Origin of the sequence: Variovorax sp. SG517 (genome assembly GCF_013376045.1) — a bacterium.
Taxonomy (GTDB): Bacteria; Pseudomonadota; Gammaproteobacteria; order Burkholderiales; family Burkholderiaceae_C; genus Variovorax.
In genome coordinates this window covers 1-112311 of the sequence record NZ_JABMJG010000009.1, presented here as the reverse complement: position 1 = coordinate 112311, position 112311 = coordinate 1, and the positions used below count along the sequence as shown (strand labels likewise).

Annotated in this window: 104 protein-coding genes and 1 tRNA gene (1 of these 105 only partly in view); 39 read left to right on the top strand and 66 right to left on the bottom strand. The window is 67.7% G+C overall.

Translation table 11 applies throughout. The features are described from left to right. The 4 genes from FHT32_RS25530 to FHT32_RS25515 form a co-directional block, all read right to left on the bottom strand. Positions 1 to 812 carry the 5' portion of an ABC transporter substrate-binding protein gene (locus FHT32_RS25530; RefSeq protein ID WP_176667386.1) on the bottom strand. The gene continues 385 nt to the left of window position 1, outside the view, so the window shows 812 of its 1197 coding nt (coding positions 1-812); it begins with the start codon at positions 810 to 812; its stop codon lies off the left edge, out of view. Positions 813 to 866: 54 nt separating this feature from the next. Beyond that, complete coding sequence (locus tag FHT32_RS25525) at positions 867 to 2063, bottom strand: ABC transporter substrate-binding protein (RefSeq protein WP_176667385.1); 1197 nt, start codon at positions 2061 to 2063, stop codon at positions 867 to 869. A 63-nt stretch (positions 2064 to 2126) separates the two neighbouring features. Then, the gene (locus tag FHT32_RS25520; RefSeq protein WP_019653369.1) at positions 2127 to 2834 is read right to left on the bottom strand and encodes an ABC transporter ATP-binding protein; all 708 of its coding nucleotides are present in this window, start codon (positions 2832 to 2834) and stop codon (positions 2127 to 2129) included. A 1-nt stretch (position 2835) separates the two neighbouring features. Further along, the gene (locus FHT32_RS25515) at positions 2836 to 3606 is read right to left on the bottom strand and encodes an ABC transporter ATP-binding protein (protein WP_176667384.1); all 771 of its coding nucleotides are present in this window, start codon (positions 3604 to 3606) and stop codon (positions 2836 to 2838) included. A gap of 290 nt (positions 3607 to 3896) precedes the next feature. On the opposite strand from FHT32_RS25515, the gene FHT32_RS25510 reads away from it, so the two are divergent. Next, positions 3897 to 5096, top strand: a complete 1200-nt coding sequence (locus tag FHT32_RS25510) for an AGE family epimerase/isomerase (protein ID WP_176667383.1) — start codon at positions 3897 to 3899, stop codon at positions 5094 to 5096. A gap of 118 nt (positions 5097 to 5214) precedes the next feature. Here FHT32_RS25510 and FHT32_RS25505 read toward each other — a convergent pair whose 3' ends face one another. Genes FHT32_RS25505 through FHT32_RS25490 form a run of 4 tightly spaced genes read right to left on the bottom strand, consistent with a single transcriptional unit; the run spans position 5215 to position 10221 of the window. Beyond that, the gene (locus FHT32_RS25505) at positions 5215 to 6777 is read right to left on the bottom strand and encodes a DHA2 family efflux MFS transporter permease subunit (protein WP_176667382.1); all 1563 of its coding nucleotides are present in this window, start codon (positions 6775 to 6777) and stop codon (positions 5215 to 5217) included. A gap of 53 nt (positions 6778 to 6830) precedes the next feature. Then, entirely contained in the window at positions 6831 to 8156 is a 1326-nt protein-coding gene (locus FHT32_RS25500) for an efflux RND transporter periplasmic adaptor subunit (protein WP_176667381.1), read from the bottom strand. A gap of 57 nt (positions 8157 to 8213) precedes the next feature. Next, entirely contained in the window at positions 8214 to 9689 is a 1476-nt protein-coding gene (locus FHT32_RS25495; protein WP_176667380.1) for an efflux transporter outer membrane subunit, read from the bottom strand. Further along, a complete protein-coding gene (locus FHT32_RS25490) occupies positions 9682 to 10221 on the bottom strand; it encodes a MarR family winged helix-turn-helix transcriptional regulator (RefSeq protein ID WP_176667379.1) in 540 nt (179 codons plus the stop codon). The genes FHT32_RS25495 and FHT32_RS25490 overlap by 8 nt, the downstream gene beginning before the upstream one ends. Positions 10222 to 10297: 76 nt before the next feature. Between FHT32_RS25490 and FHT32_RS25485 the strand changes: the two genes are divergently transcribed. After that, a complete protein-coding gene (locus FHT32_RS25485) occupies positions 10298 to 12082 on the top strand; it encodes an ABC transporter transmembrane domain-containing protein (RefSeq protein ID WP_176667378.1) in 1785 nt (594 codons plus the stop codon). A gap of 27 nt (positions 12083 to 12109) precedes the next feature. On the opposite strand, the gene FHT32_RS25480 is transcribed toward FHT32_RS25485, so the two are convergent. From FHT32_RS25480 to FHT32_RS25360, 25 genes are all read right to left on the bottom strand, one after another. Then, positions 12110 to 12574: a DUF1178 family protein gene (locus tag FHT32_RS25480; protein ID WP_176667377.1), complete on the bottom strand. Its 465-nt coding sequence runs from the start codon at positions 12572 to 12574 to the stop codon at positions 12110 to 12112. 8 nt (positions 12575 to 12582) lie between these two features. Beyond that, positions 12583 to 13203: an NUDIX domain-containing protein gene (locus FHT32_RS25475; RefSeq protein WP_176667376.1), complete on the bottom strand. Its 621-nt coding sequence runs from the start codon at positions 13201 to 13203 to the stop codon at positions 12583 to 12585. 21 nt (positions 13204 to 13224) lie between these two features. Continuing rightward, the gene (locus FHT32_RS25470; protein WP_126018312.1) at positions 13225 to 13530 is read right to left on the bottom strand and encodes a DUF2818 family protein; all 306 of its coding nucleotides are present in this window, start codon (positions 13528 to 13530) and stop codon (positions 13225 to 13227) included. Positions 13531 to 13545: 15 nt separating this feature from the next. Beyond that, positions 13546 to 15033: an NADH-quinone oxidoreductase subunit NuoN gene (gene nuoN, locus FHT32_RS25465; protein WP_176667375.1), complete on the bottom strand. Its 1488-nt coding sequence runs from the start codon at positions 15031 to 15033 to the stop codon at positions 13546 to 13548. Positions 15034 to 15057: 24 nt separating this feature from the next. After that, positions 15058 to 16536: an NADH-quinone oxidoreductase subunit M gene (locus tag FHT32_RS25460; RefSeq protein ID WP_176667374.1), complete on the bottom strand. Its 1479-nt coding sequence runs from the start codon at positions 16534 to 16536 to the stop codon at positions 15058 to 15060. A 24-nt stretch (positions 16537 to 16560) separates the two neighbouring features. Then, positions 16561 to 18591, bottom strand: a complete 2031-nt coding sequence (gene nuoL / locus FHT32_RS25455; protein WP_176667373.1) for an NADH-quinone oxidoreductase subunit L — start codon at positions 18589 to 18591, stop codon at positions 16561 to 16563. Positions 18592 to 18598: 7 nt separating this feature from the next. After that, complete coding sequence (gene nuoK, locus FHT32_RS25450) at positions 18599 to 18907, bottom strand: NADH-quinone oxidoreductase subunit NuoK (protein ID WP_019653383.1); 309 nt, start codon at positions 18905 to 18907, stop codon at positions 18599 to 18601. Beyond that, positions 18904 to 19554 (bottom strand): NADH-quinone oxidoreductase subunit J, encoded by a 651-nt coding sequence (locus FHT32_RS25445; RefSeq protein WP_176667372.1) that lies wholly within the window; start codon positions 19552 to 19554, stop codon positions 18904 to 18906. The genes nuoK and FHT32_RS25445 overlap by 4 nt, the downstream gene beginning before the upstream one ends. 38 nt (positions 19555 to 19592) lie before the next feature. Beyond that, positions 19593 to 20114, bottom strand: coding sequence for an NADH-quinone oxidoreductase subunit NuoI (nuoI, locus tag FHT32_RS25440; RefSeq protein WP_019653385.1), 522 nt, complete (start codon positions 20112 to 20114; stop codon positions 19593 to 19595). A 17-nt stretch (positions 20115 to 20131) separates the two neighbouring features. Next, positions 20132 to 21208 carry an NADH-quinone oxidoreductase subunit NuoH gene (nuoH, locus tag FHT32_RS25435; protein WP_176667371.1) on the bottom strand — a complete coding sequence of 359 codons (1077 nt, stop codon included), beginning with the start codon at positions 21206 to 21208 and terminating at the stop codon, positions 20132 to 20134. Beyond that, positions 21205 to 23376: an NADH-quinone oxidoreductase subunit NuoG gene (gene nuoG, locus FHT32_RS25430; protein ID WP_176667370.1), complete on the bottom strand. Its 2172-nt coding sequence runs from the start codon at positions 23374 to 23376 to the stop codon at positions 21205 to 21207. The genes nuoH and nuoG overlap by 4 nt, the downstream gene beginning before the upstream one ends. 17 nt (positions 23377 to 23393) lie before the next feature. Further along, positions 23394 to 24734 carry an NADH-quinone oxidoreductase subunit NuoF gene (gene nuoF / locus FHT32_RS25425; protein ID WP_019653388.1) on the bottom strand — a complete coding sequence of 447 codons (1341 nt, stop codon included), beginning with the start codon at positions 24732 to 24734 and terminating at the stop codon, positions 23394 to 23396. Continuing rightward, on the bottom strand, positions 24734 to 25288 hold the full coding sequence (nuoE, locus tag FHT32_RS25420) for an NAD(P)H-dependent oxidoreductase subunit E (protein ID WP_256099155.1): 555 nt from the start codon (positions 25286 to 25288) through the stop codon (positions 24734 to 24736). Before nuoE ends, nuoF begins: the two co-directional genes overlap by 1 nt. Positions 25289 to 25298: 10 nt before the next feature. Continuing rightward, positions 25299 to 26552 (bottom strand): NADH-quinone oxidoreductase subunit D, encoded by a 1254-nt coding sequence (locus FHT32_RS25415; RefSeq protein WP_176667369.1) that lies wholly within the window; start codon positions 26550 to 26552, stop codon positions 25299 to 25301. 5 nt (positions 26553 to 26557) lie between these two features. Next, positions 26558 to 27169: an NADH-quinone oxidoreductase subunit C gene (locus FHT32_RS25410; RefSeq protein ID WP_176667368.1), complete on the bottom strand. Its 612-nt coding sequence runs from the start codon at positions 27167 to 27169 to the stop codon at positions 26558 to 26560. 13 nt (positions 27170 to 27182) lie between these two features. Beyond that, positions 27183 to 27662, bottom strand: a complete 480-nt coding sequence (locus FHT32_RS25405) for an NADH-quinone oxidoreductase subunit B family protein (RefSeq protein WP_007837763.1) — start codon at positions 27660 to 27662, stop codon at positions 27183 to 27185. Between the two features lie 15 nt (positions 27663 to 27677). Then, on the bottom strand, positions 27678 to 28037 hold the full coding sequence (locus FHT32_RS25400) for an NADH-quinone oxidoreductase subunit A (RefSeq protein WP_012748607.1): 360 nt from the start codon (positions 28035 to 28037) through the stop codon (positions 27678 to 27680). Positions 28038 to 28104: 67 nt separating this feature from the next. Continuing rightward, positions 28105 to 28189 (bottom strand) — tRNA-Leu (locus FHT32_RS25395). Positions 28190 to 28308: 119 nt separating this feature from the next. Next, positions 28309 to 28710 carry a preprotein translocase subunit SecG gene (gene secG / locus FHT32_RS25390; RefSeq protein ID WP_176667367.1) on the bottom strand — a complete coding sequence of 134 codons (402 nt, stop codon included), beginning with the start codon at positions 28708 to 28710 and terminating at the stop codon, positions 28309 to 28311. 37 nt (positions 28711 to 28747) lie between these two features. After that, on the bottom strand, positions 28748 to 29512 hold the full coding sequence (tpiA, locus tag FHT32_RS25385) for a triose-phosphate isomerase (protein WP_176667366.1): 765 nt from the start codon (positions 29510 to 29512) through the stop codon (positions 28748 to 28750). 20 nt (positions 29513 to 29532) lie between these two features. Further along, positions 29533 to 30531, bottom strand: a complete 999-nt coding sequence (locus tag FHT32_RS25380) for an NAD(P)H-quinone oxidoreductase (RefSeq protein ID WP_176667365.1) — start codon at positions 30529 to 30531, stop codon at positions 29533 to 29535. Positions 30532 to 30633: 102 nt separating this feature from the next. Beyond that, the gene (gene pnp / locus FHT32_RS25375) at positions 30634 to 32946 is read right to left on the bottom strand and encodes a polyribonucleotide nucleotidyltransferase (protein WP_176667364.1); all 2313 of its coding nucleotides are present in this window, start codon (positions 32944 to 32946) and stop codon (positions 30634 to 30636) included. A gap of 206 nt (positions 32947 to 33152) precedes the next feature. Continuing rightward, entirely contained in the window at positions 33153 to 33419 is a 267-nt protein-coding gene (gene rpsO / locus FHT32_RS25370) for a 30S ribosomal protein S15 (protein WP_007837783.1), read from the bottom strand. A gap of 179 nt (positions 33420 to 33598) precedes the next feature. Then, positions 33599 to 34759 (bottom strand): pyridoxal phosphate-dependent aminotransferase, encoded by a 1161-nt coding sequence (locus FHT32_RS25365; RefSeq protein WP_176667363.1) that lies wholly within the window; start codon positions 34757 to 34759, stop codon positions 33599 to 33601. A gap of 30 nt (positions 34760 to 34789) precedes the next feature. Then, positions 34790 to 36091 carry a branched-chain amino acid ABC transporter substrate-binding protein gene (locus FHT32_RS25360; protein WP_176667362.1) on the bottom strand — a complete coding sequence of 434 codons (1302 nt, stop codon included), beginning with the start codon at positions 36089 to 36091 and terminating at the stop codon, positions 34790 to 34792. A 124-nt stretch (positions 36092 to 36215) separates the two neighbouring features. Here FHT32_RS25360 and FHT32_RS25355 point away from each other — a divergent pair, with 124 nt between their 5' ends. Both FHT32_RS25355 and FHT32_RS25350 read left to right on the top strand, forming a co-directional pair. Then, on the top strand, positions 36216 to 36587 hold the full coding sequence (locus FHT32_RS25355; RefSeq protein ID WP_176667361.1) for an Hsp20/alpha crystallin family protein: 372 nt from the start codon (positions 36216 to 36218) through the stop codon (positions 36585 to 36587). A gap of 188 nt (positions 36588 to 36775) precedes the next feature. After that, on the top strand, positions 36776 to 37534 hold the full coding sequence (locus FHT32_RS25350) for an alpha/beta hydrolase-fold protein (RefSeq protein ID WP_176667360.1): 759 nt from the start codon (positions 36776 to 36778) through the stop codon (positions 37532 to 37534). Here FHT32_RS25350 and tsaD read toward each other — a convergent pair. Beyond that, complete coding sequence (tsaD, locus tag FHT32_RS25345) at positions 37470 to 38531, bottom strand: tRNA (adenosine(37)-N6)-threonylcarbamoyltransferase complex transferase subunit TsaD (RefSeq protein WP_176667359.1); 1062 nt, start codon at positions 38529 to 38531, stop codon at positions 37470 to 37472. The two genes, FHT32_RS25350 and tsaD, sit on opposite strands and share 65 nt — an antisense overlap. A gap of 94 nt (positions 38532 to 38625) precedes the next feature. On the opposite strand from tsaD, the gene FHT32_RS25340 reads away from it, so the two are divergent. The 4 genes from FHT32_RS25340 to FHT32_RS25325 all read left to right on the top strand — a co-directional run bounded on the left by FHT32_RS25340 (position 38626) and on the right by FHT32_RS25325 (position 43294). After that, a complete protein-coding gene (locus tag FHT32_RS25340) occupies positions 38626 to 39891 on the top strand; it encodes a nitrate regulatory protein (protein WP_176667358.1) in 1266 nt (421 codons plus the stop codon). A gap of 353 nt (positions 39892 to 40244) precedes the next feature. After that, positions 40245 to 41489, top strand: a complete 1245-nt coding sequence (locus FHT32_RS25335) for a CmpA/NrtA family ABC transporter substrate-binding protein (RefSeq protein ID WP_176667357.1) — start codon at positions 40245 to 40247, stop codon at positions 41487 to 41489. 10 nt (positions 41490 to 41499) lie between these two features. Continuing rightward, positions 41500 to 42429, top strand: a complete 930-nt coding sequence (ntrB, locus tag FHT32_RS25330; RefSeq protein WP_176667356.1) for a nitrate ABC transporter permease — start codon at positions 41500 to 41502, stop codon at positions 42427 to 42429. 55 nt (positions 42430 to 42484) lie between these two features. Then, the gene (locus FHT32_RS25325) at positions 42485 to 43294 is read left to right on the top strand and encodes an ABC transporter ATP-binding protein (protein ID WP_176667355.1); all 810 of its coding nucleotides are present in this window, start codon (positions 42485 to 42487) and stop codon (positions 43292 to 43294) included. A gap of 29 nt (positions 43295 to 43323) precedes the next feature. Here the strand turns inward: FHT32_RS25325 and FHT32_RS25320 are convergent, their stop codons facing one another. Then, on the bottom strand, positions 43324 to 44601 hold the full coding sequence (locus tag FHT32_RS25320; protein WP_256099154.1) for an ANTAR domain-containing protein: 1278 nt from the start codon (positions 44599 to 44601) through the stop codon (positions 43324 to 43326). A 269-nt stretch (positions 44602 to 44870) separates the two neighbouring features. Between FHT32_RS25320 and FHT32_RS25315 the strand changes: the two genes are divergently transcribed. Beyond that, complete coding sequence (locus FHT32_RS25315; RefSeq protein WP_176667353.1) at positions 44871 to 46127, top strand: nitrate/nitrite transporter; 1257 nt, start codon at positions 44871 to 44873, stop codon at positions 46125 to 46127. Positions 46128 to 46240: 113 nt separating this feature from the next. Here the strand turns inward: FHT32_RS25315 and FHT32_RS25310 are convergent, their stop codons facing one another. Then, positions 46241 to 47962 (bottom strand): bifunctional protein-serine/threonine kinase/phosphatase, encoded by a 1722-nt coding sequence (locus FHT32_RS25310; protein WP_176667352.1) that lies wholly within the window; start codon positions 47960 to 47962, stop codon positions 46241 to 46243. A gap of 64 nt (positions 47963 to 48026) precedes the next feature. On the opposite strand from FHT32_RS25310, the gene nirB reads away from it, so the two are divergent. The 15 genes from nirB to FHT32_RS25235 all read left to right on the top strand — a co-directional run bounded on the left by nirB (position 48027) and on the right by FHT32_RS25235 (position 64803). Then, positions 48027 to 50477 carry a nitrite reductase large subunit NirB gene (nirB, locus tag FHT32_RS25305; protein ID WP_176667351.1) on the top strand — a complete coding sequence of 817 codons (2451 nt, stop codon included), beginning with the start codon at positions 48027 to 48029 and terminating at the stop codon, positions 50475 to 50477. Positions 50478 to 50513: 36 nt separating this feature from the next. Then, positions 50514 to 50912: a nitrite reductase small subunit NirD gene (gene nirD, locus FHT32_RS25300; protein WP_176667350.1), complete on the top strand. Its 399-nt coding sequence runs from the start codon at positions 50514 to 50516 to the stop codon at positions 50910 to 50912. 3 nt (positions 50913 to 50915) lie between these two features. Then, positions 50916 to 53711 (top strand): nitrate reductase, encoded by a 2796-nt coding sequence (locus FHT32_RS25295; protein WP_176667349.1) that lies wholly within the window; start codon positions 50916 to 50918, stop codon positions 53709 to 53711. Positions 53712 to 53890: 179 nt separating this feature from the next. Then, a complete protein-coding gene (gene ybiB, locus FHT32_RS25290; protein ID WP_176667348.1) occupies positions 53891 to 54802 on the top strand; it encodes a DNA-binding protein YbiB in 912 nt (303 codons plus the stop codon). Next, the gene (cobA, locus tag FHT32_RS25285) at positions 54799 to 55608 is read left to right on the top strand and encodes a uroporphyrinogen-III C-methyltransferase (protein WP_176667347.1); all 810 of its coding nucleotides are present in this window, start codon (positions 54799 to 54801) and stop codon (positions 55606 to 55608) included. Before ybiB ends, cobA begins: the two co-directional genes overlap by 4 nt. Positions 55609 to 55694: 86 nt before the next feature. Further along, a complete protein-coding gene (locus tag FHT32_RS25280) occupies positions 55695 to 56813 on the top strand; it encodes an ABC transporter ATP-binding protein (RefSeq protein WP_176667346.1) in 1119 nt (372 codons plus the stop codon). Positions 56814 to 56890: 77 nt separating this feature from the next. Then, positions 56891 to 58156 (top strand): PotD/PotF family extracellular solute-binding protein, encoded by a 1266-nt coding sequence (locus FHT32_RS25275; protein ID WP_176667345.1) that lies wholly within the window; start codon positions 56891 to 56893, stop codon positions 58154 to 58156. A 140-nt stretch (positions 58157 to 58296) separates the two neighbouring features. Next, positions 58297 to 59214 carry an ABC transporter permease gene (locus FHT32_RS25270; RefSeq protein ID WP_176667344.1) on the top strand — a complete coding sequence of 306 codons (918 nt, stop codon included), beginning with the start codon at positions 58297 to 58299 and terminating at the stop codon, positions 59212 to 59214. Between the two features lies 1 nt (position 59215). After that, positions 59216 to 60106: an ABC transporter permease gene (locus tag FHT32_RS25265; protein ID WP_176667343.1), complete on the top strand. Its 891-nt coding sequence runs from the start codon at positions 59216 to 59218 to the stop codon at positions 60104 to 60106. A 63-nt stretch (positions 60107 to 60169) separates the two neighbouring features. Then, the gene (locus FHT32_RS25260) at positions 60170 to 61294 is read left to right on the top strand and encodes a sterol desaturase family protein (protein WP_176667342.1); all 1125 of its coding nucleotides are present in this window, start codon (positions 60170 to 60172) and stop codon (positions 61292 to 61294) included. Further along, positions 61294 to 62082: a YaeF family permuted papain-like enzyme gene (locus tag FHT32_RS25255; RefSeq protein ID WP_176667341.1), complete on the top strand. Its 789-nt coding sequence runs from the start codon at positions 61294 to 61296 to the stop codon at positions 62080 to 62082. The genes FHT32_RS25260 and FHT32_RS25255 overlap by 1 nt, the downstream gene beginning before the upstream one ends. Beyond that, complete coding sequence (locus FHT32_RS25250) at positions 62079 to 63308, top strand: NAD(P)/FAD-dependent oxidoreductase (RefSeq protein ID WP_176667340.1); 1230 nt, start codon at positions 62079 to 62081, stop codon at positions 63306 to 63308. Before FHT32_RS25255 ends, FHT32_RS25250 begins: the two co-directional genes overlap by 4 nt. Positions 63309 to 63557: 249 nt before the next feature. Then, on the top strand, positions 63558 to 63770 hold the full coding sequence (rpsU, locus tag FHT32_RS25245) for a 30S ribosomal protein S21 (RefSeq protein ID WP_007833691.1): 213 nt from the start codon (positions 63558 to 63560) through the stop codon (positions 63768 to 63770). Positions 63771 to 63880: 110 nt separating this feature from the next. Further along, a complete protein-coding gene (locus FHT32_RS25240) occupies positions 63881 to 64330 on the top strand; it encodes a GatB/YqeY domain-containing protein (RefSeq protein WP_176667339.1) in 450 nt (149 codons plus the stop codon). A gap of 2 nt (positions 64331 to 64332) precedes the next feature. After that, a complete protein-coding gene (locus tag FHT32_RS25235; protein ID WP_176667338.1) occupies positions 64333 to 64803 on the top strand; it encodes an NUDIX domain-containing protein in 471 nt (156 codons plus the stop codon). Positions 64804 to 64813: 10 nt separating this feature from the next. Here the strand turns inward: FHT32_RS25235 and FHT32_RS25230 are convergent, their stop codons facing one another. Beyond that, positions 64814 to 65572, bottom strand: coding sequence for a sulfite exporter TauE/SafE family protein (locus FHT32_RS25230; protein WP_176667337.1), 759 nt, complete (start codon positions 65570 to 65572; stop codon positions 64814 to 64816). A gap of 102 nt (positions 65573 to 65674) precedes the next feature. On the opposite strand from FHT32_RS25230, the gene FHT32_RS25225 reads away from it, so the two are divergent. Next, positions 65675 to 66586, top strand: coding sequence for a LysR family transcriptional regulator (locus FHT32_RS25225; RefSeq protein WP_176667336.1), 912 nt, complete (start codon positions 65675 to 65677; stop codon positions 66584 to 66586). Here FHT32_RS25225 and FHT32_RS25220 read toward each other — a convergent pair. The 9 genes from FHT32_RS25220 to FHT32_RS25180 form a co-directional block, all read right to left on the bottom strand. Beyond that, positions 66570 to 67568: an SDR family oxidoreductase gene (locus FHT32_RS25220; protein WP_176667335.1), complete on the bottom strand. Its 999-nt coding sequence runs from the start codon at positions 67566 to 67568 to the stop codon at positions 66570 to 66572. The genes FHT32_RS25225 and FHT32_RS25220 overlap by 17 nt on opposite strands. Beyond that, positions 67565 to 68467, bottom strand: a complete 903-nt coding sequence (locus tag FHT32_RS25215) for a bile acid:sodium symporter family protein (RefSeq protein WP_176667334.1) — start codon at positions 68465 to 68467, stop codon at positions 67565 to 67567. The genes FHT32_RS25220 and FHT32_RS25215 overlap by 4 nt, the downstream gene beginning before the upstream one ends. A gap of 17 nt (positions 68468 to 68484) precedes the next feature. Next, the gene (locus FHT32_RS25210) at positions 68485 to 69822 is read right to left on the bottom strand and encodes an NAD(P)/FAD-dependent oxidoreductase (RefSeq protein WP_176667333.1); all 1338 of its coding nucleotides are present in this window, start codon (positions 69820 to 69822) and stop codon (positions 68485 to 68487) included. Then, positions 69819 to 70640, bottom strand: a complete 822-nt coding sequence (locus tag FHT32_RS25205) for an SDR family oxidoreductase (protein ID WP_176667332.1) — start codon at positions 70638 to 70640, stop codon at positions 69819 to 69821. Before FHT32_RS25205 ends, FHT32_RS25210 begins: the two co-directional genes overlap by 4 nt. Positions 70641 to 70742: 102 nt before the next feature. After that, positions 70743 to 71789: an NAD(P)-dependent alcohol dehydrogenase gene (locus FHT32_RS25200; RefSeq protein ID WP_176667331.1), complete on the bottom strand. Its 1047-nt coding sequence runs from the start codon at positions 71787 to 71789 to the stop codon at positions 70743 to 70745. 37 nt (positions 71790 to 71826) lie between these two features. Beyond that, entirely contained in the window at positions 71827 to 72930 is a 1104-nt protein-coding gene (locus tag FHT32_RS25195; protein WP_176667330.1) for an ABC transporter ATP-binding protein, read from the bottom strand. 35 nt (positions 72931 to 72965) lie between these two features. Then, positions 72966 to 73808: a carbohydrate ABC transporter permease gene (locus FHT32_RS25190; RefSeq protein ID WP_218088413.1), complete on the bottom strand. Its 843-nt coding sequence runs from the start codon at positions 73806 to 73808 to the stop codon at positions 72966 to 72968. Continuing rightward, positions 73805 to 74689, bottom strand: a complete 885-nt coding sequence (locus FHT32_RS25185) for a carbohydrate ABC transporter permease (RefSeq protein WP_176667329.1) — start codon at positions 74687 to 74689, stop codon at positions 73805 to 73807. Before FHT32_RS25185 ends, FHT32_RS25190 begins: the two co-directional genes overlap by 4 nt. Next, complete coding sequence (locus tag FHT32_RS25180; protein ID WP_256099153.1) at positions 74689 to 75975, bottom strand: sugar ABC transporter substrate-binding protein; 1287 nt, start codon at positions 75973 to 75975, stop codon at positions 74689 to 74691. Before FHT32_RS25180 ends, FHT32_RS25185 begins: the two co-directional genes overlap by 1 nt. Positions 75976 to 76217: 242 nt before the next feature. On the opposite strand from FHT32_RS25180, the gene FHT32_RS25175 reads away from it, so the two are divergent. Next, positions 76218 to 77447, top strand: coding sequence for an MFS transporter (locus FHT32_RS25175; protein ID WP_176667328.1), 1230 nt, complete (start codon positions 76218 to 76220; stop codon positions 77445 to 77447). Positions 77448 to 77459: 12 nt separating this feature from the next. Here FHT32_RS25175 and FHT32_RS25170 read toward each other — a convergent pair whose 3' ends face one another. Both FHT32_RS25170 and pmbA read right to left on the bottom strand, forming a co-directional pair. Further along, a complete protein-coding gene (locus FHT32_RS25170) occupies positions 77460 to 78407 on the bottom strand; it encodes an AraC family transcriptional regulator (RefSeq protein WP_176667327.1) in 948 nt (315 codons plus the stop codon). Between the two features lie 39 nt (positions 78408 to 78446). Continuing rightward, entirely contained in the window at positions 78447 to 79817 is a 1371-nt protein-coding gene (gene pmbA, locus FHT32_RS25165; RefSeq protein ID WP_176667326.1) for a metalloprotease PmbA, read from the bottom strand. A gap of 104 nt (positions 79818 to 79921) precedes the next feature. Here pmbA and yjgA point away from each other — a divergent pair, with 104 nt between their 5' ends. Then, a complete protein-coding gene (gene yjgA, locus FHT32_RS25160; RefSeq protein WP_176667325.1) occupies positions 79922 to 80578 on the top strand; it encodes a ribosome biogenesis factor YjgA in 657 nt (218 codons plus the stop codon). Next, on the top strand, positions 80575 to 81171 hold the full coding sequence (gene mog, locus FHT32_RS25155) for a molybdopterin adenylyltransferase (protein WP_176667324.1): 597 nt from the start codon (positions 80575 to 80577) through the stop codon (positions 81169 to 81171). Before yjgA ends, mog begins: the two co-directional genes overlap by 4 nt. A gap of 15 nt (positions 81172 to 81186) precedes the next feature. Here the strand turns inward: mog and FHT32_RS25150 are convergent, their stop codons facing one another. From FHT32_RS25150 to czcI, 8 genes are all read right to left on the bottom strand, one after another. Next, entirely contained in the window at positions 81187 to 81561 is a 375-nt protein-coding gene (locus FHT32_RS25150; RefSeq protein WP_176667323.1) for a hypothetical protein, read from the bottom strand. A 79-nt stretch (positions 81562 to 81640) separates the two neighbouring features. Next, a complete protein-coding gene (locus FHT32_RS25145; RefSeq protein ID WP_176667322.1) occupies positions 81641 to 82051 on the bottom strand; it encodes a cupin domain-containing protein in 411 nt (136 codons plus the stop codon). Positions 82052 to 82069: 18 nt separating this feature from the next. Then, positions 82070 to 82822, bottom strand: a complete 753-nt coding sequence (locus tag FHT32_RS25140) for an SDR family oxidoreductase (protein ID WP_176667321.1) — start codon at positions 82820 to 82822, stop codon at positions 82070 to 82072. Positions 82823 to 82951: 129 nt separating this feature from the next. Continuing rightward, a complete protein-coding gene (locus tag FHT32_RS25135; protein WP_176667320.1) occupies positions 82952 to 83863 on the bottom strand; it encodes a cation diffusion facilitator family transporter in 912 nt (303 codons plus the stop codon). Next, positions 83853 to 87062: a CusA/CzcA family heavy metal efflux RND transporter gene (locus FHT32_RS25130; protein ID WP_176667319.1), complete on the bottom strand. Its 3210-nt coding sequence runs from the start codon at positions 87060 to 87062 to the stop codon at positions 83853 to 83855. The genes FHT32_RS25135 and FHT32_RS25130 overlap by 11 nt, the downstream gene beginning before the upstream one ends. Before the next feature lie 10 nt (positions 87063 to 87072). Then, complete coding sequence (locus FHT32_RS25125; protein ID WP_176667318.1) at positions 87073 to 88467, bottom strand: efflux RND transporter periplasmic adaptor subunit; 1395 nt, start codon at positions 88465 to 88467, stop codon at positions 87073 to 87075. A 26-nt stretch (positions 88468 to 88493) separates the two neighbouring features. Continuing rightward, entirely contained in the window at positions 88494 to 89843 is a 1350-nt protein-coding gene (locus FHT32_RS25120; RefSeq protein ID WP_176667317.1) for a TolC family protein, read from the bottom strand. Positions 89844 to 89942: 99 nt separating this feature from the next. Further along, complete coding sequence (czcI, locus tag FHT32_RS25115) at positions 89943 to 90317, bottom strand: cation efflux protein, CzcI family (RefSeq protein WP_176667316.1); 375 nt, start codon at positions 90315 to 90317, stop codon at positions 89943 to 89945. A 176-nt stretch (positions 90318 to 90493) separates the two neighbouring features. Here czcI and FHT32_RS25110 point away from each other — a divergent pair, with 176 nt between their 5' ends. Continuing rightward, the gene (locus FHT32_RS25110; RefSeq protein ID WP_176667315.1) at positions 90494 to 91171 is read left to right on the top strand and encodes a heavy metal response regulator transcription factor; all 678 of its coding nucleotides are present in this window, start codon (positions 90494 to 90496) and stop codon (positions 91169 to 91171) included. After that, entirely contained in the window at positions 91168 to 92490 is a 1323-nt protein-coding gene (locus tag FHT32_RS25105) for a heavy metal sensor histidine kinase (RefSeq protein WP_176667314.1), read from the top strand. The genes FHT32_RS25110 and FHT32_RS25105 overlap by 4 nt, the downstream gene beginning before the upstream one ends. 6 nt (positions 92491 to 92496) lie before the next feature. On the opposite strand, the gene FHT32_RS25100 is transcribed toward FHT32_RS25105, so the two are convergent. Then, on the bottom strand, positions 92497 to 93750 hold the full coding sequence (locus tag FHT32_RS25100; RefSeq protein WP_176667313.1) for a cation:proton antiporter: 1254 nt from the start codon (positions 93748 to 93750) through the stop codon (positions 92497 to 92499). 109 nt (positions 93751 to 93859) lie between these two features. Continuing rightward, a complete protein-coding gene (locus FHT32_RS25095) occupies positions 93860 to 96214 on the bottom strand; it encodes a cation-translocating P-type ATPase (RefSeq protein WP_176667312.1) in 2355 nt (784 codons plus the stop codon). Positions 96215 to 96284: 70 nt separating this feature from the next. On the opposite strand from FHT32_RS25095, the gene cadR reads away from it, so the two are divergent. Continuing rightward, a complete protein-coding gene (gene cadR / locus FHT32_RS25090; RefSeq protein WP_176667311.1) occupies positions 96285 to 96755 on the top strand; it encodes a Cd(II)/Pb(II)-responsive transcriptional regulator in 471 nt (156 codons plus the stop codon). 13 nt (positions 96756 to 96768) lie between these two features. Here the strand turns inward: cadR and cysE are convergent, their stop codons facing one another. Together cysE and FHT32_RS25080 are read right to left on the bottom strand one after the other, a co-directional pair. After that, entirely contained in the window at positions 96769 to 97575 is an 807-nt protein-coding gene (gene cysE / locus FHT32_RS25085; RefSeq protein WP_371132256.1) for a serine O-acetyltransferase, read from the bottom strand. A gap of 57 nt (positions 97576 to 97632) precedes the next feature. Beyond that, a complete protein-coding gene (locus tag FHT32_RS25080) occupies positions 97633 to 98400 on the bottom strand; it encodes an RNA methyltransferase (RefSeq protein ID WP_176667309.1) in 768 nt (255 codons plus the stop codon). A gap of 110 nt (positions 98401 to 98510) precedes the next feature. On the opposite strand from FHT32_RS25080, the gene FHT32_RS25075 reads away from it, so the two are divergent. The 4 genes from FHT32_RS25075 to FHT32_RS25060 are packed head-to-tail and all read left to right on the top strand — an operon-like array spanning position 98511 to position 103324. Continuing rightward, positions 98511 to 99569, top strand: a complete 1059-nt coding sequence (locus FHT32_RS25075; protein ID WP_176667308.1) for an inositol monophosphatase family protein — start codon at positions 98511 to 98513, stop codon at positions 99567 to 99569. A 2-nt stretch (positions 99570 to 99571) separates the two neighbouring features. Beyond that, positions 99572 to 101818 (top strand): FUSC family membrane protein, encoded by a 2247-nt coding sequence (locus FHT32_RS25070; RefSeq protein ID WP_176667307.1) that lies wholly within the window; start codon positions 99572 to 99574, stop codon positions 101816 to 101818. Then, the gene (locus FHT32_RS25065) at positions 101818 to 102912 is read left to right on the top strand and encodes a mechanosensitive ion channel family protein (RefSeq protein WP_176667306.1); all 1095 of its coding nucleotides are present in this window, start codon (positions 101818 to 101820) and stop codon (positions 102910 to 102912) included. Before FHT32_RS25070 ends, FHT32_RS25065 begins: the two co-directional genes overlap by 1 nt. Before the next feature lie 7 nt (positions 102913 to 102919). Continuing rightward, positions 102920 to 103324 (top strand): YbaN family protein, encoded by a 405-nt coding sequence (locus FHT32_RS25060; protein ID WP_176667305.1) that lies wholly within the window; start codon positions 102920 to 102922, stop codon positions 103322 to 103324. Here the strand turns inward: FHT32_RS25060 and FHT32_RS25055 are convergent. Further along, entirely contained in the window at positions 103321 to 103785 is a 465-nt protein-coding gene (locus tag FHT32_RS25055; protein WP_176667304.1) for an Lrp/AsnC family transcriptional regulator, read from the bottom strand. The genes FHT32_RS25060 and FHT32_RS25055 overlap by 4 nt on opposite strands. A 107-nt stretch (positions 103786 to 103892) precedes the next feature. On the opposite strand from FHT32_RS25055, the gene FHT32_RS25050 reads away from it, so the two are divergent. Beyond that, on the top strand, positions 103893 to 104513 hold the full coding sequence (locus FHT32_RS25050; protein ID WP_176667303.1) for a LysE/ArgO family amino acid transporter: 621 nt from the start codon (positions 103893 to 103895) through the stop codon (positions 104511 to 104513). Here FHT32_RS25050 and FHT32_RS25045 read toward each other — a convergent pair. Both FHT32_RS25045 and pcaQ read right to left on the bottom strand, forming a co-directional pair. After that, positions 104486 to 105718, bottom strand: a complete 1233-nt coding sequence (locus tag FHT32_RS25045) for a DUF418 domain-containing protein (protein WP_176667302.1) — start codon at positions 105716 to 105718, stop codon at positions 104486 to 104488. The genes FHT32_RS25050 and FHT32_RS25045 overlap by 28 nt on opposite strands. Continuing rightward, the gene (pcaQ, locus tag FHT32_RS25040; RefSeq protein ID WP_176667602.1) at positions 105715 to 106656 is read right to left on the bottom strand and encodes a pca operon transcription factor PcaQ; all 942 of its coding nucleotides are present in this window, start codon (positions 106654 to 106656) and stop codon (positions 105715 to 105717) included. The genes FHT32_RS25045 and pcaQ overlap by 4 nt, the downstream gene beginning before the upstream one ends. Before the next feature lie 131 nt (positions 106657 to 106787). On the opposite strand from pcaQ, the gene FHT32_RS25035 reads away from it, so the two are divergent. The 3 genes from FHT32_RS25035 (at position 106788) to FHT32_RS25025 (ending at position 110451) form a co-directional block, all read left to right on the top strand. Beyond that, the gene (locus tag FHT32_RS25035) at positions 106788 to 107804 is read left to right on the top strand and encodes a tripartite tricarboxylate transporter substrate binding protein (protein WP_176667301.1); all 1017 of its coding nucleotides are present in this window, start codon (positions 106788 to 106790) and stop codon (positions 107802 to 107804) included. Between the two features lie 186 nt (positions 107805 to 107990). Next, positions 107991 to 108986, top strand: coding sequence for a Bug family tripartite tricarboxylate transporter substrate binding protein (locus FHT32_RS25030; RefSeq protein ID WP_176667300.1), 996 nt, complete (start codon positions 107991 to 107993; stop codon positions 108984 to 108986). A 133-nt stretch (positions 108987 to 109119) separates the two neighbouring features. Next, on the top strand, positions 109120 to 110451 hold the full coding sequence (locus FHT32_RS25025; protein ID WP_176667299.1) for a sulfatase: 1332 nt from the start codon (positions 109120 to 109122) through the stop codon (positions 110449 to 110451). Between the two features lie 30 nt (positions 110452 to 110481). Here FHT32_RS25025 and FHT32_RS25020 read toward each other — a convergent pair whose 3' ends face one another. From FHT32_RS25020 to FHT32_RS25010, 3 genes are all read right to left on the bottom strand, one after another. Continuing rightward, a complete protein-coding gene (locus FHT32_RS25020; RefSeq protein WP_176667298.1) occupies positions 110482 to 111024 on the bottom strand; it encodes a hypothetical protein in 543 nt (180 codons plus the stop codon). Positions 111025 to 111141: 117 nt separating this feature from the next. Further along, positions 111142 to 111486 (bottom strand): hypothetical protein, encoded by a 345-nt coding sequence (locus tag FHT32_RS25015; protein WP_176667297.1) that lies wholly within the window; start codon positions 111484 to 111486, stop codon positions 111142 to 111144. Between the two features lie 147 nt (positions 111487 to 111633). Then, positions 111634 to 112209 carry a 2'-5' RNA ligase family protein gene (locus tag FHT32_RS25010; protein ID WP_176667296.1) on the bottom strand — a complete coding sequence of 192 codons (576 nt, stop codon included), beginning with the start codon at positions 112207 to 112209 and terminating at the stop codon, positions 111634 to 111636. Positions 112210 to 112311: the final 102 nt, after the last annotated feature.

Sequence of the window (112311 nt, the reverse complement as noted above, 5' to 3'; positions counted from 1 at the left end):
AGCAGGCCCTCGGTGTTCTTCAGGCCCAGGCTGTGCACGTCGGTCACGAAGACCAGCAGGCCGACCATCTTCATGGTCTTGGAGATGCCGAATTCCTTCGCCGCCTTGATCGCGTTCTGCGTGTCGCCGCCCGCGTTCGCGAGCGCCAGCACCTGCGCCTTGGAGTTCTGCGCCTGCAGCAGGAACGAGGAGAAGTCGGAGGTGTTCAGCGGATGCTTCACGCTGCCGAGCACCGTGCCGCCCTTCTCCTTCACGACCTTGGTCGCGTCGGCTTCGAGGGCCTGGCCGAAGGCGTAGTCGGCCGTCAGGAAATACCAGCTCTTGTCGCCGCGCGCGATGACGGCGCTGCCCGTGCCCTTGGCCAGCGCGACGGTGTCGTAGGCGTAGTGCACGGTGTAGGGGCTGCACTGCTCGTTGGTGAGCGCCGAGCTGCCCGCGCCATTCACGATGAACACGCGCTTCTTCTCCTGCGCCACCTTGGCCATGGCCAGGCCGGTGCCCGAGCTGGTGCCGCCGAACAGCATCGTCAGGCCCTGCGTGTCGATCCACTCGCGCGCCTTGGAGGCGGCGATGTCGGCCTTGTTCTGGTGGTCGGCCTGCAGCAGCTCGATGGGCATGCCGTTGACCTTGCCGCCGAAGTCGTCGATGGCCATCTGGATCGCCAGCGCCCCGTTCTTGCCCTCCACGTCCGCGTAGAGGCTGGACATGTCGGTGATGAAGCCGATCTTGACCTTGTCCTGGGCCTGCGCCGCGCCGGCGGCCATCAGGCAGGTAGCAGCGAGGCAGGCAGAAGCAATGAGCGTGCGGTTCATGGAGTGATCCTCTTGGTTGGCTTCGGTGAAAAAGTCTGGCGCGGCTTCAGCCAGTTACTTCCAGAGCGCGCACTTGGTTTCGGCCTTCGTGGTGAAGACCTGGTCGCCCGGCAGCGTCTTGAGCACCTTCAGGTAGTCCCAGGGCTTCTTCGATTCGGCGGGCGACTTCACCTCGACCAGGTACATGTCGTGGATGAAGCTGCCGTCGGCGCGGATCTGGCCCTTGCCGTAGAAGTCGTCGATCTTCATGCTCTTGAGCTGCGCCATCACCTTGTCGGAGTCGGTGGTCTTGGCGGCGGCCACGGCCTTCAGGTAGGTCATGGTGGCCGAGTAGTCGGCGGCCTGCACGTCGGTGGGCATGCGCTTGGTCTTCTCGAAGAAGCGGTTGGCGAACTTGCGCGTCTCGTCGTTCAGGTCCCAGTACCAGCTGGTGGTGTGCAGCAGGCCTTCGGTGTTCTTCAGACCCAGGCTGTGGATGTCGCTCAGAAAGACCAGCAGGCCCGCCGTCTTCATCGTCTTGTTGATGCCGAATTCCTTGGCGGCCTTGATCGAGTTGATGGTGTCGCCGCCCGCGTTGGCCAGGCCCAGGATCTGCGCCTTGGAGTTCTGCGCCTGCAGCAGGAACGAGGAGAAGTCCGACGCGTTCAGCGGATGGCGCACTGCGCCCACCACCGTGCCGCCCTTTTCCTTCACCACCTTGGTGGTGTCGGCTTCGAGCGCGTGGCCGAAGGCGTAGTCGGCCGTCAGGAAGAACCAGCTCTTGCCGCCGCGGTCGACCACCGCCGCGCCGGTGCCCTTGGCCAGCGCCACGGTGTCGTAGGCGTAGTGGATGGTGTAGGGGCTGCACTGCTCGTTGGTGAGCACCGAGCTGCCGGCGCCGTTGTTGAAGTACACGCGCTTCTTCTCTTCGGCCACCTTTGCCGTGGCCAGCGCGGTGCCGGAGTTGGTGCCGCCGAAGATCATGGTCACACCGGCCGTGTCGACCCATTCGCGGGCCTTGGAGGCGGCGATGTCGGCCTTGTTCTGGTGGTCGGCCACCAGCAGCTCGATGGGCTGGCCCAGCGCCTTGCCGCCGAAGTCGTCGATGGCCATCTGGATGGCGGTGGCGCCGCCCTTGCCTTCGAGGTCGGCGTACAGGCTCGACAGGTCGGTGACGAAGCCGATCTTCACCTTCTCCTGCGCCTGCACGGCGCCCGCGCTCATGGCGAGGATGCCGATTGCGGTTGCGATGAGGCCGAGTTTCTTGTTCATGCTGTTGTCTCCTAGAGAAATCTTTGTGGGATGGAAGGACAGGTCTTGTGGACTTGATGCGTTTCAGACGCCCAGCAGCTCGGTGAGCACCGGCATCTTGGCTTCGAGTTCAGCCGCGCCGAACTTCTCGACGATGCGGCCGTGCTCCATCACGTAGAAGCGGTCGGCCAGCGGCGCGGCGAAACGGAAGTTCTGCTCCACCATCACGATGGTGTAGCCCTTGGCGCGCAGCGTGGTGATCATGCGGGCCAGCGCCTGCACGATGACCGGCGCGAGGCCTTCGGAAATCTCGTCGAGCAGCAGCAGCCTGGCGCCGGTGCGCAGGATGCGCGCCACGGCCAGCATCTGCTGCTCGCCGCCCGACAGGCGCGTGCCCTGGCTGTGGCGGCGCTCGGCGAGGTTGGGGAACATGGCGTAGATCTCTTCGACCGACATGCCCTTGCCCGCGCCCTTCAGTTCGGGCGGCAGCATCAGGTTCTCCTCGCACGAGAGGCTCGCGAAGATGCCGCGCTCCTCCGGGCAGTAGCCCACGCCGAGGTGCGCGATGCGATGCGTGGGCAGGCCGATGGTCTCGCGGCCGTTGATCTCGATGCTGCCCTTGCGCGCGCCCGTCAGGCCCATGATGGCGCGCAGCGTGGTGGTGCGGCCCGCGCCGTTGCGGCCCAGCAGCGTGACGACCTCGCCCGGCTGCACGACCATGTCGACGCCGTGCAGCACATGCGATTCGCCGTACCAGGCTTGCAGGCCTTTTATCTCCAATGCTGCCGTCATGTCAGTGGGCTCCTTGCAGCTGGCCTTCTGTCGTGCCCATGTAGGCCTCCATCACCTGCGGGTTCTTCGAGACCACGGCGTACGGCCCCTCGGCCAGTACCGCGCCGCGCTGCAGCACGGTGATGGTGTCGGCGATGGTCGAGACCACGCTCATGTTGTGCTCCACCATGAGGATGGTGCGGCCGGCCGACACGCGCTTGATGAGCTCGGCCACGCGGTGTACGTCTTCATGGCCCATGCCCTGCGTGGGCTCGTCGAGCAGCATGAGCTCAGGCTCCATCGCCAGCGTGGTGGCGATCTCCAGGGCGCGCTTGCGGCCATAGGGCAGGTTCACCGTCTGTTCGTCGGCGAGTTCCTCGAGGCCGACTTCGGCCAGCAGCTCGCGGGCCCTGGCATCCAGCGGCTTGAGCGACTTCTCGCTCTTCCAGAAGTGATACGAGGTGCCCAGGCGGCGCTGCAGGCCGAGGCGCACGTTCTCCAGCAGCGTGAGGTGCGGGAACACGGCCGATATCTGGAACGAGCGGATGATGCCGCGGCGCGCGATCTGCGCGGGGCGCTCGCGCGTGATGTCCTGGCCGTTGAAGAGGATCGTGCCGGTGGTGGGCTCGAGGAACTTGGTCAGCAGGTTGAAGCAGGTCGTCTTGCCCGCGCCGTTCGGGCCGATGAGCGCGTGGATGGAGCCGCGCACCACCGACAGGTCGACCTTGCTGACCGCTGTGAACCCCTTGAATTCCTTGGTGAGCTCGCGTGTTTCGAGGATGACGTCGCTCATCTCGCGAGGTCGCCCGTGTGCGTGGAAAGAATGTGCGTCATGCGGTCCATCTCAATGCGCCACCATCGAGCGCGGACCGATTGTTCGTGCGCGTCTCCCACTTGCATACTGGGGCAAATGCCTATGCTGCACTGCAACCATTCCGAGGCTTCGCCGGCTCCTTCCGCACGACTGTCATCTCGACGACAAAGGCGGCACGCGAACCGGCGAAGATGCCGCGCATCGAGCCCTCGCAGCACCCGCTTCGATTGGGCATGATCGCGCCCATCGCACCAACGACATCGCCGCACATGCCCGACTTCCGCTCTCCTGACTTCCTGGCCGACCACATCCAGCACACGCTGGCCTTCTACGAGGGCCGCAACCTCGACCCCAGCGGCGGCTTCTTCCACTTCTTCAAGGACGACGGCACGGTATACGACCGCCGCACCCGCCACCTGGTGAGCAGTACGCGCTTCGTGTTCAACCATGCGATGGCGTACCGGCGCTTCGGCAAGCCTGCCGACCTCGCGGCCGCGCGGCATGGCCTGGCCTTCATCGAACGTGCCCACAGGCAGCAGGATGGCGGCTATGCATGGCAGATCGACTGGCACGAACAGCGCGCCACGGTGCAGGACGGCACCAACCGCTGCTATGGGCTGGATTTCGTGCTGCTCGCGCACGCGCACGCGCTCATGGCCGGCATCGAGGAAGCGCATGCCGGGCTGGAGAACGCCTGGCGGCTGATGGAGGCGCATTTCTGGGAGCCGCGGCACCAGCTCTATGCCGACGAAGCCACCACGGACTGGCGCGTGGGCAGCTATCGCGGGCAGAACGCCAACATGCACGCCTGCGAGGCGCTGATGGCGGCCTTCGAGGCGACGCGGGAATCACGCTACATCGATCGCGCGCTGGCGGTGGCCGAGTCGGTGACCGGCCGGCTGGCCGCGCAGGCCGACGGCCTCGTCTGGGAGCACTACCGCGAGGACTGGTCGGTCGACTGGGACTACAACCGCGGCAACAAGACCGACATCTTCAAGCCCTGGGGCTTCCAGACCGGCCACCTGACGGAGTGGGCCAAGCTGCTGCTGCAGCTCGAAGGCCATCTCGCCACCCAGGACCACAAGGCCGAATGGGCGCTTCCGCGCGCACGCCACTTCTTCGATACCGCCATGCAACGCGGCTGGGACGCCGACCACGGCGGGCTGGTCTACGGCTTCGGCCCCGACGGCAAGGTGTGCGACGGCGGCAAGTACTTCTGGGTGCAGGCCGAGAGCTTCGCCGCCGCCGCCCTGCTCGCGCTGCGGACCGGGGAAGCCGGCTACTGGGACTGGTACGACAGCATCTGGGCCTACAGCTGGGAGCATTTCGTCGACCACAGGCACGGCGCCTGGTATCGCATCCTCACGCCGGCGAACGGGAAGATCAGCGACGAGAAGAGCCCGGCCGGCAAGACCGACTACCACACGATGGGCGCCTGCTACGACGTGCTGCGCGCACTGGGCGCCTGAAAACGTTCTGTCTTTTCGAGAACACCGCGGAACCGGCTCCGCCGGGCCGCAGGTGTTGCCCCCGGCGAGGGGGTTGGCGAAGCGACACGAAGTGCGCGAAGCCTGGGGGAGAACCCAATCAGTGCGCGCCCGCGGCGGCGTCTCCACCGGCTCCGCCCTTCTGGGGCTTTGCCAGCCACACCAGCGGGATCAGCAGCAGGAACAGGACCGCCGACGCATAGAAGATGTCGTTGGTCGCCAGCATGTACGACTGCTGGTCGACGAGGCGGTTGATCTGCCCCATCACCTGGTCGGTGCTGAAGCCATTGGCGTTGAGCCCGGCCATCGCGCTGGCGGCTGCGTTGTTGCCCTGGTTGACCGTCTCGGCCAGTTGGGCGTGGTGCAGCGTCGCGCGGTTGTCCCACAGCGTGGTGGTGATCGAGGTGCCCATCGCGCCCGCGGTGATCCGCAGGAAGTTCGACAGCCCCGACGCGGCCGGGATGCGGTCGGGCGTGAGGCCCGACAGCGTGATCGTCACCAGCGGGATGAAGAAGAACGCCATCGCGATGCCCTGGATGATCGTCGGGATGATGATCGTCACGAAGTCGGCCTGCGTGTTGAAGTTCGAGCGCATCCACAGCACCAGCGCGAACACCAGGAACGAGAAGGTCGCGTAGCGGCGCGGGTCGATCTTGGCCACGGTGAGGCCCACCACCGGCGAGAAGAAGATGGCCAGGAGCCCCACGGGCGCCATGATCATCCCCGCCTGCGTGGCGGTGTAGCCCATCCACTGCTGCAGCCACAGCGGCAGCAGCACCACGTTGCCGAAGAAGAGGCCGTAGGCCACTGCCGTCGCCACCGCGCCCGACCAGAAGTTGCGGCGCTTGAAGAGCGACAGGTCGACCACCGGGTGCTTGTCGGTCAGCTCCCAGACCAGGAAGAAGGCGAAGCCGACCACGGACACCACCGCCAGCGTGACGATCTGCGCGGAGTGGAACCAGTCGAGCTCCTTGCCCTTGTCGAGCATGAGCTGCAGCGAGCCCACCCACAGCACCAGCAGCGCGAGGCCGACGGCGTCGATGGGCACCTTGTGCGTGGCGCTCTCGCGCTTGTGGTACAGCGCCCAGGTGATGGCCGCCGCGACGATGCCCACCGGGATGTTGATGTAGAAGATCCACGGCCACGAGATGTTGTCGGTGATCCAGCCGCCCAGCAGCGGCCCCATCACCGGCGCGACCAGCGTGGTCATCGACCACATGGCCATCGCCAGGCCCGCCTTGGCGCGCGGATAGCTCGACAGCAGCAGCGCCTGCGACAGCGGGATCATCGGCCCCGCGACGAAGCCCTGAAGCGCGCGGAAGGCGATCAGCGTCGTCATGTTCGGCGCCAGGCCGCACAGCAGCGAGCTGATCATGAACAGGATCACGCTGGCCATGAACAGGCGCACCTGTCCGAAGCGCTGCGTCATGAAGCCGGTGAGCGGCACCGCGATGGCGTTGGCCACCGCGAAGCTGGTGATGACCCAGGTGCCCTGCGTGGTGCTCACGCCCAGGTCGCCCGAGATGGCAGGCAGCGACACGTTCGCGATCGACGAGTCGAGCACGTTCATGAAGGTTGCCGCAGAAAGCGCGACCGTGCCCCAGACGCGGGCTGCGCCCTCGAGCGGCGGATGCGCAACGTATGCAGGAGCAGCGGTGGCCATGGGGCGGGCTGTTTACCTGGACGGAAGAAAAGTCCGGACGAACGCTCGCGCGATCAGCCCGGCTGGCCCTGCACGGCCACGGAGGTATTCGCAGCAGGCGACGCCTTGGCCGGAGCCGAGGCCGCGGCCGGCGCACCGCCCTTGCCGCCGATGTTGGCGGCAACGATGCGCTCCACCTCGGCGTCGGCACCGCGGTCGAGCTGGCTGTAGACCGCCGTCTGCGCCAGCGCGGTGGCGCGCGGCGCGTCGGCGAGCATCTTGCCGGTCTTCTGCGAGATGTCGACCTCGGCGTCCATCGACAGGCCGATGCGCAGCGGGTTGGCCTTGAGCTGCTCGGGGTCCAGCGCGATGCGCACCGGCACGCGCTGCACCACCTTGATCCAGTTACCGGTGGCGTTCTGCGCCGGCAGCAACGCGAACGCGCTGCCGGTGCCCACGCCCAGGCCCGCGACCTTGCCGGTGTACTCGACCTTCTTGCCGTACACGTCGGCGGTGAGCTTCACGGGCTGGTCGATGCGGATGTTGCGCAGCTGCACTTCCTTGAAGTTGGCGTCGACCCACAGCTGGTTGAGCGGCACGATCGACATCATCGGCGTGCCGGCGGCCACGCGCTGGCCGAGCTGCACGGTGCGCTTGGCAACGTAGCCGTCGACCGGCGCGGGCATGGCCACGCGCTGCGTGGCGAGGTAGGCCTCGCGCACCTTGGCGGCGGCGGCCAGCACGCTCGGGTGCTGGGCCACGCTGGTGCCTTCGGTCAGCGACTGGTTGCTGGCAAGCGCCTCCTTGGCGGCCACCACGCCGGCCTGCGCCGCGGCGAGCTGGCTCTTGGCCGTTTCGAGCTGCGTCTCGGCGTGATTGAGTTCTTCCTTCGACACGGCGCCATTGCCCGACAGCGCGCGGCGGCGCTGCAGGTCGTCCTGCGCCTTGGCGATGTCGCTCTGCGCCTTCACGATGTCGGCCTGGCGCAGCGTGACCTGCGCGGCCAGCGAGCCGTTGTTGGCATACAGCGTGCGCACCTGGCGCACCGCCTGCGCGAGCGCGGCCTCGGCCTGCTCGAGCGACACCTTGGCGTCGGCCGGGTCGAGCTGCACCAGCGGCTGGCCGGCCTTCACGAAGTCGGTGTCGTCGGCATTGATGGCCATCACGGTGCCGCCGATCTGCGGCGTGATTTGGATGACGTTGCCCTGCACGTAGGCGTTGTCGGTGTCCTCGTAGTGGCTGGCGACCAGCCATTCGTACAGGCCCCAGCCGCCGCCGGCGACGATCACCACCGCGGCGAGCGCGGTGAGTGCGCGGCGGCGCTTGCCGTTGCCGGCGGTCGCCTCGGGGGCTGCTGGAGCTGCGGCTGCAGCGGGCGTCGGAGTGTTGTTGTCGCTCATGATGAAGTTCTTTCCGAAGACGAAGAAGTCGGCCGGGCTGGATCTGCGCTGTGCCGGTCAGTTCAGCGGGGCCGAGGGAACCGATGCCGTGGCGGTGGCCGGTGGCTGCCAGCCGCCGCCGAGCGCGCGCGCCAGGCCAACTTGCGTGTCGAGCGCGCGGGCGGCGAGATCGACGGCCAGGCGGCGCTGGGCCAGCACGGAGGTTTCGGCGGTCAGCACGTTGAGGTAGTTGCCGAGGCCCGCGCGGTAGCGCTGCACGGCGATGTCGTAGGCGCCCTCGGCCGCCGTCTGCGCGGCGCGCTGCTCGGCCTGCTGGCGTGCAATCGACTGGGCGCTCGTGACTTGGTCGGCCGCGTCGCGCACCGCGTCGATGACGGTGGCGTTGTAGCTCTCGACGGCTGCATCAAGGTCGGCCGACTTGCCGCGCAGGTTGGCGCGCAGCCTGCCGCCTTCGAAGATCGGCAAGCTGATGGCCGGGCCCACGCCCCACTGCTCGCTGCCCGACTTCAGCAGCTTGCCGAAGCCCAGGCTCTGGAAGCCGACGAAGGCCGTGAGGTTCACGTTGGGATAGAAGAGCGTCTTCGCATTGGCCACGTCGCTGGTGGCCGCCTCGACACGCCAGCGCGCGGCGGCGATGTCGGCGCGGCGGCCGAGCAGGTCGGCCGGGATGTTCGCCTGCAGCGCCATCGGCTTCACGCCCGAAAGCACCGGCGGCTTGAGCGAGGCGGTGACGTTCGGCTGGCCCACCAGCGCGTCGAGCGCATGCTGCTGCAGCGCGATCTGCTCGTTGAGCGCTTCGATCTGCTGGCGCGCCTCGGGCAGGCCGCCTTCGCTCTGGCGCAGTTCGAGGCGGGTGTCGAGGCCGGCGGACACGCGGTCGCGCACCAGCTTCAGGGTTTCGTCGCGCTGTGCCAGCGTACGCTGGGCGACGGTGAGCTGGTCGTTCAGGCGAGCCCACTGGAAGTAGCTGCGCGCCACGTTGCTCGCGAGCAGCACGCGGGCTGCGTCGGCATCGGCGGCTGCGGCGTTGGCCGCGCCGATGGCGGTGTCGAGCGCGGTGCGGTTCTTGCCGAAGAAGTCGAGCTCCCAGCTCGCGCCCAGCTGCAGCAGGCCGATGTTCTGGGTGGAGCCGCCCAGCGGCGCCGGGTAGATGTAGTTGCTGTTGAACTTCTGGCGGTTCAGGTCGAGATCGGCCTTGACCTGCGGCTTGAGCGCGGCGCCGGCGATGTCGGCCGAGGCTTGCGCGCGCGCGAGGCGGGCCTGCGCGACCTGCAGGTTGGGGTTGCCGGCCACCGCCTGGTCGACAAGCGAATTGAGCTGCGAATCGCCGAAGGCGAGCCACCACTGGCTGTCGAGCCGGGACACCGGGACGGCGGCGCTGTCGGGCGCGATGCCCAGCGACGAGGCGTTGCGCAGCTTCGCCTGCGAGCCGATGCCGGCCATGTCGGCGCAGCCGGCGAGTGCGACCACCAGCAGCGCGGCGGCCACGACGGGAGTGCGGCGCATGGCGCGCACGGCGAGGGAGTCAGTCATTTTTATCTCCACGGGCCGCGAGGGCCTGGGCGTTGTCGAGGATGCGGCGCAGATAGCCCTTGAGCTGCTCCCACTCCTCTACGGTGAAACCTGCGAGGTGCTCGTTCTGCACCCTGCTGAGCACGTGCGGCACTTCCTTGGCGGACGCGCGGCCTTCGTCGGTGAGCTCGATGTTGACCACGCGGCGGTCTTCGAGCGAGCGCACGCGGCGGCACAGGCCCTTGGCCTCGAGGCGGTCGAGCAGGCGCGTCATGGCGCCGGTGTCGAGTTCGCAGGCGCGGGCCAGCTCGGCCACGGTTGTTGCGGCGCCCACGTGCAGCTTGTAGAGAGGAACCCACTGCGGATAGGTGGGGCTGCCCGGCTCGCACATGCGGGTTTCGACCGACTGGCCGACCGCCGTGACGATGCGGCGCATGAGGTAGCCGATGCTTTCCTCGGCGCGATAGGTTTCGGGGCTGTAGAAGGCGACGGGCGCACGACGCTCCTCGCCGGTGGAAGCCGGCGGGTTTTGAGGGGTGTTGGCATCGCTCATGGGGCAAATATTAGTTGCCTCGGCAATTATTGTCAAGGCTACCTTTGTAGAGGCAAGGGATCGGTAGAATCGGGCAATGGCTTCCTCCCCACCGTCTTCCATGGCCAAGGGCTCGCCCCGATCGCTCTCGGGCCTGAGCCCTTTTCTTCGCCCGTACCGTGTGCAGATCGTTCTGGCGACCCTGTTCCTGGTGCTGGCGGCGGTTACCACGCTGGCTTTTCCTATCGCCTTGCGCAGTCTGATTGACAACGGCCTCATCAGCTCCGACAAGGGCGCGCAGACCATGGCGCTGCGCGAGCACTTCGGCGCCCTCTTCGCCGTGGCCGTGGCGCTGGGCGTCTTCTCGGCGGCGCGCTTCTACACGGTGAGCTGGCTGGGCGAGCGCGTGACGGCCGACATCCGCAACGCTGTCTACAGCCACGTGCTCAAGCAGAGCCCCGTCTTCTTCGAGACCACGCAGACCGGCGAGGTGTTGTCGCGCCTGACGGCCGATACCACCCTGGTGCAGACGGTCGTCGGCTCATCGCTGAGCATGGGCCTGCGCAACGCGGTGATGGGCGTGGGCGCCCTGGCGGTACTGATCTGGACCAACCCCTACGTAATGGTGCAGGTGCTGGGCATCCTCGTGCTGGTGGTGCTGCCGAGCATGGTGTTCGGCCGCCGCGTGCGCAAGCTCTCGCGCGCCAGCCAAGACCGCGTGGCCGACTCCAGCGCCATCGCCGCCGAGGTGCTGAACGCGATTCCGGTGGTTCAGAGCTACACCGCCGAAGGCCGCGAGGCCGCACGCTTCAGCGGCTCGACCGAGAACGCCTTCCGCACCGCCGTGCGCCGTGCCAAGGCCCGCTCGGTGCTCGTGGCCTTCATCATCATCGCGACCTCGGCGGCGCTGCTCTGGGGCCTGTACCAAGGAACCCAGGCGGTGCTGCGCGGCGACATCACCGCCGGCCACCTGGGCCAGACCGTCGTCTACGTGGCCATCCTCGCCAGCGCGACCGCCGTGCTCGGCGAGGTGTACGGCGACCTGCTGCGCGCAGCCGGCGCGACCGAGCGGCTGATGGAGCTGTTGCACGCGCCCGCAGCCATCGTTTCGCCCGCGAACCCGGCGGTTGCGCCCGTTCCCGTCGCGGGCAGCGCCATTAAATTCGACGCGGTCACCTTCCACTACCCTTCCCGCCCCAGCACACCGGCCTTGCGCGACTTCAGCCTGGAGATTGCGCCAGGCGAAACTGTTGCGCTGGTGGGATCGAGCGGCGCCGGCAAGAGCACCGTATTCCAGCTGCTGCTTCGCTACTACGACCCGCAAACGGGCCGCGTATTGCTCGACGGCGCACCGCTGGCCTCGCTCGCCCTGCCCGAGCTGCGCACCCGCATCGGCCTCGTTCCGCAGGACGCGGTGATCTTCTCGGCCAGCGCGTTCGAGAACATCCGCTACGGCAACCCCGAGGCGACCGCCGAGGAAGTGGAAGCCGCCGCCCGCGCCGCCTTCGCCCACGACTTCCTCCAGGCCCTGCCGGAGGGCTACGACACCTTCCTCGGCGAGCGCGGCGTGCGCCTGTCGGGCGGACAGCGACAGCGCATCGCCATCGCGCGCGCGATCCTGAAGAACCCGCCGCTGCTGCTGCTGGACGAAGCCACGAGCGCGCTCGACGCCGAAAGCGAGCGCATGGTGCAGGCAGCACTGGAGTCGGCAATGGAGAACCGGACCACGCTGGTGATCGCCCACCGCCTGGCCACCGTGCAGAAGGCCGACCGCATCGTGGTGCTGGACCACGGCGGGATCGTCGAACAGGGAACGCACGCGGCGCTGGTCGCGCAGGGCGGCGTCTACGCGCGGCTGGCCGCGCTTCAGTTCACGACCTGAACGGCCGCCCCGAGCCAGCCGGCCGGACTACTGCAGGGTTTCCTTCAGCGCGGCCGGAATCGGCAGCGCCATCACCGGAATGCCTTCGTCGAGCAGCGCTTCGGTCTGCTCGGGCGTCGCCTGGCCGCGAATGCCGCGCTCCTTGGTCTCGCCGTAGTGCATCTTCCTGGCTTCGTCGGCGAAACGGTCGCCGACGTCTTCGGTCTTGGCCAGCACTTCGCGCACGGCGCGCATCCAGCGCGCCTCGGGCGAGATGTCGGCGGGAACGTTGGAGGCAGTGGCTGGCACGGGCGCAGCCGCGGCGGCTTCCTGCGGAGCCTTGGCGTTGCCCAGGTTGAGGCGCGGAGCGCTCAACAGCTTGACGATGCCGGTGTCGCCGCAAACGGGGCATTCGACCAGGCCGGAGGCCAGTTGCGACTCGAAGTCTTCGCTCGAGGCGAACCAGCCCTCGAAGCCGTGGCCATGGGTACAGCGGAGATCGAGAACCTTCATGGCGCGGATTATCCCGCGCTGCCCTGCGCGGGCGCAGCCTGCCAATCCAGTGCCCATGCGCCCGAAAGGACGTTCTGCAGCCAGAGCGTGCAGGTCAGCGTCTTGGCATCGGTGACCTTGCCTTCGCGGCACCAGCCGGCCAGCTCGTCGGGAGTGGCCGTGAACACGTCGAGGAACTCGCCGTGGTCGAGCTGCCGCTCGCCGAGCGAAAGGCCCCGCGCAAAGTAGATATGGATGATCTCGGTCGAGTAGGCCACAGCAAGGTGCATGGCACCCGCATACGCCCACTCGCGCGCGGTGTAGCCCGTTTCCTCGATCAGCTCGCGCCGGCCGCAGTCGAACGGATCCTCGCCCGCATCGAGCTTGCCCGCGGGAAACTCGATCATCACGTGGCCGACCGGATAGCGGAACTGCCGCTCCAGAACGATGCGGCCGTCGTCCAGCAGCGGAATGACGACCACGGCGCCCGGGTGCACCACGTACTCGCGTGTGGCGCTATGGCCATCGGGCAGGCGGATGGTGTCGCGCCGGGCCTTCAGGAACTTGCCGTTGAACAGCTCCTCGCGGCTCTGGAGTTCTTCCTTCAGGTGCGAATCGGCGGTGGAGGTGTCGGTCGGCTTGATGGTCATGGTCGGTCGCTCGTCCTCTTTTCAGTGCCTGTGCTTCATCAGGTAGCGCCAGGTGAACCCCGGAAAGGCCAGCACGATGAACAGCGCGCCGGTCACCGCATAGAACTCCCAGCCCTGTGCGGCGATCTGCCCAGCCCTGCGCTCGAACAGCAGGCCGACGCCGCCGGCCAGAAAGTACAAGACCACCAGTTCGGCGAGGCGCACCGCCAGCGACTTGGGGGCAGTCGCCAGAGGCACGACGCCGAACAGGCGGTCGTTGAAGAACGGCAGGTTGGCGGCCACGAGGGCCACCAGCAATACGACCCAGACCGACGCGGTTTGCGACACCCGAGGTCGGCCGCGTCAATGGGCCAGGGTTGCCACGATCGCGTCGTAGCACAGCGTCATCAGGCCGCCGGGCACGATGCCCAGGATCAGGATCAGCGCGCCGTTGATCGTCAGCACGGTGCGCACGTCGCGCGGTGCCGACACGGTGGTGGCCGTGACGGGCGCGTCGAAGTACATGACCTTGACCACGCGCAGGTAGTAGAACGCGCCGATCAGCGACATCATCACCGCGAACACGGCCAGGCCGATGTAGATGGCGTGGCCCGAGGCGATCAGCGCCTGCAGCACGGCCAGCTTCGCGTAGAAGCCCACCAGCGGCGGCAGGCCGGCCAGCGAGAACATCGCGATCGACATCACGCCGGCGTACAGCGGGCTGCGCTGGTTCAGGCCGGCCAGGTCGGTGATCTCCTCGCTCTCGAAGCCTTCGCGCGCCAGCAGCAAGATGATGCCGAAGCTCGCCAGCGTGGTCAGCACGTAGGTCACGATGTAGAACATCGAGGCGCTGTAGGCGTACTGGGCGTTGTAGGTGCCCTGCTGGTCCGAGCCCGCGACCAGGCCGAGGAGCATGAAGCCCATCTGCGAGATCGTCGAATAGGCCAGCATGCGCTTGAGGTTGCTCTGCGCGATGGCGGCCAGGTTGCCGACCAGCAGCGAGGCGATGGCCAGCACGGCGAGCATCTGCTGCCAGTCGATGGCCAGCGGCTGCAGCGCGTCGACCAGCACGCGGATGATGATGGCGAAGGCGGCCAGCTCGGGCGCAGCGCCGATCAGCAGCGTGATCGCCGTCGGAGCGCCCTGGTAGACGTCGGGCACCCACATGTGGAACGGAGCAGCGCCCACCTTGAAGGCCAGGCCGGCAACGATGAACACGAGGCCGAACACCAGCACCTGGTGGTTGACCTTGCCGCTGGCGATGGTCTTGAACACCTCGTTCACGTCGAGCGAACCGGTCGCGCCGTACATCATCGACAGGCCATAGAGCAGGAAGCCGCTGGCCATGGCGCCGAGCACGAAGTACTTCATGGCGGCTTCGCTGGCCACGGCGTTGTCGCGGCGCAGCGCCACCAGCGCGTAGCTCGACAGCGTGAGCAGCTCGAGGCCCAGGTAGATCAGCAGGAAGTTGCTGCCCGAGATCATCACGAACATGCCCAGCAGCGCGAACATGCTGATGGTGAACATTTCGCCGCCGCGCAGCATCTCGCGATCGGCCGCGTAGGGACGGCCGTAGACCAGCGTGATCATCAGGGCGACCGTGGCGAAGCACTTGAGCCAGTTGCCCATCGGGTCGCTGACGACCATGCCGCCGAAACCGTAGATGGTCTTGGCTTCGGAAGCCTGCAGACCCGACAGCACGGCAACCACGGCCAGCGTGGCAAGCGTCAGCACATAGGTGCGGGTACGGCGCGGGCTCGTGTCGGACAGGTCGACCAGCGCAATGATGCAGGCCATGACCAGCAGCACGATTTCGGGGTAGATCGTGACCCAGCTGAGTTTGTCAATCATCTCGTTCTCTTCTTCAGCGTGGCATCAGGAGGGCAGCTTCGAAACTGCCACGTGGCGCAGCAGCTCGGTCACGGAGGCATCCATCGCGTCGGTGAACGGCTTCGGGAACAGGCCCATCCACAGCACGGCGATGGCCAGCAGCGCCAGCATCAGGAATTCGCGCGAATTGATGTCGCTGAGTTCCTTCACGTGGTCGTTGCCGACCGGTCCCAGATACACGCGCTTGTACATCCAGAGGGTATAGGCGGCGCCGAAGATCAGCGCGGTTGCGGCCCCGAGGCCGATCCAGAAATTGGCCTTCACCGCACCCAGGATCACCATCCACTCGCCCACGAAACCGGCGGTGCCCGGCAGGCCGCAGTTGGCCATGGCGAACAGCAGCGCGAACGCGGCGAACTTGGGCATGGTGTTCACCACGCCGCCGTAGTCGGCGATCTGGCGCGAGTGCACGCGGTCGTACAGCACGCCGATGCCCAGGAACATGGCGCCCGACACGAAGCCGTGGGCAATCATCTGCACGATGCCGCCGGACACGCCCAGCTCGTTGAAGATGAAGAAGCCCAGCGTCACGAAGCCCATGTGGGCCACCGACGAGTAGGCCACCAGCTTCTTCATGTCCTGCTGCACCAGCGCCACCAAGCCGACGTAGATCACGGCGATCAGCGACAGCGCGATCATGAGCCAGGCCCATTCGTGCGAGGCGTCGGGCGCGATCGGCATCGAGAAGCGCAGGAAGCCGTAGGCGCCCAGCTTCAACATGATCGCGGCCAGCACGGCGGAACCACCGGTCGGCGCTTCGACGTGCACGTCGGGCAGCCAGGTGTGCACCGGCCACATCGGCACCTTCACCGCGAAGGCCGCGAAGAAGGCGAAGAACAGGAAGGTCTGCGCGGTCGAACCCAGCGGCAGCTTGTGCCACGACAGGATGTCGAAGCTTCCGCCCGACTTGTTGTACAGGTAGATCAGCGCCACCAGCATCAGCAGCGAGCCGAGCAAGGTGTAGAGGAAGAACTTGAAGGCCGCGTAGATCTTGTTCGGGCCGCCCCAGATGCCGATGATCAGGTACATCGGGATCAGCGTGGCTTCGAAGAACACGTAGAACAGCACGCCGTCGAGCGCGGCGAACACGCCGATCATGAAGCCCGACAGGATCAGGAACGCGCCCATGTACTGGTTCACGCGCTCGGTGATCACTTCCCAGGCGGAAATGACGACGATGACCGTGATGAACGACGTCAGCAGCACCAGCCAGAGCGACAGGCCGTCGATCCCGAGGTGATAGTTGACGTTGAAGCGCGAGATCCAGCCCGTCTTCTCGACGAACTGCATCGCGGCGGTGCCGTTCTGGAAACGCGTGAACAGCGGCACCGTGACCAGGAAGCTCACGATGGAACCGACGAGCGCGACCCAGCGCACGCCCCTGGCGTGCTCGTCACGGCCAAACGCCAGCAGCACGGCGCCGAATGCGATCGGCACCCAGATGGCAAGGCTCAACAAACCCATTTTTCTTTTTCTCCAGCGCTAGGCTCAGCGTTTGAACCAGACGAAGTACGTCATCAGGATGAAGATGCCGAGCAGCATCGCGAAGGCGTAGTGGTAGATGTAGCCCGACTGCATCCAGCGCACAACACCAGAGATACGACCCACGATCTTCCAGGAACCGTTCACCACGGCGCCGTCGATCAGGGCCTGGTCGCCGCCCTTCCACAGGCCGGTGCCCAGGGCACGCGTGGCACGGGCGATCACGTTCTCGTTGAACCAGTCCATGTAGTACTTGTTCTCGAGCAGGCGGTAGATCGGGCCGAAGGCACGCTTGATCGCCGCCGGCAGCGCCGGGTTGATCATGTACATGTACCAGGACAGGATCACGCCTGCCAGCGCCAGCCAGAACGGCGGCGTCTGCAGGCCGTGGATGGCCATGGCCACCGGGCCGTGGAAGGCTTCTTCCAGTTCCTTCATCGCGTGGTGCTTGGCACCGTCCACGAAGATCGCGTTCTTGAAGAACTCGCCGAACAGCATCGAGTCGATGGTCATGAAGCCGATCACCACCGAAGGGATGGCCAGCAGCACCAGCGGCAGCCAGACAACCCAGGGCGACTCGTGCGGCTTGTGGTCGTGGTGGCCATGGCCGTGGTCGTCGTGACCATGGTCGTCATGGTGCGCGTCGGGGTTCTGGTCGTAGCGTTCCTTGCCGTGGAAGACCAGGAAGTACATGCGGAACGAGTAGAACGCCGTGATGAACACGCCGGCCAGCACCGCGTAGTAGGCGAAGTTCGCGCCCCACAGGTGGCTCTCATGCACGGCCTCGATGATGCTGTCCTTCGAGTAGAAGCCCGAGAAGAACGGCGTGCCGATCAGCGCGAGCGAACCCAGCAGCGAGGTGATCCAGGTGATCGGCATGTACTTGCGCACGCCACCCATCCAGCGGATGTCCTGGTTGTGGTGCATGCCGATGATGACGGAGCCCGCGCCGAGGAACAGCAGCGCCTTGAAGAACGCGTGCGTCATCAGGTGGAACACCGCGACCGAATAGGCCGAGGCGCCCAGCGCGACTGTCATGTAGCCGAGCTGCGAGAGCGTCGAGTACGCGACCACGCGCTTGATGTCGTTCTGGATGATGCCCAGGAAGCCCATGAACAGCGCGGTGATGGCACCGATCACGAGGATGAAGCTCAGGGCCGTGTCGCTCAGCTCGAACAGCGGCGACATGCGCGCCACCATGAAGATGCCGGCCGTCACCATCGTTGCCGCGTGGATCAGCGCGGAGATGGGGGTCGGGCCTTCCATCGAGTCGGGCAGCCACACGTGCAGCGGGAACTGCGCGCTCTTGCCCATCGCGCCGATGAACAGGCAGATGCAGATCACCGTGATGAGCATCCACTCGGTGCCCGGGAAGGTGATGCCAGCCAGCGTGCCCGCCTTGGCGAAGGCTTCGGTGTAGTTCAGCGTGCCGGCGTAGGCGGCGATCAGGCCGATGCCGAGGATGAAGCCGAAGTCGCCCACGCGGTTGACCAGGAAGGCCTTCATGTTCGCGAAGATCGCGGTCGGCTTGTTGAACCAGAAACCGATCAGCAGGTACGACACCAGACCCACCGCCTCCCAGCCGAAGAACAGCTGGAGCATGTTGTTGCTCATGACGAGCATCAGCATCGAGAAGGTGAACAGCGAGATGTACGCGAAGAAGCGGTTGTAGCCGTCGTCCTCTTCCATGTAGCCGATGGTGTAGATGTGGACCATCAGCGACACGAAGGTCACGACGCACATCATCATGGCGGTGAGGCCGTCGACCATGAAGCCGACTTCCATCTTCAGGCCGCCGACCACCATCCATTCGTAGATGGTCTGGTTGAAGCGGGCGCCGTCGGCGATCACGCTCTTGAGCGTCATCGCCGAGATGATGAAGGCGACCAGCACGCCGAGGATGGTCAGCGAATGCGTGACCTTGCGGCCGATGTGATTGCCACCGAACTTGGTGCCGAACACGCCGGCGAGGGCTGCGCCGACCAGGGGTGCCAGCGGAACGGCCAGCAGCGTGGATGCGGAAAGGGTTGCGCTCATGTTGCTGTCAACCCTTGAGCGAGTTGAGTTCGTCGACGTTGATGTTCGACTTGTTGCGGAACAGCAGCACCAGCAGAGCCAGCCCGATGGCCGACTCGGCCGCGGCCACCGTCAGGATGAAGAACACGAAGATCTGTCCGTGCATGTCGCCCAGGAAGTGCGAGAACGCCACGAAGTTCATGTTGACCGCCAGCAGCATCAGCTCGATGGCCATCAGCAGCACGATCAGGTTCTTGCGGTTCAGGAAGATGCCGATCACGGACAGCGCGAAAAGCATCGCGCCGAGCGAAAGAAAGTGTCCGAGCGTGAGCGTCATGCCTTGTTTTCCTTTGCAGCGTCCGCAGCTTCGACCACAGGCTCCGCGGCACGCGTTGCCGGCATCTGCACGATGCGCACGCGGTCGCGCGCCTTCACGCGGACCTGGTCGGCCGGGTTGACGTACTTGCTGTCCTTGCGGGTGCGCAGCGTCAGTGCGATGGCAGCCACGATGGCCACGAGCAGGATGACCGCGGCGATTTCCAGCGGGTAGAGATATTCGGAGTAGAGCAGCTTGCCCAGTTCGAGCGTGTTGGAAGTGTTGGCCCCCGCCGCGCCGGCTGCAGCGCGCGGCTCGCCCAGGCGGAAGCCGCCCATGAGCACGGCCGCCATTTCGAGCGCGATCAGCGCACCCACGCCCGCCGCCAGCGGGAAGTGCTTCCAGAAGCCCTCCCGCAAGCTGTCGACGTTGATGTCCAGCATCATCACCACGAACAGGAACAGCACCATCACGGCGCCCACATACACGAGCACGAGCGAGATCGCGAGGAACTCGGCGCGCAGCAGCAGCCAGATGGCCGATGCCTGGAAGAAGGCCAGAACCAGGTACAGCGCTGCGTACACGGGGTTGCGGGCGGTGATGACGCGGAATGCTGCGAACAGCAGCACTACGGCAAACAGATAGAACAGACCGGTCTTGACGTCCATTGGAATTCGAATTGGTACGGGTTTCGGGCTGAACCGGGTCAGCGGTACTTGGCGTCGGCCGCCTTGTTCGCTGCGATTTCCTTCTCGTAGCGGTCGCCCACGGCCAGCAGCATGTCCTTGGTGAAGTACAGGTCGCCGCGCTTTTCGCCGTGGTACTCGAAGATGTGCGTCTCGACGATCGAGTCCACCGGGCAGCTCTCCTCGCAGAAGCCGCAGAAGATGCACTTGGTCAGGTCGATGTCGTAGCGCGTGGTGCGGCGCGAGCCGTCGTCGCGCACATCGGATTCGATGGTGATGGCCAGCGCCGGGCAGACGGCCTCGCAGAGCTTGCAGGCGATGCAGCGCTCTTCGCCGTTCTCATAGCGGCGCAGTGCGTGCAGGCCGCGGAAGCGCGGCGACAGCGGCGTCTTCTCTTCGGGGAACTGCACCGTGATCTTGCGGGCGAAGGCGTACTTGCCGGTGATGGCCAGGCCCTTGAACAGCTCGAACAGCATGAAGCTGCTCAGGAAGTCCTTGAGCGAGAAAGGCGCGGATGGTGTTGCAGTGTGCGCAGCAGACATGATGTTGGCGCTCCCTGTTATTTCCAGATGTTGAACGGCGTCTGCATCCAGCCACCGACCACGACCAGCCACACGAGCGTGACGGGAATGAAGATCTTCCAACCCAGACGCATGATCTGGTCGTAGCGGAAGCGCGGGAACGTCGAGCGCACCCACAGGAACATGGTGACCACGCAGAAGGTCTTGAGGCCCAGCCAGATCCAGCCCGGGATGAAGCTCAGGAACTCGAACGGCGGCAGCCATCCGCCGAGGAACAGCACCACGGTCAGGATCGACACGAGCCACATGTTGGCGTACTCGGCCAGGAAGAACATCGCGAAGCTCATGCCCGAGTACTCGATCATGTGGCCGGCCACGATTTCGGACTCGCCTTCCACCACGTCGAAGGGGTGGCGGTTGGTTTCGGCAAGGCCCGAGATGAAGTAGACGACGAAGATCGGCAGCAGCGGCAGCCAGTTCCACGACAGGAAGCCGACGCCCATGTTGGCGAAGATGCCCTTGCCCTGAACGTTGACGATCTCGGTCATGTTCAGGCTGCCGGTGACCATCAGCACCACGACGAAGCAGAAGCCCATCGCGATTTCGTAGCTCACCATCTGTGCCGAGGCGCGCAGCGCGCCCAGGAAGGCGTACTTCGAGTTCGATGCCCAGCCGGCGATGATCACGCCGTACACCTCGAGCGAGGTGATGGCCATCACGAACAGCAGGCCGGCGTTGATGTTGGCGAGCGCCACGTCGGGGCCGAAGGGAATCACCGCCCATGCGGCAAGCGCCGGCATGATGGTCATGATCGGGCCGAGCAGGAACAGGCCCTTGTTGGCGACCGTCGGAAGGATGATTTCCTTGGTCATCAGCTTGAGCGCGTCGGCGATCGGCTGGAGCAGGCCCAGCGGTCCGATGCGGTTGGGGCCGATGCGGATCTGCGTGAAGCCGATGGCCTTGCGTTCCCACAGCGTGAGATAGGCGACGGCGCCCATCAGCGGGAGCACGACCACGATGATCTTGATCAGCGTCCAGATCACCGGCCAAGCCACGGCCGTCCACCAGCCTGCGGCGATCAGCCCCTGGCCGAAGCCATGAATCGCGTCGATCATGCCAATGCCTCCTCGGCACCAGCCGACACGTTCGAGCCGGCCAGCGCATTGCGCGCGTCGGCGGTCAGTTGAAGCGACGGCGCACGGCGCACGATCGAGTCCAGTTGATAGATGCTCGCGACCACGGGTGCGGCAACCGCGCCGTTCGAGGCGACGGCATTCGCGGACGTGGCATTGCTCAGCGCATTCGCCGGCACCGCGCCCTTGTCGCCGACGGTGGCCAGCACTTCGGCGGTCGATTCGAACGCGAAGCCCGGCAGGCCCAGCAGGTTGGCCAGCACGCGCAGCACCTTCCAGGCCGGACGCGTTTCGCCCAGCGGCTTCACGACGGCATGGAAACCTTGCAGGCGGCCTTCGGCATTGACGAAGGTGCCCGGGGTCTCGGTGAACGGTGCGATCGGCAGCAGCACGTCGCTGAATTCGAGGTTGGCCTTGAAGGGGCTCAGCGTGACGACCATTTGCGCATTGCCGATGACATCGGCAGCGGCTGCGCCGGCGGCCGAATCGAACACCGGTTCGGTGTTCAGCAGCAGCACGGCCTTCAGGCCGGAGCCTGCGGCGAGCATGCGGCCGGCATCGAGGCCGCCGTTCTTCGGGAATGCGCCGACGATCTGCGCGCCCACGGTGTTGGCGGCTTCGGTCAGGTAGCCGACTGTGGCGCCGGTCTGCGCGCCGATCCAGTTGGCCAGCGCCAGCAGGCTGCTCGCCTGGGCGTGGTGCGCGGCAGCGTTGCCGAGCAGGATGGCCTTGCGCTCGCCGCTCAGCAGCGAGGCTGCGATGGCCTTCGCCGTCGCGTCGGGTGCATTCTTCGGGGCCAGCGGCGCGGCAGCGCCGTTGGTCTCGCCGATGGCGGCGGCCACTGCGGCCAGCGCTTCGACCCATTGATCGGCTTCGACGATGGACGACTGCGCCACGTTGATGGCCCAGGCGTCGCGGTCGGCCATCAGGCTGGCCGAGGTGATCACCGACAGCGCGGCGCCCTTGCGCACGGCCTGGCGGATGCGCTGCGCGAACAGCGGATGTTCCTTGCGCAGGTTCGAGCCCACGACCAGCGCGCGCTGCACTTGCGTGAGCGAGGCGATCGAGGTGCCGAGCCAGCGCACGCCTTCGAAGGCCGCGAATTCAGCGTTGCGCAGGCGGTAGTCGATGTTGTCGCTGCCGAGCTCGCGCGTGAGCATGGTGGCCAGCTGCAGCTCTTCAAGCGTGCTGTGCGGGCTGACCAGCGTGCCGATGCTCTGTGCGCCGTGGTCGGCCTTGATCTGCTTCAGGCCGTTGGCAACGTACTCGAGCGCGGTCTGCCAGTCGACCTGCTGCCACTGGCCGCCCTGCTTCAGCATGGGCTGCGTCAGTCGTTCCGGACCGTTGAGCGCTTCGTACGAGAAACGGTCGCGGTCGGCGATCCAGCATTCGTTGACGTCTTCGTTCTCCAGCGGCACCACGCGCATCACGCGGTTGTTCTTGACCTGGACGATCAGGTTGGCGCCGGTGGAGTCGTGCGGGCTCACCGACTTGCGGCGCGACAGTTCCCAGGTGCGGGCGCTGTAGCGGAACGGCTTGCTCGTGAGCGCGCCGACCGGGCAGATGTCGATCATGTTGCCCGAGAGTTCGGAGTCGACCGAGTCGCCCACGAAGGTCTCGATCTCGGAGTGCTCGCCGCGGTTCGACATGCCGAGCTCCATCACGCCGGCCACTTCCTGGCCGAAGCGAACGCAGCGCGTGCAGTGGATGCAGCGGCTCATCTCTTCCATGCTGATCAGCGGGCCGACGTCCTTGTGGAACACGACGCGCTTTTCCTCTTCGTAGCGCGAAGAGGAACCGCCGTAGCCGACGGCCAGGTCCTGCAGCTGGCATTCGCCGCCCTGGTCGCAGATCGGGCAATCCAGCGGGTGGTTGATCAGGAGGAACTCCATGACCGACTGCTGCGCCTTGATGGCCTTCTCGCTCTTGGTGCGAACGATCATGCCCTGCGTAACGGGCGTGGCGCAGGCCGGCATCGGCTTGGGCGCCTTTTCCACGTCCACGAGGCACATGCGGCAGTTGGCCGCGATGCTCAGTTTCTTGTGATAGCAGAAGTGCGGGATGTACGTGCCGGCCTTGTCGGCCGCATGCATGACCATGCTGCCTTCAGCGACTTCGACCTTCTTGCCGTCGAGTTCGATTTCAACCATATGTGTGTTTCTCGCGCTCAGGCCTTGACGGGCGCTTTCGGTACGTAGCCCGGGATCAGGGCCTCGAACTCGTGACGGAAATGCTTGATCATGGCGCGCACCGGCATCGCCGCCGCGTCGCCGAGGGCGCAGATCGTGCGGCCCTGGATGTTGTCGGCCACGGAGTTCAGCAGGTCCATGTCGGACGCCCTGCCCTGCCCGTTGTGGATGCGGTCCACCACGCGGTAGAGCCAGCCCGTGCCTTCGCGGCAGGGCGTGCACTGGCCGCAGGACTCGTGCATGTAGAAGTACGACAGGCGGCGCAGCGACTCGACCATCGAGCGGCTGTCGTCCATCACGATGACCGCGCCCGAGCCCAGCATGGAGCCGGCCTTGGAGATGGAGTCGTAGTCCATCGTGCATTCCATCATGATCGACGCGGGCAGCACCGGAGCGGACGAACCGCCGGGAATCACCGCCTTCAGCGTGCGGCCCTTGCGAACGCCGCCGGCCAGCTCCAGGAGCTTGGAGAACGGCGTGCCCATCGGGACCTCGTAGTTGCCGGGCAGCTCGACGTCACCGCTCACCGAATAGATCTTGGTCCCGCCGTTGTTCGGCTTGCCGCACTCGAGGTAGGCCTGGCCACCGTTGCGGATGATCCAGGGCACCGCCGCGAAGGTCTCGGTGTTGTTGATGGTGGTCGGCTTGCCGTACAGGCCGAAGCTTGCGGGAAACGGCGGCTTGAAGCGCGGCTGGCCCTTCTTGCCTTCCAGCGATTCGAGCAGCGCGGTTTCCTCGCCGCAGATGTAGGCACCGAAGCCGTGGGCCGCGTGCAACTGGAAGTTGTACGTGCTGCCCATGATCTTGTCGCCGAGGTAGCCCGCGGCGCGCGCCTCTTCGAGGGCTTCCTCGAAGCGGTCGTAGGTCTGGAAGATCTCACCGTGGATGTAGTTGTAGCCCACGCTGATGCCCATCGCATACGCGGCGATGGCCATGCCTTCGATCACGATGTGTGGGTTGAACTGCAGAATGTCGCGGTCCTTGCACGTACCCGGTTCGCCTTCGTCCGAATTGCAGACGAGGTACTTCTGGCCCGGGAACTGGCGGGGCATGAAGCTCCACTTCAGGCCGGTCGGGAAGCCCGCGCCGCCACGGCCGCGCAGGCCAGAGGCCTTGACCTCGGCGATCACCTGGTCGGGCGTGAGCCCCTCTGTCAGGATCTTGCGCAGCGCCTGGTAGCCGCCGCGCGCTTCGTAGTCGGCCAGGCGCCAGTTGGTGCCGTCGAGGCCGGCATAGATCTGCGGCTCGATGTGGCGGTCATGGAAACAGGTCTGGACGCCCGTCGCCTGGAACTGCTGGAGCACTTGTTCGGGTGACATCAGGAAGCCTCCCCCTTGGTGGCCGGCGCGGCGTTGCGCAGGCCGTCGACCAGCTGGTCGAGCTTCTCGTTGCTCATGAAGCTGCACATCGTGCGGTCGTTGACCAGCATCACGGGCGAATCGGCGCAGGCACCGAGGCATTCGCTCTGCTGCAGCGTGAACAGGCCGTCGGGCGTGGTCTCGCCCATCTTGATGCCGAGCTTCTTCTCGAGATGCACGAGGGCGGTGACACCGTCGCGCAGCTGGCAAGGCAGGTTGGTGCACACGTTGAGCTTGAACTTGCCCACCGGGTGCTGGTTATACATGTTGTAGAAGGTCGTCACCTCGTGCACGGCGATGGGCGCCATGCCGAGGTATTCGGCGATCTCGCGCTCGCGCTGCAGGCTGACGTAGCCCTCGTCCTGCTGAACGATGGACAGGCAGGCCATCACGGCCGACTGCTTGCCCGCTTCGGGGTACTTCGCCACCTCGCGCGCAAAGCGCTCGAGGATCGCAGGCTCCAGAGGGGCAGAAGGCGCCGAGGGCGCCGTGTCATGGTGGGTCGAGGAAGTCATTCGCTCTTTCTCACCTGTCGATCTCGCCGAACACGATGTCCATCGTGCCGATCACCGCGACAGCGTCGGCGATCATGTGACCGCGCGACATTTCGTCGAGGGCGGCGAGGTGCGGGAAACCAGGGGCGCGGATCTTCAGGCGGTACGGCTTGTTGGCGCCGTCGCTCACCAGATAGATGCCGAACTCGCCCTTCGGATGCTCGACGGCGGCGTAGGCCTGGCCTTCGGGCACATGGAAGCCTTCGGTGAAAAGCTTGAAATGGTGGATCAGTTCCTCCATGTTCGCCTTCATCGATTCGCGCGCAGGCGCGGCGACCTTGTGGTTGTCGGTGATGACCGGGCCGGGGTTGGCGCGCAGCCAGGCCGAGCACTGCTGGATGATCCGGTTGGCCTGGCGCATTTCTTCCACGCGAACCAGGTAGCGGTCATAGCAGTCGCCGGTCTTGCCGACGGGCACGTCGAACTGCATGCGGTCGTAGACGTCGTAGGGCTGCTTCTTGCGCAGGTCCCATTCGATGCCCGAGCCACGCAGCATGGGGCCGGTGAAGCCGAGGTTCAGCGCGCGCTCCGGCGTGACCACGCCGATGCCCACGGTGCGCTGCTTCCAGATGCGGTTGTCGGTGAGCAGCGTCTCGTACTCGTCGACCATCTTCGGGAAGCGCTTGCAGAAGTCGTCGACGAAGTCGAGCAGCGAGCCCTGGCGGTTCTCGTTGAGCTTCTCGATGGCCTTCGCGTTCTTGACCTTGCTGACCTTGTACTGCGGCATCTCGTCGGGCAGGTCGCGGTACACGCCGCCCGGACGGAAGTACGCCGCGTGCATGCGCGCGCCGGAGACGGCCTCGTACATGTCGAACAGGTCTTCGCGCTCGCGGAAGCAGTAGATGAGCATGTTCATCGCACCGCAGTCCAGACCGTGCGCGCCGAGCCACAGCAGGTGGTTCAGCAGGCGGGTGATCTCGGCGAACATCACGCGGATGTACTGCGCGCGCTCGGGCACTTCGAGGCCCAGCATGCGCTCGATGGCGAGGCAGTAGGCGTGCTCGTTGCTCATCATCGACACGTAGTCGAGACGGTCCATGTACGGCAGCGACTGGATGAAGGTGCGCGTCTCGGCGAGCTTCTCGGTCGCGCGGTGCAGCAGGCCGATGTGCGGGTCGGCGCGCTGGATGACTTCGCCATCCAGTTCGAGCACCAGTCGCAGCACGCCGTGCGCTGCCGGGTGCTGGGGACCGAAGTTGAGTGTGTAGTTCTTGATTTCGGCCATATCAGTCAGTGCAAGCCGCTGCCGTAGTTGTCTTCGCGGATCACGCGCGGGGTGATTTCGCGCGGCTCGATGGAAACCGGCTGGTAGACCACACGCTTCTGCTCTTCGTCGTAGCGCATCTCGACATGGCCCGACACCGGGAAGTCCTTGCGGAACGGGTGGCCGATGAAGCCGTAGTCGGTCAGCAGGCGGCGCAGGTCGTCGTGGCCTTCGAACACGATGCCGTAGAGGTCGAACGCCTCGCGCTCGAACCAGGTGGCAGAGTTCCACACGGACTGCAGCGAATCGACAACAGGGAAATCGTCGCTCGGCGCGAACACCGTCAGGCGCACACGCTGGTTGAGGCTCACCGACAGCAGGTGGGAGACGACGCCGTAGCGTTCGCCCTGCCACTCGCCTTCGCGGTAGTCGGAGTAGTCCATGCCGCACAGGTCGATCAGCTGTTCGAAGCGGCAGCCGGGCGCATCGCGCAGCAGCAAGGCGGCTTCGAGATAGTCAGCCGCGCCGACCACGACGGTCACTTCGTCGAGGGCAACGGTCACGCTCTTGGCCTTGGCGCCGAGCGTCTCAGCAACGGTGGCGCGCAGCACCTCCGGCGAAATTGCAAAGTCAGTCATCGTCGGCAATCCCTCAGGCGCGGGCAATGGTGTTGGTGCGGCGAATCTTCTGCTGCAGCTGGATCACGCCATAGAGCAATGCCTCGGCGGTGGGCGGGCAACCCGGAACATAGACGTCGACCGGCACGATGCGGTCGCAGCCGCGCACGACCGAATAGCTGTAGTGGTAGTAGCCACCGCCATTCGCGCACGAACCCATCGAGAGAACCCAGCGCGGCTCGGGCATCTGGTCGTAGACCTTGCGCAGAGCCGGCGCCATCTTGTTGCACAGCGTGCCGGCCACGATCATCAGGTCGGACTGGCGCGGGCTGGGGCGGAACAGCATGCCGAAGCGGTCGATGTCGTAGCGGGCGGCGCCCGCGTGCATCATCTCCACCGCACAGCATGCGAGGCCGAAGGTCATCGGCCAGAGAGAACCAGTCTTCGCCCAGTTGACGACCGAATCGTAGGTCGTGGTGACGAAGCCTTCCTTGAGAACGCCTTCAATGGCCATCGTGTTTCTTCCTTGTCATTCCCAGTCGAGCGCGCCCTTTTTCCACTCGTAGGCGAAGCCCACGACGAGGATGGCGAGAAAGATCATCATGGCCCAGAAGCCGACAGCACCGATCTCCTTGAGCGCAATGGCCCACGGAAAGAGAAAGGCAATCTCGAGATCGAACAGGATGAAGAGAATCGCAACGAGGTAATAGCGCACGTCGAACTTCATGCGCGCATCCTCGAAGGCTTCAAAGCCACACTCGTAGGGAGCGTTCTTTGCGGCGTCGGGCCGGTTGGGGCCGAGAATGTATCCGATGACCTGAGGGGCGACGCCTACGCCGACTCCGACCAGAATGAACAAAAGGACGGGGAGGTAGGAGTCGAGATTCATCGAGAGTTTTTCACCGCTTGCCACCGGCAGGAAGAACCTCTGGATGAGGTTTTCTGCCGATGAGATTTGGTGCGGTCGGCGAGACTCGAACTCGCACAGCTTTCGCCACTACCCCCTCAAGATAGCGTGTCTACCAATTTCACCACGACCGCGGTTTTTTCTGTTCGGATGGCATGAGGTACCTGCAAGAGGAATTTGGCTTTCCGAACAGATTTAGAGTTTACCCTGAAATGGAGCCATTTCTCACGGGCAACTCATGAAAACGAGTTGATTACTTGCTCGGAATCTGGCCCGCACCCGAAACAGGGGCTGCAGGAGCCGAAGCAGGCGCATTGGGAGCAGCCGCACCGGGAATTTCGTTGGCCGTACCGGAGGCCGGCGCAGCAGGCGCACCCACCGCAGCACGCTCCAGAAGACTGCCGCCACCCGCAGGACGCGCATGGCTGAAGTAGGCCAGCAGCAGCGTGCACGCGAAGAACACCGCAGCAAGCACTGCAGTGGTGCGCGAGAGGAAGTTGGCACTGCCGCTGGCACCGAACAGGCTGCCGGCGCTGCCGCTGCCGAAGGCCGCGCCCATGTCGGCGCCCTTGCCGTGCTGGATCAGGATCAGGCCGATCATTGCGAGGGCTGCCAGCATCTGCACGCCGACCAGAAGGTTGAGGACCACGTTCATTCGTTCTTACTCCTAATTTGATGCAGCCGTTGCGCGATCAGCGCGCAGCGGCGGAAATGATCTGCAGAAAGTCGGGCGCCTTGAGCGATGCGCCGCCGATGAGGCCACCGTCGATGTCGGCCTGTGCCAGCAGTTCGGCGGCATTCGCTGCATTCATGCTGCCGCCGTAGAGGATGCGAATGCCTGCGGCATGCTCGCTCGCCGCGTGATGCAGCTGTGCGCGCAGCACCGCGTGCACCGCCTGCGCCTGCTCCGGCGTGGCCGTCTTGCCCGTGCCGATGGCCCACACGGGCTCGTACGCCACGACGATCTCGCTGATGCAATGGCCGTTCACGTGAATGACGGCGGCCAACTGACGCTTGACGACCTCTTCGGTCTGCCCTGCTTCGCGCTGCGCCAGAGTCTCGCCCACGCACACGATCGGCGTGATGCCGTTGGCCAGCGCCGCCGATGTCTTGGCGGCAACGACTTCGTCGCTCTCGCCGTGGTACTGGCGACGCTCGGAGTGACCGACGATGGCATAGCGCACGCCGAAGTCCTTCAGCATCGCAGCCGACTGCTCGCCCGTGAACGCACCTTGCGGGTGCGCCGAGACGTCCTGCGCACCGAGCGCGATGGCCGGCGAGCCGGCCAGCAGCGACTGCAGTTGCGCGAAATACGCAGCGGGCGCGCAAAGCGCCACGTCGCAAGCGGCCGGATTCACGGCCAGGCCCTGCTGGAGGGCTTTCACCAGCGCCTCGTTGGCAGTCAGGCTGCCATTCATCTTCCAGTTGCCGGCGATCAGTTTCTTCTTGGTTGTCATCGCGTTCGTCTTCTCGTCACTCACCACGTCAGCACGATCTTGCCGATGTGCTGGTTCGACTCCATCAGCGCATGAGCCTGGGCGGCGCCGCTGGGCTCACCCGCTGCAGCAAAGGTGCTGTGGATCACGGGCTTGATCGCGCCGCTTTCCAGCAGCGGCCAAACCTTCTCGCGCAGCGCCTTGGCGATGGCGCCCTTGAATGCCACCGGCCGCGGACGCAGCGTCGAGCCGGTGATCGTGAGACGCCTGCGCAGCACGAGGCCCGCGTTGATCTCGCTCTTCACCCCGCCCTGCACCGCGATGATGACCAGGCGGCCATCTTCGGCCAGGCATTCGACCTCGCGCGCCACATAGTCGCCAGCGACCATGTCGAGCACCACGTCCACGCCCTTGCCACCGGTGAGCTTCTTCGCCTCTTCGACAAAATCGCTCGTGCGGTAGTTGATGGCGTGGTCGGCGCCGAGCTTGAGGCAGGCTTCGCACTTGTCGTCGCTGCCGGCCGTGACGATGACGGTCGCGCCGAGCGCCTTGGCGATCTGGATCGCCGTGACGCCGATGCCGCTCGAGCCGCCCTGGATCAGCAGGGTCTCGCCCTTCTGCAGGCGGCCGCGCTCGAACACGTTGCTCCAGACGGTGAAGAAGGTCTCGGGCAGCGATGCCGCCTCGAGATCGCTCCACCCCTTGGGCACGGGCAGGCACTGCGCCACGGGCGCAACGCACAGCTCGGCATAGCCGCCGCCGGCAATGAGCGCGCAGACGCGGTCGCCGACCTTGAAGCCGGCCTCGGCCAGCGCCGCGGCGTCGCCCGACACGATCTCGCCAGCCACTTCGAGGCCCGGCAGATCGGAGGCGCCCGGCGGCACGGGGTAGTGCCCCTTGCGCTGCAGCACGTCGGGGCGATTGACGCCACTCGCCGCAACGCGGATCAGCAGTTCGCCCGCGCCCGCGACGGGGTCGGGACGTTCCGCGACGCGCAGCACCTCGGGGGCGCCGTACGAAGTGATTTCAATGGCTTTCATGGTCTTTCGGCCTCCATCGCCCGCAGATGGGGCGAAGCTTGACGTTCAAAAGATAGCAACGGCGGCCGGCTGCACGAGCAAGCCGCCGCCGCTGCGCCCTTCTTACTCCTGAGGCTCGCGCGGGGCCTGCGGCTGCTCGCCGGCGGGCGCTTCGCTGCGCGGCTGCTGTTGCTGCTCGCCGTTGAAGCGCGGTGCGCGCTCGCCACGCTCGCCGCGATCACCACCGCGATCGCCACGGTCGCCGCGATCGCCACGTTCACGACGCTCGCCGCGGTCACCACGGTCTTCGCGGGGCGGGCGCTCGCTGTATTCCATGCCGGCCGGACGCTCGGTCAGAGCCTTCATGGACAGCTTGACGCGGCCCTTCTCGTCCGTTTCCAGGACCTTGACCTTCACGATCTGGCCTTCGCTCAGGTAGTCGGTCACCTTCTCGACGCGCTCGTGCGCGATCTGGCTGATGTGCAGCAGGCCGTCCTTGCCGGGCAGCAGGTTGATGAGCGCGCCGAAGTCCAGGATCTTGGTGACCGGGCCCTCGTAGACCTTGCCGATTTCGACTTCGGCCGTGATCTGCTCGATGCGCTTCTTGGCCAGCTCGGCCTTTTCCGGATCGGTCGAGGCGATGGTGATGGTGCCGTCTTCGTCGATGTTGATCGTCGTGCCGGTTTCTTCCTGCAGGCCACGGATGACCGCGCCGCCCTTGCCGATCACGTCGCGGATCTTCTCGGGGTTGATCTTCAGCGTGGTCAGGCGCGGAGCGAACTGCGACACGTCGGCCTTGGCCTCGCCCATCGCTTCCTGCATCTTGCCGAGGATGTGCATGCGCGCTTCCTTGGCCTGGGCCAGCGCGACCTGCATGATTTCCTTGGTGATGCCCTGGATCTTGATGTCCATCTGCAAGGCGGTGATGCCGTTGGTCGTGCCGGCCACCTTGAAGTCCATGTCGCCCAGGTGATCTTCGTCGCCCAGGATGTCGGTCAGCACCGCGAAGCGGTTGTCTTCCTTGATCAGGCCCATGGCGATGCCCGCCACGTGCGCCTTCATGGGCACGCCGGCGTCCATCATCGAGAGGCAGCCGCCGCAGACCGAAGCCATCGACGACGAGCCGTTCGACTCGGTGATTTCCGACACCACGCGAACCGTGTACGGGAACTCTTCCTTGTTCGGCAGCACGGCGACGAGCGCGCGCTTGGCCAGGCGGCCGTGGCCGATTTCGCGGCGCTTGGTCGAGCCCATGCGGCCCACTTCGCCGGTGGCGAAGGGAGGCATGTTGTAGTGGAACAGGAAGCGGTCTTCGTACTCGCCGGCCAGCGCGTCGATGCGCTGCGCGTCGCGTTCGGTGCCGAGCGTGGTGATGACCAGCGCCTGCGTTTCGCCGCGCGTGAACAGCGCCGAGCCGTGGGTGCGGGGCAGCACCGAATTGCGGATCTCGATGGGGCGCACGGTGCGCGTGTCGCGGCCGTCGATGCGGGGCTCGCCCGACAGGATCTGGCTGCGCACGATCTTCGATTCGATGGCGAACAGCAGGTCGGAAACCTTGCCGGAGTCGAATTCGGCGCCTTCGGCCTTCAGGGCCTCGAGCACGCTGGCGTTGGCTTCGCGCAGGGCTTGCGTACGGGCCTGCTTGCTGCGGATCTGGTACACAGCGCGCAGTTTGTCTTCGGCCAGGCCCTTGACCTTGGCGACGAAGGCTTCGTCTTCGGCGGGAGCCTTCCAGTCCCACACCGGCTTGCCGGCGTCGCGCACGAGTTCATGGATCGCGTCGATGGCGATGTTGGCCTGCTCATGGCCGAACACCACGCCGCCCAGCATGATTTCTTCGCTGAGCTGCAGGGCTTCGGATTCGACCATCAGCACGGCGGATTGGGTGCCGGCGACGACGAGGTCCATCTGCGAATCCTTGCGGGCGGTCTGGCCCGGATTCAGCACGTACTGGCCGTTGATGTAGCCCACGCGGGCGGCACCGATCGGGCCGTTGAACGGCACGCCGGAGATCGACAGCGCGGCGCTCACGCCGATCATGGCTGCGATGTCGGCGTCGACTTCGGGATTCAGCGAGATCGTGTGGATGACCACGTGCACTTCGTTCAGGAAGCCTTCGGGGAACAGCGGGCGGATCGGGCGATCGATCAGGCGGCTGGTCAACGTTTCGTGTTCGCTGGGCTTGGCTTCGCGCTTGAAGAAGCTGCCGGGGATCTTGCCGGCGGCGTAGGTCTTCTCGATGTAGTCGACGGTCAGCGGGAAGAAGTCCTGGCCGGGCTTGGCCGACTTGGAGGCGACCACGGTCGCGAGGATGACGGTGCCCTCGATGTCGACGAGCACTGCGCCGCTGGCCTGGCGGGCGATTTCGCCCGTTTCCATGACCACGGTCTTGCCGCCCCATTGGAACGACTTGGTGACTTTGTTGAAGAGGCTCATGTTTTGCTCCTGTTTTGATAGCGAACTACACGGAGTCCGCAGGTGACGGAGGCTTCTCAGAACACGATGCCATTCCAGCGAAGCTCGGCAGGAACTTCATTGGAATGACACAGCTTCGCTCTGTTTGGGCACTCCGAAAGTGGATCGCGAAGTAAAAAACGCCTGAGCTAGCGGACTAACCCAGGCGTTTCTTCATGCGATTTGGATTACTTGCGCAGACCCAGCTTGGCGATCAGCGCGGTGTAACGGTCGGCGTCCTTGGACTTGAGGTAGTCGAGGAGCTTGCGGCGGCGGCTCACCATGCGCAGCAGGCCGCGGCGACCGTGGTGGTCCTTGGCGTGCGTCTTGAAATGGGGGGTGAGCTCGTTGATGCGGGCGGTCAGCAGTGCGACTTGCACTTCGGGGCTGCCGGTGTCGTTGGCGGCACGGGCGTTGTCCTTGACAACTTCGGCCTTGATGGAGGCTGCGATCATGTTGATTTCCTTGTTCCTGGGTGTTTGACTTGCGGCAAGGGCTGGAACTGCCCTCGCCGTGCGCCTTGCGGCATGCAAAGCCTTGGGATTATAGCCCGACCGTCCCGTCGGGGCTTTTTTGCCCCTTCGCGCGCGCCCCCGGAGGCTCCTGTCGAGCTGCCGCCCTGCCCTGCCTGTTTCTACTTCTGCCGCGCCAGCCAGTCGCGCAGCCGCTCCACGCCCTTCACCAGCCGCTGCGGATCCTTCGAGGCGAAGCACCAGCGCAGCCAGCCCTGCGCCTCGGGCGCGAAGGCATTGCCCGGCGCGAGCCCCAGGCCAGCCTCCGCCACCAGCCGCTTGGCCACTTCGAGCGAATCGCCGAAACCTTCGAGACGGAAGAAGGCGTACATGCCGCCCTTGGCCGGCGCCACCTGCACGCCCGGCAGCGCGGCCAGCAGCGGCACCAGCGTATCGCGGCACTGCTTCAGGTGCGCCACCACGCGCGGCGTGATCTCGGCCGTGTGCTCGATGGCGGCGATGGCGGCGCGTTGCGTGAACACGCTGGCGCAGGAAGTGTTGAACTCGATCAGCTTGCCGATGCCCTCCACCATCGACGGCGGCAGCACCAGCCATCCCAGGCGCCAGCCGGTCATGAGGAAGCTCTTGGAGAAGCTGTGCGTGACCACGAGCCGGTCGTCCGGCTTCGAGATGTCGAGGAAGCTCGGCGCGCAGGCGTTGGGCGTGGGCTCGAAGTAGAGCCGCTCGTACACCTCGTCGGCCAGGATCCAGGTGCCGGTCTGGCGGCAGTGGTCGAGCACGGCCTGCTGCTCGTCGCGGCTCATGGTCCAGCCCGTTGGATTGTTCGGCGCGTTGACGATCAGCAGCTTCGTCTTCGACGTGACCGCCGCGCGCAGCGCCGGCAGGTCGAGCGTCCATTGCCCGTTCACCGGCACCAGCGGCAGCGTGCGCACCTGCGCACCCATGATCGCGGGCTGCGCCGTCAGGTTCGGCCACACCGGCGTGACCGCGACCACCTCGTCGCCCGCATCGACCAGCGCCTGCACCGCCAGCATCAGCGCGCTCACACCGCCCGAGGTGACGGCGATGCGCGATGCATCGACTGCCGGATGCAGCGCGCTGGTGTAGCGCGCGATGGCCTCGCGCAGCTCGGGCAGGCCGAGGTTGTGGGCATAGAAGGTCTCGCCGCGCTGCAGCGATTCGATGGCCGCCTGGCGGACCACCTCGGGGGTGACTTCGTCGCTCTCGCCGAACCAGAAGGCCAGCACGTCGTCGCGCCCCATGCCGGCGTTGGCGACTTCGCGGATCTTCGATGCTTCGAGGTTGTGGATGGCTTCACGCATGTCGGCAGTTCCTGTTGTTCGTCATCGGATTCAAGGTCTCTTCATCTTGCACGAGGTCGGCAGTTCGGCGCGCTCGGGGGCAATCGTCTTGACCACGCGGAAGCCGTAGCCCGAGCCTTCCACGTCGAACTGCACGCCGGGCCTGCCCTGCCTGTCCATCACGCCCACCACCAGCTGCTGCTGGAACTGATGGTCCGCTGCGCGCATGCGTCCGCGCTGGCCGTACAGGCTCACGTCGGCCTGCTCCAGTGCGCGCGCCACCGGTACCGCATCGACGCTGCCCGCGCGTTCGACAGCCTGCACCAGCGCCTCGACCATGAGCTGCAGCCGCATGTGCACGTAGTCGTCGGAAGGCTTCGGAAAGCGCGCCCGGAAGGCTCGGTAGAAAGCCTCGGACTGCGCCGTCTGCACGTTGGGCAGCCAGTCGGCCACGGCCACCACGCGCCCGATGCCCGCGTCGCCGATCGCGGCCGGCGCGCCCAGCGCATTGCCGTAGAAGGTGTAGAAGCTGCCGTTGAAGCCCGCCTCGCGCGCGGCCTTCACCAGCAGCGTGAGATCGTTGCCCCAGTTGCCCGTGACCACCGCCTGCGCGCCGCTGGCGATGATCTTCGTGGCGTAGGGCGCGAAATCCTTCACCTTGCCCATGGGGTGCAGTTCGTCGCCGACGATCTCCACGTCGGACCGCTGCGCGCCGAGCTGCCGGCGTGCCTCGCGCAGCACGGCCTGGCCGAAGCTGTAGTCCTGTCCGATCAGGTAGACGCGCTTGAGCGCCGCGTCGTCCTTCACCACGTCCATCAGCGCGGCCATGCGCATGTCGGCGTGCGCGTCGAAGCGGAAGTGCCAGAAGCTGCAGCGCTCGTTCGTGAGCGACGGATCGACCGCCGCGTAGTTCAGGAAGATCGCGCGCCGCGAAGGATCGCGCTCGTTGTTCTTGTCGATAGCATCGACCAGCGCCGCTGCCGTGGCCGACGAATTGCCCTGCAGCACGATGCGCGCGCCGTCGTCCAGCGCGGCGCGCAGCGCGGAGAGCGCTTCCTCGTTCTGCCCCTTGCTGTCGTAGCGGTCGAGCTGCAGCGGCCGTGCACCTCCGGGAACACCCGCCAGCTTGACCCCGCCTCGCGCATTCACGCGCTCCACGGCCCACAGCAGGTTGCGGAACACGGCTTCCCCGGTGTTGGCGAAGGGTCCGCTCATGCTTTCGATGAGAGCCAGCCGGATGGGCGCGGGAGGCGCTGCGGACGGCGCCTGCGCAAGCGCCGCGAAGGGCCTCGCGCATAGCGCCAGCGCCGCGAATTTCAAGGTCTCGCGACGCAAATTAAAGGGGGGATTCATTGTCTTGAAACGCGTGCCGCTGCGCCTAGATGAGGTCTCAAGCGGCACTCACGATTGAACGGCCGCGCAGTGTAAGGGACACACATTCCTTGTCCCCATTGTGTTGATTCAGGAGTTCTTCATCATGTTTTTCGCCCCCACCCTTCGCACCGCCCGCTTCGCTCCCCGTGCGTATGACCGCTCGTTCGAACGCTTCGTGAACGAAGCCTTCGCAGGCGCCCGCCGCTCGCCCCTGGTGGAGCAGGACGACAAGAGCTGGACCCTCTCGCTCGACGTGCCGGGCTTCGCGCGTGAAGACCTCTCGATCAGCATCGAAGGCGCCGTCCTGCGCATCGAGAGCAAGGCCGAAGCCAAGCGCCTGTTCAAGGCCGCCTACGAACTGCCGCAGGACATCGACGTGGCCGCCAGCGAAGCGAAGCTCGAGAACGGCGTGCTCACGCTGAAGCTCGGCAAGCTGGTGCCGGTGAGCCAGGCCACGCAGTTGCAAATCAACTAATTCGGCCTATGCCCACAAGAGGAAAATGTTAGTAAGGCTCGGTTTTTGACTTTAAACGAGCACCTTATTCACAATAGCGCTGGATAACGTCACATGATGTGACGTTTTCTTAGAACTTTCTTCTTCGTGGGCGTCTTGTAAACGCACCGAACGGCTACGGTGCGGTTCGGGTGCCCCCAAAAGGCACCATGAAAACGCACCTTCAGCCCGCCAACCCCAACGAACAATCCGACACGCTCCTGGTGTTCCTGCCCGGGGCCTACCTGAAGCCCGACGAGTTCGAGCGCGAAGGTTTCATCGACGCCGTGCGCGAGCGTCATCTGGCGGCCGACGCGCTGCTGGTCGACGCGGATGTTTCCTACTACTACGAGCAGACGCTGAGCGACCGCCTGCACACCGAGGTCATCGAGCCGCAGCGCGCCAAGGGCTACAAGTCGATCTGGCTCGTGGGCATTTCCATCGGCGGCTTCGGCGCGCTGATCCACGAACTGGCGCGGCCGGGCTCGGTGGACGGCATCGTGGCGCTCGCGCCCTACCTGGGTCGCCGGGTGCTCGGCGCGGAGATCAAGAAGGCCGGCGGCCTGCGCGCCTGGCAGGCACCCACCGGACCGCAGCCCGACGAGGAGCCCGACCGCAAGCTCTGGCCCTTCTTCCAGCAGTACCTGGAAGCCAAGCCGTCGAAGAACCTGCCGCCGCTGTACCTCGGGTTCGGCCTGGAAGACCGCTTTGCCAGCAACCACAAGCTGCTGGCCGACGCCCTGCCGCCGGGGCGCGTCTTCACGACCGAGGGCGGCCACGACTGGCCGCAATGGCGCCAGCTATGGCGCAACGTGCTGGATGTGCTGCCGCTGCCGGCCGCCGGCAGGCAGTCGAGGCAAACGATTACGCAGTCTCAGGTAGCGCCGATTCAGGCACGGACAGCGCAGCCATGGGCCATCGCGGCCTGACGTCGAAGGCATAGCGCTCGCTCGCCTGCGACAGCCCCGACTGCAGCCGCATCGCGGCAGCCATGGCGATCATGGCGCCGTTGTCGGTGCACAGGTGCAGCTCGGGGTAGTGCACCCGCACCTTGCGCCTGGCGCATGCCGCATCCAGCTGCTCGCGCAGGCTCCTGTTGGCCCCCACGCCTCCAGCCACCACCAGCCGCTTGAGGCCGGTCTGGTCCAGCGCAGTCAGAGATTTCTTCAGCAGCACCTCGACGATGGCCGCCTGCGTGGACGCCGCCAGGTCGGCCTTGCGGGCTTCGAGCTCGTCGCCCAGCTTCTTTGCCTGCGTGAGCACTGCGGTCTTCAGTCCGGCGAAGGAGAAGTCGAGATCGCCGCTGTGCAGCAGCGGGCGCGGCAGCTTGAAGGCCGCGGCATCGCCGCCCTCTGCCAGCTTCGCGAGCCACGGCCCGCCGGGATACGGCAGGCCCATCAGCTTGGCGCTCTTGTCGAAGGCCTCGCCGGCCGCGTCGTCGATGGTTTCACCGAGCAGCTCGTAGCGCCCCACGCCATCCACCCGCATCAGCTGGGTATGCCCACCCGACACCAGCAGCGCGACGAACGGAAACTCCGGCGGGTCGGCGCTCAGGAACGGCGACAGCAGGTGCCCTTCGAGGTGATGCACCCCCAGCACCGGCTTGCCCAGCGCCACGCCCAGCGCACAGGCCACGCCGGCGCCCACCAGCAGCGCGCCCGCGAGCCCCGGCCCGCGCGTGTAGGCCACCACGTCGATCTCGCCGAGCGAGCGGCCGGCCTCGGCCATGACCGTCTCGGTCAGCGGAAGCACGCGGCGGATGTGGTCGCGGCTGGCCAGTTCGGGCACCACGCCGCCGTAGGCCTGGTGCATGGCGATCTGGCTGTGCAGCGCGTGCGAACGCAGCACCGGCAGCGCGTTGCCGTGCGACTCGACCAGCGCCACGCCGGTCTCGTCGCAGGATGATTCGATTCCCAACAAGAGCATGGCGCCGAGTGTAGGCGCCGCCCTCCGCCGACGCCCGCAAGGGGGCAAACGGCACGGATGTTGCAGTGACGCAGCCAGAGCCACGCGCCCCACCATGAAATCCGGATTGAGCTTCCTCATCGCCGCCCGCCGCTGCGAAATCGACGAACTGGACCGGCTCGCCCGCACCAGCGAGCTGGTGGGCCTGATCGGCCGGCTGGTGCACGCGCTGCAGCGCGAGCGGGGCATGTCGAACATGTTCCTCACCTCGCGCGGCGGCCGCTTCGCCGAGCAGCGCGGCCCGCAGATCGCCGAATGCGTCGCGCTCGAGCAGGAGGTCCGCACCTGTTTCGACCAGCTCGAGGCCGACAACTACCACCGCGGCTCCGACGCCGGCAACAACGCGCGCCTGTTCAGCCGCATCGCCTGGGTGCTGCCGGGCCTGGACGCCCTGCCCGCCCTGCGCCGCCGCATCGACGCGCTCGAGCTCAAGCCGGCGCAATCCACCGCCGCTTTCGCCAAGCTGGTCGCGGGCCTGCTCTCGGTGGTGTTCGAGGCCGCCGACGGCGCCACCGACCCCGAGATCTCTCGCCTGCTGGTCGCGATGTTCAACTTCATGCAGGGCAAGGAATTCGCCGGCCAGGAGCGCGCATTCGGCTCCGCCGCGCTCGCGCTGGGCCGCAGCGACGAGGCGCAGCGCCTGCAGTGGCTTCACCTGATCGAATCGCAGGAGCGCTGCTTCCAGGTCTTCACCGACTTCTCGGGCGAAGAGGTGCTCGCGCTCTGGCACGACATCCAGCCCGACGCCGAAGTGGCCGATCTCGAACGCATCCGCCGGCGCGGCGCGGCGTCCGGGCCGGCCGACGTGCCGTTGAGCCAGGCCTGGTTCGACTGCTGCACCCGCCGCATCGACGCCATGAAGACCGTAGAGGAGCGTCTGGCCGGCGACCTGCGCGCGCTGTGCGAGCACAAGACCGCGCAGGCCCGCAGCGAGCTTCGCGAATACCGCCAGCTGCTCGACTCTCTGGCGCCGCAGGCCGGCGCGCTCTTCTTCGACGACGCCGATGCCCAGGCGGCAGCACCGGCCCAGCTGGGCCGCCACCTGGAGCGCTCGGTGCTCGACATGGTCCAGGAGCAGTCGCGCCGGCTGCAGGCCATGAGCGATGAACTCGAGACCGTGCGCGCCTCGCTCAACGAACGCAAGATCGTCGAGCGCGCCAAGGGCCTGCTGATGGCGCACCGCCGCCTCAGCGAGGAAGACGCCCACAAGATGCTGCGCCAGACCGCCATGAACCAGAAGCGCAGGCTGGTCGACGTGGCCGAGTCGATGCTCGCGATGGCCGACTACCTGCCCATGCTCGACCGCGCACCGCCGCGCTGAAGCGAGCGGCCCGGGCGTTCGAATTTGGTGCACCGCACAACAACCGTGCCACCCACCCTTTGCCGCCCGGCCTGCCCCTCCCCCGCTGCGCGCTGCGGCTTCGTGCGACATCCAGCTACTTTCTTGATAGCAGCCGGCAAATCTCGAAGCTGGCACACCGCTTGCAAGCAATAAGTTCATAGGTCCTCGATGGACCTTCAGGCAGGCGGCATCCAACGGCGGGTGCTTCCTACCGACCGGACAAAGGCGTCCCCATCCCGCAAGGGCTCGTTTTCGAGCAGCCCCTGCGCGGTGCGGACGCCTTTTCGTTTTTGTCTTTCTTGTTTGTTCGTCTTCAACCGGAGCCCCGCCACATGACCGACCTGCTCAAAACCCGTCTCAGCCGACGCCGCGTCCTGCAAGCCGCCGCCATCGGCGCCGTGGGCATCGACCCTGCGCTGCGCGCGGCCGTCTGGGCCCAGGGCTCCGACAAGCCCGAGAAGGAAGAAGTGAAGATCGGCTTCATCCCGCTGACCGACTGCGCCAGCGTGGTGATGGCCTCGGTGCTGGGCATCGACAAGAAGTACGGCGTGAAGATCGTGCCCAGCAAGGAAGCCAGCTGGGCCGGCGTGCGCGACAAGCTGGCCAACGGCGAGCTCGACTTCGCCCACGTGCTTTACGGCCTGGTCTACGGCATGCACCTGGGCCTGAGCGGCCCGAAGAAGGACATGGCCGTGCTCATGACGCTCAACAACAACGGCCAGGCCATCACGCTGTCGAAGAAGCTGGCCGACAAGGGCGCGGTGGACGCCGCATCGCTCGCCAAGCTCATCGCGAGCGAGAAGCGCGAATACACCTTCGCGCAGACCTTCCCCACCGGCACGCACGCCATGTGGCTGTACTACTGGCTCGCATCGGCCGGCATCGACCCGTTCAAGGACGTGAAGAACATCACCGTGCCGCCTCCGCAGATGGTCGCCAACATGCGCGTGGGCAACATGGACGGCTACTGCGTGGGCGAGCCCTGGGGCCAGCGCGCGATCATGGACGGCATCGGCATCACCGCCATCACCACGCAGGACATCTGGAAGGACCACCCCGAGAAGGTGCTGGGCACCACCGCCGAGTTCGCGAAGAAGTACCCCAACACCGCGCGCGCCGTGACGGCCGCCATCCTGGAGGCCGGCAAGTGGATCGACACCGGCCTGCAGAACAAGAACAAGATGGCCGAGACCATCGCCGACAAGAGCTACGTCAACACCAGCGTGGACGCCATCAACCAGCGCATCCTGGGCCGCTACACCAACGGCCTGGGCAAGAGCTGGGACGACCCCAACCACATGAAGTTCTACAACGGCGGCGCCGTGACCTTCCCGTACCTGTCGGACGGCATGTGGTTCCTCACGCAGCACAAGCGCTGGGGCCTGCTGAAGGAGCACCCCGACTACCTGAAGGTGGCCACCGAGATCAACCGCATCGACATCTACAAGCAGGCCGCCGCCGCCACGCAGACGCCGGTGCCCAAGGAAACGATGCGCACCAGCAAGCTCTTCGACGGCTCCGTCTGGGACGGCAAGGACCCGAAGAAGTACGCCGATTCCTTCAAGCTCCATGCATAGGGAGAACACCATGGTCAGCGCAGTCTTCCACTCGCCGCTCGATGTGGCCGCCGCCCAGTCGGCGCCCTCCGCCCCGCCCAAGCCGGCCGCCTCCAAGGTGGCGGCTCCGCAGCCGGTGCCGGCCCCCGCACCCGAGCCGCGCACCCGCGCGCCGCTCGACCTGCGCGCCTTCTGGATGCGCGTGCTTCCGCCGCTGGCGGGCTTCGGACTGCTGCTGCTGATCTGGGAGGTGGTGGCCATGAAGAGCACCACCGGCTTCCCCACGCCCGCTGCCACCTGGCAGCAGGCGGTGACGGTGTTCAGCGACCCGTTCTACAGCAAGGGCCCCAACGACCAGGGCGTGGGCTGGAACGTGCTCTCCTCGCTGCAGCGCGTGGCATTGGGCTTCGGCCTCGCCGCGCTGGTCGGCATTCCGGCCGGCTTCGCCATCGGGCGCTTCGAGTTCCTCTCGCGCATGTTCAACCCGCTGATCAGTCTGCTGCGCCCCGTGTCGCCGCTCGCCTGGCTGCCCATCGGCCTGCTGGTGTTCAAGGGCGCCAACCCGGCGGCCATCTGGACCATCTTCATCTGCTCGATCTGGCCGATGATCATCAACACCGCCGTGGGCGTGCAGCGCGTGCCCGCCGACTACATGAACGTGGCCAAGGTGCTGAACCTGAGCGAGTGGAAGATCCTCACCAAGATCCTCTTTCCCGCCGTGCTGCCCTACATGCTGACCGGCGTGCGGCTGGCCGTAGGCACCGCCTGGCTGGTGATCGTGGCCGCCGAAATGCTTACCGGTGGCGTCGGCATCGGCTTCTGGGTGTGGGACGAGTGGAACAACCTCAACGTAGCCAACATCATCATCGCGATCTTCGTGATCGGCATCGTCGGCCTGGTGCTGGAGTTCGCGCTCATCAAGCTCGCAACCGCGTTCACGTTCGAAGAGGTGAAGTCATGAGCCGCACGGCCGCTCCGAAGGCGAATACCGCAGCGCTGCTGCACGGAGGTTTCCAATGATCGACGACACCAAGTACATCGAGATCCACGGCGTCGAGCAGGCGTTCAAGACGCCCAAGGGCCGCTTCGTCGCGCTGCGCGACGTGAACCTGAACGTGGCCAAGGGGGAGTTCATCACGCTCATCGGCCACTCGGGCTGCGGCAAGTCGACGCTGCTGAACCTGATCGCCGGGCTCACCACGCCCACGCAGGGTTCGCTGCTGTGCGCCAACAAGGAGATCAAGGGCCCCGGCCCCGAGCGCGCGGTGGTGTTCCAGAACCACTCGCTGCTGCCCTGGCTCACCTGCTTCGAGAACGTGTACCTCGCGGTGGAGCGGGTGTTCGCGGCCACCGAGAGCAAGGCGCAGCTTCGCGCCCGCACCGACGCGGCGCTGGCGCTGGTCGGCCTCTCGCACGCCGCGCAGAAGCGCCCCGGCGAGATCTCCGGCGGCATGAAGCAGCGCGTGGGCATCGCACGCGCGCTGTCGATGGAGCCCAAGGTGCTGCTGATGGACGAGCCCTTCGGCGCGCTCGACGCCCTCACCCGCGCCAAGCTGCAGGACGAGCTGCTCGCGATCGTGCAGAAGACGCACAGCACGGTCGTCATGGTCACGCACGACGTGGACGAGGCCGTGCTGCTGAGCGACCGCATCGTGATGCTCACCAACGGCCCGGCAGCGACCATCGGCGAGGTGCTGTCGGTGGACATCCCGCGCCCGCGCAACCGCGTCGAACTGGCCGAAGACCCGGCCTACGTGCATGCGCGCAAGGCGGTGATCGACTTCCTCTACACGCGCCAGGCGCACGTGGAGAAGGTCGCGGCCTGATACCGCGCCCCGCGCCAGCACAACCGGCGTCAGGACATGATCACTTGCAGGCTGTGCTCGTACGACGCCGTGAGGCGTTCGAAAGTGTCGACCAGCGCCTCGCTGGAACGCACCAGCGTGGCGCGGCCGTCGGCGCTGTCGAGCGCCTGCACGCCGCCCACCAGCCGCAGCCATTCGTCGCGCGCGCTCGCCAGCGCGGCACGGATCTCGGCAGTGCTCAGCGGCGCACGCTCCAGTTCGAGCAGCGCGGCTTCGAACTCGGCCATGGTCGGCACCAGCCGTGCCTTGGTCGCTTCTTCCTTCAGCGCTGCGGCCAGCAGCGCGTCCTTGGCGAGCCGCTGCGCGCGCATGCGCTGCCGCCCGCAGATGTTGACGATGCGCAGCGCGCGCCGCGCGCCCGAGGTTTCGAGCGCCTCGGTGAGCGCCTCGGCGGCGTTCAGCAGCACTTCGGCGCGCCGGTCGATGTCGGCCAGTCCCGCCGCCGTCGGCTTTGCAGTCAGGGCTTCGGCCAGCCCGCTCCACGCGGACTGCGCCTGCGCGAGCGCCTCGACGCCGCCCGCGCCGAGTCCGAGGGCCGCCAAGTGATCCAGGTTCTGCTGCACCCGCTCGGAAGACTGCGTGCGCAGCAGCCTGGCCCGCTGCGCGTCGATGCCGCCCAGCAGCTGCGCCGCCACGCGCACCAGCCGCTGCGAGAGCATGCGCAGCTGCCCGGCGCGGTTGATCGCCTCCGCCCACTGCGCGGCCTCGATGACCGAACGCGACACCTCGCCGAGCCGCAGGTTCGCGTGCATCGCGGCGCCTCGCAGCAGGCCGAAGGCCTCGTCCTCGCCGATGCCGCGCGCGGACATCAGCAGGCCCTTGGCACGATCGACCCACTTGCGCTCGTCCATGCGGGTGCGCAGGTTCTCCAGTTCGGTGCGCAGCGCGGCCTCGCGCTGCCAGCGGGACGAGGCGCGCGCCATCAATGCGGCAAGCGATCCGGCCTCGATGGCATCGGCATGCAGCCAGGCGTGCACGCCGAGCGCGACCAGTTCCTCGTGCTGCGCGGCGTTCAGCGACCCGCTGGCGAGGCCCACAGCGCACGGCGGCACACCGGCCCAGCCGCGCAGGGCATCGAGCAGCGCGGGCGTGGGCACGGGCAGGAAGATCAGCACCTGCCGAGGAGCGAGCGCCTCGAACTGCCGTGCGAAACCAACGCAATCGGCAACGCCGAGCACGTCGATCCCAGCGCCGGACAAGGCCTTCGCCAGCGGCTGCGGCAGCACCGGGCCGGCAGGTTCATCGGGCAGGACAACGAGAAGGGACATCGTGGAGAAAGAACGGTGCGGGAGCGCACCGCGAGCATAGGCCACGCCCGCGCGAATCCGCGGGCACGCCTCTTGCATGAAACAGGGCGCGGTGTAACGAAGCACCGCTTTGGTGAAGAGGCTGCAGGCTCCTGCATCCGGCCCGGCAACACACATGCCGCGCGCACCCCCACGCTTGCAGCGTCCGCTGCCGGCACCCCGCTCCCAACCCCGTCCGTCGACACGGCCCCTCCAGGGCCGCGCCGCGGCTTTTTGCATCTTTGAACGCCATGTCAGGTTTCAGGAATTTCTTGCAGTCAGGCCACAGTCCGACACTGTTCGCGGCCTTCCTGTACTTCTCGTTCTCCTGCTGCATCTGGGTGCTCAACGGCGCCATGGCGCCCTTCATCGGCGAGACCTTCAGCCTCTCGCCGGCGCAGAAGGGCCTGATGCTGTCGGTGCCGATCATCGCGGGCGCGCTCATGCGTTTTCCGCTGGGCATCCTCTCGCAGTACATCGGCCGCAAGAAGGCCACGCTGGTCGAGATGGCGCTGATCGCGGTGGCGATGCTCTTCGGGTTCTTCTTCGTCAAGAGCTTCAACGACCTGCTCGCCATGGGCGTGCTGCTGGGCATCGCGGGCGCCAGCTTCGGCGTGGCGCTGTCGCTGGGCTCGGGCTGGTTCCCGCCGCAGCACAAGGGCCTGGCCATGGGGCTGGTGGGCGCGGGCAACGTGGGCACGGCCGTGTCGGTGCTGGTGGCGCCGCCGCTGGCCAACTGGCTGGGCTGGCAGGCGGTGTACGGCGTGGCCGCCGTCGCCATCCTGATCCCGATGGTCGTGATGGTGCTCTTCGCCAAGGAGCCGCCGGACGTGAACGCGCATTCGAGCTTCCGCGAGCACATCGCCTGCCTGTTCGAAAAAGACGGCTGGGTGTTCAGCCTGATCTACGGCGTGACCTTCGGTGGCTTCATCGGCCTCACGACCTTCCTGCCCTCGTATTACTACGACCAGTTCGGCGTGAGCAAGGTGCAGGCCGGCCAGCTGACCATGCTCGCGGCCTTCATGGGCGCGGCGGTGCGCGTCGTGGGCGGCTGGATCTCCGACCGCTGGGGCGGCGTGAACACGCTTACCGTGGTGCTGCTGGTGGTGGCCGTGGGCCTTGTGCTGGTGGGCGTCTCTTCCGGTTCGCTGACCGTCACCACGCTGGTGCTGATCGTCTGCTTCGCCGCGCTGGGCGCGGGCAACGGCGCCCTCTTCCAGCTGGTGCCGCTGCGCTGGCCCGCGAGCACGGCGGTGGCCGGCTCGATGATCGGCGAGATCGGCGCGCTGGGCGGCGGCCTGGTGCCCAACGCCATGGGCCTGTCGAAGCAGTACCTGGGCAGCTACCTCTGGGGCTTCATCTTCTTCGCGGCGCTCTCACTCGTGATGCTGGGCGTGATGCGCGTGATGCAGATCCGCTGGACCCGCACCTGGGCCGAGAAGGGTGGCCGCGCGCGCGTCGTGCCGGCCCATGCGCCGGCTTCGCAACCGGCGAGGCGCTCCGCATGAATCCGCGCGCCCCTATGCCAGGAACACCGTGGAACCGGCTTTGCCGGGCCACCGGTGCTGCCCCCGGAGAGGGGGTTGGCGGCCACACGCAGTGGGCAAGCCTGGGGGTGAGCTCAATGCGGCAGAAAAAGCAGCCACACGATCAACAGGAGGTTGAACAGCACCGACACGCCCAGCGCCAGCTGGTAGAGCACGAGCGGATCGCGGCGGATCAGCGGCGTGGCGGCGGGTGCGTTCACGGGGCGCGATGCACCGCGTTCGAGCGCGAGCAGCAGTTCCTCGGCGGTCTCGAAACGCTCGCGCGGATCGCGCGCGACGGCCTTGCGCACCAGGTGGTCGAGCCAGATCGGCAGGTCGGGCCGCAGCCGCGAAAGCGCGACCGGGTCGCGGCGGTAGCGCGCCACCTGGTAGGGCTCGATCTCGCCGTAGGGCAGATGGCCGGTGAGCCACTGGTAGAGCGTGACGCCGAGGGCGAACAGGTCGCTGCCCGCATTGGCGGTGCCGCCCTCCTCCCACTGCTCGGGATTGATGTAGCTGGGCGTGCCCGCATGCAGCTCGCGCTGGGCCGCGCCCTCCCTGCCGGACAGCGCCACGCCCAGGTCGAGGATGCGCCAGCGGCCGTCGTCGCCCAGGTGCAGGTTGCCGGGCTTGATGTCGCGGTGGATCACGCCTTGCCGATGCAGCCGGCCGAGCGCGCGGCTCAGTTCGATGCCGGCGGCCACCACATCGGCCACCGCGCCGCGCGGATTGGCCTTGCGCAGTTGCTCCAGCGTGCGCCCGCCGTGCCAGTCGAAAACGATGTAGAGCGCGCTCGCGTTCTCGGCGCGTTCATGCACGCGGACGAAGCCGCTGCCGCCCACGCGCAGCCCCAGCCAGGCCTCGTGCGCCAGCATCGCGCGCTCCTGCGGATCGCCGGCGCGCGAGGGATGCAGCGTCTTCAGCGCGACCAGCTCGCGCGTGACCGGATGACGCGCCTGGTAGAGCAGATGCACGCCGGTGTCGGCCACAAGCGCAGTGATCGCGTAGCCGTCGAGCACCTCGCCCACTTTCAGCGCGGGCGGCGGAGCGAGCCTGCGGCCGTCGCCGAGTTCGTCGTCGAGCTGCCGGGCGTCCAAACCCAACACGCGGATGACCAGCGCGGTCGCGTTGTCGCGCGTACCGGCGTCGAGCGCGGCATGCACCAGCGCCTCGCTGGCAGCCTCGGCGTCGTCGCCCCGCAGCGCCAGCGCAGCCACCTGCTGCGGCTTGAGCACGCCGTGCACGCCGTCGGAAGTGAGCACGAAGCAGTCACCCACGCGAACGTCGCCCTGCACGTAGTCGACACGCACCTGGTCGTCGAGGCCGATGGCGCGCGTCAGGCGGCTGCGCATGTCGGGATGGTCGAAGGCATGGTCCTGCGTGAGCGGCACGGCCGCTTCGCCGCCGGCGCGCACGCGCCAGGCGCGGGTGTCGCCGACGTGGGCCAGCGTGTAGCTCTGGCCATGAAGCACCAGTGCGGTGAGCGTGGTGAGGGCCGTGCCGCCCTCCTCGCTGCGCCTGCTCTGGCGGCGGCGGTTGTGGTCGGCCAGCCAGCCGTTCTGCGCGGCGACCAGCCGGTCGAGCGCGGCGGTCGGCTCCCAGGTGGCGGGCGTGGCGAAGTAGTCGGCCAGAAGCCCCATCACCGTGGTCTGCGCCGCTTCGCGGCCCCGGCCTCCGCTGGACACGCCGTCGGCAATGGCCGCGATGAGCCCGCGTGCCTCGTCGCCCGGCGGCGCATGCACCGCGCCGGCGAAGTCCTCGTTCACCTCGCGCGGTCCGCGCCGGCTGCTGTAGCCGATGTCCACTTCAAAGCTCATGGCGCGATTCTGAACGCGCGCCGCGGGCGCAAGTCCGCTTGATTTCCCTGAAAGGTCCAGCCCCATGAAGAAAATGAAACTCGTGATGGTCGGCAACGGCATGGCCGGCGTGCGCACGCTCGAGGAGCTGCTGAAGATCGCGCCCGACCTGTACGACATCACCGTCTTCGGCGCGGAGCCGCATCCCAACTACAACCGCATCCTGCTGTCGCCGGTGCTCGCGGGCGAGCAGACCATCGACGAGATCGTGCTCAACAGCTGGGAGTGGTATTCGGAGAACAACATTACGCTGCACGCCGGCAAGAAGGTGGTGGAGGTCGACCGCGTCAAGCGCATCGTGCGCGCCGTGGATTCGGAAGGTGGCGTCACCGAGGCCGCCTACGACCGCCTGCTGATGTGCACCGGCTCCAACCCCTTCATGCTGCCGGTGCCCGGCAAGGACCTGAAGGGCGTGATCGCCTACCGCGACATCGCCGACACCGACTACATGATCGAGACCGCGCGCACGCACAAGAACGCGGTGGTCATCGGCGGCGGCCTGCTGGGCCTGGAAGCCGCCAACGGCCTGATGCTGCGCGGCATGAACGTGACCGTGGTGCACGTCATGCCCTGGCTGATGGAACGCCAGCTCGACGACGTGGCGGGCAAGCTGCTGCAGAAGTCGCTGGAAGACCGCGGCCTGAAGTTCATGATGGGCGCGCAGACGCAGGAGCTGGTGGGTGGAGAGGACGGCCGTGTCAAGGCCATCCGCTTCAAGGACGGCACCGAGACCGTCGCCGACCTGGTGGTGATGGCCGTGGGCATCCGCCCCAACGTGGAGCTGGCCGAGAAGATGCGGCTGCACTGCAACCGCGGCATCGTCGTCACCGACACCATGCAGACCGTGACCGATGCGCGCATCTACTCGGTGGGCGAATGCGCGGCGCACCGCGGCATCGCCTACGGGCTGGTGGCGCCGCTCTTCGAGCAGGCCAAGGTGGCGGCCAACCACCTGGCGCAGTTCGGCATCGGCCGCTACCTGGGTTCGCTCACTTCCACCAAGCTGAAGGTGACGGGCATCGACCTGTTCTCGGCCGGCGAGTTCATGGGCGGCGAAGGCACGGAGGAGATCGTCATGAGCGACCCCTTCGGCGGCGTCTACAAGAAGCTGGTCATCAAGGACGACAAGCTGGTGGGCGCCTGCCTCTACGGCGACACGGTGGACGGCAGCTGGTACTTCAAGCTGCTGCGCGACGGCCGCAGCGTGCACGACATCCGCGACAAGCTGATGTTCGGGGAATCGAACATCGGCGACACCGGCCATGAAGGCCACAACAAGGCCGCGAGCATGCCCGACGACGCCGAGGTGTGCGGCTGCAACGGCGTAAACAAGGGCACCATCTGCAAGGCCATCAAGGAAAAGGGCCTGTTCACGCTCGACGAGGTGAAGAAGCACACCAAGGCCAGCGCGAGCTGCGGCTCGTGCACCGGGCTGGTCGAGCAGATCCTGATGTTCACCGCGGGCGGCGACTACTCCGCCACGCCCAAGAAGAAGGCCGTGTGCGGCTGCACCGACGCGAACCACCAGGACGTGCGCGACGCGATCCGCAAGGAGCACTACCTGACGCACGACGAGGTCTACCGCAACCTCGGCTGGCGCACGCCCAATGGCTGCGCCACCTGCCGCCCGGCCGTCAACTACTACCTGATCAGCACCTGGCCCAAGGAGGCGAAGGACGATCCGCAGAGCCGCTTCATCAACGAACGCAGCCACGCCAACATCCAGAAGGACGGCACCTATTCGGTCATCCCGCGCATGTGGGGCGGCCACACCACGCCCGACGAGCTGCGCCGCATTGCGGACGCGGCCGACAAGTACAAGATCCCGACCGTCAAGGTCACGGGCGGCCAGCGCATCGACCTGCTGGGCGTGAAGAAGGAAGACCTGGAAGGCGTGTGGAAGGACATCGGCATGCCCAGCGGCTTTGCCTACGCCAAGTCGCTGCGCACGGTGAAGACCTGCGTGGGCAGCGAGTGGTGCCGCTTCGGCACGCAGGACAGCACGCAGATGGGCAAAGACCTGGAGCGCGCGCTGTGGGCCATGTATTCGCCGCACAAGGTCAAGCTGGCGGTGTCGGGTTGCCCGCGCAACTGCGCCGAAGCCGGCATCAAGGACGTGGGCGTGATCGGCGTCGATTCCGGCTGGGAGCTCTACGTGGGCGGCAACGGCGGCATCAAGACCGAGGTGGCGCAGTTCCTGGTGAAGGTGAAGACAGCCGCCGAGGTGATGGAGTACTCGGGCGCCTTCCTGCAGCTGTACCGCGAGGAAGGCTGGTACCTGGAGCGCACGGTGCACTACATCGGCCGCGTGGGCCTGGACTACGTGAAAAAGAAGATCCTGGACGACGCCGAGGGCCGCAAGGCGCTGTGGGAGCGCCTGCAGTTCGCGCTCGACGGCGAGCCCGATCCGTGGTTCGAGTCGGCGCAGGCGTCGGTCGACGTGCGGCAGTTCACGCCGCTGACCGCAGCCGCCTGAACCGGAACACAGAACGAGAGAAAGAAGAGTCCCACCATGAGCGACTGGAAAGTGATCTGCCGCATCGACGACATCCCCGTGCTCGGCGCGCGCCGCGTGACGCGCCCGGCCGGGCTGGACGTGGCCGTGTTCCGCAATTCCGAGAACCAGGTGTTCGCGCTGCTCGACCGCTGCCCGCACAAGGGCGGCCCGCTGAGCCAGGGCATCGTGTTCGGCACCAGCGTGGCCTGCCCGCTGCACAACTGGGCCATCGGGCTGGACGACGGCTGCGCCAAGGCGCCCGACGAGGGCTGCACGCCGAAGTTCGCCGTGAAGGTGGAAGACGGCGTGGTGCATCTCGACGCGGCCGAGCTGGCCACGCACGCCATCGACCTGGAGCGCCCGAGCGCGGGCCCGAAGCCTTTCGCGGTGCTGTCCGTTCTTCCGCTGGAATAACCCATGACGCGGGAGACCCGGTCCACCTGCCCGTACTGCGGCGTCGGCTGCGGGGTGATCATCGAGTCGAGCGGCGACGAGATCACCGGCGTGCGTGGCGACCCGGAGCACCCGGCCAACTTCGGGCGGCTGTGCACCAAGGGCTCGACGCTGCACCTCACGGCCAGCGCCACGGTCACGCGCCAGACGCGGCTGCTGCAGCCCATGCAGCGCCTCGTGCGCGGCGAAGCGCCCTCGGTCGTCGCCTGGGACACCGCGCTGGACAACGCCGCCGGCAAGTTCGCGCAGGTGATCCGTGACCACGGCCCCGACGCGGTCGGCTTCTACGTGTCGGGCCAGCTGCTGACGGAGGACTACTACGTCTTCAACAAGCTCGCCAAGGGTTTGATCGGCACCAACAACATCGACACCAACTCGCGCCTGTGCATGAGCAGCGCGGTGGCCGGCTACAAGCAGACGCTGGGCGCCGATGCGCCGCCGGCCTGCTACGACGACCTGAAGGACGCGCACTGCCTCTTCATCGTGGGCAGCAACACGGCCTGGGCGCACCCGATTCTTTTCCGCCGCATCGAGGACGCGAAGGCGGCCAACCCGGCGCTGAAGATCGTGGTGGCCGATCCGCGCCGCACCGACACGGTCGAGATCGCCGACCTGTTCCTGCCCATCCAGCCCGGCACCGACGTGATGCTGTTCAACGGCATGCTGCACCTGATGCTGTGGGAGGGCTGGACCGATGCGAAGTACATCGCCGCGCACACCAGCGGCTTCGATGCGCTGAAGGCCACGGTGCGCGAATGCACGCCCGACAAGGTGGCGCAGGTATGCGGCATTTCCAAGGACGACCTGCTGGAGGCAGCACGCCTGTTCGCCACCTCCCCCGCCACGCTGAGCCTGTACTGCCAGGGGCTGAACCAGTCTTCCAGCGGCACGGCGAAGAACGCCGCGCTCATCAACCTGCACCTGGCCACCGGCCAGATCGGCCGCGCCGGCGCCGGGCCCTTCTCGCTGACCGGCCAGCCCAATGCGATGGGCGGTCGCGAGGTGGGCGGCCTCGCCAACCTGCTGAGCGCCCATCGCGACCTGGCCAACCCCGACCATCGCGCCGAGGTGGCCGCGCTCTGGGGCGTGCCCTCCGTGCCGGAGAAGCCGGGCAAGACGGCCGTGGAGATGTTCCAGGCGGCAGCCGACGGCGAGATCCGCGCGCTCTGGATCGCCTGCACCAACCCGGCGCAGTCCATGCCCGACCAGGCCACGGTGCGGCGCGCTCTGGAGCGCGCCGAGTTCGTGGTGGTGCAGGAAGCCTTCGCCACCACCGCCACCTGCGCCTTCGCCGACCTGCTGCTGCCCGCGACCACCTGGGGCGAGAAGGAAGGCACCGTGACCAACAGCGAGCGCCGCATCTCGCGCGTGCGCGCGGCAGTGCCGGCGCCGGGCGAGGCACGCAACGACTGGTCGATCGCGGTGGCCTTCGCCCGCCGGCTCGAACGGCAGCTGGGCCGCACCTTCACGCTGTTCCCGTACGAGACGGCCGAGTCGGTCTGGAACGAACACCGCGAATCCACGCGCGGGCGCGACCTCGACATCACCGGCCTGAGCTACGCGATGCTGGAGAGCGCCGGCCCACAGCAATGGCCGCTGAAGGAAGGCGAAGACACAGGCCGCGCGCGCCTCTATGAAGACGGCGTGTTTCCCACGCCAGACGGCCGCGCCCGCTTCGTCGACACCGTCTACAAGCCCGTGGCCGAGGCGCGCGAAGCCCGCCACCCCTTCTCGCTGAACACCGGCCGCCTGCGCGACCAGTGGCACGGCATGAGCCGCACCGGCACGGCCGGGCGCCTGTTCGGCCACGTGCCCGAGCCCGTGGTGCAGATGAATGCGCAGGACATGGCGCGCCGCCAGATCGGCGAAGGCGACCTGGTGCACCTGACCTCGAAGCGAGGCTCGATCATGCTGCCCGCTCGGGCCAGCGCCGAGGTGGGGCTGAGCCAGGCCTTCGTCGCCATGCACTGGGGCGAGGAATACCTGAGCGGCGTCTCCTCGAACGGCACGCGGCTGGCGGGCATCAACGCGATCACCACGCCGGCCTTCTGCCCTACCTCGAAGCAGCCGGAGCTGAAGCACGCGGCGGTGAAGATCCTCAAGGCCGAGCTGCCGTGGTCGCTGCTGGCCATGGCCTGGCTGCCCGATGGCGAGGCGCTGGCGGCGCATCGCGCGCTGCAGCAGGCGATGGCGCTGTTTCCTTTCGCGACCTGCGTGCCGTTTTCCGGCAACACGCAGGGCACCGAGCGCACGGGCATCCTTTTCCGCGCCGCCGCGCACGACGCGCCCGACGACGCGCTGATCGAGAAGATCGAGACGCTGCTGGGCCTTCAGGCCGCCGACGCGCTGCGCTACGCAGACCGCCGCCGCGGCCAGCGCCGCTCGGCCCGGCTGGTGCGCCGTGCCGACGGCAGCGCCGGCCTCGAAGCCTTTCTGCTGGGCGGCGACACCAGCGCCGAGGCTTGGATCGCCACCCTGCTGCGCGAGGAACTGCCCGCCCAGAGCTACGGCCGCCTGCTGCTGTCGCCGGGCTCGAAGGCGCCGGTGGCGGTGCAGTCGCGCGGCAAGACGGTGTGCACCTGTTTCAGCGTGGCCGATGCGGCGATACAGACCGAGCTGGCGCGCTGCGCCGGCACGCCGGACGAACGGCTGGCCAAGCTGCAGGGGGCGCTGAAGTGCGGCACCAACTGCGGCTCGTGCATTCCAGAGCTCAAGCGGATGGTGCGGGCGACGCCGGTCGAGGCGGAGGCGCTGTCGTGATGCGCCCACAACCTGCTCCCTCCCCCTCTGGGGGAGGGCTGGGGTGGGGGCACGACAGCGCCACCATGCCGGCGCCGCTTGCCCCCATCCCGGCCTTCCCCCAGCGGGGGAAGGGGCAAAACCCATGCATAAGCCGACTCACATTCCGGCATAAGCGTTGCAGGACAATCCCCCTACCCATGGGAATCAGCCAATACATCAAGGAAATCGGCCGTGGCGCGCGGGGCGCCAAGCCGCTCACGCGCGAGCAGGCCACCGACCTGTTCGGCCAGGTGCTGGACGGCACCGTGACTGACCTCGAGATCGGCGGCTTCTGCCTGGCCATGCGCATCAAGGGCGAAACGCCCGAGGAGATGGCCGGCTTCCTCGATGCCACCCATGCGCGGCTCCAGATGATCCCTGCCGGCGACCGCCCGCTGATCGTGCTGCCCAGCTACAACGGCGCGCGCAAGCTGCCGGTGCTCACGCCGCTGCTGGCACTGCTGCTGGCGCGCGAGGGCCTGCCGGTGCTGGTGCACGGCAGCGCCAGCGAAACATCGCGCGTGCTGGCGTCGAACGTGCTCGCGGCGCTGGGACATGCGCCGATGACGGCCATCCGCCCCGTCGCCAATGGCGAGGCGGCCTTCGCGCCCACCGAACTTCTGAACCCCGCGCTCAAGCGCCTGCTCGACGTGCGCCGCGTGGTCGGCCTGCGCAACCCGGGCCACAGCGTGGTGAAGCTGATGCAGCCCACCGCCGGCCCGAGCCTCGTGGTCGCCAGCTACACGCATCCCGAGTACGCCCGCGTCATGGCCGAGACCTTCGAGCTGACGGGCATGACCGCCCTGCTCTCGCGCGGCCTCGAAGGCGAAGTGGTGTCGGACCCGCGCCGCACCGCGCAGATCGACGGCTTCGTGCGCGGCGTGCGCACCGAGCTGCAGTCGCAGCAGGCCGGCACCGCATCCGAAGTGCCGGGACTGCCGAAGGAAATCGACGTCGCCACCACCGCCGGCTACACGCGCCGCGTGCTGGACGGCGAGCTTCCCGTGCCGGAGGCCATCGCGACGCAGGTCAGGCACATCACGCAACTGGCATTGGCATCCCACGCATGAACAACGACAACCCCACCTCCCTCATCGCCGGCCGCTGCACGCTGGTGGGCGCAGGCCCCGGCGACCCGGAACTGCTGACCATCAAGGCCGTGAAGGCGATCCAGGCGGCCACGGTGCTGCTGGTCGACGACCTCGTGAACGACCAGATCGTGCAGGCCTACGCCCGGCCCGGCGCGCGCATCGTGCACGTGGGCAAGCGCGGCGGCTGCAAGAGCACGCCGCAGGCCTTCATCGAGCGGCTGATGATCACCGCCGTGCGCGAGGGCGAGACGGTGGTGCGCCTCAAGGGCGGCGACCCGTTCATCTTCGGCCGCGGCGGCGAGGAGGTAGAGCACCTGCGCGAGGCCGGCATCGAATGCGCTGTGGTCAACGGCATCACCGCGGGCCTCGCGGCCGTGACCACGCTGGGCGTGCCGCTCACGCACCGCGACCATGCACAGGGCGTGGTGTTCGTCACCGGCCACGCCAAGACCGGCGCCGGCGCCGCCGAAGACCCGACCGACTGGCGCGCGCTGGCCGCGACGGCTTACAACGCGCGCCTCACGCTGGTGATCTACATGGGCGTGTCGGGTGCGGCGCACATCGAGCGCGAGCTGCTGCACGGCCTGCCGGCCGAGACGCCGGTGGCGGTCATCCAGCACGCGAGCCTGCCGCACCAGAAGCACATCGCGACCACGCTGGGCAGGCTTCAGGACGGCATCGCCGAAGCGGGCATCGCGAGCCCGGCGGTGATCGTGGTGGGCGACGTGCTGCGCGGGCTGGCAGCGGCCGAGACAGCGGTGGGCGCGACCAGGTTCGGCACCTGAACCGCACCTGACCAGGGCGGCGCCAGTGCAAGCGGCGCGGGCGCCGCGCACCACAACGTGGCATGGATCGTGCTCAGCGATGGGCAATGAATGCAGCCGCCACGCCTGAACCCGCCGCCGTCGAGATCGTCGCTCTCACCAAGCGCTACGCCCCGGGTACGCCAGCCGCCGTCGACCGGATAGACCTGCGCATCGCCAGCGGCAGCTATTGCTGCCTGCTGGGGCCCTCGGGCTGCGGCAAGAGCACGACCCTGCGCATGATCGCGGGGCACGAGTCGGTCAGCAGCGGCGACATCCTGCTGGACAACCGCAACATCACGAACCTGCCCGCCGCTGCGCGCGGCACGGCGATGATGTTCCAGAGCTTCGCGCTCTTCCCGCACCTTTCTGCCACCGACAACGTGGCCTTCAGCCTCAAGATGAAGGGCGTGGGCAAGGCCGAGCGCCACAAGCGCGCGAACGACCTGCTCGAGCGCGTCGCGATGGGCCACCTTGCCGCGCGCAAGCCGGGTGAGCTTTCCGGCGGCCAGCAGCAGCGCGTGGCGCTGGCGCGTGCGCTCATCACCGAGCCGCGAGTGCTGCTGCTCGACGAACCGCTTTCCGCCCTCGACCCCTTCCTGCGCATCCAGATGCGCGCCGAACTGCGGCGCTGGCAGAAGGAGCTGGGCCTGACCTTCATCCACGTCACGCACTCGCAGGAAGAGGCGATGGCGCTGGCCGACACCATGGTGGTCATGAACCACGGCGTGATCGAGCAGGTCGGCTCGCCGCACGCGGTCTACAACCATCCGGCGAGCGAATTCGTGGCGCGATTCATGGGCGGCCACAACGTGTTCGACACGCCCGCCGGGCCGATCGCGGTGCGCAACGACCGCATGCGGATCGCAGCCGCCACGCAGGCAGCAACGGATGGAGCCCTCGCAGCCACTGTCACCGACGTCGAGTACCAGGGCACCTACGTCCTGCTCGGGCTGGCGCTCGATGGTGCCGCCGCCGGACGCCAGAACGTTTCGGTGCTGCTCAGCGAAGCCGCTTTCCTCGCGCGCCCCTATGCGCACGGCGAGGCGGTGCACCTCTCTTGGGCCGAAGCCGACGCGCGCGTGCTCGGCCCCGGCGTCAAGCCGCCGAGCGAGCGGGCACCGGCACCCACCGGTGCCGAAGCCGCCCGGCAGGACGACACCGCCGTGCTCGCCGTTCCCTTCTGAGCGCCCGCGCCTCCCGCTTTTCTCCGCGTTCGTTTCCCTTCACCTTCCTTTTTCTTTCTTCAATGGAGACCCTGCCCATGACCGATTCCATCGACAACAACGGCCTCAAGCGCCGCACCCTGCTGCAAGGCACCGCCGGCATCCTGGCCACGGGCATCGCACCCTTCGTGCATGCGCAGGAGAAGGTCGTGCTGCGCTATCTGGGCACCGCGGTGAACCAGGACAAGGCGATCGCCGAGAAGTTCAAGGCCGACACCGGCATCGAGATCCAGTACGTGGCCGTGACCACCGACGACGTGACCAAGCGCGCCGTCACCGCGCCCAACAGCTTCGACCTGATCGACACCGAGTTCTTCTCGCTCAAGAAGATCGTGCCCACGGGCAACTTGAAGGGCATCGACACCAAGCGCGTGAAGAACGCCGGCAAGATCACCTCGCTCTTCACCAAGGGCGAAGTGGCCGGCAAGAAGGTGGGCGACCAGGGCACGGCGCCGGTGAAGGTGATCTACCTCGAAGGCGAGAAGAGCAAGGCCTTCGCCAAGTCGGCCACGCAGTACATGTCGCTGATCCCGACCACCTACAACGCCGACACGCTGGGCATCCGCCCCGACCTCATCAAGCGCCCCATCGGCTCGTGGGCCGAGCTGCTGAACCCTGAGTTCAAGGGCAAGGCCGCGATCCTGAACATTCCCTCGATCGGCATCATGGACGCCGCGATGGTGGTGGAGGCCAAGGGCATCCACAAGTACGCCGACAAGGGCAACATGACCAAGGCCGAGATCGACCTGACGATCAAGACCCTGATCGAGGCCAAGAAGGCCGGCCAGTTCCGCGCGCTGTGGAAGGACTTCAACGAATCGGTGAACCTGATGTCCTCGGGCGAGGTGGTGATCCAGTCGATGTGGTCGCCCGCGGTCACGGCCGTGCGCAGCAAAGGCATCGACTGCACCTTCCAGCCGCTCAAGGAAGGCTATCGCGCCTGGGCCTCGGGCTTCGGCCTGCCGGCCACGCTCTCGGGCAAGAAGCTCGACGGCGCTTATGAATTCATCAACTGGTTCCTCGACGGCTGGGCCGGCGCCTACCTCAACCGCCAGGGCTACTACAGCGCCGTGCTCGACACCGCCAAGACCAAGATGGAAGCCTACGAGTGGGCCTACTGGATGGAAGGCAAGCCCGCCGCGCAGGACATCAAGAGCCCGCAGGGCGACGTGATCGCCAAGGCCGGCTCGGTGCGCGACGGCGGCAGCTACGAGCAGCGCATGGGCGGCATCGCGTGCTGGAACGCGGTGATGGACGAGAACGAATACATGGTGAGGAAGTGGAACGAGTTCGTGGCCGCCTGACGGCGGTCCACGAACTCGACCCCCAGGCTGCGCTTCGCTTCGCCACCCCCCTGTAAGGGGGCGACACCTGCGGCCCGGCAAAGCCGGTTCCGCGGTGTCCCGCGAACGGGCATCGCTTCGCTCGCCCTTGGACATAACCTATGAGTACTCCCATCGCGTCCGGCCATGCCGCCACAGCTCCCGTTCACGCCGTGAAGGCCTGGTGGCAGGCGGCGCCGTTCGCGCTGGTGTTCCTGCTGTTCTTCCTGATTCCGCTGGGGCTGGTCGCGATGGTCAGCCTGTGGAACTTCAACGAGTACGAGCTGATACCGGCGGTCACGCTGCGCAACTACCTGAGCCTGTTCGAGGGCTGCTCGCGGCTCACCGACAACGGCGATCTCTGCGTCACGCTGAACACCTACCTGAGCACCTTCAAGTTCTGCCTGCTGGTGTGGGGCATCACGCTGGTGATCGGTTTCTCGGTAGCGTACTTCCTGGCCTTCCACGTGCGCTCGTCGACCATGCAGACGGTGCTGTTCGTGCTGTGCACGGTGCCGTTCTGGACATCGAACGTGATCCGCATGATCTCCTGGGTGCCGCTGCTGGGGCGCAACGGGCTGGTCAACCAGGCGCTCATGGGCATGGGCCTCGTGAACCAGCCGGTCGAATGGCTGCTGTTCTCCGACTTCTCGGTGGTGCTGGCCTTCGTGCACCTGTACACGATGTTCATGATCGTGCCGATCTTCAACAGCATGATGCGCATCGACCGTTCGCTGCTCGAAGCGGCCAGCGACGCCGGCGCCTCGGGCTGGCAGACGTTGTGGAACGTGGTGGTGCCGCTGTCGCGCACCGGCATCCTCATCGGCTCGATCTTCGTCATCACCATCGTGATGGGCGACTTCGTCACCATCGGCGTGATGGGCGGGCAGCAGATCGCCTCGATCGGCAAGATCATCCAGGTGCAGACCTCGTACCTGCAGTTCCCGCTGGCGGCAGCCAACGCCATGATCCTGCTGGCCGTGGTGCTGATGATCATCTGGGGCCTGACCCGGATGGTCGACATCCGCAAGGAGCTCTGAGATGCAGACACCCATCGGCGCCCATCGCGCCCCCGGCTTCTGGCCGCTGGCCACCGTGTTCGGGCTTTTCGTGCTGTTCCTCTACGGCCCGATGATCACCATCTTCGTGCTGAGCTTCCAGGGGCCCGAAGGCGGGCTGACCTTTCCGCTGCGCGGAGTGTCGCTGCACTGGTTCCACAAGCTGGCCGAAGGGCTGGGCACGGTCGACATCGGCGCGGCCTTCAGGCGCTCGCTGGCGCTGGGCGCGGTGGTGATGGGGTTCACCGTGGTGCTGTCGGTGCTCGCCGGCCTCGCGTTCCGCAAGAAGCTCGCGGGCAGCAACGCCCTCTTCTTCGTGACGGTCGCGAGCCTCATCATGCCGTCGATCATCATTTCGCTGGGCATCGGCCTGCAGTTCCGGCTGATCGACACCGGCATCAAGAGCGTGCTGACGGCGATGGACGCCACCTCGCTGCTCGAAGGCTACGGCACCGCGCTGGGCCTGTTCAGCTCAGCGCTGGGCGCGCACCTGACGTGGACGCTGCCTTTCGGACTGCTCATCATGTTCGCGGTGTTCAACCGCTTCAACCCCGCCTACGAGGAAGCCGCGCGCGACCTGGGCGCCACGCCCTGGCAGACCTTCCGCTTCGTGGTGCTGCCGCTCATTGGCCCGTCGATCGTGGGCATCGGCATGTTCGGCTTCACGCTGTCGTGGGACGAGATCGCCCGCACCTCGCAGGCCATCGGCGACGTGAACACGCTGCCGCTCGAACTGCAGGGGCTGACGTCGACGGTGACCACGCCTTCGATCTATGCGCTGGGGACGGTGACGACGGTGGTGTCGCTGCTGGTGATGGCTGTGGCGCTGGGTGCGGGTGCACTGCTGCGGCGGCGCTCCATCCGCAGAAGGTAAGCGTTTTCCGGCAGCCCCCTCTAAAATCGCGCCCCGACAAAAACACAAGCGAGAGAGGCGGAAATGCTCGAAAAACTCAACGAATTCACGGAAAGCCACGGCGAGCTGCGTCGCGGCAAGGGGCTGGTCACCGGGACCATCGCGCTGAGCCTGGCCATCCTGTGCTTCCTGGGCGTGCTGGCCTTCCACTTCCCGCAGTACCTCACGACGCCGGAGTTGCGCAAGAGCTACAACGTCGACGTGATGCGCATCATCCTGCTGACGGCGCTGGTCATCTCGGGCGGGCTCTCGCTGGTCAACATCATCTTCAACCGCTCGCGCTGGCTTTCGTCGGCCGCGTTCCTGCTGGTGGCGGCCTCGGCCCTGCTGGGCGGGCACAAGGTGCCGGTGCACGACTTCGCGGACAACACGCCCTACATCGGGCTCGACTGGTTCATCCTCGACCTGCTGGGCTCCTCGCTGATCTTCATCTTCATCGAGAAGCTGTTCGCGCTGCGAAAAGACCAGCCGGTGTTCCGCGAGGAGTGGCAGACCGACTTCCACCATTTCGTGGTGAACCACATGATCGTGGGCTTCGTGCTGCTGGCCACCAACCTGATGGTGCACAAGCTCTTCGGCTGGGCGGCCAACGACGGCATCCGGGGCTGGGTGAGCAACCTGCCCTTCTGGGCCGGGCTGCTGCTGATCATCCTGGTGGCCGACCTGGTGCAGTACTGGACGCATCGCGCCTACCACGAGGTGCCGGTGCTGTGGCGCCTGCACGCGGTGCACCACAGCGTGAAGAGCATGGACTGGATGGCCGGCTCGCGCCAGCACATCCTGGAGCTGCTGATCACGCGCACCCTGGTGCTGGCGCCCATCTACGTGCTGGGCTTCAGCAAGGACGTGATCGACGCCTACATCGTGGTGGTGGGCTTCCAGGCGGTATTCAACCACTGCAACGTGAGCGTGCGGCTGGGCCCGCTGCGCTACCTGATCGTGACGCCCAACTTCCACCACTGGCACCACAGCCAGGACCAGGAAGCCTTGGATAAGAACTACGCGGCGCACTACGCCTTCCTCGACTACATCTTCGGCACCGCCGTGAAGAGCACCAAGCTCTGGCCCGAGAAGTACGGCGTGCTGGGCGACTACGTGCCCAACGGCTTCTTCAAGCAGCTGAAGTTCCCGTTCGTCTGGAAGGGCTGATGCGCATCGCTTTCCGGGCCGCCGCGGCCATCGCTGCCGCGGGCGCCGCCCTGCTTCTCGCGGCCTGCGCCACGCGCCTCGACCTGCCCACCAAGGATGCCGGCCTGCGCCTTCGCGTGCAGAGCTCGGTTATCGCGCCGGGCAACGGCGGCGAGCTCATCGCCGCCGACGCGCTGGCGCCGGGCGACATCCTGCTGACCTCCATCGCCACGGTGAACTCCTTCGGCATCCGGCTGGGCACCTTCTCGCCGGTGAGCCACGCGGTGCTGTACCTGGGCGACGGCCAGATCGCAGAGGCCGTGGGCACGGGCGTGCGCGCGCGGCCGCTCGCCGAAGTGGTCGATGAGGAACAGATGGTCGTGGCCTTCCGCGTGCCGGGCGTGGACGACGCCGGCGCCGCGCGCCTGCGCGAATGGGCGCTGTCTCAGGTCGGCACCAGCTACAACACCGTGGGCGTGCTGCTGAACGCGCCCTTCGTGCTGAACCGCCGCCTGTGCGAGCTGCCGCTGGTGCCCACCGCCGTCAGCCACTACTGCATGAGCGGCCTGGCCATGGTGCAGCTGGGCGCGAGCCGCGACGACCAGTTCTTCTGCTCCCAGTTCGTGCTGGAAGCGTATCGCCAGGTAGGCATGCCGATCACCAATGCCGACCCGCGCTGGGTGAGCCCGGCCGACCTGCTCCACATGCGCGAGGGCGACGTGCCCTCCATCGCCGCCACGCAGCCGCTGCGCTACGTCGGCCACCTGAAATACAACCCGCCGCCGATCCTGGCGGCAGACGGCCCTTGAGCGCGGCGAAATTCGACGCTGTCGTGATCGGCGCCGGCGCCGCCGGGCTCTTCTGCGCCGGCGTGGCGGGCCAGCGCGGGCTGAAGGTGCTGGTGGTGGACCACAGCGAGAAGGTGGGCGAGAAGATCCGCATCTCCGGCGGCGGGCGCGCCAACTTCACCAACCGCGACCTGGACGTGCGCGCACCGCAGCGGCACTTCATCGGCGACAACCCGAATTTCTGCCGCTCGGCGCTGTCGCGCTATGCGCCGCAGCAGTTCATCGAGCTGGTGCAAAAGCACGGCATCGCCTTTCACGAGAAGCACAAGGGCCAGCTCTTCTGCGACGGCTCCTCGCAGCAGATCGTCGACATGCTGTTGGCCGAATGCGCGGCGGGCGGGGTCGAGCGCTGGCAGCCGTGCAGGATCGGCGAGATCACGTTTTCCGCCGGCAATGCAGACGGCAAGAGCGCTGGCAGCTATCGAATCGAGAGCAGCCGGGGCCCCATCGAAACGCCGAAAATTGTGGTCGCCACAGGCGGCCTGTCGATCCCCCAGATCGGCGCCAGCGACTTCGGCTACCGCGTCGCCGAGCAGTTCGGCCTGCGGATGGTGGCGCCGCGGCCCGCGCTGGTGCCCCTGACCTTCGGCGGCGAGGCCTGGGCGCCGTACGCCGAACTGGCCGGGCTGGCGCTGCCGGTGCGCATCGAGACCGGCGCCAAGAAGGAAAAGATGGCCTTCCTCGAAGACCTGCTCTTCACCCACCGGGGCCTGTCGGGCCCGGCGGTGCTGCAGATCTCGAGCTACTGGAAGCCCGGCGCGCCGCTGACGCTCGATTTCGCCCCCGGCGTGAACGTGGCCGAGGCATTGGGCGAGGCCAAGCTGCGGTCGAAGAAACGCATCGCCAACGAACTGGCCGCCCTGGTGCCCTCCCGGCTGGCGGACGCCTGGGTCGGACAGGACCCAGCCCTGCAGCGGCCGGTCAACGAGGCCGCCGACAAGGCTCTGGCGGCCCTGTCGGAGCGCATTTCCCGCTGGCAGATCATTCCCAGCGGCACCGAGGGCTACAAGAAGGCCGAGGTCACGGCCGGCGGCGTCGACACCCGCGACCTGTCGTCCCAGACGATGGAATCGAAGCAGCCGGGCCTGTACTTCATCGGCGAAGTGGTCGACGTGACCGGCTGGCTGGGCGGATACAACTTCCAGTGGGCCTGGGCAAGCGCACATGCGTGCGCCCAGGCCCTCTGACCTTCTCGCCCCCTTCAGAGACACCGAGGAACCGGCTTTGCCGGGCTTCAGGTGTCGCCCCCGGCGAGGGGGTCGGCGAAGCGACACGAAGTGCGCGCAGCCTGGGGGAGTGCCATTTCCGCCTGGGGGAGTGCTATACTCATGGGCTAACTCTTGGCCTTACCTCAACGGCCGCAAAAGATTTCAGTTGAGGAACCCCGGCTTGGGGCCTCGATCTCTCCAGGCCAAATCCATTTCAACGATTCATCAATGACCACCATCCGCGTTAAAGAAAACGAGCCCTTCGACGTCGCCCTGCGCCGTTTCAAGCGCACCATCGAAAAGCTCGGCCTGCTGACCGACCTGCGCGCCCGCGAGTTCTACGAAAAGCCGACCGCCGAGCGCAAGCGCAAGAAGGCAGCCGCGGTCAAGCGCCACTACAAGCGCGTGCGCAGCATGCAGCTGCCCAAGAAGCTGTACTAAGCAACGCCCCGGGTGGCAGGCGCCAGACGAAAGTCAGCACCGCCGCTCCGTTGCCTCAGCCGCGCCAGGGAAACCTGCCGCGGCTTTTGTTTTTTCCGAAAGGTTGCCGAATGACTATCAAAGAACAGATCACCGAAGACATGAAGACGGCGATGCGCGCCAAGGACTCCGAGCGCCTGGCCACCATCCGCCTGCTGCTGGCCGCGATGAAGCAAAAGGAAGTCGACGAGCGCGTGGAGCTCGACGACACCATGGTCGTGGCCATCGTCGACAAGATGGTCAAGCAGCGCAAGGACTCGATCGCCGCCTTCACCACCGGCGGCCGCACCGACCTCGCCGACAAGGAAGCCGCCGAGATCAAGGTGCTGGAGGTCTACCTGCCCCAGCGCATGGGCGCCGAGGAAGTCGCCGCCGAAGTGAAGGCCATCGTGGCCGAGCTGGGCGCCAAGGGCCCGGGCGACATGGGCAAGGTGATGGGCGTGGTCAAGACCCGCCTGGCCGGCAAGGCCGACATGAGTCAGGTCAGCGCAGCGGTCAAGGCCGCTCTGACGGGCGCCTGAGCATGAACGCCGGCAGCCCCAGCGTCACCATCCCCAAGGCCTGCGCCTGCCTGGTCGACGCAAGGGGCCGGCTGCTGGTGTTCCGCCATCCCGAGGACGGCAACATGCAGCTGCCCAAGGGCACCATCGAGCCCGGCGAGTCGCCCGAGGTGGCGGTGCGCCGCGAGCTGCTCGAGGAATCGGGCATCGACTACGCCGGCGAACTGCAGTCGCTGGGCACGCTGAACCGCGAATGCGAGGCCGGCATCGAAGGCAACACGCACCGCCACCCGCAGCTGTGGCACCTGTTCCTGATGCGCGCCGAGAGCGCCCTGCCCGAGAGCTTCACGCACACGGCCACGGGCAGCCCCGAGGAAGAAGGACTGGTCTTCCTCTTCAGCTGGCTCGACGCCAACGACCCGATCGACGACTTCGCCCTGCCCTACCGCCAGACCATCGAGCGCGTACGTTCGGCCCTGCTGCTGGCGGCCTGAGCCACCATCGTCACCCCGCGGCCGCCCGCACGGCCATGTACAGGCCCAGCAGCGCCAGCCCGACCAGGAAGCAGCGCCGGAACACCTCCACCGACAGCCGCTTGCGCAGCCAGGTCCCCAGCACCATGCCGCCGATGGCCGGCGCCAGCATCGCGACCGAACCTCCGATCGCCGACACCGGATATCCCCCGTTCACGGCCAGCCCGATGGCCAGCACCACCGTCGAGGTGGTGAACGAGATCCCCATCGCCTGGATCAGCGAATCGCGCTGGAAGCCCAGCGCCTGCAGGTAAGGCACCGCAGGCACCGCGAACACGCCCGTCACGGCCGTCACCAGGCCGGTGGCCACGCCCACCAGCGGCCCCACCCAGCGCGCCTGCGCGTCGCTCACATGCAACTGTCGCCCGGTCAGCCCCCAGAGCGCATAGACGATCAGCGCCACCCCGAGCGCGAACGAGGCCCAGGCACCGGCCGGCACGCCCAGCCACAGCGCCCCGGCCAGCGTGCCGATCACCACGCCCACCTGCATGCCGCCGATGCGCCGCAGCACGGGCATGAAGGTCGCGCGCGGCCCGGTCTGCCAGATGTTGGTGACCAGCGAGGGCACGATCAGCAGCGCGGCGGCCTGGGCCGGCGACATCCACAGCGCGAGCAGCGCCATCGACACCGTCGGCAGCCCGAGGCCGACCACGCCCTTGATCACCCCGGCCAGCAGGTACACGGCCGTGGCGGCGGCCCAGAAAGCAGTTGCGTCGATCGGATGCGTCATCGGAGGCCGACTCTGCCGACGAAGCCCGCCGCCGCAAATGCGGCATTCGCGAAGCGGGCCTCAGTCTGCGGCTGAGGCTCCTGGTGCACACTCCGCCGGATCATGCGATTCGACCTCACCGACCTGCGGCTCTTCATCCATGTCGTCGAGGCCGGCAGCCTCACTGCCGGCGCGGGGCGTTCGCACATGACGCTGGCCTCCGCCAGCCAGCGCGTGCGCGGCATGGAAGACGCCCTGGGCAGCCCCCTGCTCACCCGCCACGCGCAGGGCGTGCGCCCCACCGAGGCCGGCCGCACGCTGCTGCACCATGCGCGCGTCGTGCTGCAGCAGATGGAGCGCCTGCGCGGCGAGCTCGGCGAGTACGGCCAGGGCCTCAAGGGCCATGTGCGCTTCATGTGCGGCACCTCGGCGCTGACCGAGCACCTGCCCGAGGTGCTGAGCCGCTTCCTGGCGGAGCATCCGCGCATCTCGGTCGACCTGGAAGAGCGCGCCAGCCCCGACACCGTGGAAGCCCTGCGCGCCGGCCTGTGCGACATCGGCATCGTCTCCGACGCCATCGACAGCGAGGGCCTCGAATGCCATCCCTTCCGCCGCGACGACCTGGTGCTGGTGATGCCGCGCGGCCATGCACTGGCCAGCCGACGGCGCCTGAGGCTGGCCGAGGTGGTCGACAGCGAATTCGTCGGCCTGCCCGCCGACAGCGCGCTCCAGCAGCTCATCACCCAGCACGTGCGCGCCCTGGGCAAGCACCTGGCCTACCGCGTGCGCGTGCGCAACTTCGAGGCGGTGTGCCGCATGGTCGAGTACGGCATCGGCGTCGGCATCGTCCCGCAGACCGCCGCCGAGCGCTGCGCCCGCTCGATGAAGATCGCGCGCGCCTCGCTCGCCGACGCCTGGGCCGAGCGCACGCTGATGGCCTGCGTGCGCTCGTCGGAAGACCTGCCGCTCAACGCGCGGCGCATGCTCGACTACCTGGTCGCGCCGCCGCCCGACGAGGTCAGGACGAAGCAGTGACCGGCCGCCCCAGCCGCGCCCGCGCCGCCACGAAGGCGTCGAAGGCCTCGCTGCTGGTCTTGCGCGGCACATAGCCGAAGCGCTCTTTCAGCGCGGTGTTGAGCAGCACCGGCCGGTAGCGCAGGAAGTCGAGCTGCTCCGGCCCGTAGCGGCTCACGCCCAGCGCCGAGCCCGCCGCCAGCGCCGCCTTCAGAACGCCGGCCGGCCAGTCGACCGCTCGCTTGCCGAGCCGCGAGGCGATCTCGTGGATGCTCAGCGCGCCGTCGCCCGCGAGGTTGTAGCAGCCGGGCGACGCGCCGCCGAGCGCATGGGCGATGGCGCCTGTCACGTCCTCGTCCCACACGAACACGAAGGGGCTCGCGCTGCCTCGGATGGCGATGAGCCGCTTCTTCTCGAACAGCGCCGTGATCTGGTTGTCCACCCGCTCGCCCAGGATGGTGCCGATGCGCAGCACCGTCTGCGCCAGCGACGGATGCCGCTCGCGATAGTCGGCGAGCATCTCCTCCACCTGCCGCTTGTGGTCGGCGTAGGCGAACACGGCGTTGCCGCGCAGCGGCTGCGACTCGGTGATCCACGCCGGGTTGTCCGCGTGGTAGCCGTAGGCCGCGCCGCTGGACGACACCACGATGTGCCGCACGCCGTTCGCCACGCAGGCTTCGAGCACATTGCGCGTGCCGCCCACGTCCACCGAATGCTCGAAGGCGCGGTTCGAGTCCTTGCCCGGCGTGACGATGGAAGCGAGATGCACCACGGTGTCTATCGCATGGTCGGCGATGGCTTCGGCGATGCGCGAGTCGCGCACGTCCAGCTGCCGGTAGGCCACGCCCATGAGCCGCCGGTCCGGCGGCACCTCGCGCACGTCGACCGCGACCAGCGCTTCCAGCCTGCCCTGCTGCGCCAGCGCGGCGAGCAGGCTGCGACCCAGGAAGCCGTCGGCCCCGGTCACCAGCACGCAGCGCGCGACGATTCCTTCGCCGCTCATGGCTTCGCGGGCTTGCGCCCCCACCAGCTCGCCAGCGCAAGGCCCGCGATGATGTCCCAGAAGCCCCACACGCCCGCCACCACGGCCATGCCGCCGAGCCCGCCGAAGAAGCTGAAGATCAGCACCAGCCCGAGCCCCGAATTGCGGATGCCCACCTCGATGGACACGGCGCGCCGGTCGTAGTCGCCCAGCCCCGAGAGCCGCGCACACAGGTAGCCGGTGCTGAAGGCCAGCGCGTCGTGGATCACCACCGCCAGCAGCACCAGCCCCACGTAGTCGAGGAAGAAGCGCCAGTTGCCCGCGATGGCGCCGACGATGAACACGATCAGCGCGACGAAGCTCAGCACGCCCACCGGCTTCTTGATGCGCGCCGTGAGCGTCGGCAGCCTGTGCGCACAGGCCACGCCCAGCACGAAGGGAATGCCGATGATCGCCACGATGTGCCCCAGCATGTCCAGCGGATCGAGCGCAATGGTCTTCAGCAGCGCCGAGGCCGTCGGATGCAGCCCGCCCCAGAACGCAAAGTTCAGCGGCATCACCACGATGGAGATCGCGTTCGAGATCGCCGTCATCGACACCGACAGCGCCACGTTGCCGCCCGCGCGGTGCGTGAGGATCTGCGAGATGTTCCCCGGCGGGCAGCAGGCCACCAGGATCATGCCCAGCGCGATGCTCGGCCCAGGCTTGAGGATCAGCGTGAGCACGTAGGTCACCGCCGGCAGCACGATGAACTGCGCGCCGATGCCCACGGCCATCGCGCCGGGCATGCGCGCCACGCGCTTGAAGTCTTCGATGCGCGTGTCCAGCGCGATGCCGAACATCAGGAAGCCCAGCACCACGTTGAGCAGCACCAGCGAGGCCGGGTTGAAGTGAAGGCGTATCTCGTCGACGGGCAGCATGCGCGTTGCTCCTTCGTTCAGCCCTGGTCGGCCAGCGCCGCGGCGGCGTTGCGCACTGCCGCGCGGTAGGTGTCCTTGTGCACGTAGTACGCCATGCGCTCGAGCTGGAGGTACTTGAAGCCGCCCGACAGGTCGGGCGCCGGCCCCTGGGCGGCGCTCCGCAACGCGGCTGCCTTCGGCGAACCGCCCGCCTGCGCGCGGAAGTAGCGCGCCACCAGCTCGGCCTGCTCGTAGCGGCCCTGCCATCCGATGCCGCTGGCCTCGATCATCCCGAGCACCGCGATGTTCTCGAAGCGCGGCGAGAAGATGTTGAGGTACAGCCGCGGCGCCATGCCCTGCCAGTTCAGTAGCTCGCGCTCGATGAAGGGGTAGTGCAGCGCGTAGCCGGTGGCCGCGAGGATCAGGTCGTAGTCGCGCGCGCTGCCGTCCTTGAAATGCACCGTGCGCCCGTCGAGCCGCGCGATGTCGGCGCGCACGCCGATGTCGCCGTGGCCCACGTGGTGCAACACGAGCGAATTCACGATGGGGTGCGATTCGTACATCCGGTAGTCGGGCTTCGGAAAGCCGAAGCGCACCGGGTCGCCGGTGAACCACTTGAGCACCGTCGAGTCGATGCGCTGCTTGAGCCATGGCGGCAGCGGCCGCTTGCCGCCCAGCGTGTCGGCCGGCTTGCCGAACACGTACTTGGGCACGAAGTAGTAGCCGCGCCGCACCGAGATGTCGACGCTCTGCGCGTAATGCACCGCGTCGACCGCGATGTCGCAGCCCGAGTTGCCCGCGCCGACGATCAGCACGCGCTTGTCCTTGAAGAGATCCGGGTGCTTGTAGTCGCTGGTGTGCAGCAGCTCGCCCTCGAAGTGGCCGTCGAAGCTCGGCCGCTTGGGCTCGGCGAGCGTGCCGTTGGCGATGACCACGCCCCTGTACTCGGCCGTCTCGACGGTGCCCTCGCCGTCTTCGGTGGTCACGAGCCAGCGCGTGCCGGGCGCGTCGCTCACGGGCTCGACGCGCAGCACGCGCGTGTTGAAGCGGAAGTGCTCGCGCAGCCCGAACTTGTCGGCGAAGTCGCTGAAGTAGCGGCGCAGCTCGCGGTGGCTCGGATAGTCGGCCACCGTGTCGGCCATCGGGAATTCGCTGAACTCGGTGGTGCGCTTGCTCGAGATCAGGTGCGCGGAGTGATAGACGGTGGAGCGCGGATTGTCGATGTCCCACAGCCCGCCCACGTCGCCATGCGCCTCGAAGCCCTGGAACGGCACGCCGTGCTTCTGCAGGTTGCGCGCACCGGCAAGACCGGAGGGGCCCGCGCCGATCAGCGCGATCTGTTCGTGGGTGGGTACGGCGTCGTTCGGCGGCGTCATCGGGTCGGAGGCTCCTTGGGAAGGCCGGGAATTGCAGTGGCGCCAGCCTCGCCCACGCGCGGCTTGCGCGGCTGGCCGCGCAGCAGGCGGTCATGCAGCTTCTCCGGCAACAGGTCGAGCGCCTTCGAGAGCCAGCCGATGCGGCGCGGCAGCACGATCTTCTCGCGCCCAGCCGCCACGGCCGCCAGCAGCCGGTGCGCGGCATCGTCGGCCTCCAGCAGCCCCGGCATCGCGAAGCGGTTGCCGGCAGTGAGCGCGGTGCGGATGTAGCCAGGGCTCACCGTGTGCACCGTGAGCCCGGTCTCGCGCAGTTCGGCGCGTAGGCTTTCGAGGTAGCGGATCAGTCCCGCCTTGCTCGCACAGTAGGCGCCGTTGCCCGGCATGCCGCGCCAGCCTGCGATGCTGGCCATGCCGACCAGCGCGCCGCGCCGCTGCGCACGCATGGCGGCCACGAAAGGCTGGAAGGTGGTGGCCGCGCCCAGCAGGTTGATTTCGAGCATGCGGCGGAACACGGCCAGGTCGTCGGCCTGTGCGGTGTCGTAGCCGCCAGCGACGCCTGCGTTGGCGATCACGAGGTCGGGCGCGCCAGCGCGGGCCATCCAGTCGGCGGCCATGGCCTGCATGGCGCCGCCCTGCGACACGTCGGGGGTGTAGGCCGCGCAGCGCCCGGGCGCGAGCGCTGCAAGTTCGGTGAGCCGGCCGGTGTCGAGCCCCACCAGCGCCACGCTCGCCCCGTTGCCGATCAGTTCGCGCGCCAGCGCCTGCCCCAGCCCGCCACAGGCACCGGTGAGGACGACGTTGCGGAACGGCAAGGGCATTGGCGCGCGGGCTCCGGGTGGCAAAAACCCGGCCACTTTATCCGTGCACGCGCGCCGCGCCCCCCGGCATTTCCCCTTGCCCGGCGCCTTGGGGCCAGGTCCTCAGGCAGCCGGTTCCGGAAACTCGATCTGGATCTTCACGTCCGTCGCGCGGCCGGCCGCCGCTTCCTCGAAGGCCTCGATGCCGTCCTCGAAGGCGAAGGTGCGCGAGATGAAAGGCTTCACATCAACCTGCCCCGAGGCGATCAGCGCCAGCGCGCGCGGGAAGATGTTGGCGTAGCGGAACACCGACTCGATGCGCACCTCCTTCGACTGGATCGCGACGATGTCCATCGGCACCTTGCCGCCGGGCATGCCCACCAGCACGAGGCAGCCGCCGGGGCACAGCAGGTCGACGATGCCCTCGAAGGCGCGCGCGCTGCCGCTGGCCTCGAAGACCACGTTGGCGCCCCAGCCGTCGGTCAGCGACTTCACGGCCTCGGCAAGGTTGGTGCCGCGCACGTCGACGGTCGTCACCGCAGGGTTGCCGGCGAACAGCGCCAGCTTCTCGGGCACGAGGTCCGCGAGGATCACGCGCGCCGCGCCGCCTGCGAGCGCCGCCAGCGCCGTCATCGCGCCGATGGTGCCGGCGCCGACGACCACCGCCACGTCGCCCGGCTTCAGCGCGGCCTTCTTCGCGGCCTGAAGGCCGATGGCCAGCGGCTCCACGATGGCGCCCTCGCCGAAGCTCACGTTGTCGGGCAGGCGGAAGGTGAAGGCCGCCGGGTGCACCACGAAGGGCGTGAGGCAGCCGTGGATGGGCGGCGTGGCCCAGAAGCGCACGGCGGGGTCGAGGTTGTAGATGCCTTCGAGCGTGGCGCGCGAATCCATGCGCGGGATGCCGGGCTCCATGCACACGCGGTCACCGGGCTTGAGGTGCGTGACCTCGGCACCCACCTCGGCCACGACGCCCGAGGCCTCGTGGCCCAGCACCATCGGCTCCTCCACCACGTACGGGCCGATGCCGCCATGCTGGTAGTAGTGAACGTCGCTGCCGCACACGCCCACGGTGTGCATGCGGATCTTCACGTCGCGCGGTCCCACGTGAAGCGGTATGTCGAGCTCGCGCAGCCTGAGCTCGTGCGCTTTTTCCAGAACCAGTGCCTTCATGTTCTCGAGTCCTTGAATGAGTGTTGTCGGTATGGGGTCAATGCAATGGGGTGTCCGCGCGCAGCAGCGAGGCGCCGGAGTCGATGTCGAACAGGTGCACCTGCGCCGGGTCGGCCACGAAGCGCACGCGCTCGCGCAGCCTGGGGCAGTGCGCGGAAGGCATGAGCGCGGCGATCTCGCCCTCGCCCTGGCCGAAGCTCACCAGCACCTCGTTGCCGAGGTACTCGATGAGCTGGACCTCGCCGGCAAAGCCTCCGTCGCGGCCGTCCTGCGTATCGACCTGCATGTGCGCGGGCCGGATGCCCAGCGTCACGCGCTCGCGGCCCTCCAGCGCAAAACGCCGCGGGTCCACGCGCACCGTGCCCTCGCGGCCCGTCAGCTCGAAATGGCCGCCGGCATCGCGCACCTTCATCTCCACCAGGTTCATCGGCGGCGTGCCGATGAAGCCCGCCACGAAGGCCGAGCGCGGCCGCTCGAAAATCTCGCGCGGCGAGCCGACCTGCTCGATGCGCCCATCGCGCAGCAGCACGATGCGGTCGGCCAGCGTCATCGCCTCGTGCTGGTCGTGGGTCACGTAGACGGTGGTGGTCTTCAGCGCCTGGTGCAGCCGGGCGATCTCGATGCGCATGTGGTTGCGCAGCTTGGCGTCGAGGTTCGACAGCGGCTCGTCGAAGAGAAACACCTTCGGCGTCTTGATCATCGCCCGCGCGATCGCCACGCGCTGCTGCTGCCCGCCCGAGAGCTCCGTGGGCTTGCGCTGCAGGTAGCGCTCCAGCCCCAGCGTGTCCGACACCTCCTTGATGCGCGCGTCGATCTCCGCCTTCGGCACCTTCAGCCGCTTGAGGCCGAAGGCGATGTTGTCGCGCACGCTCATGTGCGGATAGAGCGCGTAGTTCTGGAACACCATCGCGATGCCGCGCTCCTGCGGCGGCAGGTCGTTCACGCGCTGGCCGCCGATTAGCAGGTCGCCGTCGGAGATGTCCTCCAGACCCGCGAGCATGCGCAGGATGGTCGACTTGCCGCAGCCCGAGGGGCCGAGGAACACGACGAACTCGTTGTCGGACACGTCCAGGTCGAACTGGTGGACGACCTGCGTGTCGCCGTAGCGCTTGATGATCTTGTGACAGCTGATTGCGGACATTTCGTTCTTCCGGGAAAGAGGGATCGCCTCGGGGCTCATGCCGCGTCGCGCCTGCGCTTGAACGCCGCATTGAGGAAGCCGCTGAGCACGCCCACCATGAGCAGCGGCGGCAGCGAGAGCAGGATGACGGAGGCATTCAGAATGCCCCAGGGCACGTCGCGCCCGAGCTGGCTCAGCTCCGAAGCCACGATGGGCAGCGTCTTGGCATCCGACGTGGTGAGCATCAGCGCGATGAGAAATTCGTTCCACACCAGCACGAAGCCGAAGGCGATGGCGCCGATCAGCGAGCGCGCGGCGATCGGCAGCGCCACCTTGAAGAAGATCGCGTAGGGACCGTAGCCGTCGACGCGGCCGGCCTCCTCCACTTCCTTCGGTACCGCCTTGAAGGCGGGAATGGCGAGCCAGATCACCGTGGAAAGCGTGAGCAGCGTGTAGGTGACGACGAGCGCGATGCGCGTGTCGTACAGCTCCAGCTGCAGCCAGATCACCATCAGCGGAATCGCCACCGCCACCGGCGGCAGAAAGCGCATCGAGAGCACGAAGAACTGGATGTCGTTGGCCCAGCGCAGCGGGTAGCGCGCCAGTGCATAGGCAGCAGGCAGCCCGAGCACGGCGCCTGCGATCACCGCGGAGCCCACCACAACCACGGAGTTGAGCAGCCCCTGCGCCACCGCCTCGCGGCTCAGCACGTAGACGTAGTTCTCCAGCGTGGGCGTGAAGAAGAACTTCGGCACCGCCGAGACGATGTCGACCCGGTTCTTGAACGAGTTGAGGAAGGTCCAGAGCACCGGCACCAGCGCCGAGAGCCCGGCCGCGATCAGCACCAGCCGCGCGAGCAGCGTGCCGAGGGACAGCTTTTTCTTGAGGGATGCGCTCATTTCGGCCGCGTCCATTTCCAGATGTAGGTGAAGGCCACGGTCGAGGCGACCATCATCAGCACAGCCATGCCCGATGCATACGAGATGCGGCCCGACTCGATGAAGCCCTGCGAGAACGCGTACATGTCCAGCGTCTCGGTCGAGATGCCCGGGCCGCCGCGCGTCATGACGTAGATGAGGTCGAAGGCGCGCAGCGACTCCACCATCTTCACGAAGCACAGGCTGACCAGCGGCGCCTTGAGCATCGGCAGCGCCACATAGGCGTAGACCTCCCAGGTCTTCGCGTGGTCCATGCGCGCGGCCTCGAAGGGCTGCGGCGGCAGTGTCTCGAGCAGCTTGAGTACGATGACGGCGAAGAACAGGCCCCACTGCCACACGTCGACGAAGGCCACCGTGAGCAGCGCGGTCACGGGGCTGGCCAGCAGGTCCAGCGGTTCTCCGGTGATGGCCTTGTACGGCCACGTGAGCAGGCCGAAGAGCGGATGGAAGGCGAACTTCCACACGAAGGCGGCCGACACCCGCGGCAGCAGCACCGGCACGATGAACAGCATCGACAGCACGTTGCGCCAGCGCGTGGTGGTGCACTGAAACATCAGCACGCCCAGCAGCACCGCGAGCCCCATGGTGGCGCTGACCGTCAGCACCTCCCACACCAGCGATACGCGCACCGAATTGAGGAAGCGCCGGTCGGAAAAGAGCTGGAGGTAGTTCGACAGCCAGACCCAGGCCGTGTCGGCCTGGCCCAGCTCGCGGTCCTGCAGCGAGATGCCGATCGCGAAAAGGGTGGGCACCAGCGCCAGCACTGCAAGCACCAGCAGGCCGGGCCCGATGAAGACGAGAGGGAGCCTCGTCGTCTTCTTTTTCTTCTCCCTGAGCGTCATTACTTCTTGCGCCGCGCGACCAGTTGCTTCGCGTAGCCGTCGAGCTCGTCGAGGCCTGCCTTGATGTCGGTGCGCGAACCGGTGATCAGCTCTTCGAGGATGATCCCCCAGCGGTCGCCGAGGTCGGGCCAGGCCGGGTCCTGCCAGAAGTTGACGGCCGTGAGCTTGCCGGTGTCGGCCAGCGCCTTGCCGAGGTCGGCGCCGTAGCGCTTGGCGAACTCGGGGCTGGACAGCACGCTGGTGCGGTTGAGCTCGCCGAACTGGCCTTCCGCGAGGCGGCGCTGCTCCTGCTTCTTGGAAGTGGCCCAGGCGACGAACAGGCCGGCGCACTTCTTCGCCTCCTCGGTCTTGTTGGCCTTGGCGCCAATGGCCAGGCCGTGGCCGTAGCCGCCGCCGGTCAGCGGCGCGGGCGGCGGCAGGTAGGCGACCTTGCCGATCACGGTCGACATCTTCGGGTCGAGCGCATTGCCGGCCAGCGGAGTCGATTCGATCAGCATCGCCACCTTGCCCGCGAGGAAAGCGCCGGTGGACTCGTCCCAGCCGCCGGTCTTGGTACCCGGCGCCGAGTACTTGAAGAGGTCGAGGTAGGTCTGCGTGGCCTTCACCGCGGCGGGCGAGTCGAACACGGGCTTGTCGCCGTCGAACCACTGGCCGCCATAGCCGCGGAAGAAGGGCATCCAGCGCCACACGTTGGCGCCCGATCCGCGCTGGCCGCGCAGCGCCACGCCGTAGACGCCGTTGGCCGGGTCGTTGAGCTTCTTCGCGGCCTCGGCAAATTCCTCCAGCGTGGTCGGCGGCTTGATGCCGGCCTTCTCGAGCAGGTCCTTGCGGTAGACCAGCAGGTCGCCGCCACCGGTGAGCGGCGCGAACCAGACCTGGCCGTCGAAGGTGGCGACCTTCTGGCGGCCGGGGTCGAAGTCGGCGTAGTCGTAGTCGGCGGGGTAGTACTTGGCCAGCGGCACGATCCACTTCGACTGGGCGAACAGCGGCACGTTGGCCTCGTCGACGTAGTACACGTGGTACTTGCCCACCGTGGAGGCGTCCGCGCGGGTCTTGGTGCGGCGGTCGTTCTCGTTGAGGTTGTCGATGTTGAACGAGGCGCCGGCCAGGGCCTTGAACTCGTCCTTGTACTTTTCGAGCAGGGTCAGCCCGTCGCGGGGCTGGGACAGGACGCGCAGGTCCTCCTTGCAGACCTGCTGCGCCTGGGCCGCGCCGCCCCCTGCGGCCAGCGCCGCCAGCAGCATCGCGCAGCCCGTCATCCGGTACCGGTTTACTTGAACAGCCATCGCTTTCGTCTCCTTTGAGCCTGTCGTGGATTGCCGGCGGATCGCGGCGGAAACAGGTGGGACGAAGCGTAGGCAGCGGCGGTGCGGCGCCGCGTACACGCGAGCCGGGCCACTGGTATTTTCATGACCACCCTGCTTGGGGTTTTGCCGGAGTCGGGGGCTTTCGCTCCTGCTTGGTTGCAATTCAAAACTGCATCGATAGAATCTATTTCAGTTTTTATTTGAAACCAAGTAGGGCAATCATGAGCACCACGCCACCATGCCAGGCTACCTTCGCGCCCCCCTGCGCCGCGCCGTCGATATCGAACGCGCTGGCGCTCCTCTTCGCCATCGCCTGCGGCCTGGCGGTGGCGAACGTCTACTACGCGCAGCCGCTGCTGGACACGCTGGCCCACACCTTCGGCATCCGGCCCGCTACGGTGGGGGCGGTCATCACCATCACGCAGATCGGCTACGGGCTGGGGCTGCTGCTGGTGGTTCCGCTGGGCGACCTCGTCGACCGGCGGCGGCTGATCGTCGGGCAGTCGCTGCTGTCGGTGGCCGCGCTGCTGGCGGTGGCGCTGGCGCCGAGCGCGTCGGTGCTGCTGCCGGCGATGGCTGCCGTGGGCCTGCTGGCGGTCGTGACGCAGGTTCTGGTGGCGTACGCCGCGGGCATGGCCGCGCCGGGCGAGCGAGGCCGGGTGGTGGGCACCGTCACCAGCGGCATCATCATCGGCATCCTGCTGGCGCGGGCGGTGTCGGGCACGCTGTCGGATCTTTTCGGCTGGCGCTCGGTGTACCTGGCCTCGGCGGCGGCCACGCTGGTGGTCGCCGGCCTGCTTTGGACGGCGCTCCCGGCCGGCACGCGGCCCGCGCCGGGCATTGCGTATCCGCAGCTGATCCGCTCGGTGTTCGCGCTCTTCGCGCAGGAGCCGGTGCTGCGCGTCCGCGCCGTGCTCGCGATGCTGATCTTCATGGCCATCACCTTGCTGCTGACGCCGATGGTGCTGCCGCTGACCGCGCCGCCCTTCTCGCTGTCGCATACGCAGGTGGGGCTGTTCGGTCTGGCGGGCGCCGCCGGCGCGCTGGGCGCCGCTCGGGCCGGCCGGCAGGCGGACCGCGGCCGCGCACAGCGCACCACCTTCATCGGCTTGACCGCGATGCTGCTGTCATGGCCGCTCATCGCCCTGCTGCCGTGGTCGATCTGGGCGATGGTGGCCGGCGTGGTCGTCATCGACTTCGGGCTGCAATCGGTGCACGTGGCCAACCAGAGCCTGATCTACCGCGTGCGCCCCGAGGCGCAGAGCCGGCTGACGGCCGGGTACATGATCTTCTACTCCATCGGCTCCGCCACCGGGTCGATGGCCTCGACGATGGTCTATGCCCATGTGGGCTGGAACGGCGTCTGCATTGCCGGAGCACTCGTCAGCGGCATGGCGCTGGCGTTCTGGGCGCTCACGCGGCACCTGACGCCGCAGGACACCGTCCGTTGAAACCGCGGCGGCTCAGTCCGCGGTGGCGAGCGGCGTGTTCTGCGCGGTGCGCAGCCCGAAGCGGTCCTGCGCCTGCTGCCGGTAGGCCGAGGGCGTCATCCCTTTGAGCTGCAGGAAGCGGCGGTTGAAGTTGGCGAGGTTCGCGAAGCCCACCTCGTAGCAGATGTCGCTGACCAGCCGGTCGGACACCTGCAGCATCTCGCAGGCCTTGGCCACGCGCAGCCGCGTGACGAAGTCGGTGAAGGTGGCGCCCATGTGCCGGTGGAACCAGCGCGAGAAGCTGCTTTCGGCCATGTTGGCGACGGCGCACACGGCCGGCAGCGAGAGCTCCTCGGTCAGGTGCCGGTCGAGGTAGTCGAGCACGCGGCGCATGCGGGTGTTGGCGCTCGGGTCTTCCCCTGCCGGGTCGGCGGTGCTGGAAATCTGGCGCCAGTCGGGCCAGCGGGCCAGTTCGTGCAGCAGGCCGATGAACTCGGCCAGCCGGGCCATGCCCTCCTGCTGCTGCACCCGCTGGAAGCGCTCGCGCACGAGGTCGCCGATGCCGAAGAACTCGATGCCCAGCTTCGCCCGGTCGAGCATCGGCAGCACGGTCTTCATTTCAGGGAACAGGTCGGTGCCCTTGCGCAGCGGCTCGTCGCGGAAGTGGATGACCATGCTGCGCTCGGCGATGCCCTCGGGCGGCACGTCGTGCGAGATCCAGGTGTGGGGCAGCCGGGCGCCCACCAGCGCCACGTAGCCGGGCTCGAAGCGGCCGATGTGGTCGCCCACGAAGGCGTCGCCACTGCTGCGGTTGATGCACTGCAGCTCGTATTCGTCGTGGTAGTGCCAGCAGTCGAAGGGCCAGGGCACGCCGTGCTGCAGGCAGCGCACCGAACTGCCGCCCGCCGGCTCGAAGCCCAGCCGCGGGTCGCGCATCAGTTCGTGCTCGAGTTCCGGTTTTCGCGCTGCGTTGTGCCTCATGTTCGACTAGCCCTCGCGCGCAGGCCGGCGGCGCAGCCTTCAGGCGCCGGCGACCTTCATGCGGTTCACCAGGACCGACCCCGTGGTCTTGGCGCCGAAAGTGTAGGCATCGGCCCCGATGGCTTCAATACCCAGCAGCATGTCCTTGAGGTTGCCGGCGATGGTGATCTCCTGCACCGGGAAGGCGATCTTGCCCTTCTCGACCCAGAAGCCGCTGGCGCCGCGCGAGTAGTCGCCGGTCACATAGTTCACGCCCTGCCCCATCAGCTCGATCACGAAGAGGCCGGTACCGAGCTTGGCGAGCATGGCGTCGAGGTCGTCGGTGTGCTTCGTCAGGCGCGAGCTCAGCGTCAGGTTGTGCGAGCCGCCGGCGTTGCCGGTGGTCTTCATGCCCAGCTTGCGCGCCGAGTAGGTCGAGAGGAAATAGCCCTCGAGGCGGCCGGCATCGACCACCTTGCGCGCGCGGGTGGTCACGCCCTCGTCGTCGAAGGGGGCGCTGCCCTTGCCGCGCAGCACGTGCGGGTCTTCGGCCACGTCGACGTGCTTCGGCAGCACGGGCTTGCCCAGCGAGTCGAGCAGAAAGCTGCTCTTGCGGTAGAGCGAACCTCCGCTCACGGCCTGCACCAGTGAGCCCAGCAGCCCCACGGCCAGCGGCGACTCGAACAGCACCGGGCATTCGGTGGTCTTGATCTTGCGCGACTTCAGTCGGCTGAGCGCGCGCTCGGCGGCGTAGCGGCCCACGGCCTGCGGGCTGGCCAGCTCGTCGGCCGAGCGCATGGAGCTGTACCAGGCGTCGCGCTGCATGTCGTCGCCCTTGCCGGCGATGGGGGCCACCGAGATGGAGTGCCGCGAGCTGGCATAGCCGCCGCGGAAGCCGTGCGTGTGGGCGCTGAAAAAGTGGCTCTGCTGGGCCGAGACGCCCGCGCCTTCGCTGTTGGTGATGCGCTTGTCTGTCGACAGGGCGGCCTCTTCGCATTCCAGGGCGAGCTTCGCGGCTTGCTCGCTGGTCACGTCCCAGGGGTGGAACAGGTCGAGCTCGGGGTGTTCCTTGGCGATGTCTTCCTCGTCCGGCAGGCCGCTGACGGGGTCTTCGGCCGTGAAACGGGCGATGTCGTAGGCCGCCTGCACCGTCTGGGCGATGGCCGCCTCGGAGAAGTCGGAGGTGCTGGCGTTGCCGCGGCGGTGGCCCACATAGACGGTGACGCCCAGCGACTTGTCGCGGTTGCGCTCGACGTTCTCGAGCTCGCCCTTGCGCACCGAGACGCTCAGGCCGCAGCCCTCGGAGGCCTCGGCCCCGGCGTCGGTGGCACCGAGCTTCTTGGCGTGCGCCAATGCGGTGTCGACCAGGTTTTCGAAGAAGGAGCGGCTGTAGGCGAAGCCGGAATCGGCGCGCGAAGAGGATGTCGTCATGTGGTGGCTATGATACTTGCGGCCCCCATTTCCCGTTTTCAGCAGCTTCCCGCTGCGCATTGCACGCGTTGCAACGCCGCAAGGCGCGGCCCAGAATCCCTTCCATGTCCCGCAAACCCAAAAAAGGCTATTACGTCCGCGGCCATTTCGTGGCCGAAGGCAGCGAGCTCGACCTCGAGCTCAAGCGCGAGCTCAAGGGCTCCGACGAAGCCAGCCGCACCGACCTCAAGCGCGAAAGCGAAGAGCTGCAGAAGCTGGGCGCCGAGCTGCTCACCCTGCGCGCCGGCCTGTTCGATGCCCTCCAGCTCGACGAAAAACTGGTCGAAGCCCTCGCCGAGGCCAAGCGGATCACCAATTTCGAGGGCAAGCGCCGCCAGATGCAGTTCATCGGCAAGCTCATGCGCAAGCTGGAGCCCGAGGTGCTGGAATCCGTGAAGCAGGCCCTGCAGGAGCAGAACACCGTGCCCGCCGCCGAAGTGGCCGCCCTGCACGAGGCCGAACGCTGGCGCGACCGCCTCATAGCCGATGACGATGCCCTGGGCGGCTGGATCGAGACCCACCCCGCCACCGACTCGCAGCAGCTGCGCGCCCTGGTCCGCCAGGCCCGCAAGGACATGAAGACCGGCCCCGCTGGCGAAGCCCCCCGCCAGGGCAAGGCCTACCGCGAGATCTTCCAGCTGGTGCGCGCCCAGCTGGCCGTGCACGGCAGCGACGACCACGCGGCCGCTGCCGCCGCACAGGACAGGGAAGAAGACGCATGAGCGGATCAGGCGCTTTCGACCCGGTGCGCATCGGCATCGTCTCCATCAGCGACCGCGCCTCCAGCGGCACCTATGAAGACAAGGGCCTGCCCTCGCTGAAGGAATGGCTGGGCCGGGCGCTGAAGAACCCCATCGAGTTCGAGCCCCGCCTGATTCCCGACGAGGCCGAGCGCATCAGCGCCACGCTGATCGAGCTGGTCGACGCCGGCTGCTCGCTGGTGCTGACCACCGGCGGTACCGGACCCGCCCTGCGCGACGTGACGCCCGAGGCCACGCTGGCCGTGGCGCACAAGGAAATGCCGGGCTTCGGCGAGCAGATGCGGCAGATCAGCCTGCGCTTCGTGCCCACCGCGATCCTCTCGCGCCAGGTGGCGGTGATCCGCGACAGGAGCCTGATCATCAACCTGCCCGGTCAGCCCAAGTCGATCGCCGAAACGCTCGAGGGGCTGAAGGACACCGAGGGCGTGCAGGTGGTGCCGGGCATCTTCGCGGCAGTGCCCTACTGCATCGACCTGATCGGCGGGCCGTACCTCGAAACCGACGATTCGGTGTGCAAGGCCTTCAGGCCAAAGTCGGCCATCCGCGCCCGCTGAGTCCCTTCTACTGTTCTACTGGGCCTCGCGCCCCCTGGCCTCCACATCCTTCAGGCAGGCATTGATCGCCGCGTTCGACGCCAGCTCGTAGCAGCGCGCGGCGGCCGCGCGCATTGCCTTCTGCTGCTCGTGGCGCTCCTGCGCGCTGTCGATCTGATAGCCCATGAGCCATTTCATGGCGAGGGCAAGCACGATGCCGAAGCCGATCGCGAAGCCGACCACCGTCGATCGCCAGGTCCGCACCGGCGCGGCGGGAGGCGCCGAGCCGTAACCCACGTCGAAGGCCATCGGCGGCTGCGCCGCCGAGCCGCCATGGACCCTGCGGCGCTGCGGGGCGCGTGGCTCGGCCTTCGCCTGGGTGAAAGACTTGTTGTCGTAGCGGTTGCTCATCGATCTGCGTGCATGGGTGTGAGTCCGGGCGGGATTGTCCAACACCCGGCCCCCGCAAGCTGAAACGGCAGCCAGCGCGCTACTTCACCGGAATGAAGAAGGGCATGCCCTTGTTCTTCACCATGGTCACGACGAACTTTGCCGGTCTGGTGCTGCTGGCGTTTCGGCCCACGGTGTGGATGTCTCCCGGGGCTTCGTAGAAGGTCTGGCCGGGCGTCAGCGTGACCTCCCGGCCGCCCTGCACGCCCATCACGATGGAGCCTTCGAGCACGTAGACGAACGCATGGGCGTCGTGACGATGCACGGGGTCGACCGAGCCCGGCGGAAAGTCCACCGTGAACACGATGGCCTCCTTGCCGGGCATGTCCGCCAGGTCCTTGGCGCTGAGCATGGTCACGGCGGCTTCTGGGGCGGCCGCGGCATGCATGGCGGCGAATGCGCCAAGGACGATGCCGAACGGGATGCAGACGGCCCTGATGAAACGGTTCATGGCTGTGTTCCTCCTCGCTCAGGCCGTCGCGCGCTGCGCCAGCCACTCGTCGAAGCGGATCGTGCCCAGGCGCGGCTTCGATCCGGGCGTCAGCGAGCCGTCGTCGAGCTGAACGCCGAAGTAGCGCGCGCCGGGATCGGTCACGACCTTCCGGGCGTCGCCCGTCGCCGCGAAGAAGCGGCGCACCAGCGCATCGAGCGGCAGGGCCTCGGGCCCGGCGATCTCGATCCGGCCGTGCGCCGGCCGCTCGGTCACGACCTCGGCCAGCGCCGCCGCCACGTCGTCGGCCGCCATCGGCTGGATGAGCGCGTCAGAGAGCCGCGCCACGCCGTCCTGCACGCCCGACGTCGCGATGGCGCCCACGAACTCGAAGAACTGCGTCGCCTGGACGATGGTGTAGGGCACGGGCGAGGCCTCGATCAGGTCTTCCTGCAACTGCTTGGCACGGAAGTAGCCGCTGTCGAGCAGCCGCGCGGTGCCGACCACCGACAGCGCGATGTGATGCGCCACGCCGGCCTTCACCTCGGCCGCGAGCAGGTTGCGTCCCGCGGTCGCGAAGAAGTCGAGCGCCGCCTTGTCCTCGAACGAGGGCGAGTTCGCCACGTCGACGACGACGCGGGCGCCCGCGAGCGCCTCGTCCAGTCCCTCGCCGGTGAGTGTGTTGACGCCCGTGGACGGCGATGCGGCGACGACGTCGTGGCCGGCCTCGCGCAGGCGGGCGGCGAGCTTGGAGCCGATGAGGCCGGAGCCTCCGATGATGGTGATTTTCATGGTCGATTCCTTGGTCAAGAAGGTGTGGGAAAGAGCGCCCCGATGGCTGCCCTCGCCTTCAAGACGTCCGACTGCACGCGCCTGTGACAGCCGGATCGTTCTTCTTCCAAATCGGCCTGAAAACCCTTCCTAAGCCTTCGCCGCCCCGAAACCGTGCGTGTCGGCCGCCAGCTCGCAAGGCACTCGCTCGGCTTGCACTGTCGAATGGTGGATGTCGAAGCGCTCGGCCAGCATCGCGCGCAGCCGCTGCACGAGCGGCGCCAGGTCGCCCACATTCGGCGTGCACACCACGTGCACGCTCAGGCTCACCTTGCCGCTGGACAGCGCCCACACATGCAGGTCATGCAGGCTCGCGACGCCTTCGCTGCCCAGCAGCGCGCCCTCGACCGCCGGCAAATCCACTTCTTCGGGCACGCCTTCGAGCAGCACGTTGAGGCTCTCGCGCAGCAGGCGCCAGGTGCGCGGCAGCACCCAGAGGCCAATGGCGACGGCGATCACCGAGTCGACCCAGCCCCAACCGGTGAAGCGGATCACGATGGCGCCCACGATCACGCCGATGGAGCCCAGCATGTCGGCCCACACCTCCAGGTAGGCGCCCTTCACGTTGAGGCTCTCGTCCTTGCCCGACGCCAGCAGCCGCATGCCGATGAAGTTGACCGCGAGGCCGCCTGCGGCCACCAGCAGCATCATGGTCGACTGGATCTCGGCCGGCTGCGAGATGCGCCTGTACGCCTCGTACAGCACGTAGATCGCCACGAAGAAGAGCAGCACCGCGTTGAGCACCGCCGCCAGGATCTCGAAGCGGTAGTAGCCGAAGGTGCGCCGCCTGTCGGCCGGCCGCTTGCCGATGCGGATGGCCACGAGCGAGATCGCCAGCGCGACCGTGTCGGTGAACATGTGCGCCGCGTCGGACAGCAGCGCGAGGCTGCCCGACACCAGTCCGCCCACCACCTCGGCGACGAGATAGAGCGAGGTCAGCAGCAGCGCCCAGCGCAGTGCCTTCTCGTTGCCGCCGGTGGCGTGCGAATGCTCATGTGCCATGGGAACCTCGCAGTGAAGGATCGAGCGGCGCGCCGTGGGCCTGCTGCTGCACTTGCACCTGCCCCTCCTCCTCGTCGCGCCGGTGCGCGATGCGATAGAGCAGCGGCAGCACCAGCAGCGTCAGCGCGGTCGAGGACAGGATACCGCCGATCACCACCGTGGCCAGCGGCCGCTGCACCTCGGCGCCGGTGCCGGTGGCGATGGCCATCGGCACGAAGCCCAGCGAGGCGACCAGCGCCGTCATCAGCACCGGCCGCAGCCGCGTGAGCGCGCCCTCGCGGATGGCCGCGTCCAGCGGCAGGCCGCCCTCTCGCAGGTTGCGGATGAAGGAGATCATCACCAGCCCGTTGAGCACCGCCACGCCCGACAGCGCAATGAAGCCCACCGCCGCAGATATCGACAGCGGAATGCCGCGCATCCACAGCGCCACGATGCCGCCGGTGAGCGCGAACGGAATGCCGGTGAACACCAGCAGCCCGTCCTTGATGTTGCCGAACATCGCGAACAGCAGCGTGAACACCAGCAGCAGCGAGACCGGTACCACCACCTGCAGCCGCTGCGTGGCCGAGGCGAGGTTCTCGTACTGCCCGCCCCACACGGTCCAGTAGCCCGCGGGAATCTTCACCTTGCCCATCGCCTCCTCGGCCTCGGCCACGAAGGAACCCAGGTCGCGCCCGCGCACGTTGGCACTGACCACGATGCGGCGCTTGCCGTCCTCGCGGCTCACCTGGTTGGGGCCGGGCGCGATGTCCAGCGTGGCCACCTCGCCCAGCGGGATGAAGCTGGTGCGCAGGCCTTCGGCGCCCGCGCCCTTGGGCAGGGCCACAGGCAGGCGCTTGATAGCCTCCAGGTCGGTGCGCAGTTCCTCGGGCAGGCGCACGATGATGTCGAAGCGCCGGTCGCCATCGAACAGCGTGCCCGCCTCGCGCCCGCCGACGGCGGCGGAGATGGCGTCCTGCACGTCGCCCACGTTGAGGCCGTAGCGCGCGGTCTTGCTGCGGTCGATGTTCACCGTGAGCATCGGCAGGCCCGTCGTCTGTTCCACCTTCACCTCTGCCGCGCCGGCGATGCCGTTGAGCACGCCGGACACTTCGGCCGCAGTCTTGTTCAGCACGTCCATGTCGTCGCCGAAGATCTTCACCGCCACGTCGCTGCGCACGCCGGAGATCAGCTCGTTGAAACGCAGCTGGATCGGCTGCGAGAACTCGTAGTTGTTGCCCGGCAGCTTCTCCACTTCTTCCTGCACCGCCGCGAGCACTTCCGCGCGAGAACGCTTCGGCGAGGGCCACTCGCTCTCGGGCTTGAGCATGATGTAGCCGTCGGAGATGTTCGGCGGCATCGGGTCGGAGGCGATCTCCGCCGTGCCGGTGCGCGCGAACACCCGCTCGACCTCCGGAAACTTCGCCTTCAGCGTGCGCTCGAGCTGCTTCTGCATCTCCACCGACTGCGTGAGGCTGGTGCCCGGAATGCGCAGCGCCTGGATGGCGAAGTCGCCCTCGCTCAGGCTCGGCACGAACTCGGTGCCCAGCCGCGTGGCCAGCAGGCCCGACAGCACCACGGTCACAACCGCGAAGGTGATGACCAGCGGCTTGGCAGCCATGACGCGCGCCAGCAGCGGCTCGTAGCCGCGCTTGGCCCAGGCCATCAGGCGGTTCTCCTTCTCGCTCACCTTGTTGCCGATGAAGAGCGCAACCGCCGCCGGAATGAAGGTGATCGACAGGATCATCGCGCCCAGCAGCGCGATCACCACGGTGAAGGCCATCGGGTGGAACAGCTTGCCCTCGACACCCGTGAGCGCAAAGATCGGCAGGTACACGATCATGATGATCAGCTGGCCGAACAGCAGCGGGCGCCGCGCCTCCTGCGAGGCCGCGAACACTTCGTGGAAGCGCTCGCTGCGCGTGAGCGGCCGTCCCTTGTGTGCCTGCGCATGGGCCAGGCGCCGCACGCAGTTCTCCACGATCACCACCGCCCCGTCGATGATGATGCCGAAGTCCAGCGCGCCCAGGCTCATGAGGTTGGCGCTGACCTTCTGGTTCACCATGCCCGTGAAGGTGAAGAGCATCGACAGCGGAATCACCAGCGCGGTGATGACGGCCGCGCGGATGTTGCCCAGGAACAGGAACAGGATCGCGATGACCAGCACCGCGCCCTCGAACAGGTTCTTCTTCACCGTGGCGATGGCCTTGTCGACCAGCACCGTGCGGTCGTACACCGTCACGGCCTTCACGCCGGCCGGCAGCGTGCGGTTGATCTCCTGCATCTTCCTGTCGACGGCCTGCGACACGGTGCGGCTGTTCTCGCCGATCAGCATGAACACCGTGCCCAGCACCACCTCGCGGCCGTTGTCGGTGGCAGCGCCGGTGCGAAGCTCACGGCCGATGCCGACCTCGGCCACGTCCTGCACGCGCAGCGGGATGCCGTTGGCGTTGCCCAGGATCACGTTGCCGATGTCCTCCGCCGACTTCACCTGCCCGGGCGCGCGGATGAGGTACTGCTCGCCGCGCTTCTCGATGTAGCCCGCGCCCACGTTGGCGTTGTTGCGCTCCAGCGCAAGAACGATGTCGCTCATCGTGAGGCCGTGGGCCAGCAGCTTGGCCGGGTCGGGCGCGATCTGGAACTCCTTGGCGAAGCCGCCGATGGAATTGATCTCGGTCACGCCCGGCACGTTGCGCAGCTGCGGCTTGATGATCCAGTCCTGTATCTCGCGCAGGTCGGTGGGCGAGTAGGGCTTGCCTTCGGCATTCCTGGCCCCCTCCTCCGCCTCGACGGTCCAGAGGTAGATCTCGCCGAGGCCGGTGGAAATCGGCCCTATCACCGGCGAGATGCCGCGCGGCATGCTCTCCCGCGCGGACTGGATGCGCTCGTTGACGAGCTGCCGCGCGAAGTAGATGTCGGTGCCGTCCTTGAAGATCACCGTCACCTGCGAGAGGCCGTAGCGCGAGAGCGAGCGCGTCTGCTGCAGCCCCGGCAGGCCGGCCATGACGGTCTCTATCGGGTAGGTCACGCGCTGCTCGGTCTCCAGCGGCGAGTAGCCGGGCGCGGCGGTGTTGATCTGCACCTGCACGTTGGTGATGTCGGGCACGGCGTCGATGGGCAGCTTCTGGTAGCTGAAGATGCCCAGCGCCGCCATGCCGAACACGGCGAGCAGCACCAGCCAGCGCTGCTCGATGGAGAAGCGGATGATTCGTTCGAACATGCGGGCTTCCTCAGTGGGTGTGCGTGGCCGAGCTCTTGCCCTGCTGCGACTTCACGACGAAGCTGCCGCCGGCCGCGTAGGCCGCGCCGGGCTTCAGCCCGCCGACGATCTCGACGCGCCTGCCGTCGCTGCGCCCGGTCTGCACGTGCTGCGGCATGAAGCCGCCGGGCACGCGCAGGAACACGGTTGGCTTGTCTTCCACCGTCTGCACCGCGTCGGCCGCGACGGTCACGGGCGCCTCCGTCTCCGAGGCCACCAGCTCGACGTTCACGAACAGGCCCGGGCGCCAGATGCGCTCGGGGTTGGTCAGCGTGACGCGTGCCGTGGCGGTGCGGGTCTGCGCGCCGATCAGCGAGCCCACGTACGACACCTTGCCGGTCGCGGTCTGGTCGAAGGCGGTGGACCGGATCTTCACCGGCTCGCCGATGCGCACCAGGTTCAGGTTATTGGCGGCCACGCTGATCTCGGCCCACACGGTCGACAGGTCGGAGATGGTGAAGACGTTGACCGCCTCGCCCACCGATTCGCCGAGCGAGATGTGCTTCTCGACCACCATGCCGTCGAAGGGTGCGCGCAGTTCGTAGCGGCCCAGCGCCGACGAACCGGGCGTGGCGCCCAGCGCCAGCAGCTTCTGGTTGGCGTTGGCCACGGCGATGCGGGCCTCCTGCATGGCCTGCTCGGCCTGCAGGTAGTCCTGCTGCGGCGAGATCTTTTCCTCCCACAGCTTCTTCTCGCGCTCGTAGGTGGTGCGCGCCAGCTCCAGCCGGCGCTGCGCCGACTGCAGCTCGCTGCGCTGCTCCGAAAGCCCCGGGCTCGACAGCACCGCGAGCACCTGCCCGCGCCTGACCTCCTGGCCCAGGTTGGCCGACACGCTGTCGACCACGCCCGCCACGCGCGGCACCACATGGGCCGTGCGGTCTTCATTGAACTTGATCTCGCCGGGCAGCTGCAGCGACAGCTTGATGCGCGCGGGGCCGGCGCTTTCGACGGAGATGTCGGCGGCCTTGACCTGCTCGTCGGTGAAGGCGATCTTTTCCTCGTCTTCCTTGTGCGCGGCGGATTTCTCCTCGACCTTGGCCTCACCCGAAGCAGACTTGGCTTCACCCTTGCCTTCCTCGGCGTGGTGTTCCTTGTCGCCGTGGCCCTTGGCCTCGCCGTGGCTGTGGTCGTGGTCTTCGCCGGCCTTGGCCTCCTTGTGGCCCTCTTCCTTGTGGCCGCCCTCCTCGTGGTGCTCGCCGTCGCCATGGCCTGCGGCTTCCGAATGGCCGGCCGCCTCGGGCTTGGCTGGCGCGCTGCGCAGGATCAGCGCCCCGGCGCCCGCGCCCAGCGCGAGCACGGCCGCGATGGCGATCAGCTGCTTCCTGCCGACACGCTCGGCGAAGGTCTTGCGTTCTTCTGTGTTCATGATCTGTGGAATTCCTTGATTGCTTTTCAGCGCGTGGCGGGCGCCGTCGCGGGAGAGGTTTCGCCGCCTTCATTGCCCAGCAGCCGGTCGAGCTCGCCCGCGGCGCGGTGCGCATCGGCCAGCGCGAGCAGGTACTGCGCGCGCACCTGGAACAGCGTGCGCTGCGCATCGAGCGCCTCCAGGAAGCTGAACTTGCCCAGCTCGAAACCCTTGGTCGCGGCCTTGTAGGCGCTCTCGGCGCCGGGGAGCGCATCGCGCTGCAGCGTCTCGGCGGTGGCGTGCGCGGAGCGCAGGCGCTCGGTGGCCTGGGCCACGTCGGTGCCCAGCTGCAGCTCGGCGGCGGCGAGGTCGTCGCGTGCCTTTTCCTCGCGGCTCAGGGCTTCGGCGACGTTGCCCCGGTTGGTGTCGAAGATCGGCAGCGGCACCGACAGGCCCAGCACCACCTGGTTGCGCCGGCTGCCGCCGTTCTCGCCCTCGGAGGCCGGCACGCGCTTGGCGCCGAGCGAAACGGTCACGTCGGGAATGCGCCTGGCGCGCTCCAGGTCGGCCAGCGCCTTGCGCCGCTCCACTTCCAGCCGGGCCTGCCGCACCACCGGTGCATCGACCAGCCGGTTGGCGATGTCCTGCGCCGAGGCCGTCGCGGGCAGCTGGTCGACCGCGCCGTCCACCTGCGTGAAGCGCGGGCTCGGGTTGCCCCACAACGCCGCGAGCTGCTGGCGCGCGGAGCGCAGCGTGCCCTCTGCCTGCATCAGCTCGACGCGGATGCCGGCCTCGGCCACGCGCGCCTTGGTTTCCTCCAGCGGCGAGACCTTGCCTGCCGCGACGCGGTTGGCCGCGGCACGGGTGGCGGCCTGCGCGAGGCCCACCGAATCCTGCGCAAGCCGCAGGCGCTCCTGCGCGGTGAGCACGTCGAAGAAGGCGGTGACGGTGGCCGCGCGGATCTCTGCGCGGCGCCCTGCCAGCGCCGACGCGGCCTGGTCGCGCGCCCGCTCGGCCGCCGTGACGCGGGCCGAGCGCTTGCCGCCCAGTTCGATGGGCTGGCTCAGCTGCAGCGTGGTGGTGCGGTTGTCGCGGCGCAGGTCTTCGAGCTGCGCGTCGAGCGTGGGATTGGGCCAGGCGCCGGCCTGGACGATGGCGGCCTCGGTGGCCTCCTGCTCGCGCAATGCGGAAGACAGGCCGGGGTTGGCCTGCAGCGCCATCGCGACGGCACTGCGAAGGGTCAGCGGGCCCGCGGGCTCCTGCACGCGTGGGGCATTGGCCGCGCCGGACTGCGCGGATTGTGAATAGAGGGCACCGGCCGAGGCCTGGGCGACCTGCGAAAAAGCCGGGGGCGCCGCCATGGCCAGCACGGCCAGCGGCACGAAGAGCGTGCGCATCGAATTCTCCTGGGTTGCGAAACAACGGACGGACGAATTCGGCGAGAGCTCGGCTAGCTGATGGTGGGTATCAGAAGGGGGTTGTGTTCTCTCGCCGAATCAGGAGGCGAGAGACCAGTCGGGGCGGACCGGAACGTCGGAGACATGCGAGGCGAAGCGCTCGTCGGGCGTCGAGCGCAGCGGCTGCGCCTCGTGCGCTGCCGACTGCGCCGGCTCGTCCAGCGCGTCAGCATGCTGGGCGTGGCCGAAATGGCAGACCGCGCAATCGCCGACAACGGCGTTGGGCTGGGTGCTCGAGTTCTTCTGCGCGCCTTCGCCGCTGTGGCTGCGGTCGGTGCCGCGCGTCTCGCTTTCGTGATGGCCCCAGTGGTCGGGCCGCGTGTCGCGCTCATGCTGGCAGTACGCCGATGCCGACGCCCAGCTGAACTGGAACGGCAGCAGGACGAGCATGAGGATGAGGAACCAGCGGCGCATGGAGGCAAAAAGTATATCGGCGGCCTGCATCGGGCATTTGGGCAATGGCCCTGCAAGGCGCAGGCCCTGAACAATGCGGGCCGGCGCAATGTACGACCACGGGGCGAGGCTTTGTCTGTCAGCAGGATTACCGAAACGTAACCCCCGTATCGGAAGTGCTTCGATACCATCCGAAGATGCGAATCCTTGTCATCGAAGACGAGCCCAAGCTGGGCGACTACCTCAAGAAGGGCCTGGAGGAGAACGGCTACGTCGTCGACATAGCCCGCGATGGCATCGAGGGGAAGTACCTCGCCACCGAGGGAGACTACGCGCTGATCCTTCTCGACGTGATGCTGCCCGGCATCGACGGCTTCGCCGTGCTGCAGGCCATCCGGCGCACGAAGAACGTGCCTGTGCTGGTGCTCACGGCGCGCGACAAGGTGGAAGACCGCGTGCAGGGCCTCCAGCAGGGCGCCGACGACTACCTCGTCAAGCCCTTCTCCTTCTCCGAGCTGCTGGCGCGCGTTCAGGCCCTGCTGCGCCGCGGCAAGCCGCAGGAATCCACCGTGCTGCGGCTGGCCGACCTGGAGGTCGATCTCGTCAGCCGCAAGTGCATGCGCAACCGCACGCGGCTGGACCTCACCGCCAAGGAGTTCACGCTGCTGCTGGTGCTGCTGCGCCGGCGCGGGCAGATCCTCTCGCGCACCACGCTCGCCGAGCAGGTGTGGGACATGAACTTCGACAGCGACACCAACGTGGTCGAGGTGGCCATCCGCCGGCTGCGCAGCAAGCTCGACGATCCGTTCGAGGTGAAGCTGCTGCACACCGTGCGGGGCATGGGCTACGTGCTCGAAGACCGCTCCTGGCATTGAGCGCCCGGCCGCGATCCCTGCAGAGCCGGCTGTCGCTTTGGCTCGCCGCGCAGACCCTGTTCGGGCTGAGCGTGATCTGCTTCGCCATCTATCTGGTCACGGCCTGGAACTTCGGACAGAAGCAGGAAGAGGAACTCTCCAACAAGGCCGAGCTGGTGCAGCACCTGCTGCAGGAGGCGGAAAAAGGCGGCGACCTCGTCTTCCTGCGCCACAAGCTCGACGACTTCTTCTCGATGCAGGACGACGTGACCCTGTCGATCTCCGCCGGCGGCAGGCAGCTCTTCGAATCGCGCCCCACGGCCGGCGGCAAGTGGATGCTGCGCGACCTGCAGGTGCCCTGGACGCAGGCCGGCGCCACCACCCAGCTCGCGGTGCGCATCGGCGTGAACACCGCGCAGGAAGCCCAGCTGCTGCGCCGCCTGGCGTGGACCCTGCTGGGCGCCGTGGTGCTGGGCACCGCGCTGGTTTCGCTCACGGGCATGTGGCTGGTGCGCCGCGGCCTGAAGCCCCTGAAGACGCTCACCGAGCGCACCGCCGCGATGGCGCCCGACAAGGCCAACCAGCCCATCGACGCCGACGACTTCGCACAAGAGCTGCGCCCCTGGATCACCCAGTTCAACGCCCTGCTGCTGCGGGTGCAGCGCGCCTACGTGCAGCTCGAATCCTTCAACGCCGACGTGGCACACGAGCTGCGCACGCCGCTGGCCAACCTGATCGGCTCCACCGAACTCGCGCTCACGCGCCCACGCAGCAACGAGGAGCTGCAGACCGTGCTCGCATCTAACCTCGAGGAGGTCGGGCGGCTCTCCGGCATCGTCACCGACATGCTGTTCCTCTCGCAGGCCGAGCGCGGCGCGCCGATGCGCACCCGGGCCGTGACGAGCCTGGCCGCGCAGGCCACGGACGTGATCGACTTCTACGACGCCATGCTCGAGGAAGCCGGCCTGCGCGCCGAGGTGCGCGGCGACGCCATGGCCGACGTAGATGCCGCATTGGTACGCCGCGCGCTCTTCAACCTGCTGGGCAACGCGATCCGCTTTGCCACGCCCGCTTCGACGATACGCATCGAGATCGGCGAGGAAAGCGCGACCGAGTTCGCCGTGGCCGTGGTCAACAAGGGCGAGCCCATCGCCCCTGCCGCCCTGCCCCGCCTGTTCGAGCGCTTCTACCGCGCCGCGCGGGCCCGCGACGGCTCGACGCGCCACCACGGGCTGGGCCTGTCGATCGTGGAAGCCATCGCTCGCATGCACGGCGGGCGGGTGTTCGCCGCGAGCCGGGGCGGCGAGACGCGCATCGGCTTCACCGTGGCGAAGCGCTGATCGAATTCAGGGCTTCGCGTGCGCGGCGTCTGCCGCTACCGCTTGCTTGCGGCCGATGAACAGGTTGATCAGCGGCCCCGTCATTGCGGTGGTGGCCAGCGCCATCACCAGCAGCATGGTGAAGAGCTCAGGGCCGATGAGGCCCGCGTCGAGGCCGATCTTCATGACGATGAGTTCCATCAGTCCGCGCGCATTCATCAGCGAACCGGTGGCTAGGCTGTCGCGCCATCCGTAGCCCGCCATGCGCGCACCGGCCGCGCCGCCGGCGATCTTGCCCACGGTGGCCACGCCCACGATCAGCAGCATCGCGCCCAGGCTCGCCCCCGAGAAGGCGTTGGCCGTGGTGCCCAGGCCGGCGAGCGCGAAGAAGAGCGGCATCAGCACCACGATGGAGATCGGCTCGATGCGCTCGGTGAGCGACTTCAGCAGGCGGTCGTCGCGCGGCAGGCAGGCGCCGAACAGGAATGCGCCAAACACCGCGTGAAGATGCAGCCACTCGGTGACCAGCGAGGTCGCCAGCAGGCCGATCATCAGCGCCGCCATCACGGTTGTCGAAGGCTCGCCCTCGGGCGCCTTCACGCGCAGCAGCCACGCGAAGGCCGGCTTGAGCCCGAGGAACAGCGCCGCCAGCACCACCGCCATGCCCAGCGTGGTCTTCAGCAGTCCCTGGTAGCCCTCGCCCGCGCCGACCAGCGCGATCACCACCGCGAGCAGGATCCAGGCGAACACGTCGACCACGGCCGCCGCACTCAGCGAGAGCTGCCCGAAAGGCGTGCGCGTCATGCCGCGGTCCTTCAGGATGCGCGCCATCACCGGAAAGGCGGTGATCGACAGCGCCGCCGCGATGAACAGCGCGAAGGGCCAGAAGGCCACGCCGGCCGGCGCGAGCGTGGGATGCAGCGCCGGCGCGATCGCGATGCCCAGCGCCATCGGCACGACCACGCTCAGCACGCCCACGTAGCCCGCCGAGCGCAGCTGCTCGCGCACGCCCTTGGAAGCCCGCAGCTCCAGGCCGACGACGAACATGAAGAGCACCAGCCCCAGCGTGGAAAGGGAAGACAGCCCCTGCAGCGATTCCTTGGAGAACAGCTGCGCGTGCAGCGAGGGAAAGAGCGCCCCCATCACCACCGGCCCGAGCATCAGGCCCGCCGCCATCTCGCCGACCACGCCGGGCTGGCCGACGTGGCGAAGGATCCAGCCGCACAGGCGCGCGGTGACCAGGATGACGATGAGCTGCAGCAGGAGCGAGGTGACGGACATCGAAGGACTCTGGCTGGGGAACGGAAACCCGGCCTATGTTAGTCCCAAGCCATGTCGCGGAGCCAGCCGGGCCTGCCCTCCCGGCTGCCCTCCCAGCCTGCCCGTTCCCTCACTTCGGCGCGCGCATCAACCGCAGTCCGTTGGCCACCACCAGCAGGCTCGCACCCATGTCCGCGAACACCGCCATCCACATCGTCGCGCTGCCGAACACGGCGAGCACGAAGAACACGGCCTTGATGCCCAGCGCGAGCGTGATGTTCTGCCACAGCACCGAGTGGGCGCGGCGCGAGAGGCGGATGGTTTCGGGAATGCGGCGCAGGTCGTCGTTCATGATGACCACGTCGGCCGCTTCCATCGCGGTGTCGGTGCCGGCGCCGCCCATCGCGAAGCCGATGTCGGCCCGGGCGAGCGCGGGGGCGTCGTTGATGCCGTCGCCGGTCATCGCGGCCGCGCCGTAGCGTTGCTGCATGGCCTTGACGGCGTCGAGCTTCTCCTCGGGCAGCAGGTTGCCGCGCACGTCCTCGATGCCGGCGTGGGCGCCGATGGTCCTGGCGGTGGCGGTGTTGTCGCCGGTGAGCATCACCGGCACCACGCCGAGCGAGCGCAGTTCGGCCACCGCCGCCTGCGACGATTCCTTGATGGTGTCGGCCACGGCGAACAGCGCGAGCACGGCCTTGTCGGACGCCAGCAGCGTGACGGTGCGGCCGGCCTCCTCGTGGCGCTGGAGCTCGGCTTCGAGCGACGGCATGCAGAGGCCCCGCTCCTCGATCAAGCGGTGATTGCCCAGCACGTAGACCTGCCCCTCATGCGCGGCCTGCACGCCGCGGCCGGGCAGCGCGGTGAAGTCGGCGACTTCGCCCTGCTCGCCCTTGAGCCCTTCGGCAATCGCCTTGGACACCGGGTGGTCGGAGCGGCCCGCGATGCTGGCGGCAATGGCGAACACCGCCGCCTGGTTGCCGGCCGAAGAATCGCCGACCAGCGACGACTCCACCAGCTTCGGCTTGCCTTCGGTGATGGTGCCGGTCTTGTCGAGCGCCACCGCCTTGAGCTTGCGCGCCTCTTCGAGGTACGTGCCGCCCTTGATGAGAATGCCGCGCCGTGCCGCCGAGGCCAGCGCGCTCACCACCGTGACCGGCGTGGAAATGACGAGCGCGCACGGGCAGGCGATGACCAGCAGCACCAGCGCCTTGTAGATGGCCTGCGTCCAGGTCCAGTCCATCAGGAACGGCGTGAGCACCGCGACGGCCAGCGCCAGCACGAAGACGGCGGGCGTGTAGATGGCGGCGAACCTGTCGACGAAGCGTTGCGTGGGCGCGCGCGAGCCCTGGGCTTCCTCGACCGCGTGGATGATGCGCGCGAGCGTGGTGTTGGCGGCCACGGCCGTCACGCGGAATTCGAGCGCGGCGGTCTGGTTGATGGTGCCGGCGAACACCTGATCGCCGATGGTCTTGTCGACCGGAATGCTCTCGCCGGTGACGGGCGCCTGGTCGATGGCGCTGGTGCCTTCGGTGACGATGCCGTCCAGCGGCACGCGACCGCCGGGGCGGATGCGCGCGATGGCCTCCAGCGGCACCTCGCTCGCCATCACCGTCTTCCAGCTGCCGTCGGCCTGCTTGATTTCGGCCTGCTCGGGCGCGAGGGCCAGCAGGCTCTGGATGGCGTTGCGCGCGCGGTCCACTGCGCGGGCTTCGATGAGTTCGGCAATGGCGTAGAGCGCCATCACCATCGCGGCCTCGGGCCACTGGCCGATGATGAATGCGCCGGTGACGGCCACCGCCATCAGCGCGTTGATGTTCAGGCGGCCGCGCACCAGCGCCGCGAAGCCCTTCTTGTAGGTATCGAGGCCCGCGAGGCCGATGGCGCCCAGCGCCAGCGCCATCTCGAACACCATGAAGCCCCGGCCCTCCAGCCCCATGAAAGAGACCGACTCGGCCGCGACGGCCAGCACCAGCGCCGCGACCAGCCGCGCCAGGCCGGCGCTCATGCCGGCGATCTTCGCGGGTGCTGCAGGAGCGGCCTGCGCGCCCGGCGCATTCAGCGGCTCGGGCTTGAAGCCGGCATTGCGGATGGCGGCCAGCGCATCGGGCAGCACGCCGTCGTCGGTGGTGATGGCCATGGTGCGCTCACCGAGGCGGAAGCGCAGCGCCTTGACGCCGGCAATGGGCTCCAGCGCGCGGCGGATCTCGGACTCTTCCACCGCGCAGTCCATGGTGGGAATGCGAAAGAGCAAGGCGCCCTTGGGCACGTCACCTACGTCGGGCGCCAGAGGAATCGGGCCGTGGCTGGCGGTGCTGCTGCAGCCGCAGCAGGCGTCGGCCGTCTTGGCCTTCGCGTGCTCGTGCGCGTGGTCATGTTCATGGCCGTGATCGTGGCCGTGCCCCTCCTCGTGTGCATGCGGATGAGAGTGCGCGTGCGAGCGCGGCACGGGCGGCACGGGCGGGTTCAGGGCGTTCTGGTTCGTCATGGAATCGATTGGAAACCCTGAAGCAGGTGTAGAGTCAACCACCCATCTCCACCCTTTCATTTGCCGCATCATGAAAATCGGTGAACTGGCCAAGGCCGCGAATACGCCGGTCGAAACCATCCGGTACTACGAGCGCGAGCGCCTGCTGCCCGAGCCCGCGCGCACCGACGGCAACTACCGCATCTACGACGAGGACCACGCCCAGCGCCTGGGCTTCATCCGCCGCTGCCGCTCGCTGGACATGACGCTCGACGAGATCCGCAGCCTGCTGAAATTCCGCGACGCGCCGCAGGAAGACTGCGGCGAGGTCAACCAGCTGCTGGACGACCACATCGGCCACGTGGCCGCGCGCATCGCCGAGCTGAAGACGCTGGAGAAGCAGCTGAAGGCGCTGCGCCAGCAGTGCTGCGGCCCCGAATCGGCGAACGCCTGCGGCATCCTGCAGGAGCTGGATACAGCCGCGCTCGCGCCCGAGACCTTCGGGCAGCACGCGGGCCACGTGCATGGCGCGCTGCACGCGCCGGCCAAGCGCGGCGGCTGACCGGTCGACCTGCCTACTTGCCGATCAGCTGCGTGAGCTTGTCCGCCTCGAAGCTCTCGTCGCGCGCGGCGTCGCCCGGCACGCAGTCCCTGCTGCCCGGCTGGGCCGACAGCTTCTCGATGGCCTGCCACAGCAGCGCGATCTGGTGTTCCTGGCCCGAAGCGTTGTCGATCAGGCCGCGCAGCGCCTGGCTCAGCGGGTCGTCGTTCTGCGTCACGCCGTAGGCGGAGAAGCCCATGCGCGAGGCGGTTTCCTCGCGCCGCGCGGCGGCTTCAGCCTCGATGATGCGCGCCGGGTTGCCCACCGCCGTGGCGCCCGCGGGCACCGGCTTGGTGACCACCGCGTTCGAGCCCACCTTGGCGCCGTCGCCCACCACGAAGCCGCCGAGCACCTTGGCGCCTGCGCCCACCACCACGTTGCGCCCCAGCGTCGGATGCCGCTTGGTGCCCTTGTAGAGGGAGGTGCCGCCCAGGGTCACGCCCTGGTAGATGGTGCAGCCGTCGCCGATCTCGGCCGTCTCGCCCACGACGACACCCATGGCGTGGTCGAAGAACACGCGCTCGCCGATCTTGGCGGCGGGGTGGATCTCGATGCCGGTCAACCAGCGCGACCAGTGCGCGATGAAGCGCGCGGGCCACTTGAAGCCATGGGTCCAACAGGCATGCGCCCAGCGATGCAGCACCACGGCGTGGAAGCCGGGATAGACCGTGATCACTTCCCAGGCGCTTCGGGCGGCCGGGTCGCGTTCGAGGATGCACCGGATGTCGGCGCGCAGTCTGGAGAACATCGCTGCCTTATGCCTTCTGTCTGTTGTCGTTATATCGATAGGGGCCGCGCAGTCTAAGGCCGCGTGTCTTCGCGTACGAACGATAAGGTTTTAGTCGTTCCCGGGGGCCTTTCCGCCCTTGTCGCCCTTGTCTCCCCTGGGCGGCCGGGTCGCGTCGCTCATCGCCTTGGCGATGCCGCGCAGGATGTGGATCTCCTCCGGCGTGGGCTGCGCCCGGTTGAAGAGCTGCTGCAGCCTGGGCATGAGCTTCTTGGGCGCCTCGGGGTCGAGGAAGCCGATCTCCACCAGCGAGCGCTCCCAGTGGTCGAGCATGCCGGCCACGGCCTGCGCGTCGGCAGCCTGCACGGGCTGGATGGCCTCGCGCACCTCGTAGCCGCCCAGCGCCAGCCGCCATTCGTAGGCGACCACCTGGATGGCCGCGCCCAGGTTGAGCGAGCCGAACTTGGGGTCGGTGGGAATGCTCAGCGCCACGTTGCAGCGGTAGACGTCCTCGTTGCGCATGCCGAAACGCTCGGAGCCGAACAGGAAGGCCACGTGCTGGTCGCCCTGTTTTGCCAGGGGCTCCAGGTGCTCGCGCGGGGTGCGCGTGGGCGGGCCGAAGTCGCGCGGGATCATGGCGGTGGCGCACAGGTGGGTCACGCCGTCGAGGGCCTCGTCGAGCGTCTCGACGATGCGGGCGTTGGCCAGCACGTCGAGCGCGCCGCTCGCGCGCTGGATGGTTTCCTCGCGCCGCAGCACGTTGGCCCAGCGCGGGGCCACCAGCACCAGGTCGGAAAAACCCATGGTCTTCATGGCGCGGGCGGCGGCGCCCACGTTGCCGGCGTGGCTGGTCTGGATCAGGATGAAACGGGTGCGCATGGAGGGTTGGCGGACACTAACGGGCGGAGCCGGTAAAATCCCCCGATTCTCGCCGCCCGCATCGCCGGGCCGTCTCCGGGGGCCCTCCCCACCGTTCTTCCCACAATCCAATGTCGTCCCCCAACCTGCATCCCATGCTCAACGTGGCCGTCAAGGCCGCACGCGCCGCTGGCGCCATCATCAATCGCGCCGCCCTCGACGTGGAGGCCGTGCGCATCTCCCAGAAGCAGGTCAACGACTTCGTCACCGAAGTCGATCACGCCAGCGAGCAAGCGATCATCGAGACGCTGCTCGGCGCGTACCCGGGGCACGGCATCCTCGCGGAAGAATCGGGCAGCCAGTACGGCGCCAAGGACTCCGACTACGTCTGGATCATCGATCCGCTGGACGGCACCACCAACTTCATCCACGGCTTCCCGGTCTATTGCGTGTCGATCGCGCTGTCGGTGCGCGGCAAGATCGAGCAGGCCGTGGTGTACGACCCCACCCGCAACGACCTGTTCACCGCCACCAAGGGCCGCGGCGCCTACATGAACGAGCGCCGCATCCGCGTCTCGAAGCGCACCCGCCTCAACGAGTGCCTGATCTCCACCGGCTTCCCCTTCCGCACCGGCGACAACTTCAAGCAGTACCTGGCCATCATGGCGGACATGATGCCCCGCGCCGCCGGCCTGCGCCGCCCCGGCGCCGCCGCGCTCGACCTGGCCTACGTGGCCGCGGGCTTCACCGACGCCTTCTTCGAGACCGGCCTGAACCCCTGGGACGTGGCGGCGGGCTCGCTGCTGGTCACCGAGGCCGGCGGCCTGATCGGCAACTTCACGGGCGAGCCGGAGTTCATCGACCAGCGCGAATGCCTGGCCGGCGCCCCGCGCGTGTACGGACAGCTGGTGCCGCTGCTCGCCAAGTATTCCAAGTTCGCCAACGTGGACGACAAGCTGCGCGCCAGCGACCGCGTTCGCGCCGTGTCGGCCTCCACCAAGGCGAGCGCGGGCACGGACGACGCCTCCGCCGACCTCTACGCCCGCAGCACGGTCACGGGCTTTGCCGACGAGGCCGCCGAAGCCCCGGCCCCTGCCGCCGCGCCTCCCGCGCCCCGCAAGCTCACGCGCGTGCGCCGCGAAGCGCCCGCCAACGGCGCCCCTTCCCAAGGCAACTCCTCCGCCAAGTGACGATGCCGGGGCCCAGCAGCACCGCGCCCCGGGTCCGAGCCGCTCTGCGCGTCGCGCTGAGCCACTATGTCGCGAGCGGGCTCACCGTCGCGCTGGGCCTGCTCTTCATCTCCGGCGGCATCCACCTGTGGCTGGGCACCCTCGCGGCCTCGACCGCCGCCACCGGCGTGATCGTCACCGCGCCGCCCGACCTGCCCGGCCCGCGCCGCGGCAAGTTTTTGCAGATGCTGCCGGCGCCGCTCATCGGGCTGCCGCTGTTCTTCGCGGTGCAGATGCTGCACAGCGCCCCCATCCGCCTGGGGCTGCTGCTGGTGCCCGCCACCTTCATGGCCTTCCTGGCCATGGCCTGGGGCAAGCGGGGCATCCCGATCGCCATCGCGGTGATGTTCTCGATGGTGTTCTCCATGGCCACGCAGGCGCCCGCCGGCATGGCCGACGTCATCGAGCGCACCTGGCACTTCGGGCTGGGCGCGGGGCTGTACGTGATCTGGGCCACGCTGGCCAACCTGGCGCTCAACGGGCGCTTTCGCACGCAGTCGATCGCCGACGTGCTGTATTCGCTGGCCGCGCTCATGCGCACCGAGGCCAGCCAGTTCCTGCCGCAGGACGAGACCCGCGACGTGCGCGACGTTCCCGCCCCCATGCTGGGCCGGCTGCTGCGCGAGCAGGCCGCGCTGGCCGACCAGCTGCAGGCCACGCGCGACATCGTGCTCGAATCGCCGCGCACCCCGCGCCGCCAGCGGCTGGCGGCCATGCTCGTGATCGTGCTCGAGATGCGCGACCAACTGCTGGCCAGCGAGCTCGACCTCGACACCCTGCGCGCACACCCCGCGCACGCCGAGGCGCTCATCGAGATGCGCCGCGTGCTCGAGGAGCTGGCCGACGAGACCATCGCCCTGGCCGACGCGCTCATGTTCGGCCGCCAGCCCGACGCGGTGCCCGACCGCCGCCCGCGCCTGGCAGCCATCCACGTCTCGGCCGACGACAGCGCCGAGGGCGGCGGCCACATCGGCCCCACCGCGGCCATGCTCGCGCGCGGGCTGGCCAGCCGCATCGGCCACATCAACGACGAGGTGCTGCGCCTGTCGGCCATGGCGCGCGGCGACGTCGAGCCCAACCTGGCCGTGGTGCGCGCCAACTGGCAGCTCTTCGTGAGCCCCACCGACTGGTCGCTGCGCCCCTTCTTCACGCTCTGGAGCTGGGACCAGCCGCCGCTGCGCCACGCCATTCGCGCCGCGCTGGCCATCGCGGCCGGCTATGCCATCGCGGTGTCGATGCCGTGGGGCTCGCACGACTACTGGATCCTGCTGACCATCGTGGTGGTGCTGCGCGGCAGCCTCTCGCAGACGCTGGAGCGGCGCAACGCCCGCGTGGCCGGCACGCTGCTGGGCTGCGTGCTCGCGGTGGGGCTGCTGTCGGCGCATCCGTCGGCCCTGATGCTGCTGGTCATCGTCACGGTGTCGCAGGCCATCGCGCACAGCTTCGCGGTGCGGCGCTACCTCATTACCGCGGTGGCCGCCACCGTGCTGGGCCTGGTGCAGGCCCACATGCTGAACGTGGGCGTGGCGCCTATCTTCGCGCTCTTCGAGCGCATCGCCGACACGCTGATCGGCGCCGCGCTCGCCTGGGCCTTCTGCTATGTGCTGCCCTCGTGGGAGCGCACGCAGCTTCCGGCGCTGGTCGCGCGCGTGCTCACCGCGCAGGCCCGCCATGCGCGGCTGGCGCTGGGCCTGGGCCAGCTCAAGGCCATCGACAGCAGCCCCGAGCTCGAATGGCGCCTCGCGCGCCGCGAGGCCTACGACAGCCTCTCGGCGCTGGTGCAGGCCACGCAGCGCTCGCTGTCGGAGCCGCGCGCGGTGCAGCCGCCGCTGGAGCCACTCGAACACCTGCAGGCCCACAGCTACCAGCTGCTCGCGCAGCTCAGCGCGGTGAAGTCGATGCTGGTGCTGCGGCGCGACCGCCTCACGCCGGCCGAGGTGGAAGGCCCCATCGGCCGCACCGCGCAGCGCATCGAGGCGGCCATCGGAACCATTCCAACCACCGGTCCCTCCCACCCCGAGAGTGCCGGTTCGACCACGGTCGGCGGCCCGATCCCCCTGCCCGACCCGTTCGACAACGACATCAGCCCCTGGCTGCTTCGCCGGCTCGACCTGGCCACGGCACTCGCCACGCAGCTGCGCGACGACGCGGCGCGCATTCTTCAACCTCTGAACGAGACAACAGAACAAGCGAAGACGACTCCCGCCTGATGACCAAAGAGATACTCGCCCATCCCTGGTTCGGCACCTGGCTTGCCGCACTGATCGCAGTTCCCCTCTCTCTTCTTGCCCACCGCATCGTCGGCCTGGTGCTCAGGCGGATCACCCGCCCCGCGCCGGCCATCCATGCGATGGTGGTCAACTGCAGGGCGCCCGCCCGGCTCGTGTTCCCGCTGGTGGCGCTCACCATGGTGTGGCAGGGCGCGCCGGACGACCTGCGCTTCATCGGCAACGTTCGGCACTTCACCGGCCTGCTGCTCATCGCCGCCACCACCTGGCTCGCGGTGAAGGCCATCAGCGGCTTCGCCGACGGCGTGCTCGCGCAGCACCCTTCCGACATCGCCGACAACCTGCAGGCCCGCCGCGTGCTCACGCAGACGCGCGTGCTCGCGCGCACCGCGATGACCGTGGTGGTCGTGGCGGGCGGCGCGATGATGCTCATGACCTTTCCGGGCGCGCGCCAGGTGGGCGCGAGCCTGCTGGCCTCTGCCGGGGTGATCGGCATCGTGGCCGGTCTGGCGGCCAAGCCGGTGTTCAGCAACCTCATCGCGGGGCTGCAGATCGCGCTGGCGCAGCCCATCCGCATCGACGACGTGCTGGTGGTCGAGGGCGAGTGGGGCCGCGTCGAGGAGATCACCGGCACCTTCGTGGTCGTGAAGATCTGGGACGAGCGCCGGCTGATCCTGCCGCTGACCTACTTCATCGAGAAGCCCTTCCAGAACTGGACGCGGCATTCGGCCCAGCTGCTGGGCGCGGTGTTCATCTACGTCGACTACGGCATGCCGCTCGCGCCGCTGCGCGCCGAGGTCGAGCGCATCGTGAAGGCCGCCCCCGAATGGGACGGCCGCTTCTTCAACCTGCGCGTGACCGACGCCACCGAGCGCACGATGCAGATCCGCGTGCTCTGCACCGCCGCCACCTCGGGCCTGACCTTCGACCTGCGCTGCAGCGTGCGCGAAGGCCTCATCGACTTCATGCAGCGCGAGTACCCGCAGTTCCTGCCGAAGATGCGCATCTCGGCCGACGGGCTGCCCGAGCGCGAACAGCCGCCGCAGCCGCCGCAACAAGGGCAGGCCCCGGCCTGATCCTGTCTTGAAGCCCGAGCCGGCCCCAGCCCCTGAACGCAAGTCCGCGCTCACGCGAGCGCTGCTCTATGCCTTTGCGGTGCTGTGCCTGGTGCTGGGCCTCATCGGCGTGATCGTGCCCGGCATGCCGACCACGGTGTTCATCCTGATGGCCGCATGGGCCGCGGCGCGCAGCTCGCCCCGGCTGCATGCCTGGCTGCTGAACCACCGCCTCTTCGGCCCGCTGCTGCACAACTGGGCCAACGGCCGCACCGTGAGCCGGCGCGCCAAGTGGAGCGCGACCGTGACGATGGCGGTTTGCGCAGTGATCGTCTCTTTCACCGCGCACCGTGCGTGGCTGGCCGCGCTGGCCATCGGGTGCATGGCCTGCGTGCTGGCCTGGCTCTGGTCGCGGCCGCTGCCTCCGGGTTAGCGGCGCGGCGGCTTTTCCGGTTCGGGCGCGGCGATGGCGCGCGCCGGAATAGGCACCGACATCACGATCGACGTGCGCGTCTCGCCCAGGTGGTTGATGCTGCTCACGAAGGCCTCCAGGTGTTCGATGTCGCGCGCCGCCACCTTCAGCACGTACGAGTCCTGCCCCGTCACGTGGAAGCACTCGAGCACCTCGCGCCTGCCCTCGAGCAGCTTCAGCAGCCGCGCCTTCTCGGGCTGCGGCGTGGTGATGCCCACGAGCGCCATCACCGTGTAGCCCACGTTGCGCGGCGGCACCACGGCGCGATAGCCGGCGAGCACGCCGGCTTCTTCGAGCCGCTTCACGCGCTCCGAGGTCGAGGGCACCGACAGGCCCACCTGCCGCGCCAGCGCGGTGAGCGAGGTGCGCGCATCGGCCTGCAGCACTTCGAGGATCTGCCAGTTCTTGCTGTCGATTTCCATGGATTTCAGGCTTCAGCCGATCGATTCGTCTTGAATTTAAGGCGGAAAGCGCATTCCGCCTGAGCTTCGCCATTTTCATCAGGCGACGTGGTAAAGACAATTTACAAATGGACTCTACCCTCTTCCTCAAGGCCCTCGTCATCGGGCTCTCCATCGCGGCACCTGTCGGCCCCATCGGCCTCTTGTGCATCCAGCGCACCCTCGCGCACGGCCGCACCATCGGCTTTCTCAGCGGGCTCGGCGCCGCGCTGGCCGACGCCTTCTACGGCGCCATCGGTGCGCTGGGCGTGTCGGCCGTCATCGCCTCGATGGTGGCGGCGCGCGTGCCGCTGGCGCTGGGCGGCGCGGCCTTCCTCGCGTGGATGGGCGTGCAGCTGCTTCGCGCGCCGGTCGCCACGCAGGCCCGGCAGGCCGCCGACGCCACCACGCCGCTGAAGGCCACGCTCTCGGTCTTCGTGCTGACGCTGGCGAACCCGATGACGATCCTGTCCTTCGTCGCGGTGTTCGCCTCCATCTCCACCGGCCACACCACGGGCGGCACCCAGGCCGCGACCGTGGTGCTCGGCGTGTTCCTGGGCTCCGCGCTGTGGTGGCTGGGACTGTCGACGATGGTGTCGTCGGTGCGACACAAGCTCAGTGCCAAGACCATGCAGTCGATCAACCGCCTGTCGGGCGCGATCCTGCTGGCCTTTGCGGTCTATCAGCTGTCGACGCTGCTGCCGCGCTGAGCCTGCGCCACCGCCTTTCGCCGCATCGGCGGAAGCTCCAGGTTCGTGAACGCGCGCAGCAGCCACTCGACCGGCCCATAGACGAAGCGGCCCAGCCACCAGCGGCTCAGCACCAGCTGCGCCGCGAAGATCGCGAAGGCGATGCCGGTGGCGGCCAGCGGGCCCATGGTGCCGATCCAGCGCAGCCCGTAGGCCAGGAAGAGCCACGCGCACACCAGCGACTGCGTCAGGTAGTTGGTCAGCGCCATGCGGCCTGCCGGTGCGAGCATGGCTTCGAGCACCCGGCCGCGCGGCGACAGCATCAGCAGCACCAGGCCGGCCGCGTAGGCCGCCGTGAGGAACGGGGCGGTGAGCAGCGTGGCCGCGAGGCCATAGAGCTCGCGCACCGGGTTGTCCAGCCGGATCGAAGGAAAGGCGTACACCGCCGCGCCCGGCAGCCCGATGACCAGCCCCCAGCGCAGCAGTCGCTTGAACAGCGGCCGATACGCATCGACGTTGGCGAACAACTCGCGCCGCCCCGCGATGAAGCCCGCAAAGAACATCGCCAGCGCCGTCGGCGCCTGCACCAGCCCGGTGATCCACCAGATCTGCGAGAGCTCGCGCAGGTGCTGCACGATCACCGTGAACGGCGTCCCGCGATATGCCGCCAGCGCCGCGACGGCATCCATGTAGGCGGTGCGCGTGTCGTTGGGCGCGCCCGCCGTCACCAGCAGGTAGCCGATGCCCGCCCACAGCAGCGAAGTCGCCAGCACCAGGAACACCGCGGCGCGCGCCATGAAAACGTCGCCGCGCCGACGCAGCGCCAGCAGCACCGCCCCCAGCACCGCATAGGTGGTGAGGATGTCGCCGTGGTACAGCACCACCGCGTGCACAAGCCCCAGCACCCACAGCCCCACCAGCCGTCGCCCCATGCGCGGCGCGAAAGCCTTGCCGCCGCGCTCGGCCGACTGCATCTGCAGCGTGAAGCTGTAGCCGAAGAGGAAGGAGAACAGCAGGTAGAACTTGGTCTCGAACACCAGCGTGCGCACCAGCAGCGCCGCGCGTTCGAGCACCGACTGCGCCATCGGGTCGGGAATGCCCGCGCCGTAGTACGTGGAGGAGAAGCTCGCGATGTTGACGACGAGGATGCCCAGCAACGCGAAGCCGCGCAGGGCGTCGACCAGCGACTGGCGCTCGGCGGGCATCGTCTTTTCGCTGCCGCTCATGCGGGCACTCCCTCGGCCGTGCGGTGCCTCGCCGCCACGATCTCGCGGATGGCCTCGATCAGCAGCCGGGCGCCTTCGGCCGGCTCGTCGCCGCGCCGCATGGTGAGCCCCACCGGCCCCTCGGTGCTGGAGGTGTCGATGGCCAGCCGCTTGAGTTCGCCGCGCTCGACCAGCCCTTCGACCGCTCCCTGCGGCGCGAACCACACCGCATCGCAGCGCTGAAGCAACCCCAGCACGAAGCTGGTGTCCGTCGCTTCCACCAGCCGGCCGGGCAGCGCCATGCCCTGCGCAATCAGAAAGGCATCGGCCGTGTGCCGTATCAGCGTGCCCGACACCGGCAGCACCAGCGGATGGCCCGCCAGCGCGTCGAGCGGCGGCTTGCGCCGAGCCGCCAGCGGATGCCCGGGCCGCGCCACCAGCAGCAGCGGCTCGCTGTAGAGCTGCTCGAAGGCCAGGTCGGCCATGGCAGAGGCCTGCGCGAGGCGGCCGAGCACGAGGTCGATCTCGCCCTGGCGCAGCTGCGTCATCAGCTGCGCGTTGGTGCCGCTCACCACGCGCACGCGCAGCGCCGGCTGTGATTCATGCAGCGTGGCCACGGCCTCGGGCAGCAGGTTGGCCACCATGTTCGGCAGCGCGCCGACGGCCACCCGGAGCTGGTCGGCCTCGGGCTGGTCCATGGCCAGGCCCAGGCCCTCGCGCAGACCGCGCAGCGCCGAGACGGCATGGCGCACCAGCACCTCGGCAGCCGGCGTGAGCTCCACGCCGCGCCGGCGGCGCAGCAGCAGCTGGCGGCCGACGATCTCTTCCAGCTCCGCGACCGTCTTGGAGACGGCCGGCTGCGTGAGCGACAGCGCCTTGGCCGCGCGCACCAGGTTGCGCTCCTGCGCCACCATCACGAGGCACTGCAGGTGGCGCATCTTCAGGCGCCCAAAGTTCATGTCTGACACGGCGTTTCCTCAGGAAAGTGGCCGCTCCAATATAACCAGCAGGAATAGCTGGCAGAAGAGCTTTCAGTTGTGCCGCCCCTGCCGCGCACCTAGAGTTGCCCGGACAACGGAGACAAGACGACATGACCACCGGTTCGCCCAGCAACTCCTTCGGCGGCACGCGCCGCCGCCTCGCCGCTGCCCTGGCGGCCTGCGCCGCCCTCGCCTTCGGCGCCGGCGCGCCCACGCAGGCATTTGCCGCCGACGCGCCCTACCCCGCCAAGGCGGTGCGGCTGCTCGTCAACTTTCCGGCGGGCGGACCCATCGACATCCTCGCCCGCGCGCTGGCAGACGCGCTGCAGAAAGACCTGAAGCAGCCCTTCATCGTCGACAACCGCCCCGGCGCGGGCGGCAACATCGGCGCCGACCTGGTCGCCAAGAGCCCGGCCGACGGCTACACGGTGCTGCTGGGCATCGACAGCACCTTCACCATCAACCCGCACCTGTACGCCTCGATGCCCTTCGCGGCCAAGGACCTGAAGCCGCTGATGATCTTCAGCTCCTCGGGCCTCGCCTTCGGCGTGGCGCCCGGCGTGAAGGCGAAGACGCTGCCCGAGTTCATTACCCAGGCCAAGGCCGAGCCCGCCACCTTCAGCTCGGCCGGCAACGGCAGCCCGGGCCACATCGCCGCAGAGATCTTCGCCAGCGACACCGGCGCGAAGATCACCCACGTGCCCTACAAGGGCAACGCCCCCGCCGTGCTGGCGCTGATGGGCGACGAGGTGCAGGCCGGCATCCTCGCCACGCCGGGCCTGCTGCCGCAGGTGCAGTCGGGCAAGCTGCGCGCCCTGGCCGTGACCGGCAAGCAACGCTCTCCGCTGCTGCCCCAGGTGCCGACCGTGGGCGAACTGGGCCTGAAGGGCCTGGAATTCGAGGTGCTCTATGTCTCGATGCTGCCGGCCGGCACGCCCGAACCCGTGGCGCAGACGCTGCGCACCGCGCTGCAGAAGGCGATGGCGCTGCCCGAGATCAAGTCGCGACTGGCCTCGCTCGACATGGTGCCGCTGGGAGAAACCGGCACCGCCGCCAGCGAGCACCTGGCCGCCAACCAGGCGCGCTACGGCCGCATCGTGAAGGCGACCGGCATGAAGGTCGACTGAAAGAGACCGCAGCGGGCAGGCAGGTGCAGCCAGAACTGCAGCGGAGGAAGGGTAAGTCCGGTGAATGGTTGATTTGATCAATCGAGCGCGGTCTCTTCAGAATCGTCCGCAACTGCGGATCCCGCGGCCATACTCGATTGCCATCGATAGCCCTCGCCTGAACGACGAAACAAGGACCTGCTCACCATGCTGCCGACCCCATCCCTCTCCATCACCCGCCGCCTTGCCGGCCTGCTGGCCATTGCCGGCCTCGCGACGGCTTTCGCTGGCGGCGCCGCGGCCGCCGAGGTGAAGTTCGACACGCCCCTGCGCATCGTGGTGGGCTATGCCCCCGGCGGCGCCACCGACCGCGTGGCGCGCATCGTGGGCGACAAGCTCACCGCCCGCCTGGGCGTGCCCGTGGTGGTCGACAACAAGCCCGGCGCCGGCGGCCGCCTCGCTGCGCAACAGGTGAAGACCACCCCCGCCAGCCAGAACGTGCTGATGCTCGCCAACCCGGCCGTGATGATCGTGGCGCCCCTGGTCTTCAAGGACAACAACTACGACCCCGACCACGACTTCGTGCCCGTGTCGTACGTCAACGACTACAACTTCGCGCTCGCCGTGTCGCCCACCCTGCCCGTGCGCGAGCTGAACCACCTGCTGGCCTGGATGCGCGCCAACCCCAATCAGGCCAACGTGGGCGTGCCGGCCACCGGCAGCCTGCCGCACTTCTTCGGCCTCATGGTGGGCGAGAAGGCCAAGGTGCCGACCCAGGTGATCGGCTACCGCGGCTCGGCCCCGCTGCTGAACGACCTGATCGGCGGGCAGATTCCGATCGCGGTGGACACCGAAGACGTGGTCGTGCCCCAGCACACCGCGGGCAAGGCGCGCATCCTCGCCATCTCGGGCGCCAAGCGCTCGCCCTTCGTGCCCGACGTGCCCACCTTCAAGGAAGCCGGCCTCGACCTCGCCGCCACCGGCTGGAACACCTTCTTCGCGCCGGCCAGCATGCCCAAGGAAAAGGTCGAGCGCCTGGCAGTCGTGATCCGCGAAGTCATGCAGGACGCCGACACCCAGCGCAAGTTCAAGGACTCGGGCATGACGCCCGTGGTGAGCACCCAGGCGCAGACCGCCGCGATGCTCAAGGCCTACCGCGCGCAGTGGGCGCCCGTGGTGCAGAAGTCCGGTTATCAACCTTAAGCAAACCCCCAGTCTTCGCGCACTTCGTGTCGCTTCGCCAACCCCCTTGCAGGGGGCAACACCGGCGGCCCGGCAGAGCCGGTTCCGCGGTGTTCCCCGAACAGACCCCTAGCCTCGAAGGCGCGATCAACTTATGACCAGACCCAACATCATCTTCATCGTGGCCGACGACCTCGGCTATGCCGACCTCGGCTGCTACGGCGGCCGCGATGCGGCGTTCGGCCCCGTCTCGCCCGTGCTCGACGGCCTGGCCGCCAACGGCCTGAAGCTCACCCAGGGCTACTCGAACTCGCCCGTGTGCTCGCCCACGCGCTTCGGCATGATCACCGGCCGCTACCAGTACCGCCTGCGCGGCGCGGCCGAAGAGCCCATCAACAGCCGCAGCCGCGGCAGCACCACCCTGGGCCTGCCCACCGACCACCCCACCCTGCCCTCGCTGCTGAAGGCCAGCGGCTACCAGACCGCCCTCATCGGCAAGTGGCACCTGGGCTACCCGCCCAGCTTCGGCCCGCTGCGCTCGGGGTACGACGAATTCTTCGGCCCCATGTCGGGCGGCGTCGACTACTTCACCCACTGCGACTCCACCGGCCGCCACGACCTGTGGTTTGGCGAGGAAGACAAGCAGGAAGACGGCTACCTCACCGACATCCTTTCGAAGCGCGCCGTCGACTACGTCGAGCGCATGTCGGAGCTCCAGAAGAAAGAGGACGACGCCCCCTTCTTCCTGAGCCTGCACTACACCGCCCCACACTGGCCCTGGGAAACCCGCGACGACGCGGCCAAGGCCCCGAACATCAAGGACAACCTGTTCGACCTGGCCGGCGGCAACATCCACGTGTACCGCCGCATGATCCATCACATGGACGAAGGCATCGGCTGGATCATGAGCGCGCTGAAGAAGCACGGCATGGCCGACAACACCCTGGTCGTGTTCACCAGCGACAACGGCGGCGAACGCTTCTCCGACAACTGGCCGCTGGTGGGCGGCAAGATGGACCTGACCGAAGGCGGCATCCGCGTGCCATGGATCGCCCACTGGCCCGCCGTGATCGCCAAGGGCGGCGAGAGCACCCAGCTGTGCATGACCATGGACTGGTCCGCCACCATGCTCGACGCAGCCGGCGTGGCCGCGCACCCGGACTATCCGCTGGACGGCGTCTCGCTCATGCCCGTGCTGAAGGACGCATCGAAGAGCTTCCGCCGCCCGCTGCACTGGCGCATGAACCATCGCGGGCAAGAGGCGCTGCGCGACGGCGACTGGAAGTACCTGAAGGTCGACGGCAACGAGTACCTGTTCAACATTCCCGGCGACGAACGCGAGCGGGCGAACCTGGCGAAGAAGGAGCCGGAGCGACTGGCTGCGATGCGGGCGGATTGGCAGGCTTGGAATGCGACGATGCCGGCGATTCCGGAGGATGCGACTGTGAGCCTGGGGTATTCGGTCAAGGACATGCCGCAGCGATAGACGCTGTGACACGGCCCCGCTAAATAGCGGCTATCGGGAGAACCGAAATACTCCCGTGGCCTTGTCAAACGACAGCCGGTCTCGATAGCGGTGCGATGGAGGAACGGACAGTTCAATTTCCCACGTCTTCGGGTTCTCGTCCACGACCTTCAATTCGGCAATGCGATCGATGCCGATCAGCAAATCCCGTGCGGCGGCCACGGCCTGCTCCCGACTGAGCGGCCCCGCACCGGCCCTATAGCGGAGTCGGCGCTCCTGCAGCTGCCGCCACTCAATCACAGGCGCGGTCTTCGCGGACCTTGCAAGGGCCACTGCCTTCTCCACGATGCGAATGTGTTCTTCAACTCCCCGAAGAACCAGGAACATCAGGTAAAAGTCCAACGTGCCCAGAATCTCGGAAGACCGGGGACAGGACGGGTCGTCCGCGAGTTCGAGAAGCAGCGGCAAATACTCCTCTTCATGCAGAACCAAGTCGGCGTCTTGATCGGCAAGTTGGATGCGCTCGTCGTACGCCCATTTCCGGAGCGTCTGCTCACTCGGATTCCAGTCATTCAGAACAATCCAGTCTTCCATGGAGATCGCTTTCTTCTTTGTCCACGCGCACGTGCCGTCTGGCGCGACAACGGCATTTAACTCAAGCGCCAAGAGCAATAGAGTTGTGACGGCTTAGGCGCCCTCCGCCGTCCAAGCCTAGCGCCGACCACCAAGTTCCGTGATCAAGTCTTCGACGCCTCCATAGACCGGCTCCAGAGGATGATCTCGGCAGTACTTGTCTAGATACGCAAGCACCTTCGTGGGGGGAAGAGCCTTGTTTGGCGTCTGTATCCGCGCCACGTTGTTGAAAGCGCTGATGAAGCCCCATGACCACTGAACAATGCCGTCCTCATAGACGACGTCCTTGTTTCTCCGCCATGCGATGTGCTTGTCGCAACCTTCGGCACCAAGGCCGTGGAAATAGACCAGGTCCTCTTTAGCGGCAGCGGCCAATGAGGTCGTTGCACAAGCGATGAGAGCGGCGAGCACAGGGAGTCGCATTCTTCCTCCAGAAATTTTTCGTCTCGCAATTGTCTTTGACGCAGCTACCGCACATGCCGCTCCTCCTCAGGAGCACGAAGCGCGTAGTTGTCCACTCGAAACCCCTCAACCAGCGCTTATAGAGGTCAAGCCGAGTCGCCGGCCTTGCTAAATGCACTGAAGCGGATAGGACGCCAGCACCTCGTGCCACACAGGCCGCGTCTTCAGCCACGAACGCACGAACTGAAACTCGCGCACCGGCCAGCGAACAGGCGGCATGGCCGGCGCGGCGGCCCCTGACGCCTTGCGGGCGATGGTGATGTGCGGCGCCCAGTCATCGTGGCGACCCGACAGCCACGGCGCGAGCTGACGCACCACGGCTTGCTGCAACCGGTCGAGCGCGACGTTCGGCTGCGGGCGCACGACGGCGATGCCGTTGTGCGGCCAGACGCCGGACCAGTCCAGCAGCAGATCGAAGCCCTCTTCCATGCGCAGCTCGGCCAATGCCTGCCGGATGCCTTCGACGGCGGCATCGCCCTGCGGCGAGATGTGGCACAGCGTCATGTGCAACCGGTTCGGCTTGGGCAAGCTGGGCTTTGGCTGCATGCGCCAGACCCACTGCGCGCGGTGCTCGGCGATGGCGGCCTGCACAGCCTCGTCGGGCTTGAGCCAGGCGTAGAGCATGGGCATTTCCAGGCGCGCGCGGCGTGCGGCGTCGGCGGGGGTGAAGGGGGTGATGTCCATGGGGGATTGAACTGACCCCCGAAACCTGGACGAACCCAAGGAGTCGGAATGGTGAAGTACACGGACAAACAGAAGCTGGAGGCCGTAGATGCCTATCGAAAA

Coding starts and splice junctions, on each gene's coding strand:
- FHT32_RS25525 (WP_176667385.1), bottom strand. CDS start 2,063: ATGAACAAGAAACTCGGCCTCATCGCAACCGCAATCGGCATCCTCGCC.
- FHT32_RS25520 (WP_019653369.1), bottom strand. CDS start 2,834: ATGACGGCAGCATTGGAGATAAAAGGCCTGCAAGCCTGGTACGGCGAA.
- FHT32_RS25515 (WP_176667384.1), bottom strand. CDS start 3,606: ATGAGCGACGTCATCCTCGAAACACGCGAGCTCACCAAGGAATTCAAG.
- FHT32_RS25510 (WP_176667383.1), top strand. CDS start 3,897: ATGCCCGACTTCCGCTCTCCTGACTTCCTGGCCGACCACATCCAGCAC.
- FHT32_RS25505 (WP_176667382.1), bottom strand. CDS start 6,777: ATGGCCACCGCTGCTCCTGCATACGTTGCGCATCCGCCGCTCGAGGGC.
- FHT32_RS25500 (WP_176667381.1), bottom strand. CDS start 8,156: ATGAGCGACAACAACACTCCGACGCCCGCTGCAGCCGCAGCTCCAGCA.
- FHT32_RS25495 (WP_176667380.1), bottom strand. CDS start 9,689: ATGACTGACTCCCTCGCCGTGCGCGCCATGCGCCGCACTCCCGTCGTG.
- FHT32_RS25490 (WP_176667379.1), bottom strand. CDS start 10,221: ATGAGCGATGCCAACACCCCTCAAAACCCGCCGGCTTCCACCGGCGAG.
- FHT32_RS25485 (WP_176667378.1), top strand. CDS start 10,298: ATGGCTTCCTCCCCACCGTCTTCCATGGCCAAGGGCTCGCCCCGATCG.
- FHT32_RS25480 (WP_176667377.1), bottom strand. CDS start 12,574: ATGAAGGTTCTCGATCTCCGCTGTACCCATGGCCACGGCTTCGAGGGC.
- FHT32_RS25475 (WP_176667376.1), bottom strand. CDS start 13,203: ATGACCATCAAGCCGACCGACACCTCCACCGCCGATTCGCACCTGAAG.
- nuoN (WP_176667375.1), bottom strand. CDS start 15,033: ATGATTGACAAACTCAGCTGGGTCACGATCTACCCCGAAATCGTGCTG.
- FHT32_RS25460 (WP_176667374.1), bottom strand. CDS start 16,536: ATGGGTTTGTTGAGCCTTGCCATCTGGGTGCCGATCGCATTCGGCGCC.
- nuoL (WP_176667373.1), bottom strand. CDS start 18,591: ATGAGCGCAACCCTTTCCGCATCCACGCTGCTGGCCGTTCCGCTGGCA.
- nuoK (WP_019653383.1), bottom strand. CDS start 18,907: ATGACGCTCACGCTCGGACACTTTCTTTCGCTCGGCGCGATGCTTTTC.
- FHT32_RS25445 (WP_176667372.1), bottom strand. CDS start 19,554: ATGGACGTCAAGACCGGTCTGTTCTATCTGTTTGCCGTAGTGCTGCTG.
- nuoI (WP_019653385.1), bottom strand. CDS start 20,114: ATGTCTGCTGCGCACACTGCAACACCATCCGCGCCTTTCTCGCTCAAG.
- nuoH (WP_176667371.1), bottom strand. CDS start 21,208: ATGATCGACGCGATTCATGGCTTCGGCCAGGGGCTGATCGCCGCAGGC.
- nuoG (WP_176667370.1), bottom strand. CDS start 23,376: ATGGTTGAAATCGAACTCGACGGCAAGAAGGTCGAAGTCGCTGAAGGC.
- nuoF (WP_019653388.1), bottom strand. CDS start 24,734: ATGTCACCCGAACAAGTGCTCCAGCAGTTCCAGGCGACGGGCGTCCAG.
- nuoE (WP_256099155.1), bottom strand. CDS start 25,288: ATGACTTCCTCGACCCACCATGACACGGCGCCCTCGGCGCCTTCTGCC.
- FHT32_RS25415 (WP_176667369.1), bottom strand. CDS start 26,552: ATGGCCGAAATCAAGAACTACACACTCAACTTCGGTCCCCAGCACCCG.
- FHT32_RS25410 (WP_176667368.1), bottom strand. CDS start 27,169: ATGACTGACTTTGCAATTTCGCCGGAGGTGCTGCGCGCCACCGTTGCT.
- FHT32_RS25405 (WP_007837763.1), bottom strand. CDS start 27,662: ATGGCCATTGAAGGCGTTCTCAAGGAAGGCTTCGTCACCACGACCTAC.
- FHT32_RS25400 (WP_012748607.1), bottom strand. CDS start 28,037: ATGAATCTCGACTCCTACCTCCCCGTCCTTTTGTTCATTCTGGTCGGA.
- secG (WP_176667367.1), bottom strand. CDS start 28,710: ATGAACGTGGTCCTCAACCTTCTGGTCGGCGTGCAGATGCTGGCAGCC.
- tpiA (WP_176667366.1), bottom strand. CDS start 29,512: ATGACAACCAAGAAGAAACTGATCGCCGGCAACTGGAAGATGAATGGC.
- FHT32_RS25380 (WP_176667365.1), bottom strand. CDS start 30,531: ATGAAAGCCATTGAAATCACTTCGTACGGCGCCCCCGAGGTGCTGCGC.
- pnp (WP_176667364.1), bottom strand. CDS start 32,946: ATGAGCCTCTTCAACAAAGTCACCAAGTCGTTCCAATGGGGCGGCAAG.
- rpsO (WP_007837783.1), bottom strand. CDS start 33,419: ATGATCGCAGCCTCCATCAAGGCCGAAGTTGTCAAGGACAACGCCCGT.
- FHT32_RS25365 (WP_176667363.1), bottom strand. CDS start 34,759: ATGCGTGAAGCCATCCACAACCTCGAAGCATCGAAGATCCGCGAAGTC.
- FHT32_RS25360 (WP_176667362.1), bottom strand. CDS start 36,091: ATGAATCCCCCCTTTAATTTGCGTCGCGAGACCTTGAAATTCGCGGCG.
- FHT32_RS25355 (WP_176667361.1), top strand. CDS start 36,216: ATGTTTTTCGCCCCCACCCTTCGCACCGCCCGCTTCGCTCCCCGTGCG.
- FHT32_RS25350 (WP_176667360.1), top strand. CDS start 36,776: ATGAAAACGCACCTTCAGCCCGCCAACCCCAACGAACAATCCGACACG.
- tsaD (WP_176667359.1), bottom strand. CDS start 38,531: ATGCTCTTGTTGGGAATCGAATCATCCTGCGACGAGACCGGCGTGGCG.
- FHT32_RS25340 (WP_176667358.1), top strand. CDS start 38,626: ATGAAATCCGGATTGAGCTTCCTCATCGCCGCCCGCCGCTGCGAAATC.
- FHT32_RS25335 (WP_176667357.1), top strand. CDS start 40,245: ATGACCGACCTGCTCAAAACCCGTCTCAGCCGACGCCGCGTCCTGCAA.
- ntrB (WP_176667356.1), top strand. CDS start 41,500: ATGGTCAGCGCAGTCTTCCACTCGCCGCTCGATGTGGCCGCCGCCCAG.
- FHT32_RS25325 (WP_176667355.1), top strand. CDS start 42,485: ATGATCGACGACACCAAGTACATCGAGATCCACGGCGTCGAGCAGGCG.
- FHT32_RS25320 (WP_256099154.1), bottom strand. CDS start 44,601: ATGTCCCTTCTCGTTGTCCTGCCCGATGAACCTGCCGGCCCGGTGCTG.
- FHT32_RS25315 (WP_176667353.1), top strand. CDS start 44,871: ATGTCAGGTTTCAGGAATTTCTTGCAGTCAGGCCACAGTCCGACACTG.
- FHT32_RS25310 (WP_176667352.1), bottom strand. CDS start 47,962: ATGAGCTTTGAAGTGGACATCGGCTACAGCAGCCGGCGCGGACCGCGC.
- nirB (WP_176667351.1), top strand. CDS start 48,027: ATGAAGAAAATGAAACTCGTGATGGTCGGCAACGGCATGGCCGGCGTG.
- nirD (WP_176667350.1), top strand. CDS start 50,514: ATGAGCGACTGGAAAGTGATCTGCCGCATCGACGACATCCCCGTGCTC.
- FHT32_RS25295 (WP_176667349.1), top strand. CDS start 50,916: ATGACGCGGGAGACCCGGTCCACCTGCCCGTACTGCGGCGTCGGCTGC.
- ybiB (WP_176667348.1), top strand. CDS start 53,891: ATGGGAATCAGCCAATACATCAAGGAAATCGGCCGTGGCGCGCGGGGC.
- cobA (WP_176667347.1), top strand. CDS start 54,799: ATGAACAACGACAACCCCACCTCCCTCATCGCCGGCCGCTGCACGCTG.
- FHT32_RS25280 (WP_176667346.1), top strand. CDS start 55,695: ATGAATGCAGCCGCCACGCCTGAACCCGCCGCCGTCGAGATCGTCGCT.
- FHT32_RS25275 (WP_176667345.1), top strand. CDS start 56,891: ATGACCGATTCCATCGACAACAACGGCCTCAAGCGCCGCACCCTGCTG.
- FHT32_RS25270 (WP_176667344.1), top strand. CDS start 58,297: ATGAGTACTCCCATCGCGTCCGGCCATGCCGCCACAGCTCCCGTTCAC.
- FHT32_RS25265 (WP_176667343.1), top strand. CDS start 59,216: ATGCAGACACCCATCGGCGCCCATCGCGCCCCCGGCTTCTGGCCGCTG.
- FHT32_RS25260 (WP_176667342.1), top strand. CDS start 60,170: ATGCTCGAAAAACTCAACGAATTCACGGAAAGCCACGGCGAGCTGCGT.
- FHT32_RS25255 (WP_176667341.1), top strand. CDS start 61,294: ATGCGCATCGCTTTCCGGGCCGCCGCGGCCATCGCTGCCGCGGGCGCC.
- rpsU (WP_007833691.1), top strand. CDS start 63,558: ATGACCACCATCCGCGTTAAAGAAAACGAGCCCTTCGACGTCGCCCTG.
- FHT32_RS25240 (WP_176667339.1), top strand. CDS start 63,881: ATGACTATCAAAGAACAGATCACCGAAGACATGAAGACGGCGATGCGC.
- FHT32_RS25235 (WP_176667338.1), top strand. CDS start 64,333: ATGAACGCCGGCAGCCCCAGCGTCACCATCCCCAAGGCCTGCGCCTGC.
- FHT32_RS25230 (WP_176667337.1), bottom strand. CDS start 65,572: ATGACGCATCCGATCGACGCAACTGCTTTCTGGGCCGCCGCCACGGCC.
- FHT32_RS25225 (WP_176667336.1), top strand. CDS start 65,675: ATGCGATTCGACCTCACCGACCTGCGGCTCTTCATCCATGTCGTCGAG.
- FHT32_RS25220 (WP_176667335.1), bottom strand. CDS start 67,568: ATGAGCGGCGAAGGAATCGTCGCGCGCTGCGTGCTGGTGACCGGGGCC.
- FHT32_RS25215 (WP_176667334.1), bottom strand. CDS start 68,467: ATGCTGCCCGTCGACGAGATACGCCTTCACTTCAACCCGGCCTCGCTG.
- FHT32_RS25210 (WP_176667333.1), bottom strand. CDS start 69,822: ATGACGCCGCCGAACGACGCCGTACCCACCCACGAACAGATCGCGCTG.
- FHT32_RS25205 (WP_176667332.1), bottom strand. CDS start 70,640: ATGCCCTTGCCGTTCCGCAACGTCGTCCTCACCGGTGCCTGTGGCGGG.
- FHT32_RS25200 (WP_176667331.1), bottom strand. CDS start 71,789: ATGAAGGCACTGGTTCTGGAAAAAGCGCACGAGCTCAGGCTGCGCGAG.
- FHT32_RS25195 (WP_176667330.1), bottom strand. CDS start 72,930: ATGTCCGCAATCAGCTGTCACAAGATCATCAAGCGCTACGGCGACACG.
- FHT32_RS25190 (WP_218088413.1), bottom strand. CDS start 73,808: ATGAGCGCATCCCTCAAGAAAAAGCTGTCCCTCGGCACGCTGCTCGCG.
- FHT32_RS25185 (WP_176667329.1), bottom strand. CDS start 74,689: ATGACGCTCAGGGAGAAGAAAAAGAAGACGACGAGGCTCCCTCTCGTC.
- FHT32_RS25180 (WP_256099153.1), bottom strand. CDS start 75,975: ATGGCTGTTCAAGTAAACCGGTACCGGATGACGGGCTGCGCGATGCTG.
- FHT32_RS25175 (WP_176667328.1), top strand. CDS start 76,218: ATGAGCACCACGCCACCATGCCAGGCTACCTTCGCGCCCCCCTGCGCC.
- FHT32_RS25170 (WP_176667327.1), bottom strand. CDS start 78,407: ATGAGGCACAACGCAGCGCGAAAACCGGAACTCGAGCACGAACTGATG.
- pmbA (WP_176667326.1), bottom strand. CDS start 79,817: ATGACGACATCCTCTTCGCGCGCCGATTCCGGCTTCGCCTACAGCCGC.
- yjgA (WP_176667325.1), top strand. CDS start 79,922: ATGTCCCGCAAACCCAAAAAAGGCTATTACGTCCGCGGCCATTTCGTG.
- mog (WP_176667324.1), top strand. CDS start 80,575: ATGAGCGGATCAGGCGCTTTCGACCCGGTGCGCATCGGCATCGTCTCC.
- FHT32_RS25150 (WP_176667323.1), bottom strand. CDS start 81,561: ATGAGCAACCGCTACGACAACAAGTCTTTCACCCAGGCGAAGGCCGAG.
- FHT32_RS25145 (WP_176667322.1), bottom strand. CDS start 82,051: ATGAACCGTTTCATCAGGGCCGTCTGCATCCCGTTCGGCATCGTCCTT.
- FHT32_RS25140 (WP_176667321.1), bottom strand. CDS start 82,822: ATGAAAATCACCATCATCGGAGGCTCCGGCCTCATCGGCTCCAAGCTC.
- FHT32_RS25135 (WP_176667320.1), bottom strand. CDS start 83,863: ATGGCACATGAGCATTCGCACGCCACCGGCGGCAACGAGAAGGCACTG.
- FHT32_RS25130 (WP_176667319.1), bottom strand. CDS start 87,062: ATGTTCGAACGAATCATCCGCTTCTCCATCGAGCAGCGCTGGCTGGTG.
- FHT32_RS25125 (WP_176667318.1), bottom strand. CDS start 88,467: ATGAACACAGAAGAACGCAAGACCTTCGCCGAGCGTGTCGGCAGGAAG.
- FHT32_RS25120 (WP_176667317.1), bottom strand. CDS start 89,843: ATGCGCACGCTCTTCGTGCCGCTGGCCGTGCTGGCCATGGCGGCGCCC.
- czcI (WP_176667316.1), bottom strand. CDS start 90,317: ATGCGCCGCTGGTTCCTCATCCTCATGCTCGTCCTGCTGCCGTTCCAG.
- FHT32_RS25110 (WP_176667315.1), top strand. CDS start 90,494: ATGCGAATCCTTGTCATCGAAGACGAGCCCAAGCTGGGCGACTACCTC.
- FHT32_RS25100 (WP_176667313.1), bottom strand. CDS start 93,750: ATGTCCGTCACCTCGCTCCTGCTGCAGCTCATCGTCATCCTGGTCACC.
- FHT32_RS25095 (WP_176667312.1), bottom strand. CDS start 96,214: ATGACGAACCAGAACGCCCTGAACCCGCCCGTGCCGCCCGTGCCGCGC.
- cadR (WP_176667311.1), top strand. CDS start 96,285: ATGAAAATCGGTGAACTGGCCAAGGCCGCGAATACGCCGGTCGAAACC.
- FHT32_RS25080 (WP_176667309.1), bottom strand. CDS start 98,400: ATGCGCACCCGTTTCATCCTGATCCAGACCAGCCACGCCGGCAACGTG.
- FHT32_RS25075 (WP_176667308.1), top strand. CDS start 98,511: ATGTCGTCCCCCAACCTGCATCCCATGCTCAACGTGGCCGTCAAGGCC.
- FHT32_RS25070 (WP_176667307.1), top strand. CDS start 99,572: ATGCCGGGGCCCAGCAGCACCGCGCCCCGGGTCCGAGCCGCTCTGCGC.
- FHT32_RS25065 (WP_176667306.1), top strand. CDS start 101,818: ATGACCAAAGAGATACTCGCCCATCCCTGGTTCGGCACCTGGCTTGCC.
- FHT32_RS25055 (WP_176667304.1), bottom strand. CDS start 103,785: ATGGAAATCGACAGCAAGAACTGGCAGATCCTCGAAGTGCTGCAGGCC.
- FHT32_RS25050 (WP_176667303.1), top strand. CDS start 103,893: ATGGACTCTACCCTCTTCCTCAAGGCCCTCGTCATCGGGCTCTCCATC.
- FHT32_RS25045 (WP_176667302.1), bottom strand. CDS start 105,718: ATGAGCGGCAGCGAAAAGACGATGCCCGCCGAGCGCCAGTCGCTGGTC.
- pcaQ (WP_176667602.1), bottom strand. CDS start 106,656: ATGAACTTTGGGCGCCTGAAGATGCGCCACCTGCAGTGCCTCGTGATG.
- FHT32_RS25035 (WP_176667301.1), top strand. CDS start 106,788: ATGACCACCGGTTCGCCCAGCAACTCCTTCGGCGGCACGCGCCGCCGC.
- FHT32_RS25030 (WP_176667300.1), top strand. CDS start 107,991: ATGCTGCCGACCCCATCCCTCTCCATCACCCGCCGCCTTGCCGGCCTG.
- FHT32_RS25025 (WP_176667299.1), top strand. CDS start 109,120: ATGACCAGACCCAACATCATCTTCATCGTGGCCGACGACCTCGGCTAT.
- FHT32_RS25020 (WP_176667298.1), bottom strand. CDS start 111,024: ATGGAAGACTGGATTGTTCTGAATGACTGGAATCCGAGTGAGCAGACG.
- FHT32_RS25015 (WP_176667297.1), bottom strand. CDS start 111,486: ATGCGACTCCCTGTGCTCGCCGCTCTCATCGCTTGTGCAACGACCTCA.
- FHT32_RS25010 (WP_176667296.1), bottom strand. CDS start 112,209: ATGGACATCACCCCCTTCACCCCCGCCGACGCCGCACGCCGCGCGCGC.